Annotated in this window: 106 protein-coding genes, 7 tRNA genes and 1 pseudogene (2 of these 114 only partly in view); 49 read left to right on the top strand and 65 right to left on the bottom strand. The window is 64.1% G+C overall.

The features are described from left to right. From I6L39_RS16745 to ttcA, 6 genes are all read left to right on the top strand, one after another. Nucleotides 1-1075: the end of a heavy metal translocating P-type ATPase gene (locus tag I6L39_RS16745; RefSeq protein WP_216990285.1), read on the top strand. It extends 1322 nt beyond the left edge of the window; only the last 1075 of its 2397 coding nucleotides appear in the window; its start codon lies off the left edge, out of view; the stop codon is at nucleotides 1073-1075. Nucleotides 1076-1206: 131 nt separating this feature from the next. After that, nucleotides 1207-1407 (top strand): cbb3-type cytochrome oxidase assembly protein CcoS, encoded by a 201-nt coding sequence (gene ccoS, locus I6L39_RS16750; protein WP_216990286.1) that lies wholly within the window; start codon nucleotides 1207-1209, stop codon nucleotides 1405-1407. Beyond that, nucleotides 1391-2077: a sulfite exporter TauE/SafE family protein gene (locus tag I6L39_RS16755; protein WP_216990287.1), complete on the top strand. Its 687-nt coding sequence runs from the start codon at nucleotides 1391-1393 to the stop codon at nucleotides 2075-2077. Before ccoS ends, I6L39_RS16755 begins: the two co-directional genes overlap by 17 nt. Before the next feature lie 68 nt (nucleotides 2078-2145). Beyond that, entirely contained in the window at nucleotides 2146-2901 is a 756-nt protein-coding gene (locus tag I6L39_RS16760; protein ID WP_042076225.1) for an FNR family transcription factor, read from the top strand. A gap of 140 nt (nucleotides 2902-3041) precedes the next feature. Then, nucleotides 3042-3989: a universal stress protein UspE gene (gene uspE / locus I6L39_RS16765; RefSeq protein WP_209792386.1), complete on the top strand. Its 948-nt coding sequence runs from the start codon at nucleotides 3042-3044 to the stop codon at nucleotides 3987-3989. A 67-nt stretch (nucleotides 3990-4056) separates the two neighbouring features. Next, entirely contained in the window at nucleotides 4057-4965 is a 909-nt protein-coding gene (ttcA, locus tag I6L39_RS16770; RefSeq protein ID WP_042074174.1) for a tRNA 2-thiocytidine(32) synthetase TtcA, read from the top strand. Between the two features lie 72 nt (nucleotides 4966-5037). Here the strand turns inward: ttcA and I6L39_RS16775 are convergent, their stop codons facing one another. Continuing rightward, on the bottom strand, nucleotides 5038-5703 hold the full coding sequence (locus I6L39_RS16775) for a DUF2987 domain-containing protein (protein WP_216990288.1): 666 nt from the start codon (nucleotides 5701-5703) through the stop codon (nucleotides 5038-5040). A 63-nt stretch (nucleotides 5704-5766) separates the two neighbouring features. Then, a complete protein-coding gene (locus I6L39_RS16780) occupies nucleotides 5767-6522 on the bottom strand; it encodes a hypothetical protein (protein ID WP_216990289.1) in 756 nt (251 codons plus the stop codon). A 272-nt stretch (nucleotides 6523-6794) separates the two neighbouring features. On the opposite strand from I6L39_RS16780, the gene I6L39_RS16785 reads away from it, so the two are divergent. The 7 genes from I6L39_RS16785 (at nucleotide 6795) to I6L39_RS16815 (ending at nucleotide 13568) form a co-directional block, all read left to right on the top strand. After that, on the top strand, nucleotides 6795-7412 hold the full coding sequence (locus I6L39_RS16785; RefSeq protein ID WP_209792389.1) for a glutathione S-transferase family protein: 618 nt from the start codon (nucleotides 6795-6797) through the stop codon (nucleotides 7410-7412). A 262-nt stretch (nucleotides 7413-7674) separates the two neighbouring features. After that, nucleotides 7675-8094 carry a D-ribose pyranase gene (rbsD, locus tag I6L39_RS16790; protein WP_216990290.1) on the top strand — a complete coding sequence of 140 codons (420 nt, stop codon included), beginning with the start codon at nucleotides 7675-7677 and terminating at the stop codon, nucleotides 8092-8094. Nucleotides 8095-8112: 18 nt separating this feature from the next. Next, a complete protein-coding gene (gene rbsA, locus I6L39_RS16795) occupies nucleotides 8113-9645 on the top strand; it encodes a ribose ABC transporter ATP-binding protein RbsA (RefSeq protein ID WP_216990291.1) in 1533 nt (510 codons plus the stop codon). After that, nucleotides 9642-10610: a ribose ABC transporter permease gene (rbsC, locus tag I6L39_RS16800; protein WP_216990292.1), complete on the top strand. Its 969-nt coding sequence runs from the start codon at nucleotides 9642-9644 to the stop codon at nucleotides 10608-10610. The genes rbsA and rbsC overlap by 4 nt, the downstream gene beginning before the upstream one ends. 30 nt (nucleotides 10611-10640) lie before the next feature. Continuing rightward, the gene (rbsB, locus tag I6L39_RS16805; protein WP_216990293.1) at nucleotides 10641-11516 is read left to right on the top strand and encodes a ribose ABC transporter substrate-binding protein RbsB; all 876 of its coding nucleotides are present in this window, start codon (nucleotides 10641-10643) and stop codon (nucleotides 11514-11516) included. A 94-nt stretch (nucleotides 11517-11610) separates the two neighbouring features. Next, nucleotides 11611-12543, top strand: a complete 933-nt coding sequence (rbsK, locus tag I6L39_RS16810) for a ribokinase (RefSeq protein ID WP_216990294.1) — start codon at nucleotides 11611-11613, stop codon at nucleotides 12541-12543. Next, nucleotides 12543-13568 (top strand): substrate-binding domain-containing protein, encoded by a 1026-nt coding sequence (locus tag I6L39_RS16815; protein WP_216990295.1) that lies wholly within the window; start codon nucleotides 12543-12545, stop codon nucleotides 13566-13568. Before rbsK ends, I6L39_RS16815 begins: the two co-directional genes overlap by 1 nt. 57 nt (nucleotides 13569-13625) lie before the next feature. Here the strand turns inward: I6L39_RS16815 and I6L39_RS16820 are convergent, their stop codons facing one another. The 13 genes from I6L39_RS16820 to thrS all read right to left on the bottom strand — a co-directional run bounded on the left by I6L39_RS16820 (nucleotide 13626) and on the right by thrS (nucleotide 29663). Further along, on the bottom strand, nucleotides 13626-15284 hold the full coding sequence (locus I6L39_RS16820; RefSeq protein ID WP_216990296.1) for a diguanylate cyclase: 1659 nt from the start codon (nucleotides 15282-15284) through the stop codon (nucleotides 13626-13628). Further along, nucleotides 15281-15757, bottom strand: a complete 477-nt coding sequence (locus tag I6L39_RS16825) for a hypothetical protein (RefSeq protein ID WP_042074189.1) — start codon at nucleotides 15755-15757, stop codon at nucleotides 15281-15283. Before I6L39_RS16825 ends, I6L39_RS16820 begins: the two co-directional genes overlap by 4 nt. An 84-nt stretch (nucleotides 15758-15841) precedes the next feature. Further along, the gene (gene cobB, locus I6L39_RS16830; protein WP_042074190.1) at nucleotides 15842-16615 is read right to left on the bottom strand and encodes a Sir2 family NAD+-dependent deacetylase; all 774 of its coding nucleotides are present in this window, start codon (nucleotides 16613-16615) and stop codon (nucleotides 15842-15844) included. Between the two features lie 72 nt (nucleotides 16616-16687). Then, the gene (locus tag I6L39_RS16835; RefSeq protein ID WP_216990297.1) at nucleotides 16688-17302 is read right to left on the bottom strand and encodes a GNAT family N-acetyltransferase; all 615 of its coding nucleotides are present in this window, start codon (nucleotides 17300-17302) and stop codon (nucleotides 16688-16690) included. Between the two features lie 3 nt (nucleotides 17303-17305). Next, nucleotides 17306-18556, bottom strand: a complete 1251-nt coding sequence (locus I6L39_RS16840) for a response regulator (RefSeq protein WP_042074192.1) — start codon at nucleotides 18554-18556, stop codon at nucleotides 17306-17308. 1 nt (nucleotide 18557) lies between these two features. After that, the gene (locus I6L39_RS16845; RefSeq protein ID WP_216991826.1) at nucleotides 18558-22478 is read right to left on the bottom strand and encodes a transporter substrate-binding domain-containing protein; all 3921 of its coding nucleotides are present in this window, start codon (nucleotides 22476-22478) and stop codon (nucleotides 18558-18560) included. A gap of 54 nt (nucleotides 22479-22532) precedes the next feature. Beyond that, complete coding sequence (gene ihfA, locus I6L39_RS16850; RefSeq protein WP_005300715.1) at nucleotides 22533-22829, bottom strand: integration host factor subunit alpha; 297 nt, start codon at nucleotides 22827-22829, stop codon at nucleotides 22533-22535. Between the two features lie 3 nt (nucleotides 22830-22832). Further along, nucleotides 22833-25220 carry a phenylalanine--tRNA ligase subunit beta gene (pheT, locus tag I6L39_RS16855; RefSeq protein ID WP_216990298.1) on the bottom strand — a complete coding sequence of 796 codons (2388 nt, stop codon included), beginning with the start codon at nucleotides 25218-25220 and terminating at the stop codon, nucleotides 22833-22835. Nucleotides 25221-25232: 12 nt separating this feature from the next. Next, nucleotides 25233-26216: a phenylalanine--tRNA ligase subunit alpha gene (pheS, locus tag I6L39_RS16860; protein ID WP_016350663.1), complete on the bottom strand. Its 984-nt coding sequence runs from the start codon at nucleotides 26214-26216 to the stop codon at nucleotides 25233-25235. A 310-nt stretch (nucleotides 26217-26526) separates the two neighbouring features. Continuing rightward, on the bottom strand, nucleotides 26527-26883 hold the full coding sequence (gene rplT, locus I6L39_RS16865) for a 50S ribosomal protein L20 (protein ID WP_010674800.1): 357 nt from the start codon (nucleotides 26881-26883) through the stop codon (nucleotides 26527-26529). Nucleotides 26884-26898: 15 nt separating this feature from the next. Then, nucleotides 26899-27096 carry a 50S ribosomal protein L35 gene (rpmI, locus tag I6L39_RS16870; RefSeq protein ID WP_005300673.1) on the bottom strand — a complete coding sequence of 66 codons (198 nt, stop codon included), beginning with the start codon at nucleotides 27094-27096 and terminating at the stop codon, nucleotides 26899-26901. An 86-nt stretch (nucleotides 27097-27182) separates the two neighbouring features. Further along, the gene (gene infC / locus I6L39_RS16875) at nucleotides 27183-27713 is read right to left on the bottom strand and encodes a translation initiation factor IF-3 (RefSeq protein ID WP_234923365.1); all 531 of its coding nucleotides are present in this window, start codon (nucleotides 27711-27713) and stop codon (nucleotides 27183-27185) included. Between the two features lie 21 nt (nucleotides 27714-27734). Then, on the bottom strand, nucleotides 27735-29663 hold the full coding sequence (gene thrS / locus I6L39_RS16880) for a threonine--tRNA ligase (protein WP_209792422.1): 1929 nt from the start codon (nucleotides 29661-29663) through the stop codon (nucleotides 27735-27737). Between the two features lie 341 nt (nucleotides 29664-30004). Between thrS and I6L39_RS16885 the strand changes: the two genes are divergently transcribed. Beyond that, the gene (locus tag I6L39_RS16885) at nucleotides 30005-30217 is read left to right on the top strand and encodes a hypothetical protein (RefSeq protein WP_216990299.1); all 213 of its coding nucleotides are present in this window, start codon (nucleotides 30005-30007) and stop codon (nucleotides 30215-30217) included. A 4-nt stretch (nucleotides 30218-30221) separates the two neighbouring features. Here I6L39_RS16885 and I6L39_RS16890 read toward each other — a convergent pair whose 3' ends face one another. Continuing rightward, nucleotides 30222-30812, bottom strand: coding sequence for a tetratricopeptide repeat protein (locus tag I6L39_RS16890; RefSeq protein WP_042074198.1), 591 nt, complete (start codon nucleotides 30810-30812; stop codon nucleotides 30222-30224). Between the two features lie 177 nt (nucleotides 30813-30989). Between I6L39_RS16890 and I6L39_RS16895 the strand changes: the two genes are divergently transcribed. Next, on the top strand, nucleotides 30990-32045 hold the full coding sequence (locus I6L39_RS16895) for a PA0069 family radical SAM protein (RefSeq protein ID WP_216990300.1): 1056 nt from the start codon (nucleotides 30990-30992) through the stop codon (nucleotides 32043-32045). Between the two features lie 31 nt (nucleotides 32046-32076). Here I6L39_RS16895 and I6L39_RS16900 read toward each other — a convergent pair whose 3' ends face one another. Continuing rightward, nucleotides 32077-32232, bottom strand: a complete 156-nt coding sequence (locus I6L39_RS16900) for a hypothetical protein (protein ID WP_216990301.1) — start codon at nucleotides 32230-32232, stop codon at nucleotides 32077-32079. Between the two features lie 297 nt (nucleotides 32233-32529). Between I6L39_RS16900 and I6L39_RS16905 the strand changes: the two genes are divergently transcribed. Continuing rightward, nucleotides 32530-33927, top strand: a complete 1398-nt coding sequence (locus tag I6L39_RS16905) for an alpha-amylase family protein (protein WP_254203678.1) — start codon at nucleotides 32530-32532, stop codon at nucleotides 33925-33927. Nucleotides 33928-34009: 82 nt separating this feature from the next. Here I6L39_RS16905 and gyrA read toward each other — a convergent pair whose 3' ends face one another. Continuing rightward, the gene (gene gyrA, locus I6L39_RS16910; RefSeq protein ID WP_216990302.1) at nucleotides 34010-36757 is read right to left on the bottom strand and encodes a DNA topoisomerase (ATP-hydrolyzing) subunit A; all 2748 of its coding nucleotides are present in this window, start codon (nucleotides 36755-36757) and stop codon (nucleotides 34010-34012) included. Between the two features lie 199 nt (nucleotides 36758-36956). Here gyrA and ubiG point away from each other — a divergent pair, with 199 nt between their 5' ends. From ubiG to yfaE, 5 genes are all read left to right on the top strand, one after another. After that, nucleotides 36957-37673, top strand: a complete 717-nt coding sequence (gene ubiG, locus I6L39_RS16915; RefSeq protein WP_216990303.1) for a bifunctional 2-polyprenyl-6-hydroxyphenol methylase/3-demethylubiquinol 3-O-methyltransferase UbiG — start codon at nucleotides 36957-36959, stop codon at nucleotides 37671-37673. After that, nucleotides 37673-38359: an HAD family hydrolase gene (locus tag I6L39_RS16920; RefSeq protein WP_216990304.1), complete on the top strand. Its 687-nt coding sequence runs from the start codon at nucleotides 37673-37675 to the stop codon at nucleotides 38357-38359. The genes ubiG and I6L39_RS16920 overlap by 1 nt, the downstream gene beginning before the upstream one ends. 566 nt (nucleotides 38360-38925) lie before the next feature. After that, complete coding sequence (gene nrdA / locus I6L39_RS16925; RefSeq protein ID WP_216990305.1) at nucleotides 38926-41193, top strand: class 1a ribonucleoside-diphosphate reductase subunit alpha; 2268 nt, start codon at nucleotides 38926-38928, stop codon at nucleotides 41191-41193. Between the two features lie 78 nt (nucleotides 41194-41271). Beyond that, complete coding sequence (gene nrdB / locus I6L39_RS16930) at nucleotides 41272-42405, top strand: class Ia ribonucleoside-diphosphate reductase subunit beta (RefSeq protein ID WP_209792437.1); 1134 nt, start codon at nucleotides 41272-41274, stop codon at nucleotides 42403-42405. 66 nt (nucleotides 42406-42471) lie between these two features. Beyond that, nucleotides 42472-42786, top strand: a complete 315-nt coding sequence (yfaE, locus tag I6L39_RS16935; protein WP_209792439.1) for a class I ribonucleotide reductase maintenance protein YfaE — start codon at nucleotides 42472-42474, stop codon at nucleotides 42784-42786. Between the two features lie 119 nt (nucleotides 42787-42905). Here the strand turns inward: yfaE and mltA are convergent, their stop codons facing one another. Beyond that, the gene (gene mltA, locus I6L39_RS16940; protein ID WP_209792441.1) at nucleotides 42906-44057 is read right to left on the bottom strand and encodes a murein transglycosylase A; all 1152 of its coding nucleotides are present in this window, start codon (nucleotides 44055-44057) and stop codon (nucleotides 42906-42908) included. 150 nt (nucleotides 44058-44207) lie between these two features. On the opposite strand from mltA, the gene I6L39_RS16945 reads away from it, so the two are divergent. After that, the gene (locus I6L39_RS16945; protein ID WP_209792443.1) at nucleotides 44208-44459 is read left to right on the top strand and encodes a DUF1289 domain-containing protein; all 252 of its coding nucleotides are present in this window, start codon (nucleotides 44208-44210) and stop codon (nucleotides 44457-44459) included. Nucleotides 44460-44532: 73 nt separating this feature from the next. On the opposite strand, the gene fruA is transcribed toward I6L39_RS16945, so the two are convergent. Genes fruA through fruB form a run of 3 tightly spaced genes read right to left on the bottom strand, consistent with a single transcriptional unit; the run spans nucleotide 44533 to nucleotide 48343 of the window. Continuing rightward, nucleotides 44533-46257, bottom strand: coding sequence for a PTS fructose transporter subunit IIBC (gene fruA, locus I6L39_RS16950; RefSeq protein ID WP_209792444.1), 1725 nt, complete (start codon nucleotides 46255-46257; stop codon nucleotides 44533-44535). Then, nucleotides 46254-47243 carry a 1-phosphofructokinase gene (pfkB, locus tag I6L39_RS16955; RefSeq protein ID WP_209792445.1) on the bottom strand — a complete coding sequence of 330 codons (990 nt, stop codon included), beginning with the start codon at nucleotides 47241-47243 and terminating at the stop codon, nucleotides 46254-46256. The genes fruA and pfkB overlap by 4 nt, the downstream gene beginning before the upstream one ends. Further along, nucleotides 47243-48343: a fused PTS fructose transporter subunit IIA/HPr protein gene (gene fruB, locus I6L39_RS16960; RefSeq protein ID WP_216990306.1), complete on the bottom strand. Its 1101-nt coding sequence runs from the start codon at nucleotides 48341-48343 to the stop codon at nucleotides 47243-47245. The genes pfkB and fruB overlap by 1 nt, the downstream gene beginning before the upstream one ends. 303 nt (nucleotides 48344-48646) lie before the next feature. Here fruB and cra point away from each other — a divergent pair, with 303 nt between their 5' ends. From cra to I6L39_RS16980, 4 genes are all read left to right on the top strand, one after another. Then, a complete protein-coding gene (gene cra / locus I6L39_RS16965) occupies nucleotides 48647-49651 on the top strand; it encodes a catabolite repressor/activator (RefSeq protein WP_209792449.1) in 1005 nt (334 codons plus the stop codon). Nucleotides 49652-49940: 289 nt separating this feature from the next. Next, on the top strand, nucleotides 49941-51134 hold the full coding sequence (locus I6L39_RS16970) for an aromatic amino acid transport family protein (protein WP_216990307.1): 1194 nt from the start codon (nucleotides 49941-49943) through the stop codon (nucleotides 51132-51134). 252 nt (nucleotides 51135-51386) lie between these two features. Then, nucleotides 51387-51791 carry an MbcA/ParS/Xre antitoxin family protein gene (locus tag I6L39_RS16975; protein WP_216990308.1) on the top strand — a complete coding sequence of 135 codons (405 nt, stop codon included), beginning with the start codon at nucleotides 51387-51389 and terminating at the stop codon, nucleotides 51789-51791. 8 nt (nucleotides 51792-51799) lie between these two features. Continuing rightward, the gene (locus I6L39_RS16980) at nucleotides 51800-52483 is read left to right on the top strand and encodes an RES family NAD+ phosphorylase (RefSeq protein ID WP_216991828.1); all 684 of its coding nucleotides are present in this window, start codon (nucleotides 51800-51802) and stop codon (nucleotides 52481-52483) included. A gap of 90 nt (nucleotides 52484-52573) precedes the next feature. On the opposite strand, the gene I6L39_RS16985 is transcribed toward I6L39_RS16980, so the two are convergent. Next, the gene (locus I6L39_RS16985) at nucleotides 52574-53971 is read right to left on the bottom strand and encodes a DEAD/DEAH box helicase (RefSeq protein WP_216990309.1); all 1398 of its coding nucleotides are present in this window, start codon (nucleotides 53969-53971) and stop codon (nucleotides 52574-52576) included. 316 nt (nucleotides 53972-54287) lie between these two features. Here I6L39_RS16985 and I6L39_RS16990 point away from each other — a divergent pair, with 316 nt between their 5' ends. Further along, on the top strand, nucleotides 54288-55091 hold the full coding sequence (locus I6L39_RS16990; RefSeq protein ID WP_216991829.1) for an ABC transporter substrate-binding protein: 804 nt from the start codon (nucleotides 54288-54290) through the stop codon (nucleotides 55089-55091). A 74-nt stretch (nucleotides 55092-55165) separates the two neighbouring features. Here the strand turns inward: I6L39_RS16990 and aroC are convergent, their stop codons facing one another. Together aroC and prmB are read right to left on the bottom strand one after the other, a co-directional pair. Beyond that, nucleotides 55166-56254, bottom strand: coding sequence for a chorismate synthase (gene aroC, locus I6L39_RS16995; RefSeq protein WP_209792459.1), 1089 nt, complete (start codon nucleotides 56252-56254; stop codon nucleotides 55166-55168). 16 nt (nucleotides 56255-56270) lie between these two features. Then, complete coding sequence (gene prmB, locus I6L39_RS17000; RefSeq protein WP_042075606.1) at nucleotides 56271-57206, bottom strand: 50S ribosomal protein L3 N(5)-glutamine methyltransferase; 936 nt, start codon at nucleotides 57204-57206, stop codon at nucleotides 56271-56273. An 82-nt stretch (nucleotides 57207-57288) separates the two neighbouring features. Between prmB and smrB the strand changes: the two genes are divergently transcribed. Further along, the gene (gene smrB, locus I6L39_RS17005) at nucleotides 57289-57813 is read left to right on the top strand and encodes an endonuclease SmrB (protein WP_042075607.1); all 525 of its coding nucleotides are present in this window, start codon (nucleotides 57289-57291) and stop codon (nucleotides 57811-57813) included. A 41-nt stretch (nucleotides 57814-57854) separates the two neighbouring features. Here smrB and I6L39_RS17010 read toward each other — a convergent pair whose 3' ends face one another. From I6L39_RS17010 to I6L39_RS17040, 7 genes are all read right to left on the bottom strand, one after another. After that, nucleotides 57855-58265 (bottom strand): SRPBCC family protein, encoded by a 411-nt coding sequence (locus I6L39_RS17010; protein WP_042075608.1) that lies wholly within the window; start codon nucleotides 58263-58265, stop codon nucleotides 57855-57857. A gap of 124 nt (nucleotides 58266-58389) precedes the next feature. After that, nucleotides 58390-59001, bottom strand: coding sequence for a histidine phosphatase family protein (locus tag I6L39_RS17015; protein WP_216990310.1), 612 nt, complete (start codon nucleotides 58999-59001; stop codon nucleotides 58390-58392). A 71-nt stretch (nucleotides 59002-59072) separates the two neighbouring features. Continuing rightward, nucleotides 59073-59282 carry a DUF4287 domain-containing protein gene (locus I6L39_RS17020; protein WP_216990311.1) on the bottom strand — a complete coding sequence of 70 codons (210 nt, stop codon included), beginning with the start codon at nucleotides 59280-59282 and terminating at the stop codon, nucleotides 59073-59075. A gap of 39 nt (nucleotides 59283-59321) precedes the next feature. Then, on the bottom strand, nucleotides 59322-59720 hold the full coding sequence (locus I6L39_RS17025) for a GFA family protein (protein WP_216990312.1): 399 nt from the start codon (nucleotides 59718-59720) through the stop codon (nucleotides 59322-59324). Between the two features lie 174 nt (nucleotides 59721-59894). Beyond that, complete coding sequence (locus I6L39_RS17030; protein ID WP_216990313.1) at nucleotides 59895-60266, bottom strand: VOC family protein; 372 nt, start codon at nucleotides 60264-60266, stop codon at nucleotides 59895-59897. A 132-nt stretch (nucleotides 60267-60398) separates the two neighbouring features. Continuing rightward, on the bottom strand, nucleotides 60399-61844 hold the full coding sequence (locus I6L39_RS17035; RefSeq protein WP_216990314.1) for a chitinase: 1446 nt from the start codon (nucleotides 61842-61844) through the stop codon (nucleotides 60399-60401). 196 nt (nucleotides 61845-62040) lie between these two features. Further along, the gene (locus tag I6L39_RS17040) at nucleotides 62041-63234 is read right to left on the bottom strand and encodes a methyltransferase (RefSeq protein ID WP_216990315.1); all 1194 of its coding nucleotides are present in this window, start codon (nucleotides 63232-63234) and stop codon (nucleotides 62041-62043) included. A 179-nt stretch (nucleotides 63235-63413) separates the two neighbouring features. On the opposite strand from I6L39_RS17040, the gene I6L39_RS17045 reads away from it, so the two are divergent. After that, complete coding sequence (locus tag I6L39_RS17045; RefSeq protein WP_216990316.1) at nucleotides 63414-63992, top strand: alkylphosphonate utilization protein; 579 nt, start codon at nucleotides 63414-63416, stop codon at nucleotides 63990-63992. A gap of 381 nt (nucleotides 63993-64373) precedes the next feature. Here I6L39_RS17045 and I6L39_RS17050 read toward each other — a convergent pair whose 3' ends face one another. Beyond that, on the bottom strand, nucleotides 64374-65240 hold the full coding sequence (locus I6L39_RS17050; protein ID WP_216990317.1) for a PhzF family phenazine biosynthesis protein: 867 nt from the start codon (nucleotides 65238-65240) through the stop codon (nucleotides 64374-64376). A gap of 238 nt (nucleotides 65241-65478) precedes the next feature. Between I6L39_RS17050 and I6L39_RS17055 the strand changes: the two genes are divergently transcribed. Both I6L39_RS17055 and I6L39_RS17060 read left to right on the top strand, forming a co-directional pair. Next, nucleotides 65479-65682, top strand: a complete 204-nt coding sequence (locus I6L39_RS17055) for a hypothetical protein (protein WP_042075622.1) — start codon at nucleotides 65479-65481, stop codon at nucleotides 65680-65682. A 129-nt stretch (nucleotides 65683-65811) separates the two neighbouring features. Next, nucleotides 65812-66402: a hypothetical protein gene (locus I6L39_RS17060; protein WP_216990318.1), complete on the top strand. Its 591-nt coding sequence runs from the start codon at nucleotides 65812-65814 to the stop codon at nucleotides 66400-66402. Between the two features lie 104 nt (nucleotides 66403-66506). Here I6L39_RS17060 and I6L39_RS17065 read toward each other — a convergent pair whose 3' ends face one another. The 7 genes from I6L39_RS17065 to cmoM form a co-directional block, all read right to left on the bottom strand. After that, nucleotides 66507-66998: a histidine phosphatase family protein gene (locus I6L39_RS17065; protein WP_216990319.1), complete on the bottom strand. Its 492-nt coding sequence runs from the start codon at nucleotides 66996-66998 to the stop codon at nucleotides 66507-66509. A gap of 47 nt (nucleotides 66999-67045) precedes the next feature. Beyond that, nucleotides 67046-67519, bottom strand: coding sequence for a cupin domain-containing protein (locus I6L39_RS17070; RefSeq protein WP_216990320.1), 474 nt, complete (start codon nucleotides 67517-67519; stop codon nucleotides 67046-67048). Between the two features lie 147 nt (nucleotides 67520-67666). Next, the gene (locus tag I6L39_RS17075; protein WP_216991830.1) at nucleotides 67667-68062 is read right to left on the bottom strand and encodes a septal ring lytic transglycosylase RlpA family protein; all 396 of its coding nucleotides are present in this window, start codon (nucleotides 68060-68062) and stop codon (nucleotides 67667-67669) included. A 171-nt stretch (nucleotides 68063-68233) separates the two neighbouring features. Continuing rightward, on the bottom strand, nucleotides 68234-72661 hold the full coding sequence (gene mukB, locus I6L39_RS17080) for a chromosome partition protein MukB (protein ID WP_216990321.1): 4428 nt from the start codon (nucleotides 72659-72661) through the stop codon (nucleotides 68234-68236). A gap of 45 nt (nucleotides 72662-72706) precedes the next feature. Then, nucleotides 72707-73444 (bottom strand): chromosome partition protein MukE, encoded by a 738-nt coding sequence (mukE, locus tag I6L39_RS17085; RefSeq protein ID WP_216990322.1) that lies wholly within the window; start codon nucleotides 73442-73444, stop codon nucleotides 72707-72709. Then, nucleotides 73425-74744 carry a chromosome partition protein MukF gene (mukF, locus tag I6L39_RS17090; protein ID WP_209792488.1) on the bottom strand — a complete coding sequence of 440 codons (1320 nt, stop codon included), beginning with the start codon at nucleotides 74742-74744 and terminating at the stop codon, nucleotides 73425-73427. The genes mukE and mukF overlap by 20 nt, the downstream gene beginning before the upstream one ends. Nucleotides 74745-74859: 115 nt before the next feature. Further along, nucleotides 74860-75636 (bottom strand): tRNA uridine 5-oxyacetic acid(34) methyltransferase CmoM, encoded by a 777-nt coding sequence (cmoM, locus tag I6L39_RS17095; protein ID WP_216990323.1) that lies wholly within the window; start codon nucleotides 75634-75636, stop codon nucleotides 74860-74862. A 97-nt stretch (nucleotides 75637-75733) separates the two neighbouring features. Between cmoM and elyC the strand changes: the two genes are divergently transcribed. The 4 genes from elyC to I6L39_RS17115 all read left to right on the top strand — a co-directional run bounded on the left by elyC (nucleotide 75734) and on the right by I6L39_RS17115 (nucleotide 81087). After that, a complete protein-coding gene (gene elyC, locus I6L39_RS17100; RefSeq protein ID WP_216990324.1) occupies nucleotides 75734-76504 on the top strand; it encodes an envelope biogenesis factor ElyC in 771 nt (256 codons plus the stop codon). A gap of 135 nt (nucleotides 76505-76639) precedes the next feature. Continuing rightward, complete coding sequence (gene tpiA, locus I6L39_RS17105; protein WP_042075636.1) at nucleotides 76640-77395, top strand: triose-phosphate isomerase; 756 nt, start codon at nucleotides 76640-76642, stop codon at nucleotides 77393-77395. 141 nt (nucleotides 77396-77536) lie between these two features. Continuing rightward, nucleotides 77537-78508, top strand: a complete 972-nt coding sequence (pfkA, locus tag I6L39_RS17110) for a 6-phosphofructokinase (RefSeq protein ID WP_128344258.1) — start codon at nucleotides 77537-77539, stop codon at nucleotides 78506-78508. Between the two features lie 1322 nt (nucleotides 78509-79830). Beyond that, complete coding sequence (locus I6L39_RS17115) at nucleotides 79831-81087, top strand: amidohydrolase (protein ID WP_216990325.1); 1257 nt, start codon at nucleotides 79831-79833, stop codon at nucleotides 81085-81087. Between the two features lie 72 nt (nucleotides 81088-81159). Here the strand turns inward: I6L39_RS17115 and yjjG are convergent, their stop codons facing one another. From yjjG to I6L39_RS17175, 13 genes are all read right to left on the bottom strand, one after another. After that, nucleotides 81160-81840, bottom strand: coding sequence for a pyrimidine 5'-nucleotidase (yjjG, locus tag I6L39_RS17120; RefSeq protein WP_216990326.1), 681 nt, complete (start codon nucleotides 81838-81840; stop codon nucleotides 81160-81162). A gap of 32 nt (nucleotides 81841-81872) precedes the next feature. Continuing rightward, the gene (locus I6L39_RS17125; RefSeq protein ID WP_216990327.1) at nucleotides 81873-83357 is read right to left on the bottom strand and encodes a leucyl aminopeptidase family protein; all 1485 of its coding nucleotides are present in this window, start codon (nucleotides 83355-83357) and stop codon (nucleotides 81873-81875) included. Between the two features lie 144 nt (nucleotides 83358-83501). Next, nucleotides 83502-83578 (bottom strand) — tRNA-Met (locus I6L39_RS17130). Nucleotides 83579-83674: 96 nt separating this feature from the next. Then, nucleotides 83675-83751: transfer RNA gene (locus tag I6L39_RS17135), tRNA-Met, on the bottom strand. A gap of 96 nt (nucleotides 83752-83847) precedes the next feature. Beyond that, nucleotides 83848-83924 (bottom strand) — tRNA-Met (locus I6L39_RS17140). Nucleotides 83925-84015: 91 nt separating this feature from the next. Beyond that, a tRNA-Met gene (locus I6L39_RS17145) sits at nucleotides 84016-84092 on the bottom strand. Nucleotides 84093-84188: 96 nt separating this feature from the next. Beyond that, nucleotides 84189-84265, bottom strand: a tRNA-Met gene (locus I6L39_RS17150). 95 nt (nucleotides 84266-84360) lie between these two features. Further along, nucleotides 84361-84437: transfer RNA gene (locus I6L39_RS17155), tRNA-Met, on the bottom strand. Between the two features lie 95 nt (nucleotides 84438-84532). After that, nucleotides 84533-84609: transfer RNA gene (locus I6L39_RS17160), tRNA-Met, on the bottom strand. A 236-nt stretch (nucleotides 84610-84845) separates the two neighbouring features. Further along, nucleotides 84846-85565 (bottom strand): hypothetical protein, encoded by a 720-nt coding sequence (locus I6L39_RS17165; RefSeq protein WP_216990328.1) that lies wholly within the window; start codon nucleotides 85563-85565, stop codon nucleotides 84846-84848. Between the two features lie 112 nt (nucleotides 85566-85677). Continuing rightward, the gene (locus I6L39_RS17170) at nucleotides 85678-87312 is read right to left on the bottom strand and encodes an ATP-dependent endonuclease (RefSeq protein ID WP_042076919.1); all 1635 of its coding nucleotides are present in this window, start codon (nucleotides 87310-87312) and stop codon (nucleotides 85678-85680) included. 76 nt (nucleotides 87313-87388) lie between these two features. Continuing rightward, nucleotides 87389-87511 (bottom strand): hypothetical protein, encoded by a 123-nt coding sequence (locus tag I6L39_RS20355; protein WP_280841995.1) that lies wholly within the window; start codon nucleotides 87509-87511, stop codon nucleotides 87389-87391. A 62-nt stretch (nucleotides 87512-87573) separates the two neighbouring features. Further along, a complete protein-coding gene (locus I6L39_RS17175) occupies nucleotides 87574-88461 on the bottom strand; it encodes a helix-turn-helix domain-containing protein (RefSeq protein ID WP_216990329.1) in 888 nt (295 codons plus the stop codon). Nucleotides 88462-88649: 188 nt separating this feature from the next. Here I6L39_RS17175 and I6L39_RS17180 point away from each other — a divergent pair, with 188 nt between their 5' ends. Then, nucleotides 88650-89567 carry a DMT family transporter gene (locus I6L39_RS17180; protein ID WP_216990330.1) on the top strand — a complete coding sequence of 306 codons (918 nt, stop codon included), beginning with the start codon at nucleotides 88650-88652 and terminating at the stop codon, nucleotides 89565-89567. A 52-nt stretch (nucleotides 89568-89619) separates the two neighbouring features. Beyond that, on the top strand, nucleotides 89620-90483 hold the full coding sequence (locus tag I6L39_RS17185; protein ID WP_216990331.1) for a LysR family transcriptional regulator: 864 nt from the start codon (nucleotides 89620-89622) through the stop codon (nucleotides 90481-90483). 54 nt (nucleotides 90484-90537) lie between these two features. Here I6L39_RS17185 and I6L39_RS17190 read toward each other — a convergent pair whose 3' ends face one another. The 4 genes from I6L39_RS17190 to I6L39_RS17205 all read right to left on the bottom strand — a co-directional run bounded on the left by I6L39_RS17190 (nucleotide 90538) and on the right by I6L39_RS17205 (nucleotide 94202). Further along, a complete protein-coding gene (locus I6L39_RS17190; RefSeq protein WP_042076923.1) occupies nucleotides 90538-91317 on the bottom strand; it encodes a TSUP family transporter in 780 nt (259 codons plus the stop codon). A gap of 135 nt (nucleotides 91318-91452) precedes the next feature. Further along, entirely contained in the window at nucleotides 91453-92202 is a 750-nt protein-coding gene (locus I6L39_RS17195; RefSeq protein WP_216990332.1) for a tRNA-uridine aminocarboxypropyltransferase, read from the bottom strand. A 151-nt stretch (nucleotides 92203-92353) separates the two neighbouring features. Further along, nucleotides 92354-93343, bottom strand: coding sequence for a D-alanine--D-alanine ligase (locus tag I6L39_RS17200; protein ID WP_216990333.1), 990 nt, complete (start codon nucleotides 93341-93343; stop codon nucleotides 92354-92356). Between the two features lie 250 nt (nucleotides 93344-93593). Continuing rightward, the gene (locus I6L39_RS17205; RefSeq protein ID WP_216990334.1) at nucleotides 93594-94202 is read right to left on the bottom strand and encodes a 2OG-Fe(II) oxygenase; all 609 of its coding nucleotides are present in this window, start codon (nucleotides 94200-94202) and stop codon (nucleotides 93594-93596) included. Between the two features lie 207 nt (nucleotides 94203-94409). Here I6L39_RS17205 and I6L39_RS17210 point away from each other — a divergent pair, with 207 nt between their 5' ends. After that, on the top strand, nucleotides 94410-94886 hold the full coding sequence (locus I6L39_RS17210; RefSeq protein ID WP_216990335.1) for a glutathione peroxidase: 477 nt from the start codon (nucleotides 94410-94412) through the stop codon (nucleotides 94884-94886). 278 nt (nucleotides 94887-95164) lie between these two features. Continuing rightward, nucleotides 95165-96568 (top strand): DEAD/DEAH box helicase, encoded by a 1404-nt coding sequence (locus I6L39_RS17215; RefSeq protein ID WP_216990336.1) that lies wholly within the window; start codon nucleotides 95165-95167, stop codon nucleotides 96566-96568. A 101-nt stretch (nucleotides 96569-96669) separates the two neighbouring features. On the opposite strand, the gene I6L39_RS17220 is transcribed toward I6L39_RS17215, so the two are convergent. Together I6L39_RS17220 and I6L39_RS17225 are read right to left on the bottom strand one after the other, a co-directional pair. Beyond that, complete coding sequence (locus I6L39_RS17220; protein ID WP_216990337.1) at nucleotides 96670-97158, bottom strand: GNAT family N-acetyltransferase; 489 nt, start codon at nucleotides 97156-97158, stop codon at nucleotides 96670-96672. 117 nt (nucleotides 97159-97275) lie between these two features. Next, nucleotides 97276-98121: a DUF5718 family protein gene (locus tag I6L39_RS17225; RefSeq protein ID WP_216990338.1), complete on the bottom strand. Its 846-nt coding sequence runs from the start codon at nucleotides 98119-98121 to the stop codon at nucleotides 97276-97278. A gap of 262 nt (nucleotides 98122-98383) precedes the next feature. Here I6L39_RS17225 and cyaB point away from each other — a divergent pair, with 262 nt between their 5' ends. The 4 genes from cyaB to I6L39_RS17245 all read left to right on the top strand — a co-directional run bounded on the left by cyaB (nucleotide 98384) and on the right by I6L39_RS17245 (nucleotide 100388). Then, complete coding sequence (gene cyaB, locus I6L39_RS17230; RefSeq protein ID WP_216990339.1) at nucleotides 98384-98941, top strand: class IV adenylate cyclase; 558 nt, start codon at nucleotides 98384-98386, stop codon at nucleotides 98939-98941. Nucleotides 98942-98957: 16 nt separating this feature from the next. Then, entirely contained in the window at nucleotides 98958-99350 is a 393-nt protein-coding gene (locus tag I6L39_RS17235; RefSeq protein WP_216990340.1) for an NUDIX domain-containing protein, read from the top strand. A gap of 83 nt (nucleotides 99351-99433) precedes the next feature. Next, entirely contained in the window at nucleotides 99434-99940 is a 507-nt protein-coding gene (locus tag I6L39_RS17240) for a GNAT family N-acetyltransferase (protein WP_216990341.1), read from the top strand. A 139-nt stretch (nucleotides 99941-100079) separates the two neighbouring features. Continuing rightward, a complete protein-coding gene (locus I6L39_RS17245) occupies nucleotides 100080-100388 on the top strand; it encodes an antibiotic biosynthesis monooxygenase (RefSeq protein WP_216990342.1) in 309 nt (102 codons plus the stop codon). Nucleotides 100389-100428: 40 nt separating this feature from the next. On the opposite strand, the gene pdxY is transcribed toward I6L39_RS17245, so the two are convergent. The 3 genes from pdxY to I6L39_RS17260 form a co-directional block, all read right to left on the bottom strand. Further along, a complete protein-coding gene (gene pdxY, locus I6L39_RS17250) occupies nucleotides 100429-101292 on the bottom strand; it encodes a pyridoxal kinase PdxY (protein ID WP_216990343.1) in 864 nt (287 codons plus the stop codon). A 348-nt stretch (nucleotides 101293-101640) separates the two neighbouring features. Next, nucleotides 101641-102396, bottom strand: coding sequence for a DUF429 domain-containing protein (locus tag I6L39_RS17255; protein ID WP_216990344.1), 756 nt, complete (start codon nucleotides 102394-102396; stop codon nucleotides 101641-101643). 78 nt (nucleotides 102397-102474) lie between these two features. Beyond that, nucleotides 102475-103035: a phaC PHA synthase gene (locus I6L39_RS17260; RefSeq protein WP_216990345.1), complete on the bottom strand. Its 561-nt coding sequence runs from the start codon at nucleotides 103033-103035 to the stop codon at nucleotides 102475-102477. Nucleotides 103036-103328: 293 nt separating this feature from the next. Here I6L39_RS17260 and I6L39_RS17265 point away from each other — a divergent pair, with 293 nt between their 5' ends. From I6L39_RS17265 to I6L39_RS17285, 5 genes and pseudogenes are all read left to right on the top strand, one after another. Then, the gene (locus I6L39_RS17265; RefSeq protein ID WP_042076941.1) at nucleotides 103329-103679 is read left to right on the top strand and encodes a phasin family protein; all 351 of its coding nucleotides are present in this window, start codon (nucleotides 103329-103331) and stop codon (nucleotides 103677-103679) included. Between the two features lie 92 nt (nucleotides 103680-103771). After that, nucleotides 103772-105556 carry a class I poly(R)-hydroxyalkanoic acid synthase gene (locus I6L39_RS17270; protein WP_216990346.1) on the top strand — a complete coding sequence of 595 codons (1785 nt, stop codon included), beginning with the start codon at nucleotides 103772-103774 and terminating at the stop codon, nucleotides 105554-105556. Further along, nucleotides 105553-105957: a MaoC family dehydratase gene (locus I6L39_RS17275; protein ID WP_216990347.1), complete on the top strand. Its 405-nt coding sequence runs from the start codon at nucleotides 105553-105555 to the stop codon at nucleotides 105955-105957. Before I6L39_RS17270 ends, I6L39_RS17275 begins: the two co-directional genes overlap by 4 nt. Nucleotides 105958-106132: 175 nt before the next feature. After that, nucleotides 106133-106366: a ribosome-associated protein YbcJ gene (gene ybcJ, locus I6L39_RS17280; RefSeq protein ID WP_216990348.1), complete on the top strand. Its 234-nt coding sequence runs from the start codon at nucleotides 106133-106135 to the stop codon at nucleotides 106364-106366. Between the two features lie 36 nt (nucleotides 106367-106402). Further along, nucleotides 106403-106477, top strand: a pseudogene (locus I6L39_RS17285) (ribosome-associated protein); the annotation flags it as partial. 39 nt (nucleotides 106478-106516) lie between these two features. Here the strand turns inward: I6L39_RS17285 and I6L39_RS17290 are convergent. Beyond that, nucleotides 106517-106990, bottom strand: coding sequence for a DUF4442 domain-containing protein (locus I6L39_RS17290; RefSeq protein ID WP_216990349.1), 474 nt, complete (start codon nucleotides 106988-106990; stop codon nucleotides 106517-106519). A gap of 433 nt (nucleotides 106991-107423) precedes the next feature. Here I6L39_RS17290 and I6L39_RS17295 point away from each other — a divergent pair, with 433 nt between their 5' ends. Beyond that, the gene (locus I6L39_RS17295; RefSeq protein WP_216990350.1) at nucleotides 107424-108605 is read left to right on the top strand and encodes a hypothetical protein; all 1182 of its coding nucleotides are present in this window, start codon (nucleotides 107424-107426) and stop codon (nucleotides 108603-108605) included. Nucleotides 108606-108658: 53 nt separating this feature from the next. Here the strand turns inward: I6L39_RS17295 and I6L39_RS17300 are convergent, their stop codons facing one another. Beyond that, a complete protein-coding gene (locus I6L39_RS17300; protein WP_216990351.1) occupies nucleotides 108659-110410 on the bottom strand; it encodes an ABC transporter transmembrane domain-containing protein in 1752 nt (583 codons plus the stop codon). Between the two features lie 118 nt (nucleotides 110411-110528). After that, nucleotides 110529-111665 carry the 3' portion of an ABC transporter transmembrane domain-containing protein gene (locus I6L39_RS17305; protein ID WP_042076949.1) on the bottom strand. Its footprint extends 600 nt past the window's final position, so 1137 of the gene's 1737 nt are visible here — the last part of the coding sequence; its start codon lies off the right edge, out of view; its stop codon occupies nucleotides 110529-110531.

A 111665-nucleotide genomic window follows, 5' to 3' on the forward strand; every position in this document is an offset into this window, starting at 1 on the left:
CTGGACCTTCTGGCACTTCCACGCCCCCGAGCGCGCCTTCTGGGTCACTCTGGCGGTGCTGGTGGCGACCTGCCCCTGCGCCCTGTCGCTGGCCACCCCGACCGCGCTCACCTCGGCCACCGCCCATCTCACCCGCAGCGGCATCTTGCTGCGCCGCGGCCATGTGCTGGACATCTTGACCAAGGCCAACCGGGTGGTGATGGACAAGACGGGCACCCTGACCACGGGCAACATCAGCCTGGTGCAGACTCGGACGCTGGCCGAGCTCGACGAGGCACAGTGTCTGGCCATAGCCCAGGCCCTGGAGGCCTACTCCGAACACCCCATCGCCCGCGCGTTTCGCAGCCAGCCCGTGGTGGACGGGGTGATGCTGGCTGCAAGCGACGTCACTCCCGTCATCGGTCACGGCATAGAGGGCAAGATAGCGGGCAAGCCTTATCGCCTCGGCAGCGCCCGCTGGCTCGGGCTGGCTGATGACGAGGATGCCGCACAAGGGTTGGCCATCTACCTGGCCGACGAGCACGGGCCCTTGGCCCGCTTTGTGCTCGCGGATACCTTGCGTCCGGATGCCAGGGCGCTGATCCAGGCCTTCCAGGCCGCCGGTCTCCAGACCACCATACTCACCGGTGACGGCTCGGCCCAGAGCGACAGGCTGGCCCGGGAGCTGGGAGTCGACGAGCTGGTCAAGGGGGTCACCCCGGATGGCAAGCTGGCGTACCTCAAGGCCCGGGAGGCGGCCGGGGATATCAGCATCATGGTGGGGGACGGCATCAACGATGCCCCTGTGCTGGCCGGTGCCCACGCCTCCTTCGCCATGGCGGGGGGCACGGATCTGGCAAAGAACAGCGCCGACGCCATCCTGCTGGCGGACGATCTCTCCCGCCTGCTGGCCGCCCGCACCCTGGCGCTGCGCACCCGCAAGATCATCAAGGAGAACTTCGCCTGGTCCATCGGTTACAACCTGCTGGTACTACCGCTGGCGGCGAGCGGCTGGCTGCCCCCCTATCTCGCGGCGGCGGGCATGTCCTTAAGCTCCCTCATCGTGGTCACCAACTCCATGCGGCTCAATCGCTGATCCCGGCCATGGATTGAACGGCCTGCCTGCGTGGCGGGCCACATTTCTCGCCGATGGCGGCTGGCTCTGGGCCCGAACGGGGTTAACATGAGCCGAGTCGTCAAAGCGACTCCTTCACTAAGGTAGAGATCATGAACATCATCTTCGTCCTCATCCCCATTGCCATCCTGTTCGTCATCATCGCAGGCGTGGTCTTCTTCTGGGCCATCCGCTCCGAGCAGTTCGAGGATCTCGACAGGCAGGGCTCCAACATCCTGTTTGACGAGGAGCAGCCGGCCCCCCGGGAGAAGACGCCAGAGGAGGAGGGCAAGCATCATGACCGCCAGCCTTGACCTGATGGGGGCCCTGCTGGGCGGACTGGCGGGATCCGGTCACTGCATCGGCATGTGCGGCGGCGTCTCGGCCGCGCTCTCCATGGCCATTCCCGCCCGGAAGCAGCACTTCTGGGGCCGGCTCGGCTATCTGCTCAACTACAACCTCGGCCGGATCCTGAGTTACGTGATCGCCGGCGCCCTGGTGGGCGGTCTGCTGGCCACCACCAGCGAGCTGGGGGCGGGCAGGCACGCCCTGGCAGGGCTGCGTCTCATTGCGGCCCTGCTGATGATAGCGCTCGGCCTCTATCTGGCCGGCTGGTGGCAGGGTGTGCTGCTGCTGGAGCGCATGGGCGCCAGACTATGGCCCCATATCAAGCCGTTGGCGGGCAAGTTCATCCCCTTCACATCGGCCTGGCAGGCCCTTCCCTTTGGCATGGTATGGGGCTGGCTGCCCTGCGGCCTGGTCTACTCCATGCTGACCTGGAGTGCTGCCGCAGGCTCGGCCGGTGGCGGGGCACTCATTATGCTCTTTTTCGGCCTCGGCACCCTGCCAACCCTGTTTGCCCTGGGGGGGCTTGCTGATCGGCTGCGATACTGGCTGACCCTGCGCAGCCTGCGCCTGGGCGGCGCCTTACTGCTCATGGCATACGGACTTCATACCCTCTGGATCGGGCTGGCGTCCTTTTGAAACCCTATCCAAAACGGATGAGATGGTGGTAAACTTGTTTGATATAAATCAATTATTCATTTGAGCCTATGATCCCGGACAAGAAACCTGGCAGACGTATTCAGAGCGGTGGCTGTGCAATTCATTGCCAGGATTGCAGCATCAGCCAGCTCTGCATCCCCTTCACCCTGAACGACAACGAGCTCGATCAGCTGGACAGCATCATCGAGCGCAAGAAGCCGATCCAGAAGGGTGAAGAGTTGTTCAAGGCCGGTGACGAGCTCAAATCGCTCTACGCCATCCGTTCCGGGACCATCAAGTCATACACCATCACCGAGCAGGGTGACGAGCAGATCACCGCCTTCCACCTGGCCGGCGATCTGGTCGGTTTCGACGCCATCCACAAGCAGGCACACCCCTCCTTCGCCCAGGCACTGGAAACCGCCATGGTGTGCGAAATCCCGTTCGACGTGCTCGACGATCTCTCCGGTAAGATGCCCAAGCTGCGCCAGCAGATCATGCGCCTGATGAGCAACGAGATCATGGGGGATCAGGAGATGATCCTGCTGCTCTCCAAGAAGAACGCCGAGGAGCGCCTCGCCGCCTTCCTGCACAACCTGTCGGTGCGCTTCTCCGAGCGCGGCTTCTCCGCCAAGGAGTTCCGCCTCTCCATGACCCGGGGCGACATCGGCAACTACCTCGGCCTCACCGTCGAGACCATCAGCCGTCTGCTCGGCCGCTTCCAGAAGTCAGGGCTCATCAGCGTCAAGGGCAAGTACATTACCGTGCTGGATCACGTGGCCCTCGGCGTCATGGCCGGCGCTACCCGTCCCCCCTGCGGCTGATTTCCCCCCGCCCATCCCATTCTCAGCCGGATCTGTTCACCCTGAAATTTGATCCGGCACACCTTCCCGCCTCCCCCCTTGGACTAAGCTGTAATGGCTAAAGAGTTGCCATCATTGGCCTTTTTGCCAAGGAGGAGAACATGGTCAAGTACCGAAACATTCTGGTGGTGATCAACCCGGAAGAAGAGCGCCAGATCGCCCTCGAACGCGCGGTCAAGGTCGCCGAGCTGGAGCAGGGCGCCCAGCTGACCCTGCTCCTGACGATTTACGACTTCTCGTATGAAATGACCGCCATGCTGTCGGCGGACGAGCGGGAAGAGATGCGCCATGGCGTCATCGCCCAACGTCGGGAGTGGCTCGACGAGATCCTCCAGCCTTACCGAGACAGGGGGGTGGAGTGCGAGGTGAAGGTGCTGTGGCACAATCGTCCCTTCGAGTGCGTCATTCAGGAGGTGCTGGAGCAGCGCCACGATCTGGTGGTCAAGGCGACCCACAAGCACTCCTTCCTGCAAACCTTCATCTTCACCCCGACCGACTGGCACCTGCTTCGCAAGTGTCCCTGTCCTGTCCTGCTGGTGAAGGAGGGTCACTGGCAACGGGGCGGCAGCCTCATCGCCGCCATCAACTGCTCGAGCGACGACAAGGAGCAGAAGGTCCTCAATGATCGCATCACCCGCGAGGGGATCGCCATCGCCGAGCTGCTCGGCGCCAACCTCTATCTGGTCAACACCTACCCGGGCACCCCGGTCAACGTGGCCATAGAACTGCCCGAGTTCGATCCCAACGCCTACAACGACGCCATTCGCAAGCATCACGAAGACCTGCTGAGGGAGCATGCCGATCAGTTCGGCATCAACCACATGTGGACCAAGGTGGCGGAGGGTCTGCCGGAAGAGGTGCTGCCAGACATGGCGGACGAGCTCAAGGCCACCCTGATGATCATGGGCTGCGTCGGTCGCACCGGGCTCTCCGCCGCCCTGCTCGGCAACACGGCGGAGCACGTGGTGGACAGGCTCAACTGCGACATCCTCATCCTCAAACCCGACGATTACAGCTGCCCGGTGGATGACAGGCGGCATACCGCATAAGCGTTTCTTGCCCTCCCCCGGGACATGGCTATAATAAGCCGCTTATTTTTGTCCCGGGTTTGAGGCCATGCTAGAAGAGCTTAACGCCAAAGAGAAATACAGTTTCAACAAGCTGCAGAAACGCCTGCGGCGCAACGTGGGCCAGGCCATCGCCGACTTCAACATGGTTGAAGAGGGTGACAAGATCATGGTCTGCCTGTCCGGCGGCAAGGACAGCTTTGCCATGCTCGACATCCTGATGAGCCTGAAGGCCAGCGCCCCCATCCATTTCGATCTCGTGGCCGTCAACCTGGATCAGAAGCAACCCGGCTTCCCCGAGCACGTGCTGCCGGAATACCTGAGCACCCTCGGCATCGACTTCAAGATCGTCGAAGAGGATACCTACGCCATCGTCAAGGAGAAGGTGCCGGAGGGCAAGACCACCTGCGCGCTCTGCTCCCGCCTGCGCCGCGGCATCCTCTACCGTACCGCCCAGGAGCTGGGTTGCACCAAGATTGCCCTCGGCCATCACAGGGACGACATCCTCGAGACCCTGTTCCTCAACATGTTCTACGGCGGAAAGCTGAAATCCATGCCGCCCAAGCTGGTGAGCGACGATGGCAAGAACGTGGTGATCCGCCCGCTCGCCTACTGCAAGGAAAAAGACCTGGTGCGCTATGCCGAGGTCAAGGCCTTCCCCATCATCCCCTGCAACCTCTGCGGCTCCCAGGAGAACCTGCAGCGCCAGGCCATCAAGCAGATGATGCAGGAGTGGGATCGCCGCTTCCCCGGCCGTCTCGAAACCATGTTCACCGCCATCCAGGACGTGATCCCGAGCCACCTGCTCGATCACAAGCTATTTGACTTCAAGAGCATCAACCGGGACTCCGGCATCATCGACGGGGGTGACAAGGCATTCGACCCGCCCGAGCTGCCCAAGGCGCCGCTGCTGGACATCGACGAGATGGACATGCTGGACGTGATCGAGGTGCGCTGAGCTCCCTACCAGCGAGCACGAAAAAGGAGCGCCATGCGCTCCTTTTCTTTGCCTGTCTGGCACCCGGCTTCTTCAGCCCTTGTGCAACCAGGGGGTCAGCCGCAGTATCTCTCCCTGCAGTTGCAGCCTGCCGTTGGCAAAGGCCGCCAGCTGGGCATTGCTCAGCAGCAGTTGCCCCTGCTGCCAGGGCACTGCCTCCTGGCGGGCGCCCTCGACTAGGTAGGCCGTCCCCGAAGGCGCCACCAGGGAGAAGCGCACCCCTTCCATCCGCGGCAGGAAATACTTGCCGACCATGCCGGCCATCTTGTCGAGCAACTGCTGCATCTGCTGCTGGCGCAGGGCGATCTCCGCCAGCGGCACCTCGGGGGTGGCGGGGGCGTCAGCCATCACTTGCACCGACATGTCGCAGGCGGCGTGTGGCTCGGTGAGCTCGACCACCACGGTCGCCTTGTCCAGATTGAGATCATCGTCGTAGGGCAGGCGCAGCTCGCTGTCCACCGTGACCTCGGCAGGCACATCCCTGTCCGGGGTCGAGACCCTGGCCGAAGTGAGCAGGCAGCGCCGGCCATTTTGCGGATCGGTCAGATAAAACCCCAGCCTGGCGTGGCCGAACTCCCCCTTGGCGAAGGTTTTCATCTGGCTGTAGAAGGTGCCGTAGGCCAGCTCCAGGGACGGCGCCGCCTGCCCCAGCATGGGCACCAGCAGCAGGGCTGCCGCCACCCCGTGTCGATTCGTCATATGCCATCCTCTTGCATCTTGCCTTCTTCTGGGCCGACATCGGCCATCGCCACGGCCTGCCCGTCAGGCATTGAAATGGTCCGGCCCCTGCCCACCGGCGTTGTCCGCCACCTCGGTCACCTCCACGGCGACGCCGCACAGATCCCGGTAGAGGATCCCCTTGCAGTTGAAATAGAGGGGCGCCACCCAGACAAGCCCCAGCCCCATGGGGATCAGCGCCAGGAAGAAGAGCGCCAGCATGACCCCGTGCAGCAACACTATGCTGGGCCAGCCGCGGGCAAACAGCCTGAGGGAGACCAGAATGGCCTGGGCCGGTGACAGGCCGCGCTCCAGCACCAGGGGGACGGTGAACACCAGACCCATGCCCACCAGGGCAGAGGGAATGAAGGCCAGCATCACCGGCAGTCCCAGCAGTTCGAACAGGGGGCCGAACAGGCTGGTGATCAGGCTGCCGAGCAGGCTCAGGCTCCCCAGGCGCAGGAAGTGGCGAAAGAAGTCGAACACCTGGCTCGGCCGGGCCCGCACTCCCACCGACTGCTGCAACCCCAGCATGTCGAGGGAAGAGGTCATGGGGGACATGATCACTGTGATGAGCAGGCTCAGGATCAGGGCCATGTCCATGTCCCCCCCTTCCTGGGCGACATGGGGGGCCAGCAGGGTATTGCTCAGCAGGATCCAGATTGCCATGACACCGGCGATGGCCAGCGCCAAGCCGAAACCGGTCCGCCGGGTCTGCTGCCACGCCTCTTTCAGCACCCCTTGCAGGTCCAGACGGTATCCCTGGCTGAGGGACTGTTCGAGGGTTCCACCGATCCGCATTCTATTACTCAATTGACTATCCAACATTCACTAGCGACTGATCCAAGGTGGCACATTATAGCGGTTTGACCAGGCATGCGTAGCCGTTTTTCCTGTTATCTTCCGTTCAGAAAGCCGTTGATACCAGCCGCAAAAATACGGCCAGCCCTGGCAGCGCACTCCGTGGCTTGGCCCCCGCCGTCAACGGGCGTAGGATGATGCCTGGACCCGTCAGACTCTGGTGCACTCATCGGCGGGTTCCTTCCCCCATCGCTCACACAAGGAGAACGGCCATGTCCGAACTGACCCTCTATCTCGCCCCCGGCACCTGTGCCATGGCGGTCCGCATCGCCCTGGTGGAAGCCGGCGCCCCACACAGGGTCAAGCGCCTCGATCTGGCCGCCGGCGAGCAGCGTACTCCTGAATATCTGGCCATCAATCCCAAGGGCCGGGTACCGGCCCTGGTCACCGAGCAGGGCGTGCTGACCGAGACCCCAGCCCTGCTGCTCTACGTGGCCCAGCGCTTCCCGGAGGCCAAACTGGCGCCCCTGGAGGACCCCTTCCTGCTGGCCCGCATGCAGGAGGTGCACAGCTTCCTCGCCTCCACCGTGCACGTCGCCCACGCCCACGGCCGGCGTGGCAGCCGCTGGGCCGATGAGGCGCAGGCCATCGCGGCCATGCTGGCCAAGATGCCCCAGAACATGCGCGAGGGTTTCGACCAGATAGAGCGCCACTACCTGACCGGTCCCTGGGTGCTGGGGGAGCGCTTCAGCCTGGCCGACATCTACCTGTTCGTGGTGGCAAGCTGGCTCGAGAGCGATGGGGTGGCCATCGACGAGTTTCCCGGGGTGGCGGACCACTACAGGCGCATGCAGGCCCGCCCCGCCGTGCAGGAGGCGCTCGCCGTCTGATCCCGCCCCATTCTGTCGCTCTTCCCTCGAGGCACCGACCCCGCTCCCGGGCACCCGGTTCCTATGACCTGACGGGTGCTCTTCTGGCACCCCTTTTTCCTCTTTTGATCCCCATCACTGAGATCGTTTTCACATTTTCGTCATCTGTACCTAGACCCGTTAACGGTTAGCGCCTATCTTTCGCATCAACGACGCAACCGGTTGCGTAACCGGTTGCCCTGCTCAATATCGGATATGCGGTCACAAACCGCCGAGGTGCTGTATGAAACGAGGCAAGCTGCTCAACGCTCCCCTGAGTTCGCTGGTGGCCCACATGGGCCATACCGACGAGATCACCGTCTGCGACGCCGGGCTGCCCATACCGGCGGGTCCCGAGCGCATCGATCTGGCGCTGATGGCAGGCACTCCCAGCCTTGACACAGTGCTGAGCGCCCTGCTCACCGATCTGGTGGTGGAGAAGGTGATCATGGCGAGCGAGATCAAGCTGATCAGCCCCGCCGCTCACCAGGCGCTGGTGGATCAGCTGGAGGCGCACGCCGCTGCCCAAGGCAAGCCCATCACCATAGAGTACTGCCTGCACGAGGCATTCAAGACCCGCACCCGCCAGAGCAAGGCGATTGTGCGCAGCGGCGAGGTGACCCCCTACGCCAACCTCATCCTCTGCGCCGGTGTGGCGTTCTAAGTCTTGGAGGACGCAGCCATGAGCACAAGCTCCCCGCTCCCCTCGCCCATTCTGGAGCTCGCCGGGATCGTCAAGACCTTCCCCGGGGTACGCGCCCTCGACGAGGCGGGCCTCAAGGTCTATCCGGGCCAGGTGATGGCCCTGCTCGGCGAGAACGGCGCCGGCAAGTCCACCCTGATGAAGGTGCTGACCGGCATCTATCAGGCCGATGCGGGCACCGTCAGCTACCGCGGCCAGCCGGTCCACTTCAAGGGCCCTCGTGACTCCCAGGATCAGGGGATCAGCATCATCCACCAGGAGCTGAACCTGCTGCCTGAACTGTCGATTGCCGCCAACATCTTTCTCGGCCGCGAGCCCCGTACCCGTTTTGGCAGCATCGACCACAAACAGCTGCGCGAGCGGGCCAGCGGTCTGCTGGCCCGTCTGGGCGTCAGACACGGCCCAGACACCCGACTCGGGGATCTCTCCATCGGCGAACAGCAGATGGTGGAGATCGCCAAGGCGCTGTCGTTCGATGCCAGCGTCATCATCATGGACGAGCCCACCGATGCGCTGACCGACACCGAGACAGAGCAGCTGTTCACCGTCATTCGCGAACTGCGCCAGCAGGGCTGTGGCATCGTCTACATCTCCCACCGTCTCAAGGAGATCTTCGAGATCTGTGATCGGGTCACAGTGCTGCGGGACGGCAAGTGGATCGGCGAGCAGGCGGTGAGCGATCTCGACGAAGACAGGATCATCGAGATGATGGTGGGCCGCCGGCTGGAGGAGCAGTACCCGCGCCTGGTGCGCGAGCTCGGCCCTATCAGCCTGCAGGTCAAGGATCTGGCCGGCCCCGGCGTGCGCGGGGTGAGCTTCTCCCTGCGTCAGGGGGAAATTCTGGGCTTCAGCGGCCTGATGGGTTCTGGCCGTACCGAGCTGATGAAGCTCATCTACGGCGCCAGCCCCATCAGCAGCGGTGACATCACCGTGGATGGTCACGCCCTGGTCCCCAGGAGCCCGGCCGATGGCCTGGCGGCCGGCATCGCCTACATCTCCGAGGATCGCAAGGGGGACGGCCTGGTGCTGGAGCTCTCCGTGCGGGAGAACATGAGCCTCTGTGCCCTCGGCGAGTTCATCCGCGCCGGCAAGATTGACGGCCAGGCCGAGCGCCAGGCGGTGGGGGACTACGTGCGCCTCTTCAACATCAAGACCCCGAGCCAGGATCAGCTGATCAAGCTGCTCTCCGGCGGCAACCAGCAGAAGGTGGCCATCGCCAAGGGGCTGCTGACCCGGCCCAAGGTGCTGATCCTGGACGAGCCGACCCGCGGCGTCGACGTGGGGGCCAAGAAGGAGATCTATCAGCTCATCAACCAGTTCAAGCAGGAGGGGATGAGCATCATCCTGGTTTCCTCCGAAATGCCGGAAGTGCTCGGCATGAGCGATCGCATCCTGGTGATGCACGAGGGGCGCATCAGCGCAGAGTTCAATACCCGGGACGCCAATCAGGAGAAGCTGATGGCGGCCGCCGTGGGTAAACAGTGGCAAGCAGAGCAAGAGGCAGCACAATGACAACCCAAACCCTTCCCCGCCGCGGCATCATGAGCAAGGCCTGGTGGATCGAGAACAAATCCCTGGTGGCGCTGCTGGTGCTGATCGGCGTGGTTTCCTTCCTGAGCCCGAACTTCTTCACCGCCGACAACCTGCTCAACATCCTGCGCCAGACCTCGGTCAACGCCATCATGGCGGTCGGCATGACGCTGGTCATCCTCACCACCGGCATCGATCTGTCGGTCGGCTCGGTACTGGCCCTGTGCGGCGCCCTGGCCGCCACCATGGTCGCCATGGAGCTGCCCATCGCCCTGGTGATCCCCCTCACTCTGGGGGCCGGCGCCCTGCTCGGCGGCATCAGCGGCCTCATCATCGCCAAGGGCAAGGTGCAGGCCTTCATCGCCACCCTGGTCACCATGACCGCCCTGCGCGGCATCACCATGGTCTACACCGAGGGGCGTCCCATCTCCACCGGCTTCAGTGACGGCGCCGATCACTTCGCCTGGCTGGGAACCGGCTACCTGCTCGGCCTGCCGGTGCCCATCTGGTTGATGGCCATCGTCTTCCTGCTGGCCTGGTACCTGCTCAACCACACTCGCCTGGGCCGCTACATCTATGCCCTGGGAGGCAACGAGTCGGCCACCCGCCTCTCCGGCATCAATGTGGATCGGGTCAAGCTCGCGGTCTACGGTCTGTGCGGCATGCTGTCGGCACTGGCCGGGCTCATCGTCACCTCCCGCCTCTCCTCCGCCCAGCCGACTGCCGGCATGGGGTACGAGCTGGATGCCATCGCCGCCGTGGTGCTGGGGGGCACCAGCCTGATGGGGGGCAAGGGCCGCATCATGGGGACCCTGATAGGCGCCCTCATCATCGGCTTCCTCAACAACGCCCTCAACCTGCTCGACGTCAGCTCCTATTACCAGATGATCGCCAAGGCCAGCGTGATCCTGCTCGCCGTGATGATCGATAACAAAAGCAACCGTTGATACCACAAGCCACACACAAGGAATGAAATGATGAAAAAGCTCAATACCCTGCTCGCTGCCGCCATCATGTCCGTGCTGGGTACCGCCCAGGCCGCCGATCAGACCCTGGCCATGGTGGTCTCCACCCTCAACAACCCCTTCTTCGTCACCATGAAGGAGGGGGCCGAAGCCAAGGCCAAGGAACTTGGCTACGAGCTGGTGGTGCTGGACTCCCAGAATGACCCGGCCAAGGAGCTCTCCAACGTGGAAGATCTCACCGTGCGCAAGGTCAACGCCATCCTGATCAACCCGACCGACTCCGAAGCCGTGGGCAACGCCATCCGTCTGGCCAACAAGGCCAGCATCCCGGTGCTGACCCTGGACCGCGGTGCGGCCCAGGGTAAGGTCAAGGCCCACATCGCCTCCGACAACGTGGCGGGCGGCAAGCTGGCCGGCGACTTCATCGCCGAGAAGCTGGGCAGCGGCGCCAAGGTGATCCAGCTCGAAGGGATCGCCGGCACCTCCGCCGCCCGTGACCGCGGCGAAGGCTTCGCCCTGGCGGTGGCCGCCAACAAGCTGGAAGTGCTGGCCTCCCAGCCCGCCGACTTTGACCGCACCAAGGGTCTGAACGTCATGGAGAACCTGCTGGCGGCGCACCCGACCGTGCAGGCGGTGTTCGCCCAGAATGACGAGATGGCGCTGGGGGCCATCCGCGCCGTGCAGGCCGCCGGCAAAGAGGTGATGATCGTGGGCTTCGACGGCACCGACGATGGCAAGGCCGCCGTGGCCAAGGGTAAACTGGCCGCCACCGTGGCTCAGCAGCCCGCCCTCATCGGCGCCATCGGCGTGGAAACCGCCGACAAGGTGCTCAAGGGCCAGCCGGTGGAAAAATCCATCCCGGTACCGCTGCAGATCGTCAACAAGTAAGTCTGTGGGGGGAGGCTCGCCTCCCCCTTTCTCCGGCAGAGCCTCCCGATCTGGGCCCACCCAGATCAGGATGTTCTCAACAAGGGTGATAGGAATGAATCGTCTCGTAGTCCTCGGCAGCGTCAATGCGGATCACGTGCTGCGTGTCCCCCACTTTCCCCGCCCCGGTGAAACCCTGACCGGTCACAGCTATCAGGTCGTACCCGGCGGCAAGGGCGCCAACCAGGCGGTGGCCGCCGCTCGGTTAGGTGCAGAAGTCTCCTTCATCGCCCGCATCGGCGATGACGCCATCGGCCGCCAGATGAGAGAAGGCTTCGCCCAGGACGGCATCGACGTGAGCGCCGTCGCGCTCGACCCCAAGCTCCCCACCGGCATCGCCATCATCTATGTGAGCGACGAGGGGGAGAACAGCATCGGCATCTCCGCCGAGGCCAACGGCGCCCTCACCCCGGCCGTGGTGAAAGGCCACGAAGGACTGATCGCCGCTGCCCACACCCTGTTGCTGCAGCTGGAAGTGCCCCTGGAGACTGTGCTGGAGGCCGCCCGTCTGGCCCGTGCCCACGACACCCGGGTGGTGCTCAACCCCGCGCCTGCCCGGCCGCTCTCGCAGGAGCTGCTGGCGCTGGTGGATCTCATCACCCCGAACCAGACCGAGGCGGAGCTGCTGACCGGGGTCAAGGTCACCGACGAGGCGAGTGCGGCCCAGGCCGCCGCCCGCTTCCACCAGATGGGCATAGCGGAGGTGATGATCACCCTGGGTTCCCAGGGGGTCTATTGCAGCAACGGGACACTACAGCAACTTATTCCAGGCTTTCGGGTCAAGGCGGTGGATACCACGGCAGCAGGCGACACCTTCAACGGTGCCCTGCTGGCGGCCGAGCTCGCCGGCGCAGACTTCCACGACGCGGTGCGCTTCGCCCACGGCGCGGCGGCGCTCTCGGTGACCCGCTTCGGGGCCCAGAGCTCCATCCCGAGCAAGCATGAGGTGGAATCCTTCCTCCTTGAACAGACGGCGCAGGGACACTGATGGCCAATATCAAGGAGGTGGCGGCGCAGGCGGGGGTCTCCACCACCACAGTCTCCCATGTCATCAACGAGACCCGTTTCGTGGCCGAGGAGACCCGGGAGCGGGTCTTCGCCGCCATGCGCGAGCTCAACTATGCCCCCAGCCTGGTGGCCCGCAGCCTCAAGGTGAAGGAGACCAACAGCATCGGCATGCTGGTTACCACCTCCAGCAACCCCTTCTTCGCCGAGGTGGTGCGCGGGGTGGAGCGCTACTGCTTCGAGCAGGGTTACAACCTCATGCTGGGCAACACCGAGGGACAGGCCGAGACCGCCCTCTCCTACCTCAAGATGATGCTCAGAAAACGAGTGGATGGCCTGCTGATCATGTGCAGCGAGGGGCAGCAGGAGGTGTTCAACCAGCTCGACTGGCTCAAGAGCCTGCCGGTGGTGGTGATGGACTGGGGCATGGAGAACGGCGACGTGGATCTCATCGCCGACAACTCCCATCGCGGCGGCTACCTGGCGACCCGCCACCTGCTGGGGCTGGGCCACACCGCCATCGGCTGCATCACGGGTCCCCACAAGCGCGCCCCCGCCGATCAGCGGCTGGCAGGCTTCGAGCAGGCGATGCAGGAGGCGGGGTTCGCCGTCAATCCGGCCTGGATCCAGGAGGGGGACTTCGACTGCGCCAGCGGTGCCGCCGCCATGGAGCGTCTGCTGGCACAGCCCGTGCGCCCCACCGCCCTCTTTGTCTGCAACGACATGATGGCGATGGGGGCTATCAGTGCCGCCCATCAGGCGGGGCTGGTGATCCCGCGCGACCTCTCCATCGTCGGCTATGACAACGTGGCACTGGCCCAGTTCATGTCGCCGCCACTCACCACGGTCAACCAGCCCAAGGAGGAGCTGGGCCGCCTCGCCGTCACCCGGTTGCTGGCTCGCATCAATGGCGAGCAGATAGACAATCGCAGGATCACCGTGGAGCCGGATCTGGTGATCAGGAACTCCTGTGCCCCCTTCCCCTCCCCGGACGGCAAGGCCTCCTGAGGATCAGCAGATATGAGAAGGGCGGCCCGAGCCGCCCTTTTGCATTTCCTTGCCCCGTCAATAGGGCTCGCGCTGCTTGAGCACGTCGCCCTGCCCCGCCGCCTCCGTACGGTTCAGGCGCCGCAACCCCAGTTGCCTGGCAAGGGGGTGCAGCAGGGCAAGGTGATCGGAGGGGTCGGGCAGCCAGTAGCGGATCGGCCAGCCCGCCTGCAAGAGCGCGGGAACCCGGCTGCCGAGCTCACCCAGCGCCAGCACGCAGTCACGCTGGCGCACCTTGTCCAGCAGGGCCACGTCCTCCGTCAGGGTCGGCAGCGCCAGGATCAGTGCTCCTTGTGGCAGGGACGGCAGGAAGGCCAGCACATGGGCCAGTTGCGACGGCTGGCGCAGCGCTAGCAGCAGGGGCTGGCGGAGATCCGCGTCCATCAGCAGCCTGGCCACCACGGGACCGAGAACGCCGCGCTCCTGCATCCAGTCCACGTCACACACCTGCTGCCCCACCCGCCAGCGCACGCCGATGGCCGTCACCCGCTCTCCCCGCTCGTCTTGCAGGGGCTCGAAGACGGTCTCCAGGGGCGAGGGCGCCGCCCCCGCCAGCCACTCCCGCAACTGGTGCAGTTGCCGCTGGTTCATGCTGAGGGTAGCCTTCATCGCCGACTGGTACCAGACCAGGGTGCCATTGCTGCGTTTGGCTTCATTCAGTGCCAATATGGCCTGCTCCAGCAGCTGCTCGGCCTCCTCGCCCCCCTCGACCCTGGCCACCCCGAAGCGGCAGGCGAGGTCGAAACTGCTCTCCCGGGTCACGAACTCGAACTGCAGCAGATTCACCATGGCCTCCATGCGGGCCTCGAGCTCCTCATGGTCGGTGGCCAGCACCACGGCAAATTCATCTCCCCCCAGGCGATAGGCCAGGCCGGGACAGGCTTGCCGCAGCCTCGCGGCGACCGCCTGCAACAGGCGATCACCGACCTGGTAGCCGAGCAGATCATTGACCTGCTTGAACCGCTTGAGATCGAGCACCACCAAGGCCTGGATCCGGCCTCGCTGCAGGGACTGCCTGAGCTGCCCCTGCAAGGCCCGGCGGTTGCCCAGCCGGGTCATGGGATCGAGCAGGGAGAGCCGGCGATTCTGCAGGTTGGTGCGGATCAGGGCGAAGACCAGCACGCCCCCCATCACCAGCAGGATCAGCTGCCAGATCTGGATCCAGAACAAGCTCTGACGCAGCTGGTTGAGGGACGCCTCCCGCTCCTGACCGGAGAGGATCTGATCCCCTATCAGCTCCACCTGGCGGGTCAGGTCGGCAATCCGGACCAGCGCCCGATCGAGGGCCTCGCCCTTTTGCAGCGCACCGGCCTGGACCTGGGGCTCCAGCATTTTGATCTCGTCAAACAGCCTGGTCAACACCTCGCCCAGCCCATGCCGGGTGCGGGCATCTGCGGTTTCGGTGCCGACCAGAAACACATCCAGCCGGTTCCACAGCAGATCGTAATCCAGGCTCAGGGTCTCCATGTCGAGGCCGTCGGCCCGGTAGAGGCGCAGGTCGTAGAGGAAACGCTGGGATTCCAGCATCACCTGGCTGATGTTCCAGTGGGTGTTGCGGTAGAAGATGTCGACCAGCTGTTCGTGCCGGCTCTGCAGATAGAGGCCCCACACGGAGGAAAACAGGAAGCAGAGCGAGATGGCTGCCAGCAGCAGATTGTGGCGCTGTCGACGGGTCACTTGACGACCTCGATGCGGATCGTCTGCCAGACCATGTTGTTGTGGATGGCGGAGACATCCATCTCGGGGTGCGCCGAGAGAGGGATCAGCAGCCAGAGCGGCCCCTTGTTGCGGCGGGTCAGCGGCTTGCCATCCTGATGGCGCACCAGGGTGAGCGGCACCTTGGCAAACAGGGAGAGATCGACCCGTTGTCGGTAGCCATTGAGCGCCACCACATCGAGCACGCTGGCCCCGGCGGCCCCTTGCGCCGCCAGCACGCTGACCAGGGTCGGACCGCGGTAGCGGTGGACACCGACGGTCCAGGGGGTGGCCGTCTCGAATTCCACCTGGGGCAAGGCGGCCAGTGCCGCCTCGTCCAGGGTGACTTCCCGCTTGTCCGGCAGGATCAATTGCAGCAGGGGAGTAGCAGCCTGAGTCCCGAATGAGATCAGCACCAGCAGAAGGGAAATGAACCCGAACTTTCGAATATCCATATATGTTTCGCCAGCCACATCCTTGTTGTTGGAGTCAGTGTGGCGACTTCATAGAGCCAATGCAACTGTGTTTATTCTCAATAGTTATGAGCCACGCATCTCCATCCAGTTGTGCCCCTCTATCTGTCTGGGCTGGTGCACGCCGCAGCTTTGCAGCAGTTCGTCCACGAAGGCCGGCACCAGCAGGGATGCCGGGCCGTAGCGCTTCTCGTCAAACTGGCTTCCCACCTCGCTCGGCTCTAGATTGAGCTCCACTGTATGGGCTCCGTTCAGGCCGGCCTCATGCACGAAGCCGGCAGCCGGATACACGGCGCCGGACGTACCGATGGAGAGGAAGAGATCGCACTGGGCCAGGGCGGAATAGATGCGATCCAGCCCGAGCGGCATCTCGCCGAACCAGACCACATGAGGCCGTAGCGGCTGGGGCAGCTGACAGCAGGAGCAGAGCTCGTGCTGGTGGAGATCCCCGCGCCATTCGATCACCTGGCCCGACCCCGGGCAGCGCGCCTTGAGCAGCTCCCCGTGCATGTGGATGAGGTTCTTGCTGCCCGCGCTCTCGTGCAGGTTGTCGATGTTCTGGGTGATCAGGGTCACGCGCCCGGGCAACAGGCGCTCGAGGCGGGCCAGGGCATAGTGGGCAGGGTTGGGGTGGATCTCGTCCCGCTGCAACTGATGGCGCCGGGCATTGTAGAAGCGTTGCACCAGTTCGGGATCTCGCGCATAGCCCTCCGGGGTCGCCACGTCTTCCACCCTGTGTTCCTCCCAGAGGCCATCACAGGCCCGAAAGGTCTTGATACCGGATTCGGCCGAGATGCCGGCACCGGTGAGGATCACGATATGTTTGGCTGACTGCACCATGGTTGTTCTCCTCCAACGGGTGACAGGCTGACCTTAGCACAAGAGAGGGGGCCGGCCCATTCGCCCTTGGTCTTATGGCCGGGCAGCAATACGACCCGCCAGGACGCTCAGGTCCAGCCTGGCGAAGACCATCTCCCGCCCCGTCACCAGGGTCAGCGGCAGCCCCAGCCCCTTCAAGAGCGCCAGCATGGGCCGATTCTGGCCCAGCACCTCGGCGGTCCACTCCCGGATCCCCTCCCCGTGCGCCAGCAGGGCCAGCGCCAGCAGGATGCGCCGCCCGGCGCCGCGATGCTGGAAATGATCCGCCACTATGCAGGAGAACTCGGCCCTGTCGGGATGCAGGCGCCGGCGCACGGACTGGGCCATGGCCAGCGGCAGGCCCTGCTCATCGGTGAGCAGCAGCCCTATCTGGGGCGCCCTGGGGTAGTCGAGAAAGAGCGCGAGCTGCTCCGGGGTCGGGGGCTGCTTGGCGCGCATGAAGCGCAGGTAGACGCTTTGCTCGCTCAGCGCCTCATAGGCGGCCCGCACGCGCTCGGGATCGCTGCCAGCCAGCTCCTGCAGCCGGCAGCGCACCCCGCCCACGGTCATCTTCACCGGCAGGGAAGCCCGCGAGACGGGGGACGTCCAGCCGCTCAGACCCCTGTCCAGGCGCGCCTCATCGAGGGGCCAGCAGAGATAGTGCGGCACGGCTTACCAGCGCCCCGCCATGCCGTAGTCCTGCCACTGTGCGGCGTCGAGCAGATTGAAGGGATCATCGAGGTAGAGGGCGATGCCGAGCTCCCTGGCCCGCTGGATGAAGCGGGCCAGCAGGGAATCCGCGGCCATCGCCTCCAGCTCGGGCAGCATGTGCTGCCCCAGCAGCAGGGATTGCAGCGGCAGACGCTCCAGCAGATCGAACGGCAGGTGCTGAGCGTTGTCGAGCAGCAGGGCCAGCCTCGCCCCCGCCAGGCTTGCCTGCAACACCAGGGCGAAGCGATCCGCATGGCTCAGCAGGTTATCCCGCCGATGGATGACCAGGGTCAGCTCGCTCGCCGGACGCCCGTGGTGCTCCAGCCAGGCCTTGAGCGGTTCCCAGTGCGGCGACAGGCCATTCAGGGTCAGCCAGACGGGCAGCGTGAACGACTCCGCCTCCGCCAGCAGGCCAAGCTGCCCCCTCTGCTCCCCCTGCCAACTGCGGATGGTTCGCTTCAGGCCACCGAGTCGGCGCCGGCGCTGGGGCCCCAGATAGAGCACCTTGAGCAGCCGCAGCAGATCGTCGCTCTGCAGCGGCTTGGCCAGGGCCGCCAGCACGTTGAAACCCGCGTCGTGCAGCAGACGCCTGGCCCCGTCGATCAGGGTCTGATCGTGGGCGGAGAGCAGTATGATGGGCAGGCCGCTGTGACGATATTGGGGATGGCTCATCAGCAGGCTGATGGCATCCTGCTCCGCCAGGCTGAGATCGCAGATAAGCAGCCCCACGCCCCCCTCCTCCAGGGCCCGCAGGCAACCTTCGCCATCCTGCACCCAGTGGCAGGGTGTCCCCAGGGCCTGGATCTCCTGCTGGATGCAGGCCCCCTGGAAGGGGTGATCCTCGAGCAGCAGGATCTGCAACCGGGCAAGCCAGGCCCGCCACTCTCGCTCCCGTGCCTGTACCCCTTCGAGCCAGGGATCTGACAGGCGATAGATCCCCACTCCCGGGGTCAGCAGTTGCGGCAGGTAGTCGGCCCCGGCATGGGAGGCGGGATCGAACAGGGCGATGGCCCCGGCGGCAAACAGTCCCTCCCATTGCCAGCCGGCATCGGGCAGGGTGCGATGCAGGCTGGCGTAGGCCGGCAGGCCCGCCGCCTTCGCCGCCTGATGGGAGGCGGCGTCCAGGGCATAGACGCTGACGGGGTGAAACACGGGCCCCTGGCTGTCATCCGACTCCAGCAGGGCCAACAACTCTTCATCGGTGATGATCATCTCATGCTCTTTCGCCCAGTTGCCGACAGACCTCTTCCACGGCCAGCCTCAACTCAGTTGCAAGGGGGTGGTCGGGGGCCTCCTGCCAACGGTCGATCACCCGGACCAGCGAGGTGGCCCCCACCATTTTGGCGGCCCCCTTCATCTTGTGTAAAGCCGCATTGAGGGCATGGGGGTCCCCTTGTGCTAGGCACTGCTCAATGTCCGCCAGCTCCTGGCGAACCGAGGTCAGGTAAATTCCGATGAGGGCCGGGCTCAGCAGCGCGGACAGGGGCATGGCCTGAGGAGCCTGTGCCACCTCAGCGCCGTTGCGACCGGAGACGGTGCGCAGCAGGATGGCCAGCTCCTTCAGCAGCACGGGCTTGTCCAGATGTCCCTGGCAGCCGCACTCGGCGAGCCGCTGCGCCGCCTGCTCGCTGAGATCGGCAGTGATCACGTAGACCGGCAGATGCTGCCAGTGTGCCGAGGCCCGCAGCTGCCTGCACAGCTCGGCCCCGTCCATCACCGGCATCTGCAGATCGGTCAGCACCAGATCCACCGTCTCCGATCGCAGGATGTCGAGGGCCAGGCGGCCGTTGGCGGCGCTCAGTACCCGGGCCCCCAGCTGACCGAGCTGCATGCTGATCAGCACCCGGTTCACTTCGTGATCTTCCACCAGGAGCACGCGCAGGCCGGCGCCCGGCAGATCCCTGATCTCCTCCCCCTCCTGGGCAAGCCTGGGTTGCAGCAGGCTGACCACGGAGCCCGGGATCCAGGGCTCCCCCTGCCAGGACCAGGCGCGCAGCCCCCGCTCATCCACCAGGACGCCGAGGCCGGGGGCCATCCCATCCTCGGCGACCCCCAGCTCGGCGAGCCAGGGACGCAGGTAGGCCTGCTCCTCGGGGGGCAGTTGCAGGGACAGCCGCTTGACTCTGGGCTGCCAGGGCGCTTTCTCCTGCACCTGTCTGAGGGGCCAGACACAGATGAAGCGGCTGCCGCCGGTGGCCACGGGCTCGACCCGGATCTCGCCGCCCATCTGCTCCATCAACTGGCGACAGATGGCGAGCCCGAGCCCCGTGCCCTGGGCCCGGATCTGTCCCGGCTCCTCCCCCTGCTCGAAGGGCTGGAACAACCGGGGCAGCAGCTCGGCGCTGATGCCGGGCCCCTGATCGTCCACGCCGCACCAGATCCACTCCCCCTGCCGGCGAGCCCACAGCACCACTTCTCCCCGCTCGCTGAACTTGATGGCGTTGGAGAGCAGGTTGTGCAGCACCTGCTGCACCCTGTGGGGATCGAGCTCCATCAGGGCGGGCAGCGCCGGATCCAGGTTGAGGCGCAGCTGCAGATGCCGGGAGCGCGCCTTGGACCAGTGCACCGCCGCCACGTGTTCGCACAGCTCCACCAGATCCGTGGGCTGCAAGGAGAGCCGCAGCTGGCGCGTCTCGTTGCGGCTGAAGTCGAGTACGTCGTTGAGCAGCCCCAGCAACTCGTTGCCCGCCTGCCTGACGTGCGCCAGCACCGAGGCCTGCTCGGCAGAGAGCGCGGTCTGATCCAGCCACTCCAGCAGGCCGAGCATGGCGTTCATGGGGGTGCGGATCTCGTGGCTCACGGCGGCGAGGAAACGCCCCTTGGCGAGCACGGCCTGCTGGGCCTGCTCGTGGGAGAGCTGCAGGGAGTGCTCCTGCTCCACCCTGCTGGTCACATCCTGCACCACCCCGTAGACGCGCCACCCCTCCCCCTGGCGACGTCCCCTGCCGGAGAACTGCAGCCAGCGCAGCCCCTTGGCTGGGTGCTGGTAGCGCAGCAGATGGGAGAAGGGGCGCCCCGCCTGCAACATGGTCAGCATGGGAGCCCGCATCTCGCGCCTGTCCTGGCGAGAGATGCGAGTGAGCGTCTCGTTGGGATTGCTCCGGATCTGCTGGCTGGCCAGCCCCAGCAGCTCGTGGCTGCCGCGGCTCACAAACTCCACCCGGGTGATGGCCCCGTCCAGCAGGGTGAATTGCAGCACCACGCCGGGCACCGTATTGGTCAGGGCCCGCAGGCGCCGCTCCGCCTGGCGCAGCAACCGGGTGCGCTCGCGCAGGGCGCTGATGTCCGAGAGGGCGATGAGATCCCCGGCCGGGGCCTGCGGCCCCAGGCGCAGCGGGATCTGGGCATAGGAGTAGACCTGCTCGTGCAGCGCCAGCTCCCCCTCCGCCCCCTGCAACTGGGGCGCAGGCAGCACCAGATCGGCGGCGTAGCGCGCCTCCATCCGCTTGGCCCGCTTGTTGCGCTTGATCACCTCCCCCTTGTCATTGCGAAGAAACACGGGGACCGGCAGCGCCTGGAAGAGGGATTCCCGGAACTTGCTCTCCAGCGCCAGCGCCTGCTCCGCCTTCTGGCGCTCCCGCGCCTCCTGGGCCAGCTGCTGGCGGGAGCGCCAGATCAGCCAGATCACCGCCATGCTGATCACCAGGGCCAGCATGACGGAGCCGAGCCAGAAGCCGTAGCTGACCCCCTCCTGCTGGTTCAGGACGAGACGCCGCCAGCGCTGATCCAGCTCGTTCACCTGGCGATCATTGATGGTCATCAGGCTCTGCTCCAGCACCCCCGCCAGTCTGGACTGGCCCGGCCGGATGGCAAAGCCGAGGCCAAAGCGCTGGGGCAGCTCAGTGATGGCGAGGTCACTCAACTGGTTGTTGCGAAGGGGGTATTGCAGCTGGTACAGCTCCGCCAGCATGGCCTGGGCATCGCCGTGCTGTACCGCCGCCAGCCCTTGCAGCAGGTTGTCGGTCACTTCCCACTCGTGCTGGCCGAAGCGGGCGAGCAGGCTGGTGTCATAGAGCATCCTGGGGACCATCACCTTGCCGCTGACCTCCGCCAGGGATCTGGGGGCCCCCTGCTTGCGGCTGACCAGGGCGTAGCGACTGGTCGCCACCACCCGGGTGAATTCAAACTCCGACCCCAGCGCCGGAGACTCCAGCAGGCCGGCCATCATGGCCGCCTCCCCGCTGCGCAGCTTGGCCAGCGCCTCCTCCTTGCTGGCGGCTGGCACCAGCTCGAAGCGCAGCCCCGTCTGCCGGCTCACTTCCCGCAAGACATCCGCACTCCAGCCGATGAGCTCTCCCTGCTGGCTGACGCCGCTGTAGGGCATGAAGCCGGGATCCGCCACCACCCTGATGGTGTGGGCCTTGCCCACGAGCCAGGCCTGCTCCTTGTCGGTGAAGTGCAAGGGGTTCACATCCTGCTCGCTCTGGGGCAGGTAACGCCCCAGATCCCGATAGAGGCTGCCCGGCGGCAGGAAGCGGATCGCCGTGTCCACCAACTCGCGCAGCTCGGGCTTGTCTCGCATCATCAGCCGGTAGCTGATCACCAGATCGTCGCTGCGCAGGCGACGCAACCTGAGCCCCTCGTCCGGGTACTCCCGCATCAGGTAACGCAGTTGCAGATAGTCGCCGAGGTAGGCGCTGCCCCGCCCCGCCACCAGGGCGCCGTACCAGTTCTCCGCCTCGGTCAGCTGCAGCTGGGATGCGTGGGGATAGAGCCGCGTCAGGATGTCCTGTGCTTGCCAGATGGGCGACATCAGAAACCTGGCCTTATCCAGCTCCCCCCGGTAGAGAATGGCGGACTCCGCCTCCAGCATGGCCCGGCTCAGCCCCATGCCGGACGGTGAATGCCGCAATGGTCCCACATGGGGAACGAGATCGCAGCGCCCATCCTGCAGGGCCTGCAGGGTCGCCGCCCAGCTGGGCAGGGTCTCGAAGCGCAGCGGCACCGGCAGCAGTCCTGCCAGGCGCGTCACCTGATCGATGAGCAACCCCCCCTGCTCTTCCAGATAAGGAGGGCGCTGCAGGGCGGGATAGCAGAAGGTCAACCCGGTGAGCGAATCGGCATAGGCCTGGGTACCGGGTGACAGGGGAAGCATGGCGGCACGCAGTGGCAGGGCCAGCAGCGCGCCGGACAGAAGCAGGATTTTTATCATCGAAACGGAAAAGCCAGGCGATTGCCTGGCTTTTTGTCACTCGTTGGGTTCAACATTTTCTACCCTGGCCTTGAGCTTCTGGCCGGGCCGGAAGGTCACCACGCGACGGGCGCTGATGGGAATATCCTCCCCCGTCTTGGGGTTGCGTCCGGGACGCTGGTTCTTCTCGCGAAGATCGAAGTTACCGAAGCCTGAAATCTTGACTTGCTCACCGCGTTCAAGCGCTTGTCTGATCTCCTCAAAGAAGGCTTCCACCATATCTTTGGCTTCACGCTTGCTCATCCCGAGCTGGGTGAACAGGTGCTCTGCAATGTCGGCTTTGGTAAGCGCCATAGATCAATCCCTCAAGGATGCATTCAACTCTTCACCAAGGGCCCGCACGACATTGTCTACGGTCTCGGCGATCTCTTTCTCCTCCAGGGTGCGCTGGGTGTCTTGCAACACGAGACTGATGGCCAGGCTCTTCTTGTCCTCTGCCATACCAGCACCCTGGTATACGTCGAACAAGTTTATTCCAACTAACTGATTTCCGCCAACTTTTTTAATTACTGCCAGAACGTCGCCTGCCAGGATCTGTCTGTCCACCACCACGGCGATGTCGCGGCGGTTGGCCGGGAAGCGGGATACTTCGGCCGCAACCGGCACCTTGGCCGGGGTCAGCTTGTCCAGCTCCAGCTCGAACATCACGGCCCGGCTCTTGAGTCCCAGCTTCTTCTCGAGGCTCGGGTGGATCACGCCAATATGGCCGATCACGGCGCCATTGCGCAGGATGGCCGCGCTCTGGCCCGGGTGCAGGGCGCTGTGCTCGGCACGCTCGAAGGTGAAGGTGGCCCCTTCGGCGGTCAGATCCAGTACCGCTTCCAGATCCCCTTTCAGATCAAAGAAGTCGGCGGCGCGGCTCTTGATGTCCCAGTGCTCGTCACCCTGGTTGCCGGTGATGATGCCGGCCAGCATGGGCTCCTGACGGATGCCGTTCTCGGCATTCTCGTCCTTGATGAAGCGCAGGCCCTGCTCGAACAGGCGCACCCGCGGCTGCTGACGGTTCTGGTTGTAAACCACGGCCTGTACCAGACCCGGGAACAGAGAGACGCGCATGGCGGACATCTCGACCGAGATCGGGTTCGGCAGCACTATGGCATCGCTCTGCGGGAACAGGGTCTGCTGAGCCTTGGGATCGACGAAGCTGTAGGTGATCGCTTCCTGGAAGCCGCGGTCAACCAGCAGGTCGCGCACCCGCTTCAGGGTCACCTGCCCTTCGGCCTGCTCCACCATCGCTAGCGATGCGGCGGGTTTGAGATTCGGGATGTTGTTGTAGCCGTAGATGCGGGCCACTTCCTCGATGAGGTCTTCCTCGATGGCGATGTCGAAACGCCAGGAGGGTGCCAGCGCGGTCCAGCCGTCAGCCTCAACGGTTACCTGCATGCCAAGGCGAGTCAGGATCTCGACCACCTGAGCATCCGCCACGCTGATGCCGATCACCTTGTCGAGCTTGGTGCGGCGCAAGCGGATGGGGGCAGCCTTTGGCAGATGGGCCTCGGATTTGACCTCGATGACCGGACCGGCTTCGCCGCCGCAGATATCCAGCAGCAGACGGGTGGCCCTGTCCATCACCTTGGCCTGCAGCTCGGGATCCACCCCACGCTCGAAGCGGTGGGAGGAGTCGGTGTGCAGACCGTAGGCACGGGCACGACCGGTGATGGAGAGCGGCGCGAAGAAGGCGCACTCCAGCAGGATGTCGGTGGTGGTCTCGGAGACACCGGTGCGATCGCCGCCGAAGATACCTGCCATGCAGGCAGGGCCCTGGGCATCGGCAATGACGAGCGTGGTTTCCTTGAGCTTCACCTCGTTGCCATCGAGCAGGGTCATGGGCTCGTCGGCCTTGGCACGGCGCACCACCAGTTCCCCTTCCAGCTTGGCCAGATCGAAGGCGTGCATCGGCTGACCATATTCCAGCAGCAGGTAGTTGGTGATGTCGACGATGGCGTCGATGGAGCGAATGCCGCCACGGCGCAGCTTCTCCTGCATCCAGAGCGGGCTCTGGGCGTGCAGGTTCAGCCCCTTGATGACGCGGCCCAGATAACGAGGGCAATCCGCCGGCGCTTCAACCCGGATCGGGAAGGTGGCGTCTATGGTGGCAACAGCCGGCGTCCAGGTCGGCTCGACCACGTCCACGCTGTTGAGCACGCCGATCTCGCGGGCGAGCCCCGCAATGCCGAGGCAGTCGGCACGGTTCGGGGTCAGATCCACATCGATGCTGACGTCGTTGAGCGCGAGGTAGTCGCAAATATCGGTCCCGATGGGGGCGTCAAGTGGCAGCTCGATGATGCCATCGGCGTCGACGTCGATCCCCAGCTCGCTGAAGGAGCAGAGCATGCCGTGAGACGGCTGGCCGCGCAGCTTGGCTTTCTTGATGGTGAAGTCGCCCGGCAGGGTCGCCCCGACCTTGGCCACGCACACTTTGAGGCCCTGACGGCAGTTCGGCGCACCGCAGACGATGTCCAGCAGCTCGGCCTCGCCCACGTTGACCTTGGTCACCCGCAGCTTGTCGGCGTCCGGGTGCTGGCCGCACTCGACCACTTCGCCCACCACCACATTGTTGAACTGGCCGGCCACCGCTTCCACGGCGTCCACTTCCAGACCGGCCATGGTGATCTGCTCGGCCAGTGCGTTGTCACTCAACTCGGTGCGGACCCACTCCATCACCCAGGATTTACTGAATTTCATGTTCTCTCGCCCTTACTTGAACTGCTTGAGGAAGCGCAGGTCGTTTTCGAAGAAGGCACGCAGGTCGTTGACCCCGTAACGCAGCATGGTCAGGCGCTCGACGCCCATGCCGAAGGCAAAGCCGGAGTATTTTTCCGGATCGATGCCGACCGAACGCAGCACGTTCGGGTGCACCATGCCGCAACCCAGCACTTCCAGCCATTTGCCGTTCTTGCCCATCACGTCCACTTCGGCGCTCGGCTCGGTGAACGGGAAGTAGGAAGGACGGAAGCGGATGGTCAGGTCTTCCTCGAAGTAGTTGCGCAGGAAGTCGTGCAGGATCCCCTTCAGCTCGGTGAAGCTGGCATGCTCGTCCACCAGCAGGCCTTCGACCTGGTGGAACATCGGGGTATGGGTCATGTCGTAGTCGTTACGATAGACGCGGCCCGGCGCTATGATGCGGATCGGCGGCTGCTGATGTTCCATGGTGCGGATCTGCACGCCCGAGGTGTGGGTACGCAGCATCAGATCAGGATTGAAGTAGAAGGTGTCGTGATCGGTACGCGCCGGGTGGTGAGCCGGGATGTTCAGCGCATCGAAGTTGTGGAAGCCATCTTCAATCTCGGGACCACGGGCAACCTTGAAGCCCATCTCGCCAAACAGGCGCTCGATGCGCTCTATGGTGCGGGTCACCGGGTGCAGGCCGCCATTCTCGATGCGACGGCCCGGCAGGCTGACGTCGATGGTCTCGGCGGCCAGCTTCTGGTTCAACACGGCGACTTCGAGGGCTTCACGACGCTCGTTCAGGGCATCCTGAACCTGCTGTTTGGCCTGGTTGATCACGGCGCCCGCGGCGGGACGCTCTTCGGCGGACAAGGCGCCCAGGCCCTTCATCTGCTCGGTAAAAAAGCCCTTTTTCCCCAGATATTTGACCCGGATTTCGTCGAGGGCGGCGATGTCGCTCACGCCCTCAATTTCGGCTCTGGCCTGGCCGACTACTTCTTCAAGCTGTTGCATGTCTTCCTCGTCACCACTCCCGGAACAGGAGCCTTTAGGCTAAATAAGGTCAAGAGGGGAATAATACAAAAAAAGCCCCTTCGCTGACCATAGTTATGGTGGGCTTTTCTCCCTGCAAATCATTTTGTTATATCGAGTGAGCCCCAAGTGCTACCTCACTTTAAGTCGATATGGGTGATCATTATTAGTTTGTTGGCATATGACGAATGCCGCGTCTCTTGATCAGGCTGGCTACCTGGCCGTCATAAAACAGCAGGCAACAAAAAAGGAGGCCTGAGCCTCCTTTTATCATCTATAAAACAGAACCGGATTAAACCAGAGCTGCTTTGGCCTTTTCAACCAGGGCGGTGAAAGCCAGCTTGTCGTGAACGGCGATATCGGACAGGATCTTGCGATCGATCTCGATGGAAGCCTTCTTCAGACCGTCGATCAGACGGCTGTAGGACAGACCGTTCTGACGGGCTGCGGCGTTGATACGCGCAATCCACAGCTGACGGAACTGACGCTTCTTCTGGCGACGGTCACGGTAGGCGTACTGACCAGCTTTGGTTACCGCTTGTACCGCTACGCGGTAGACACGGGAACGGGCGCCGTAGTAACCCTTGGCGGCTTTCATTACTTTCTTGTGACGAGCACGAGCGGTCACACCACGTTTAACTCTTGGCATTTTTCACATCCCCCCTTATGCGTACGGCAGACAAGCGACAACACGTTTGTGGTCGGCAGCGGAAACAAAGAACTTCGGTCCCAGCTGACGCTTACGCTTGCTGCTCTTCTTGGTCAGGATGTGACGCAGGTGGTTGTGCTTGCACTTGAAGCGACCTGAGCCAGTCTTCTTGAAGCGCTTTGCGGCGCCCCGGTTGGTTTTCATCTTCGGCATTTCATACTCCGCATTGTGAGTGACAACAAAATCGCAAGGCGAACCAACTCATGGAGCAAGCCCCATGAGTCAATTTCTTGTGGGCCTTAAGATTTCTTCTTGGGTGCGAGGACCATCACAGCTTGACGGCCTTCGACTTTCGGGAACGATTCGACTACGGCCAGCTCTTCCAGATCGTTCTTGACTCGCTCCAGAACCTTGATACCAAGATCCTGGTGGGCCATTTCACGACCACGGAAGCGCAGGGTGACCTTCGCCTTGTCCCCGTCTTCCAGAAAGCGAACCAGGTTGCGTAGTTTTACCTGATAGTCGCCTTCGTCGGTGCCAGGACGGAATTTGATTTCCTTGACCTGGACGACTTTCTGCTTCTTCTTCTGTTCTTTGGTGGTCTTGCTCTTTTCGTAGAGGAATTTGCCGTAATCCATGATCCGGCAAACGGGCGGCTCAGCGTTCGGACTGATCTCGACCAGATCCACTTCGGCCTCAGCGGCCAAGTTCAGTGCCTCCTGAATGGAAACGATGCCAAGGGCTTCGCCATCCAGACCAGCCAAACGAACTTCTTTCAGACGGATCTCTTCATTGATCCGGTGAGCGCGGGCTTGCGGTTGCTTGCCCAGTTTTTTTCCGCCTTTTATAGCTTATTCCTCCACTTTCTTTTGTCCGCGGGTCTGAACTTCCTGGGTCAACAGAGCAATCAGCTCTTCAACAGGATAAGAGCCCAGGTCAGCCCCTTTACGAGTACGCACTGCAATCTTGCCGGCTTCTACTTCTTTATCGCCGCAGACCAGCATGAAGGGCACTCGCTTCAAAGTATGCTCGCGGATTTTAAAGCCAATCTTCTCATTTCTCAAGTCCGCTTTTGCGCGAAGGCCCGCATCATTCAATGCTTTGGCAACTTTCACCGCATAATCGGCCTGGTTATCCGTGATATTCATCACCACCGCCTGAGTGGGAGCCAGCCAGGTCGGGAAGAAGCCGGCGTACTCTTCGGTCAGGATCCCGATGAAGCGTTCCAACGAGCCCAGAATGGCGCGGTGGATCATCACGGGCACGTGGCGCTCGTTGTCTTCGCCCACGTAGGTGGCGCCGAGACGACCCGGCAGGGCAAAGTCGAGCTGCACGGTACCACACTGCCAGGCACGATCAAGGCAATCGTGCAGGGTGAACTCGATCTTGGGACCGTAGAAGGCCCCCTCGCCCGGCTGCAGGTCGAACTTCAGACCGTTCAGCTCCAGCGCTTCGGCCAGGGCGGCCTCGGCGCGATCCCAAGCTTCGTCGGAGCCGATGCGCTGCTCGGGACGGGTGGAAAGCTTGACCACTATGTTCTCGAAGCCGAAGGTACCGTAGACGTCGTAGACCATGCGGATGCACGCAGACACCTCTTCCATGATCTGCTCTTCGGTACAGAAGATGTGGGCGTCATCCTGGGTGAAGCCGCGCACCCGCATCAGGCCGTGCAGGGAACCGGACGGCTCGTTGCGGTGGCAGGAGCCGAATTCGGCCATGCGCAGCGGCAGATCCCGGTAGGATTTCAGACCCTGGTTGAAGATCTGCACGTGACCCGGGCAGTTCATTGGCTTGATGGCGTACTCGCGGTTCTCGGACTGGGTGGTGAACATGGCCTGGGCATATTTCTCCCAGTGACCAGAACGCTCCCACAGCACGCGGTCCATCATGAAGGGGCCTTTCACCTCCTGATAGTCGTACTCCTTGAGCTTGCCACGGATGAAGGTTTCCAGCTCGCGGAAGATGGTCCAGCCGTCGTTGTGCCAGAACACCATGCCCGGCGCTTCTTCCTGCATGTGATACAGGTCGAGCTGCTTGCCGATCTTGCGGTGGTCGCGCTTGGCGGCCTCTTCGAGGCGCTGCAGATAGGCCTTGAGCTGCTTCTTGTCGGCCCAGGCGGTACCGTAGATGCGCTGCAGCATCTTGTTGTTGGAGTCACCGCGCCAGTAGGCGCCGGACATCTTCTGCAGCTTGAAGTGGTGGCAGTGACGCATGTTCGGCACGTGCGGGCCGCGGCACATGTCGATGTACTCTTCGTGATGATACAGACCTGGCTGATCATCACGGGCAATGTTCTGCTCCAGGATCTCGACCTTGTAGGTCTCGCCACGGGCTTCGAACACGTCGCGCGCTTCCTGCCAGGAGACCTTCTTCTTGACGACGTCGTAATCCTTGGCGGCCAGCGCCAGCATGCGCTCTTCCAGGGCAGCCAGATCTTCCTCGGTCAGGGTGCGGTCGAGGTCGACGTCGTAGTAGAAACCGTTGTCGATGACGGGACCGATGGCCATCTTGGTCTGGGGCCAGAGTTGCTTGATGGCGTGACCCAGCAGGTGGGCACAGGAATGGCGCAGGATATCCAGACCTTCTTCGTCTTTGGCGGTGATGATGGCCAGGGAGGCATCGGCTTCGATCAGCTCGCAAGCATCCACCAGTTCACCGTTCACCCGGCCGGCAATGCACGCCTTGGCGAGGCCGGGACCGATGTCTGCGGCGACGTCCATGACGGAAACGGCGTGGGGGAATTGACGTTGGCTGCCGTCAGGCAGAGTAATGATTGGCATTCGGTGTTTCCTTAGACAGTGGTGCCCCCTACCAAAGGGCACATGTGAATTAGAAATGTCCTTTTATATCGAGCACTATTCACCTTTGTGTTTCACCGCTCACAATGCGGTTGCTACACGCCGTGGCACACAGACGAAGGCTGCGCATGGCGCTCGATTGACAGGTACAGCGGAGGATTGTATCAGACGCGACAACTCAGACAAGTTGTCTTGGCGATTTTGCATACCATGGGTCATGACAGGCGCCGGTTGCCGGGTGGTGCCCTGACGATGCCCGACCCGCAACGCCGCGCCCTGTGCTAGGTTTCCAGTGAGGCGTCAGCCCGAGCAAGGAGAGCAAGATGTACACCTATGACATTTCGTTTCCGGAGCATGCAGAGAAGATCATCCACCCGAACCACCTGTTGACGACACACTGCCCCGTTCATATCGGGGAGCTGGTGATCCTGAGCGACGGCAGCAAACGGGAGGTATGCAGCATAGTGCACAGCACCGATCGCAGTACGCTTTATGTCACCGACGTGACGCCCGGCAAGGTCACCGCCAGCCGCTGACCTGTTAGCCGGCATTCAGGAAGGACTGTCCGTTGAAATCGAAGGCGCTGCGTCCCTCCTCGGCCAGCGCCAATTCCTGCAATACCTGCAATGCCAGCCTGTTGCCCTTTTGCGAGGCCTGATAGAGCCACTGCTTGGCCTCGGCCAGGTCGACACGGCCATTGGCCCCCACCAGGTGAAGCACCCCCACCTTCAACATGGCGGGCACATCGCCGTTGCGAGCCGCCAGTTCCATCCAGTGAAACGCCTCGCGCAGATCCCGCGTCACCCCGGCGCCGCGCAGATAAACCTCTGCCAACCGGTATTGGCCGAAGGCATCCCCCGCCTCGGCTGACTGGCGGTAGAGGCGGATGGCCTGGCCCATGTCCTGCTCGCTCCCCTGCCCCACCTCGTGGCTCCAGCCCATCAGCGCCTGCGCTCGTGGCTCGCCCTGGTCCGCCAGCGGCTGCCAGATCCGGGTCGCCTCATCGAAATGGCCGCTGCGCCAGGCTCGGTTGGCAGCCGCCAGCTCCTGCTCGGTGGAGAGCGGGATCAGACGCCAGATGACCAGGGCGATGATGGCGATGAAGAGCCAGCGGGAGGTGGTGGGTTGCATGATAATTTCCGTGATCCAGTTCGCATTTCGTCTATGTAAACGAAATGTAGCAACAGATCAAGCGAGAGATATCCAGCCTCTGCCTCTTTAATACGGGACCCGGGTGGCCGGACTTGCAGTTTGAGGTGCCACGCCCCAGAATAACTGTATGTATGAACAGTATCTGGATTTGATGAGATGGCAGGACGAGGCAGCTCCCACAATGTCGATCACCGCTTCAGCGGTCCGCTCGTCGAAGCGGTCGATGATGGCTGGGCCCAAATCGAGTGGGAAGCGGCATTCGCCGCCAGCGATCCCCGTACCGAGGTGCGGGAGATAACTGCTCGCAGCATCATCAGCTACAACAACTCCCCCGATGTCCCGTTCGGCCGCTCCATCAACCCCTATCAGGGGTGCGAGCACGGCTGCATCTACTGCTACGCAAGGCCCAGCCACGCCTATCTGGAGCTCTCTCCCGGTCTGGATTTCGAAACCAGGCTGTTCGCCAAGCTCAACGCCGCCGAACTGCTGCGCCGGGAGTTTGCCAAGCCGAGCTACCAGCCACAGACCATAGTGCTGGGGGCCAACACCGATCCCTACCAGCCCATCGAGCATCGCTACCGCCTGACCCGTGCTCTGCTGGAAGTGATGCTGGCACACCACCACCCGGTGGGGATCATCACCAAGAGCGCCATGATATTGCGGGATCTGGACCTACTGGCCGAGTTGGCCAAAGCCGGGCTCTGCCAGGTGATGGTGTCGGTCACCACCTTGAACGAGACGCTCAGGCGGCAGCTGGAACCCAGGGCCAGCACCGGGGCCGGGCGATTGAAGGTCATCGAGAAACTGGCACAGGCAGGGGTGCCGGTCGGGGTGCTGGCGGCCCCCATGATCCCCCGGCTCAACGAGCCCGAGCTCGAGCAGATCATCAAGGCGGCGACAGAGGCCGGGGCCGGCTGCGCCGACTATATTCTGCTGCGCCTGCCCCACGAGCTCACCACCCTGTTTTGCGACTGGCTGGATGAGCATTATCCCGGCCAGAAAGAGGCCATCCTGAATCAGCTGAGGACCAGCCGGGGCGGCACCCTCAACAGCCCCGCATTCGGGACCCGCATGCGCGGTGAAGGGCAATTTGCCGATCTGCTGGCCCAGCGTTTTCGGCTCATCAGCAAGCGGCTCGGGCTTGGCAAGCGCCACGTTCAGTTGCGCCAGGATGCCTTCATCCGCCCCGGCGAGCAGTTGACGCTCTTCTAGGAGCGGCTAACCCCGGCAGTAACGAGTGATCTCATCGAGCGCGCTCGTCCCTGCCCTGCTCCACCAGCTCGGCGGGCAGCCTCGATGGTTCATGGGCCACTTCCAGCCACTCTTCGCCACGGGCTGACAACTCGGCCTCGCCCCATACCCTGCTCCACCAGATCTCCCAGGTTATCCAACTGGTCATATGCCACTCCCGTTCGCTCGATGTGATCCACGCTGAAGGCGATGCCAGGAGGCACCGCTCGCCGAGCAAGATAACCCTCAGCCATGACACCCGAGTGACAGACAAATGACCAAATGGTACGGCCCTGACAGCCTATCGGTCAGCGTCATTGAAACCTGAAACCACTCACAACTTCAGCGAATTCACCTTGAAATTCATCACAAATCGACCGGAATTCAATTGCGAGTGTTCCCGGTTGTGCCAAAGCTGAGCCGCCCATTTCAGGCAGAGTCACAACAACAAGACAGGGACATAACAATGAAACACACAGCGGGAATGCTGGCGATCGCAGGTATGCTGATCGCCCCCTTGGCGCATGCCGATGTCATACTGCACGCCTTCAACTGGAAATACAGTGAAGTCACCGCCAAGGCCGATCTCATCAAGGCTGCCGGCTACAAGCAGGTGCTCATCTCACCGCCTCTGAAGTCCTCGGGCGACGAGTGGTGGGCTCGTTACCAGCCCCAGGATCTGCGCCTTATCGACACCCCTCTTGGCAACAAGCAGGATCTGGAGCAGCTGATCGCCGCGATGCAGACCCGGGGCATTGCCGTCTACGCGGACGTGGTGCTCAACCACATGGCCAACGAAAGCTGGAAGCGCAGCGACCTCAACTACCCCGGCAGCGAACTGCTGCAAAGTTACGCCGGCAATCCGGCCTACTTTGAACGCCAGAAGCTCTTTGGCGATCTGGGGCAGAACTTCCTCGCCGGCCAGGATTTTCATCCGGAGGGGTGCATCACCGACTGGAACAATCCGGGCCATGTCCAGTACTGGCGACTGTGCGGCGGGGCGGGTGACAAGGGGCTGCCAGATCTGGACCCCAACAACTGGGTGGTGAGCCAGCAACAGGCTTACCTGCAGGCGCTCAAGGGGATGGGGATCAAGGGTTTTCGGGTCGATGCGGTCAAGCACATGAGCGATTACCAGATCAACGCCGTGTTCACCCCCGAGATCAAACAGGGGATGCACGTCTTTGGCGAGGTGATCACCACGGGGGGCGCCGGCAACAGCGACTATGAGAACTTCCTCCAACCCTACCTCGACAGCAGCGGCCAGGGGGCCTACGACTTCCCGCTCTTCGCCTCCCTGCGTGGAGCGCTGGGCTACGGCGGCAGCATGAACCTGCTGGCCGATCCCGGTGCCTATGGTCAGGCGCTGCCGGGTAGCCGCGCCGTCACCTTCGCCATCACCCACGACATCCCCACCAACGACGGTTTCCGCTACCAGATCCTCAACCAGACCGACGAGAGACTGGCCTATGCCTACCTGCTCGGTCGCGATGGCGGCTCGCCTCTGGTCTACTCCGATCACGGTGAAACCAGGGACAAGGACGGATTGCGCTGGCAGGACTACTATCTGCGCACCGATCTCAAAGGGATGATCCGCTTCCATAACACAGTGCAGGGTCAACCGATGCAGCTCATCGGCAGTAACGACTGCTTCGTGCTGTTCAAGCGTGGCAAGCAGGGTCTGGTCGGCATCAACAAGTGCGACTACGAGCAGGAGTACTGGCTCGATACCGCCAGATTCGAGATGAACTGGTATCGCAACTACCGGGATGTGCTCGACCAGAATGCCGTGGTCAACGTGCAGAGCCAGTGGGTAAGGCTGACCATCCCGGCCCGCGGCGCCAGAATGTGGCTGCAGGAGTGACAGTGGGCTGGTAACGCCGAGCCAGATAGAAAACAAAAGAGCGACCGTGAAGGTCGCTCTTTTTTCTGGTCAGGGGGTACGATTACTCGTCGCCCGCCTCCCCTGCATCGACGGATCCCGTGTCAGCCGCGGTATCGGAGCCTTCGGACACCTCCCCCTCGACGGCCAGGGTCTCGGTTTCCTCTTCGTCACTCTCGGCAACGCGCTGCAGACCGACCACGGTCTCATCTTCACCGGTACGGATCAGACGCACGCCGCCGGTATTGCGGCCGATGACGCTCACCTCGGACACCCGGGTACGCACCAGGGTACCGCCGTTGGTGATCAGCATGATCTGGTCGGTATCTTCCACCTGGATCGCATCGATCACCTTGCCATTGCGTGAGTCCACCTTGATGGAGATGACACCCTGGGTGCCACGGCTCTTGGTCGGGTACTCGTCCAGCGCGGTGCGCTTGCCGTAGCCGTTCTCGGTGGCGGTGAGGATGGCGCCTTCGCCGCGCGGCACGATGAGGGAGACTACCTTGTCACCGGCGCCCAGCTTGATGCCGCGCACACCGGCGGCGGTACGGCCCATGGGACGCACGCCCTTGAAGGTGCCCTTGCTCTCGGTGCCTTCGCCGTTGTCGCTGCCATCATCGTCGTTGCCGGCATCGTCGTCGGCCTCGACTTCGTCGCTGGCATCCGCATCGGCGCGGCCACTGCCTTCCGCGAAGCGAACCACCTTGCCCGCGTCGGAGAAGAGCATGATCTCGTTGCTGCCGTCGGTGATGTCCACCCCGATCAACTCATCCCCCTCTTTGAGGTTGATGGCGCGAATGCCGGAGGAAAGCGGACGGCTGAAGTCGGACAGGCTGGTCTTCTTCACGGTGCCGTTGGCGGTGGCGAAGAAGACGTACTTGTCGGCCTCATATTCCTTCACCGGCAGGATGGCGGTGATGCGCTCACCCTCTTCCAGCGGCAGCAGGTTGATGATCGGACGGCCACGGGCGCCACGGGACGCCTCCGGCAGCTGATAGACCTTGAGCCAGTAGACCTTGCCACGGGTGGAGAAGCACAGAATGGTGTCGTGGGTGTTGGCCACCAGCAGACGCTCCACGAAGTCCTCTTCCTTGATCCGGGTGGCCGACTTGCCACGACCACCGCGGCGCTGGGCCTCGTAGTCGGAGAGCGGCTGATACTTCACATAGCCCTGGTGAGACAGGGTGACCACCACGTCTTCCGGGGTGATCAGATCTTCGATGTTGATCTCGGCGCTGGACATGCTGATCTCGGTGCGACGCTCGTCGCCGTACTGCTCGCGCACGGCCATCAGTTCGTCACGGATCACTTCCATCAGGCGCTCCGGGCTTGCCAGGATGTGCAACAGCTCGGCGATGAGATCCAGAAGAGACTGGCACTCTTCCAGGATCTTCTCGTGCTCGAGGCCAGTCAGCTTGTGCAGACGCAGGTCGAGGATGGCCTGGGCCTGGATCTCGGTCAGGAAGTACTGCCCTTCACGGATGCCGAACTCCGGCTCCAGCCACTCCGGACGGGCCGCGTCGTCGCCGGCTTTCTCCAGCATGGCGGCCACGTTGCCGAGCGCCCAGCCCTTGGCCACCAGCGCCACTTTCGCATCCGCCGGGGTCGCGCTGTGGCGAATGAGCTCGATGATGGGGTCGATGTTGGCCAGGGCCACCGCCAACCCTTCCAGGATGTGGGCCCGATCCCGCGCCTTGCGCAGTTCGAACACTGTCCTGCGGGTCACCACCTCGCGGCGGTGCAGCAGGAACGCATCCAGGATCTCCTTGAGGTTCATCACCTTGGGCTGGTTGTTGTCCAGCGCCACCATGTTGATGCCGAACGTGGTCTGCATCTGGGTGTGCTTGTAGAGATTGTTCAGCACAATCTCGCCGGACTCGCCGCGCTTGATCTCGATGACGATGCGCATGCCGTCCTTGTCGGACTCGTCGCGCAGGGCACTGATGCCCTCGATCTTCTTCTCTTTGACCAGCTCGGCGATCTTCTCGATGAGCCGCGCCTTGTTCACCTGATAGGGGATCTCGTGGACGATGATGGTCTCGCGACCGCTCTTCTCGTCCACCTCCACCTCGGCCTTGGCCCGCACATAGACGGAGCCGCGACCGGTACGGTACGCCTGCACGATGCCGGAACGACCGTTGATGATGCCACCGGTGGGGAAATCCGGGCCGGTGACATGGGTCATCAGCTCGTCGATGGTGAGGTCGCCATTCTCGATCAGCGCCAGACAGCCGTTGACTATCTCGGTGAGGTTGTGAGGCGGGATGTTGGTCGCCATGCCCACCGCGATACCGGAGGAGCCGTTGACCAGCAGGGTGGGGACCTTGGTGGGCATGACCGCCGGGATCATCTCGGTGCCGTCGTAGTTCGGCACCCAGTCCACGGTCTCTTTGTCCAGATCGGCCAGCAGCTCGTGGGAGATGCGCGCCATCCGCACTTCGGTGTAACGCATGGCCGCGGCGTTGTCGCCGTCCACCGAACCGAAGTTGCCCTGACCGTCGACCAGCATGTAGCGCATGGAGAAATCCTGCGCCATGCGGACGATGGTGTCATACACGGCACTGTCGCCGTGGGGGTGATATTTACCGATTACGTCACCGACCACACGGGCCGATTTTTTATAGGGCTTGTTCCAGTCGTTCCCCAGCTCGTTCATTGCATACAGAACGCGGCGGTGAACCGGTTTCAAGCCATCACGCACATCCGGCAGAGCTCGTCCTACGATCACGCTCATGGCGTAATCCAGATAGGAACTCTTGAGCTCTTCTTCGATGTTGACCGGCGTGATCTCTCTGGCCAGATCGCTCATAGAAAGCCTTAATCCCTAATTAGTTGTTCTTTGGCTTAAACAGCGCGACATGGTAACACACTGAGCCAAATACCTTAAGCCACAAATCCGGTAACAAGTCAGGCTGGTGTGACAAAGTCCGTCCGTTATAATGCCCGCCAGGACAATAGATTGCGCACCAGACTCCAAGCCGTGCGCCCTGCCACAGGATCATCAAAAAATGCACAGTGACGCCAATGTCGATCTGACAGAAATCGCCAAATTCGAAGCCATCGCCTCCCGCTGGTGGGACATGGAGGGCGAATTCAAGCCGCTGCACCAGATCAATCCGGTGCGCCTTGACTGGATCACCGACAAGAGCGGCGGCCTGTTTGGCAAGCGCGTGCTCGACATCGGCTGCGGTGGCGGCATCCTCTCCGAGAGCATGGCCCGCCGTGGTGCCCGGGTCACCGGCATCGACATGGGCAAGGAGCCCCTCGGCGTCGCTCGCCTGCACGCTCTGGAGCAGGGGGTGGAGCTCGAGTATCGCCAGATCACCGCCGAAGCCCACGCCGATGAAGCTCCCGGCCAGTATGACGTAGTCACCTGCATGGAGATGCTGGAGCACGTGCCGGACCCGGCCTCGGTGCTGCGCGCCATCGCCACCCTGGTGCGCCCGGGCGGCAAGGTGTTCGTCTCCACCATCAACCGCAACCCGAAGGCCTATCTGATGATGATCCTCGGGGCCGAGTACCTGCTGAAGATGGTCCCCAAGGGCACCCACGATCACAAGAAGTTCATCACCCCGGCGGAGCTGTGCCGCATGGGTGAGGCGGCGGGCCTGCTTGTGCGGGACATGAGCGGCGTGCACTATGCGCCGCTCTCCAACCGCTTCAAGCTCGGCAGGAACGTCGACGTCAACTACATGGTGGCGTTCGAGCGCCCGGAGCAAGGCTGATGAGCGTACCCCACCCGATGCCCCTTCGCTGCGTGCTGTTCGATCTCGATGGCACCCTGCTCGACACCGCGCCGGACCTCGGCGCCGCCGTCAACCACGTGCTGGTCAGCGAGGGCTTTGCGCCGCTCTCCGACGACATCATCCGCCAGACCACCTCCCACGGGGCGCTCGGGCTGCTCAGGGCCGGTCTTGGCGACGAGCTACTCGAGGAGCTGGGGGCCACTCGCCTTCGCACCGCCCTGCTCGACCATTACGCGGCCAACCTCTGCGTCGGCACCCGCCCTTATGACGGCATGGTGGACCTCATCGAATGGCTCGACGAACGGAAGATGCCCTGGGGCATCGTCACCAACAAGCCGGGCTTTCTCACCGAGCCGCTCTTGGCCACCCTGCCGGCACTTGCCAACTGCGGCGTCACCGTCAGCGCCGACACCCTGCCGGTGCGCAAGCCCGACCCCGCCCCCATGTTCTTTGCCTGCGAGCGGCTCGGGGTGGACGCGGCGCACTGCCTCTATGTGGGGGATCATGTGCGGGACATCGAGGCGGGCCGCAACGCCGGCATGCGTACCGCGGTGGCGGGCTGGGGTTATCTGCACGGCGACGAGGATCCCGCCCTTTGGGGCGCTGACTTGCACTTCGATACGGTGCAGGCCCTGCACCACTGGCTGCGCTACGAACTGGGCTGAGTTCGCCTCGCCGTCTTATAGATGGATTGCCCGGGCAGCTTTTGGGATCATCAATGTCCATATGAGCACCATTCATGCCTGACGGCCCGGCGTGCCAAATGAGAGAGGGATCTCAAACGATCCCTCTTTTTCACGGTTTGGCAAGCCTCCAGAGAGGGGGACAGGACACCTTTTGACCCTGTCTGCGCAAGGGATAACCAGACTGAATTTGCTAGTAAAAACACCCCGCTTTCGCAAGCAAAAAAAGTTATTTTAATTTTCCATCTTCGATTGCCGGACTTGCATTTGCCGGATCGGACGCATGAAAACCCGTTCGCTGTGAGCGTCCACTAACTCCACTCCCGACACCCACAATTTATCCACAGCAATTGCGTTATCCACAGATTGCAATGCCGTGCCGACCTCACTATCTTGTAGTTCGCATTCAAAATAACACTATATCTTGTGATTCATCGCGCATTACGCCCCTACCCCGTCGCCAGGATTGGTCCGTCGGGAGCGTCGCGCGATGGTTTTTCGGGAATCCACCGATGCCGCCAGGCATCAACTAAAGGGGTCATCAGCCAATGAACTTGTTTGTGACGAAGCGTAACGGACACAAAGAACCCATCGATCTGGACAAGATCCACCGCGTGCTCGACTGGGCCGCCGAGAAGCTCGACAACGTGTCGGTCTCCCAGGTGGAGCTCAAGTCCCACATCCAGTTCTATGACGGCATCCGTACCGCCGACATCCACGAGACCATCATCAAGGCTGCTGCTGACCTCATCTCCGAACAGAGCCCGGACTACCAGTACATGGCCGCCCGCCTGGCCATCTTCCACCTGCGCAAGAAGGCCTACGGCCAGTTCGAGCCGCCCCACCTCTACCAGCACGTCGCCCGTCTGGTGGACATGGGCAAGTACGACAGGCACCTGCTGGAAGACTACAGCCAGGCCGAGTTCGAGGAGCTGAACGCCCACATCGACCACTGGCGCGACATGGACTTCTCCTACGCGGCGGTCAAGCAGCTGGAAGGCAAGTATCTGGTACAAAACCGCGTCACCGGCGAGATCTACGAGAGCCCGCAGTTCCTCTACATCCTGGTGGCGGCCTGCCTCTTCTCCAAGTATCCGAAAGATACCCGTCTGGACTACATCAAGCGCTTCTACGATGCGGTCTCGACCTTCAAGATCTCCCTGCCGACCCCCATCATGAGCGGCGTGCGCACCCCGACCCGCCAGTTCAGCTCCTGCGTGCTGATCGAATGCGACGACAGCCTGGACTCCATCAACGCCACCGCCAGCGCCATCGTGCGCTACGTCTCCCAGCGCGCCGGAATCGGCATCAACGCCGGCCGCATCCGGGGGCTGGGCAGCCCCATCCGTGGCGGCGAAGCGTTCCACACCGGCTGCATCCCCTTCTACAAGTACTTCCAGACTGCGGTGAAGTGCTGCTCCCAGGGCGGCGTGCGCGGCGGTGCGGCCACCCTGTTCTACCCCCTGTGGCACACCGAGGTGGAGAGCCTGCTGGTGCTGAAGAACAACCGCGGCGTGGAAGAGAACCGGGTCCGTCACATGGACTACGGCGTGCAGATCAACAAGCTGATGTACCAGCGCCTCATCAAGGGCGGCGACATCACTCTGTTCTCCCCGTCCGACGCACCTGGCCTGTACGATGCCTTCTTCGCGGATCAGGACAAGTTCGAGGAGCTCTACGTCAAGTACGAGCAGGATCCGGCCATTCGCAAGAAGACCCTGAAGGCGGTGGACCTCTTCTCCCTGATGATGCAGGAGCGCGCCGGTACCGGTCGCATCTACATCCAGAACGTGGACCACTGCAACACTCACAGCCCGTTCGATCCGGCCGTGGCGCCGGTGCGCCAGTCCAACCTCTGCCTCGAGATCGCGCTGCCCACCAAGCCGCTCAACAACGTGGATGACGAGGATGGCGAGATCGCGCTCTGTACGCTGTCTGCCTTCAACCTCGGCGCCATCGAGAAGCTGGAAGATCTGGAAGAGATGGCGGATCTCGCCGTGCGCGCCCTGGATGCCCTGCTCGACTATCAGGACTACCCGCTCAAGGCCGCGATGAAGGGCAGCATGAACCGCCGCACCCTGGGGATCGGTGTCATCAACTACGCCTACTACCTGGCGAAGAACGGTGCCCGCTACTCCGACGGTTCCGGTCTGGCCCTGACCCACCGCACCTTCGAGGCGATCCAGTACTACCTGCTGAAGGCGTCCGTGCAGCTGGCCCGCGAGTTCGGCCCCTGCCCGGCGTTCAACGAGACCACCTATGCCCAGGGGATCCTGCCCATCGATACCTATAAAAAGGATCTGGACGCCCTGTGCAATGAGCCCCTGCACCTCGACTGGGAAGCGCTGCGCGAAGAGATCCGCACCGTGGGTCTGCGCAACTCCACCCTGACCGCCCTGATGCCGAGCGAGACCTCCAGCCAGATCTCCAACGCCACCAACGGCATCGAGCCGCCGCGCGGCCTGGTGTCGGTGAAAGCCTCCAAGGACGGCATCCTCAAGCAGGTGGTGCCGGAATACCACCGCCTCAAGGATCAGTACGAGCTGCTGTGGAAGCAGCCGAGCGTCGACGGTTACCTGCAGCTGGTCGGCATCATGCAGAAGTTCGTGGATCAGGCGATCTCCGCCAACACCAACTACGACCCGGCCCGTTTCGAAGGCAGCAAGGTGCCGATGAAGCAGCTGCTCAAGGACTTGCTGACCGCCTACAAATACGGCCTCAAGACCCTCTACTATCACAACACCCGCGACGGGGCCGACGACACCCAGACCGATCTGCAGGATGACGGTTGTGCCGGCGGGGCCTGCAAGATCTAACCGCGAAACGATCCGATGAACCGGGCGGGAGCAGAAGCTCCCGCCTTCCTGTTTCCCCTATTTCACGATATTCGAACCATGGCCTATTCAACTTTTTGCCAGACCCAAAACGATCAGCTCAAGGAGCCGATGTTCTTCGGCCAGTCGGTCAACGTGGCCCGTTATGATCAGCAGAAGCACGACATCTTCGAGCGGCTGATCGAGAAGCAGCTCTCCTTCTTCTGGCGCCCGGAAGAGGTGGACGTCTCCCACGACCGCATCGACTTCCAGGCCCTGCCCCCCCACGAGCAGCACATCTTCATCTCCAACCTGAAGTACCAGACCCTGCTGGACTCCATCCAGGGCCGCAGCCCCAACGTGGCCCTGCTGCCCCTGGTCTCCATCCCTGAGCTGGAGACCTGGATCGAGACCTGGGCCTTCTCCGAGACCATCCACTCTCGCTCCTACACCCACATCATCCGCAACATCGTCAACAACCCGGGCCAGGTGTTCGACGACATCGTGACCAACGAGCAGATCCTCAAGCGCGCCGGCTCCATCAGCCACTTCTATGACGATCTCATCGAGGCCACCTCCGTCTACCACCTGCACGGTGAAGGGACCCACCGGGTGGGGGGCCGCGAGGTCTCCATCACCCTGCGGGATCTCAAGAAGAAGCTCTATCTGTGCCTGATGAGCGTCAACGCGCTGGAGGCGATCCGCTTCTACGTCAGCTTCGCCTGTTCGTTCGCCTTCGCCGAGCGCGAGCTGATGGAGGGCAACGCCAAGATCATCAAGATGATCGCCCGTGACGAAGCGCTGCACCTGACCGGCACCCAGCACATGCTGAACCTGATGCGCAGCGGAAACGACGACCCCGACATGGCGGAGATCGCCGTCGAGTGCGAGCAGGCCTGCTTCGAGCTGTTCAAGGAAGCGGCCCTGCAGGAGAAGGAGTGGGCCGAGTACCTGTTCCAGGACGGCTCCATGATAGGCCTGAACAAGGACATCCTCTGCCAGTACGTGGAATACATCACCAACCTGCGCATGGCGGCCGTCGGCCTGCAGCCGGCCTTCGCAGGCACCAAGCAGAACCCCATCCCCTGGATCAACACCTGGCTGTCGTCCGACAACGTGCAGGTGGCGCCCCAGGAGGTGGAGGTGAGCTCCTACCTGGTGGGTCAGATCGACAGCGAAGTGCACGCCGACGATCTGGGTGACTTCGAGCTGTGATCACGGGCGCCGGGATGCAGGCCAGGTTGACGACATCACCGCCGAAACACCCGGTGGGATGGCGCCATGAGTGACGCCATCGGCACCCTGGCCCCTGCCCCGCTGGCGACCGGTGAGGCAGCGGCCGCGCCCCGGATCCACACCCAGGATGACGTGCTGCACGCAGAGCCCGGCGAGAGCCTGCTGGAGACCCTGGAGCGCCACGGCCACAGGGTCGAGTTCCAGTGTCGAAGCGGCTATTGCGGCGCCTGCCGCACGCCGCTCCTGGCAGGCAAGGTGCACTACCCTGCCGCCCCGCTAGCCTTTGTCTCGGTGGGTGAGTGCCTCCCCTGCTGCTGCAAGCCGGTGGGCGCCATCCGGCTCGATATCCGCAAGGGCTGACGGCCCTCTTCGCCAGGATCTTGCCCCGCAAACAAAAAGCCGCCGGATTGCTCCGGCGGCTTTTTTCATGGGGATATCCCGTCTCTCGGGCGAAGTGAGGGGCCGTGGCCCCTCATGCTTTACAACCAGGGCGCGGCGGTCGGTCCGTGGTGCAGGCCCAGCTTCCAGACCCGGCCAAAGTGCTTGTAGTGCCCCGCAGCCACCCCGGCCTTTTCTCCCATGCCGTGGTAGAGGTCGAGGTGGCCCTTCTTCACCGCCCCGCCCACATCCAGCGCGATCAAGAGGCGCAGCTGGTGCCTGCCGGTCCAGTTGCCCGCCTTGTCGAGCAGCGGCACTTCCGCGAGGATGGGGGTGCCCATGGGCAGCAGGGTCTTGTCGGCAGCCACCGCCGCCATGGGCAAGAGCGGAATGCCGGCGGCCCCCACCACGTCGTTGGTGGGACGGCGCTCGAAGAAGACATAGGAGGGGTTCTGCTCCACCAGCTCCTTGACGCTCTCCTCCGGCTGGCGGCTGGCCCACTCCTTGATGGCCTTCATGGACATCTGCTCCTTGGGCACCTCGCCACGGTCGATCAGCACCCGGCCGATGCTGACATAGCCGTGACCGTTCTTGCCGCTGTAGCCCAGGTACTGCAGCCGGTCGTCGTCGCCGTAGTGGACGAAGCCCGAGCCCTGCACGTCCATCAGGAAGTTGTCGATGAGGGACTTGCTGTAGCCGAGCTCCAACCCGCGGTTCGCCAGGGCCCCGTCGTGGATCTGGGCCCGGCTCGGGCAGCGGCCGCCGCAGTTGGGCATGGCGTAGATGGGGTACTTGTACTCGGCATCCGGGCGGTGACGCACCTCCAGCACCGGCGAGTAGTAGCCGGTGAAGAGCACGTTGCCCATGCGATCGGCGCCGCCCAGCTGGGCCAGGCTGATGCCGTACTGGGTGATATGGGCGGGATTGCCGCCATTGGCGACCCAGCGGGAGAGCTGGCGATAGAGCTCCCCGTAGCGGCTCGCCATGCGGCCGGAGCGCTCCAGTACCATCCGGCTCTGGGGGCCGAACTTGCTGTAGTCGGCGCCGGCGCGGCTGTTGACCCGCTCCACCCGCACCAGATCCCCCGCCAGGGCACCGTCCAGATACTGCTTGCCCAGATTCTCCGGCACCTCACAGTTCAGAAAACATCCGGATCCCGCCTTCTTCTGGGGCACCTTGACCGGTTCAGGGCTGCCCGCACAACCGGCCAGGCCCACCACGGCGGCGGCCAGCCAGTACGCATGTCTATTCATATGTCCTCATATAACACCGAGTGTCTTGCACGGCGGGGAAGATGCCAAAATTGCCCGGGGAAAGCAAACGCCTTCCGCCCCCGCACGGCGGATTTCTCCTGCGGGGATCTTCTGGGTTATAACAAGGTGACAGGATGTGAGGGATCGTGGATGGAACAGCTCGAATTCTTCCCGCTCCAGAGCCCCTGCATCGGGGTCTGCGAGCTGAACAACAAGGGGTATTGCAAGGGGTGCCTGCGCAGCCGCGAGGAGCGTTTCAACTGGCTCGCCATGACCCCGGCCCAGCAGCAGGAGGTGATGCGCCTGTGCCGGGGCCGCAAGGCCAGGGTCGAGGCCGCCCGTCGCAAGGCCAGAGAGAGCGAACCGCCCGAATCCCCCCCTCAACCCGGTCTGGATCTCTGACGCTTTCCACCCTTTTTGCCCACCATAAGAAAGGCGGCCCGCAGGCCGCCTTTTTCATTCACCGACATCCGACTCAGGCGGTCGCCAGCCTGGCCTGCTCCTCGCCGCGCTTGAGCATGGCGTAAGAGACACCGGTCAAGAGCGAGCCAGCCGCGATCGCCAGGATGTACATCATGACGTTGCTGATGGCGTTCGGGATGAAGAGCACGAACAGACCGCCGTGGGGCGCCACCAGTTCACAGCCAAACAGCATGGAGAGCGCACCGGTCAGGGCGCCGCCCACCATGCAGGCCGGGATGACGCGCATGGGATCCTTGGCGGCAAAGGGAATGGCCCCCTCGGAGATGAAGCACAGACCCAGCACGAAGGAGGCCTTGCCCGCTTCCTGCTCCGCCTTGATGAACTTCTTGCTGGCCAGGAAGGTGGCGATGCCCATCCCCAGTGCCGGCACCATGCCGGCGGCCATCACGGCAGCCATGGGGGCATAGGTCTTGGAGGCGAGCAGGCCGACCCCGAAGGCGTAGGCCGCCTTGTTGACCGGGCCCCCCATGTCGAAGCACATCATGGCGCCGATGATGACCCCCAGCAGCACGGCGTTGGCGGAGCCCATGTTGTTGAGGAACTCGGTCATGGCGTTCATGATGCCGGCCACCGGGCCGCCCACCACGTAGATCATGACCAGGCCGGTGAACAGGCTGGCAAAGAGCGGGATGATCAGGATGGGCTTGAGCGCCTCCAGGGTCACCGGCAGGCGCACCTTGTCGCTCAGGTACTTGGCGCTGTAACCGGCCAGGAAACCGCCGACGATGCCGCCGAGGAAACCGGCGCCCAGGGAGCTTGCCAGCATGCCGGCGATCATGCCGGGGGCCAGACCCGGACGGTCGGCGATGGAGTAGGCGATGTAACCCGCCAGCACCGGGATCATCAGGGCGAAGGCGGAGCCACCGCCGATCTTCATCAGGGCAGCGGCGAGGGTTCCCTCCTCCTTGAACGCCTCAATGCCGAAGATGAAGGAGAGCGCGATGATAAGGCCCCCCGCCACCACCATGGGCAGCATGAAGGAGACGCCGGTCAGCAGGTGCTTGTAGGGGCCCGCCTTCTCCTCTTTCTTGGGTTGGGCGCCGCCGCTGTGGCGATAGGTCTTGGCCTCGGTCCAGGCCTTGTCGAGCTCGGCGCGGGTCTTCTTGAGGGCCGCCCCCGTGCTGGTGCGATAGACAGGCTTGCCGTCGAAGCGGGCCATGTCCACCTCGATGTCGGTGGCGAGGAACACCAGATCGGCGGCGGCAATCTCGTCCGCCGTCAGGGCGTTCTGGGCACCGACCGAACCCTGGGTCTCGACACGGATCTGGTGGCCCAGTTGCTTGGCCATGGTCTCCAGGGCCTCGGCCGACATGAAGGTGTGGGCCACCCCGGTGGGGCAGGCGGTCACCGCGACGATGCGCTTGGCACCGGCAGCCGCCTTGGCCACGGCGGGCGCGGCCTGGTGGCGATAGACGCTGGCGCCGCTCGCGGCGGCCTCCAGCAGGGCGGCAGGATCCTGCAGCGCCAGGTCCATGTCACCCCGATAGAGCGGCTTGCCATCATAGGCGGCGAGATCAACGGGGCTGCTTGCCACCACCAGCACCAGATCGGCGGCGGCAATCTGCTCCTTGCCCGGCACCTGACGGGGTTGCACGCTGGAGTCGACGTCAAGCGTCAGCTCCCAACCCGCTTGCTTGGCCTGCTGTTCTATCCGTTTTGCAGCGAGAAAGCTGGTGGCAATGCCCGCCGGGCAAGCCGTAACCAGAATTGCTTTCATTGGGCATCTCCTGAGTTAGACATTGAATGGGTATGGGGTTGAGCCGGTGCCAGGTCATCCAGACGCTGTACGCGCACCCGCTCGAGCAAGGGATCCAGCTCGCGCACATCGTCGAAACCGACCGCGACCTGGCTGACCGCCAGGGCCGAGACGGCGGTGGCCAGACGCAGGGTCTGCTCCGGCGTCCAGCCGAGGCTGAGGCCATGGGCCAGCCCCGCCACCAGGGAGTCGCCGGCACCGACCGTGCTGACCACCTCCATGCGCGGCGGAATGGCCTGCCAGGTGGCGTCCGGGCCAAACCAGACGAGGCCGTCTGCGCCGTTGGAGACCACCACGTGGGGGATCCCGGCGGCCTGCAGCGCACGGGCACACTCGGCCTGATCGCTCAAGGTCCTGATGGGGCGCCCGGCCCACTGCTCAAGCTCCTCCAGATTGGGTTTGACCAGGGTCGGCGCCGCCTTGAGCCCTTCCCCCAGGGCCGCGCCGCTGCAATCGAAGATCACCCGCTTGCCCCTGGCCTTGAGCAGCCGAATAAGCCGGGCGCAGTAATCGGGGGCCACCCCCTTGGGCAGACTGCCCGCCAGCACGAACCAGTCGGCCTGAGGGGCCAGCTCGTCCAGCGCCGCCTCCAGGGCGCTCACGTCGGCGTCTCGCACGGTGAGGCCCGGCAGGTTGAGATCGGTGACCCGGCCCGATTGCTCGGAGATCTTGACGTTGATCCGGGTGCTCCCCGCGACGCGCACGAAGCGATCGGCCAGGGCACGCTCCTCGAACAGGGTGACGAAGCTCTGTTGGTTCTCGGCGCCAAGCCAGCCGGTCAGGCCCACGTCACGACCGAGATCTTTCAAGACCATGGCGACGTTGATCCCCTTGCCGGCGGCGCGCAAGTTGGCCTCGCCCACCAGGTTCACCTCCCCCAGGTGCATGGCTTCCAGGCGGGTGGTGAGATCCAGCGCCGGGTTCAGGGTGATGGTGACGATGTCCATCAGTGCGCCCCCTCGCCCAGACCGGCGGCGATGGCCTCGCCCAGCCCCTTGAGGGCCGCTTCGGCATCCGGCCCTTCGGCACGAAACGCCAGACGGTGCCCGCACTTGACCCCAAGGCCGATGACCTTCATCAGGCTCTTGGCGGAAACCGCCTCGCCGCTGCCATCCAGGTTCGCGACGCGAATGTCGGATTCATACTCCTTGGCCACCTTGACCAGCATGGCGCCCGGGCGGGCGTGCAACCCGTGGGGGTTGACGATGGTGAAGGTGTCGGAAAGACCGCTGGCCGGGCCTGTCTGCAGCATGCTCAACCCGTCGGCGCCCGCGAGCGTCCCGAGCTGACCGGCGGCGGCCAGTTTGGCCAGGTTATCGAGCTGCGCCAGATGGCCGCTATCTGCGGCGCAGAGCAGCAGCAGGGCGCTGACCGGTTGCTCCCCTACGCTCAGCACAGTGCTAGGCGTGGCCAACACCCAGCCAGTCTGGGCCGCCAGGGCGCGGGCCAGCCAGACCCCCTCCCCCAGATGTACGGGCTCGCTAGCCAGCAGGGCGCTCACCATGGCGGCCTCCCCCCAGCCAGCGGATTTGGCACGGGCAGCGGCGCCCAGCAACAGCTGGTCGCGATCGTCCGCCGGGAAGTCGGCCAGGGTCAGGAACTGCACCTCTTTGGCCGCCGTCGCCCCGGTCAGGATATTGATGATGCTCTCTTCATCGGTGGCTTCCTTCAACTGAGCGGCCGCCTGTTCATCACCCAGCACGTGGGTGAGCTGGCGCAGTATGCCCAGGTGCTCGTCGGACTTGGCGGCGATGCCGATGGCCACATAGGCAGTCTGCCCGTCGTCCCACTCGATGCCGTGGGGGAACTGGGCCACAATGACGCCTGTGCTCTTCACCAGATGGCGGGTGTCGGTGGTGCCGTGGGGAATGGCGATGCCGCTGCCCAGGTAGGTGGCGTGCTGCGCTTCCCGCGCCAGCATGCCGTCCACATAGCCCGCCTCCACCAGACCGGCCTCGGTCAGTTTGCTTGCCAGCAGGGCGATGGCGTCCGCCTTGGTCGTCACCGTTTGTCCCAGCAGGATTTGCTGTCGCGCCAACTTCAACATAGAGATTCTCCATCAGGTCCGGCGGCGCCTCGCGGCGTACCGGCTCAACTCAATTTTCGGGTAACTAGCCTGCTGACAATAGACGGGGATCTCTCGCTTTGGTGAGCCGCAACCCATTTCAAAGCTCAGATAATCATCGCCTACTGACAAGCTGAATCGTTTCACTTACACTCAGACTGAATCGTTTCAGCCAATTGTTCAAGATCCCACGGAGAGCAGGTTTCAATGATATGATCCCGCGCACACTTTTTCGGTGCCCCCACCAGGAACCGGCGCGGGCCTTGCAACTCAAACAGAGCCAATATGATGAAACTGGATGAAATCGCCGCGCTGGCCGGTGTCTCGCGTACCACGGCCAGCTATGTGATCAACGGCAAGGCCGATCAATACCGCATCAGCCAGGCCACCCGCGACAAGGTGATGGCCGTGGTCCATGCCCACAACTATCAGCCGGACAGCCGCGCCGCCTCCCTGCGCGGCGGCCAGACCAGGACACTGGGCTTCATCCTGCCCGACCTCGAGAACGCCAGCTATGCCAAGCTCGCCAAGCGCCTCGAACAGGGGGCCCGCACCCAGGGTTATCAGCTGCTGATCGTCTGCTCGGAAGACGAACCGGACACCGAGAAGGAGCTGGCCCGCATGCTGGTCAGCCGTCATGTGGATGCACTGCTGGTGGCGAGCTGCCTGCCCCCGGCGGATCCCTTCTATCTGGAACAGCAGACCAGGGGGGTGCAGATCCTCGCCATCGACCGGGCCATGAGCGCCGATCACTTCGTCACCGTCGCGAGCGAAAACCAGAAGGCGAGCTTTGATCTCACCGCCTCCCTGCTCAGCCCCGCCCTGCGCCATGTGGCGCTGATCACCGCCCTGCCCACCCTCACGATCAGCCATGAGCGACGCGCCGGCTTCGAACAGGCCCTGGCCAGCCATGCCAGCCCCCTGACGGCCCACATCTGCGAAGGTGCGCAGTTCTCCCGCGCCGAGGGGTATCGCCTGATCAAGGCGTTGCACCGGCAACTCGGCCAGTTGCCCGAGGCCCTGGTGACCACCTCCTACATTCTGATGGAGGGGGTGCTCGATTATCTGCTGGAAAGAGAGCTGGGACAGGAGAGCGACATGAGCCGGATCGCCATGGCCACCTTCGGCGACGACAGGCTGCTCGACTTCCTCCCCTTTGGCATCAACTCCCTGCCCCAACAACATGACGCCCTGGCCGGCCAGGCGCTCACCCTGGCCCTCGAGGCCATCAACGGCACCTACCGCGCCGGCCTGCACTACGTGAGCCGCACCCTGAAACGCCGCCGCTAGGCCGGGGCGCAGACGCCGGGGGCGACAGGGTCGCCTTCGGTCATGCTGGCCCCACGGCCATGGCCGAAGTGTCATCTTTTATTTCCACCTTTTTGCCTTTCACAGCAGAACACTCGCGCAATCTCGCTTGTTTTCGATATTTTAATCCGTTAATTTGGCAACCCTGTTTTACAACCTGCGGCTGTTCGTAACGATGTCTCCACTCCGATATTGCTAGCCTCCGGCCTCGATCCCGGAGGCGCCCCCTTCCTTGCCCTGGCACTCTTTTTCTCAATCCCGGATGGATACTATGAACACCAAGACTCTCGGTTGTACCCTGCTTATCGCCGGCACCACCATAGGGGCCGGCATGCTGGCCCTGCCGCTGGCCTCTTCGTCCCTGGGTGGCCCCGCCACCCTGCTGCTGATGATCGGCCTCTGGGCCCTGATGGCCTTCACCGCCATGCTGCAGGTGGAAGCCAGCCTCAACACCGGCAAGTGGTACCTGCACCAGCTGGCGGATCACCTGCTCGGCCCCTGGGGCAAGCGCATCGCCTCCTTCTGCATCCTGATGCTGTTCTACGCGCTGGCCTCCGCCTACATCAGCGGCGGCAGCAGCCTGCTGGTTCAGGCGCTGACCGATGCCGGCATGAGCGTCAGCCAGGAGCAGGCGGCCTGGGCCTTCACCCTGCTGTTCGGCGGCATGGTCTGCGTCGGCACCAAACAGGTGGATTACCTCAACCGCCTGATGTTCACCGTGAAGCTGGTGATCATGGTGGGGGTACTGGCCCTGCTGCTGCCGCGCGCCGAGGGACAACACCTGCTTGCCATGCCGCTCGGTCAGGGCTTGCTGCTGGCGGGCCTGCCGGTGATCTTCACCTCCTTCGGTTTTCACGGCTCCATCCCCAGCGTGATGCTCTACCTCGGCGATTGCCCCAGGCAGCTACGCCGGGTCTTCGTGTGGGGCTCCGCCCTCCCCCTCATCCTCTACGTGCTGTGGCAGGTGGCGATCCTGGGGCTGCTGGGCCAGCAATCCCTGATCCAGACCGGCGGCGCCCTGGACAGCCTGCTCGCCAGCGTCGGCAACCTGGTGAACTGGCCCGCCTTCAACCAGGCCATGCACCTCTTTGCGGATCTCGCGCTCGCCACCTCCTTCCTCGGGGTGACGCTGGGGCTGTTCGACTTCATGGCCAAGGTGACCCAACGCAAGGACAACTGGCAGGGGCGCACCCAGACCGGTCTCATCACCTTCGTGCCGCCCCTGCTGTTCGCGCTCTACTTCCCGCAGGGCTTCATCATGGCCCTCGGCTATGCGGCCATCGCGCTGGCGGTGCTGGCGGTGCTGCTGCCGGTGGCCCTGGTGTGGCAGAGCCGCAAGCGGGCCGAGGCGCACCACTACCGCGCCCCGGGCGGCGTGCTGGCCCTGGGGTTGGCCGGTGCCATGGGCGTGCTGATCGTCGGGGTGCAGATAAGCGTCAGCCTCGGCATGCTGCCCGCGCTCTAAGCCGCGACTTTCCCTGCGGCTCGCGAGAGGCCCCGCCAACCGGGTTGGCGGGGCCTCTCGTCATTTGCCCGCCCTGCGGCGGGATGCCGGCCCTTGTCCCTCTGCCTCCACTCTCTGCTTGCACTCTCTCCATCCGCGTCCCGATATGAACAAAATTCCATATGTATGTACATATATGGACAACTCCACCATACTGAGAACAAGGCGAACCCACACCGAGGTTCGCCCCGATGCAACCCATAAGGAGGAGCCATGGTCGCCACAGTACAAGCCAATCACCGGGACAATGCCGTCGATCCCAGCAAGGCGCTGCCGGTGGTGTTTCGCATCCTGGACAAATGGCGGTGCAGCACGGATGAACAGCTGACGCTGCTCGGCATCTCTTCCCGTTCAACTCTGAACAAGTACAAGGAGGCGAGCGGCGGGATCCGCCTAAGCGCCGATCTGCAGGAGCGGATGAGCTACATCCTCAACATCCACAAGAGCCTGCGACTGCTGTTCAGCGTCGATGAGAGCATCTACGGCTGGGTGCGCAAGCCCAACAGCCACCCCTTCTTCGCCGGGCGCAGCGCCATGGACGTCATGCAGGGGGGGCGCGTCGCCGATCTCTATGAGGTGGCCAACCGGTTGCACGCCTGGCGCGGAGGCATGGCCTGATGTCCGCGATGCCGCCATCGAGCGAGCTGCAGGATCAGCAGGCCTTTCGCATCATCCCGAGCCGCTATCCCCCCATCTGCCTCTATGAGGACGTGGTCAACACGGACGAGCTGGAGGCGGTCTGGGCCGTCGAGGCCCTGACCAACGATCGCCTGCGGGAAGAGGCCGGGGAGCTGGCGCGAGTGCCGAAAGAGGACTGGCTGGTGGGGCTGGCCGGCGGCAGCTATGTGATGGCGGCCTTCACCCACCTCAATCCCGAGGGGGCCCGCTTCACCACGGGAGACTTCGGCGGCTACTACTGCGCCCCCCTGCTCGACACCGCGGTGAAGGAGACCGTCTATCACCAGGAGCGGATCTTCGGCTACACCCGGGAGCCGGCCCAGAAGCTGCAGATGCGGGTGCTGCACACCGAGTTCTGCGCCAGCCTCGTCGACATCCGGGGGGAGGATTACCTCGCCTCCCCCCTCTATCACGCCACCGACTACGGTCAGTCCCAGGCCTTCGCCCAAGAGCAGAGGCGCGGCGGGGCGGACGGCATCCACTACCGCTCGGTGCGCCACAGCGGCCACGACTGTTACGTGCTCTACCGCCCCCGTCTCATCACCAGGATCCACCAGAGCCAGCATCTGGAATACCACTGGAACGGCAGCGCCATCGCCAATGTGCTGCAAATAAGGCTCTATGGGGAGTGATGCTCCGCCCCTGAGATGACAAAAGCCCCGCCAAGTTGGCGGGGCTTCTTGTATCAACCGATGGGGAGAGGAGCTGAGTCCTCCACCCGCTTACTGGTTGTGGCTGGCGCGGCGGGGACGACGGGCCTGGGCCGGTTTGCCGGCGCCGCCTTCCGGACGGGCACCGCCCTGGGGCTTGCCGCCGTTGCCGCTGCGGTTACCGCCGGCGTTGCCACCGCCATTGCCGGAGCGACCGGCGCCCTGACGCTGGCCCTGACCTTGCGGACGCGGCGCACGGCGCTGCTCGCTCGGGTCGCGGGGCTCCTTGCGAAGGGGCGCGCCGATGCCACGGGCGATGTTGTCCAGCGTCTCGCGGGAGGCCTCGAAGCCGGCCACCTGCTCGCAGGGGATGTTCTGCTTGGTCAGCCGCTCGATGGCCTTGATGAGCTTGCCCTCGTCGGCCGCCACCAGGGAGATGGCGTGACCGGCGGCGCCGGCACGACCGGTCCGGCCGATGCGGTGCACATAGTCTTCCGCCACGTTCGGCAGCTCGAAGTTGACCACCTGGGGCAGCTTGTCGATGTCGAGGCCACGGGCCGCGATGTCGGTCGCCACCATCACGCGCACGCTGCCGTCCTTGAACCCGGCCAGGGCGCGGGTACGGGCACCCTGGCTCTTGTTGCCGTGGATGGCGGCGGCGCTGATGCCGTGCTTGTCGAGGGTCTCGGCGACCCGGTTGGCGATGTGCTTGGTGCGGGTGAACACCAGCACCTGCTGCCAGTTGTTGCTGGTGATGAGGTGGCTCAAGAGCGCGATCTTGTTCGCCTTGTCGCAGGGGTGCACCAGCTGCTCGATGCGCTCGGCGGTGCTGTTGCGCGGGGCGACCTCGATCACCGCCGGGTTGTCCAGCAGGCCGGTGGCCAGCTCGCGGATCTCGTCGGCGAAGGTGGCGGAGAACAGCAGGTTCTGACGCTTCTTCGGCAGCAGGGCCAGGATGCGGCGAATGTCGCGGATGAAGCCCATGTCGAGCATACGATCCGCCTCGTCCAGCACCAGGATCTCCACCTCGTCGAACTTCACGGCGTTCTGGTTGTAGAGATCCATCAGGCGGCCCGGACAGGCCACCAGCACGTCCAGACCACGGCGGGTGGCCATCATCTGCGGGTTGATGCTCACGCCGCCAAATACCACGTGGCTGCGGATCGGCAGGTGCTTGCCGTAGTTGCGCACGCTCTCGCCCACCTGGGCGGCCAGCTCGCGGGTCGGGGTCAGCACCAGGGCGCGGATGCGGTTCGGGGAGACCTTGCGCTTGCTCTCGGTCAAACGCTGCAGCATGGGCAGGGTGAAGCCAGCTGTCTTGCCGGTCCCGGTCTGGGCGGCGGCCATCAGGTCACGACCGGCCAGTACGGCGGGGATCGCTTGCTGCTGGATGGGAGAAGGGGTGTCATAACCTTGCTCGGCAACGGCACGCAACAAGGGTTCGGCCAGACCGAGGGAAGTAAAACTCATAATTACCTGCTAGGGATAGTGGCGCCGGGAGTTTGTGGTGGGGCTCCTCTGCTGAGCCGATGCCATCTCACAGGATCCGGGCCTATGGAGAACACACGATTTCCCCGGGGAGCAGAGCAAAGGGGAAAGAATAGAGGCGCAGTCTAACGGAGTTGGCGCACTTACACGAGGAAAATGTGATGGGCCTCCCAGCACGGGTGGAAAAGCCGGTCAGGGCGCGGCAGAATGGCGAAAATGCGGCCGTATGGATCTGGGCCCCTGCACATGATGGAGAGGGCGGCGCAACACACGGAACAGGAGGTTCTGCTTGAGAAGGATGTTCACCCCCACCACCATCCGGCGCATGCTGGTTCTCGCCTTGCCCCTCGTCCTGAGCCTGCCGCTCGGCGCCAGGGAGACACTGTCGGTGGCCTGGAGCCACTGGCCCCCCTTCAGCCAGATCGACGCGGACGGCACCCTCGGCGGGCTGGACGTGACCCTGACCCGCCGGATCCTGGGCGAGGCTGGCCTTCACCCTACCTTTCGCAACCTTCCCTGGGCCCGGGCCCTGCACCTCGTGGAGCGCCAGCAGCTGGATGTCGCCATGGGCGCCCTGAAGACCCCGGAGCGGGAGCGTTTCGCCCGCTTCTCGGCCCCCTACCGGCGCGCCAGTTTCGTGCTGCTGAGCCATCGCCCCGGGCCGGGCGAACCCGATCGCTGGCAAGGGCTGGAGCGGCTGACGGATCTGTGCCAAACGACTGGGCTGCACCTTGGCAAGCTGCGGGGCACCCGCCCCCTACCCCTGAGCGAGGAGTGCCCCGCCCTCAGGCAGGCAACCGAATACAACTCGGACGACAGGCTGATCACCCTCTTGCTGGCGCGTCGCCTCGACGGGGTCATCATGGAGTGGCAACACGCCCATCACAGGCTCGAACAGCTAGGAGCAAGCGGCTTCACCCAGTGCCAGGTGCTGCTGCACCAGCAGCCGGTGAGCCTGATGCTTGCAAGGGAAGCCGTGAGCGAGGCAACCCTGGCCCGCATCGATGCCGCCATCGCCACCCTGCCCCCGCCCAGCCCCGCCTTTGCCGCTCCGGAGTGCCGCCTCGATGCCACCCCGCCCCCTGACGACGGAGACTCTTAACCAGCCCCATCAAAAAGGCGACCCTGGGGTCGCCTTGTCGTCTCTGGTGATCACTCACCCTGACCTCTGCGCGATCAGCGCAGCTGCGGGGTCTGGGTGTGCACGCCCTGGTTCTGGGCGCGGTGACGCAGCAGGTGATCCATCAGCACCAGGGCCAACATGGCCTCGGCGATGGGCACGGCACGGATGCCGACGCAGGGGTCGTGACGTCCCTTGGTGATCATCTCGGTGGCCTCGCCGCTGGTGGTGATGGTCTTGCCCGGCACCGTGATGCTGGAGGTGGGCTTGAGGGCCATGCTCACCACTATCTCCTGGCCGGAGGAGATGCCACCCAGAATGCCGCCCGCGTGATTGCTGGCAAAACCGCTCGGGGTCATCTCGTCCCGGTGCTCGGAGCCTTTTTGCTCCACCACCGCGAAGCCGTCACCGATCTCGACCCCCTTCACCGCATTGATGCCCATCATGGCGTGGGCAATGTCGGCGTCGAGGCGGTCGAACACCGGCTCACCCAGGCCGACCGGCACGTTGCGCGCCACCACGCACACCTTGGCCCCCACGCTGTTGCCCTCTTTCTTGAGGGCACGCATGTATTCATCCAGCGCCTCCAGCTTGCCCGCATCGGGGAAGAAGAAGGGGTTCTGCTCGATCTGGCTCTCGTCGAACCCTTCCGCCTTGATGGGGCCGAGCTGGGAGAGGAAGCCCACGATCTCGATGCCGTGCACCTGTTTCAGGTACTTCTTGGCGATGGCCCCCGCCGCGACCCGCATCGCGGTCTCACGGGCGGAGGAGCGGCCGCCGCCACGGTAATCGCGCTGGCCGTACTTCTGGTGATAGGTGTAGTCGGCGTGGCCCGGGCGGAACAGGTCCTTGATCTCGGAGTAGTCCTTGGAGCGCTGATCGGTGTTCTCGATCAAGAGCCCGATGGAGGTACCTGTGGTCCTGCCCTCGAACACCCCGGAGAGGATCTTCACCTCGTCCGCCTCGCGGCGCTGGGTGGTGTAGCGGGAGGTGCCGGGCTTGCGCCTGTCCAGATCCCCCTGCAGATCCGCCTCGCTTATCTCGAGCCCCGGCGGGCAGCCGTCGACCACGGCGCCCAGCGCCAGGCCGTGGCTCTCGCCGAAGGTGGTGACCCGAAAGAGTTGGCCAAAACTGTTCCCTGCCATGGATGCTCCTTGCTGCTTAGTTCTTGTAAATCGCGAAATGGGCCTGGTACTGCTCGAGCTCTGCACGGGTCATCACGAAGACGCCGTGGCCGCCGTTCTCGAACTCGACCCAGGTGAAGGGCACCTCGGGGAACTGGGCTTCCAGGTGGATCATGCTGTTGCCCACCTCGACCACCAGCACGCCGTCATCCTTCAGAAAATCGGCGGCGTTGGCCAGGATGCGCTTGGTGAGCTTGAGGCCATCGGAGCCCGACGCCAGAGCCAGCTCAGGCTCGTGCCGGAACTCCTCCGGCAGATCCGACATGTCCTCGGAATCCACATAGGGGGGGTTGGAGACGATGAGATCGTACTTGTCACCCGCCGGCAGATCTCGGAACAGATCGGAGCGGATGGGGATGACCTGCTGCTCCAGCCCGTGATCGTTGATGTTGCGCTCGGCCACGTTGAGGGCATCGACGCTGATGTCGATGGCATCCACTTCCGCATGGGGGAACTCGTGGGCCATGATGATGGCGATGCAGCCGGAGCCGGTGCACAGATCCATGATCCGGGTCGGCTCTTCTTTCAGGAAGGGGGCGAAGCGGTTGGCCACCAGCTCGGCGATGGGGGAGCGCGGAATGAGCACCCGCTCGTCCACGTAGAACTCCCAGCCCGCATACCAGGCCTTGTTGGTCAGGTAGGGGGCGGGAATGCGCTCCTGCACCCGGCGGATGATGAGCTCGGCGATGCGGTGACGCTCGCTGGTGGTCAGGCGGGAGTGGCGCATGGCGGGATCCACGTCCGGCGGCAGATGCAACGCGGGCAGCACCAGTTGCACGGCCTCATCCCAGGCGTTGTCGGTACCATGTCCGTAGAAGATCCCGGCGTCGTTGAAACGACTCATGGCCCAGCGCAACATGTCCTGGATGGTGTGCATCTCGGCAACCACCTCATCGATAAATATCTTGTCCAAATCCACCTCCAAGTCGAGTAATATCCGGCCCGAGCACCCACTGTATAGCGGGCAAGACGCATCTCTAAAAAACGAGTCTCTGATGAAAAAAACGCCCTCCCCCACAGACGAGGAAAGCCTGCTGTTTCGCGATGCGGTCAAAGGTACCCGGAAAATTAGGCAAGATACCATAAGGGCCGAGTTGCGCCCGGTCAAGCAGAAACGCGAAGTGCGGGAAAGCCGCGAAAAGCTTGGGGTTGACCACTTTTTCAGCGACGAGTACCAGCCCCATCTCGAGGCGGACGGACCGACCCGTTACGTGCGCGACGACGTGTCAAAATTCGAGCTGAAAAAGCTCAAGCGCGGCAGCTATCCGCCGGAAATTTACCTCGACTTGCACGGCATGACCCAGCACCAGGCCAAGCAGGAGCTGGCGGCCCTGCTGACCCTGTGCCAAAAGGAGAACATTCACGTCGCCTCGGTGATGCACGGCATCGGCAAGCACATCCTCAAGCAGCGCATCCCGAGCTGGCTGGCCCAGCACCCCAATGTGCGCGCCTTCCATCAGGCCCCCCGCGAGTGGGGCGGCGAGAGCGCCATCCTGGTGCTGCTGGATGTCGAAGAGTAAAGGCCGCATCAGCCCCCATCCACCGGATCGAAAAGCGCGCCTCAGGGCGCGCTTTCCATATGCCGCTTGAAGTGGTCGAGTATGCTCTGCCAGCCGGCCCGCTGCTGCTCGCCGCTGTGCAGGGACTCGGCATCGAACGCCTCCTCCACCCGGGTACCGCCCCGCTCTTCCACGAACCGCACGCTCACTGCGCGGCCATCGTCCATGACGTAGCCCAGCCCCGTCGGCGCCGTGACCTCGGTGAAGGTGCCCTCGAAGTCGAACCCCATGCTGCCATCCCTGGCCGCCATGTGGTGACAGAAGCGCCCACCCACCCGCAGATCCACCCGGCTGCTGGGGCAGTGCCACTCGGGGGAGGCGGCGTTCCACGCCATGATGCTGGCGGGGGTGTTCCAGCCCTGCCACACGGCGTCAATCGGCCGCGCGACCCAGACGCTGATGCTTATCTTCATCTCACACTCCTGTGCAAAAGGCCTGACCGGCGCTCCGGCCAGCGGTCACTTTCTCTTGCAATACAAAGCCGGCCCCCTGATCTCATCGGTAAGGAGCCAGCTGAACGACTCGGCTATGCCTTAGTCAATAGCGAAGCTCATCCTGCCCTGTGGGACGATAGTAAAATATCGGTGGTTGATCCGAGTCCAGCTTGACCACCAATCTGCCGCCGTTATGCAACTGCCACTCGAAGAAGTCGTCAAAACCTGCTCTCGTGAGGGCGCGGATCACCTTGGCCACCACCCCGTGTGCCACCAGCAATACCCGCTCACCAGGGTAGTCATGCACCAACTCGGCCAAGCCCTGGGAAATCCGCACTATCACCGCATCCAGCGACTCACCGCCAGGCGGCCCCTCAGCCCAACGTCGGGTGATGTTGCGCGCCCACAACTCGGGGTATCGATCCCTCGCCTCTGTCTGAGTCAGCCCCTCGAACAGCCCCACATGGCGTTCACGAAATGCAGGAACCGTTTTGATGGGCAGATCCAGTGCCAAGGAGATCCGCAGCGCGCTCTGCCTCGCCCGTAACAAAGGGGAGATCAACAAACGCTGAAACGGCACCTCTCTGGCAAGATCCTGGGCCAGCGCTGCCACCTGCTCCCACCCGATCTCGTTAAGCCCGATATCCAGTGCTCCCAGATAGCGTCCCTCGGCGTTGGCCTGAGTCTGTCCATGGCGGATCACCACCAGTTCCATCTTTGATCCTTGCTTCATCAGCCGTGGTCGACAGCCCTGACCCCCGAAAGCGATCAGGGCCGAGACGGGGTTCAGTCCTGCGCCAAAAAATGGGCCACCAGGGCATTGGCATGACCGTGCCCCATGGCATGTTCGACCTTGAGCCAGGCCACCAGGGCCATGTGTTTGCGCTCCTCCCGCCCTGCCAGCAGGGTCAGCCAGTGAGCGATCGGCTGGCCGTACTTCTGCTCGATGGCGGGAAAATAGGAGGCAGGCCCCCTCACCTTCGGTTGTTCATCCATGATTGACTCCTTGGGATTTACGCCGGCGCGGCGACAGGCTCAGGGTTTGGGGGCGAACTGCTCGAACACCTGCTGCCCGGTCAGGGTCGGGGTGTCGTTCTTGAGCGCATAAAAATCGGGTTTCTCGTCGATAAAGATCTGCCCGGTAAGCTCGAACACCTGTTCCTGAAACAGCCCGGCACAGAGGATGTACTCGTCCGTCGGTAGCAGATGGTAGAAAAGATGGGTGCCACAGGTGGGACAGAAGCCGCGCTCCGCCCACTCGGACGAGCGGTAGGCCACCGGGGCAATCCCGGTGAAGCGCACTTCCTTGCCGCCGTGTACCGCAAACATGGGTCCGCCGGACCAGCGCCGGCACATGGTGCAGTGACAGAGGTTGACCTCCTTGTGATCGCCGCTCGAGACGGTGATCCCGCCACACAGACAATGACCTTCCATGATGCCTCCTAAGAGTTGGGGCGGCAGACGGAACCAAGACTATCCTGGCTCCTTGCCGCCCCCGATGAAGTAGCACGCAAGCCTGGAAGGGGCAACTGACCATCTTGAGGCCCGTCACCAGGCTCAAGGCGGGGAATGGTCCCATCCCGTTCATGGCACCATGCCCCTGATGAGTCAGGTTCGCCCCATCTCCTGCAAGGCGATGCGGTTGCCCTCGCAATCCCTGAATTCCGCCACCCGGATCTGTTCGCTCACCCGGGTCACGGGGTAGAGACACTCCCCACCCAACTGCAGCGCCCGCCCCAGGGTCCGCTCGATGTCAGTCACCTGCAGATAGATCCGGGTGCCATCCAGGCTCGGCACATAGCTCTCCCCTTTCGCCAAGGCGCCTGAACTCCCCTCCTGCCCCTCATGCAGGGGGAAGAGCGCCATCTCGTTGCCATCGATCTGCACCCGCTCCAGCACCGTCTCGAAGACCGCTTCGTAGAAGCGGATGGCCCGCGCCATCTCCTGCACCGGAATTTCAAAATGGATGGCGATGTTCATGGTAAAGCCCCTCCCTAGGTGTGAACCCGCACTCTATCAGTGCCAAAAGAGGCGCAGCAAGGGGGTGGCCCGACCGCCGATCAACAAGGGAGGCGCGCGGCCTCCCCGGGGTGCTTGCTCTTGTACTGACTCTCAGGTCACCGGCGCCCAGGGATCCCCCTTGCCGGGCTCGTTGCCCTGGGTCCACCACTTGGCCTGATAGATGACGCCCTTGTGGCTCACCTTGTTGCCCGCGGTGTAGACCTTGCCTGCCTCCCAGGCGGGCATCCCGTCCACCGGCGGCGTGCCGGGATCGACCGGCGCCGGATCCAACTGTGCCACCACACGGACCTTGGGCCAGCTGGCGTGGGAGCCGTAGAAGTTGGTCACGCACTTCTCGTAGTCCCCCGGCACCAGGGCCGAGTAGGCGGTCTGGTACCCCACCAGATCGCACTCGAAGGAGTAGCCGCCCGGCCTGTCCGGGTAGTATTTCCAGTTGCCATCCCAGTTGGTGTAGAGCACGTCGGTGGCGCCGTTGAGGTTGAGGCTGCCATAGGGGGTCTGCTGCCAGCAGGTGTTCTTCTCGTCCGGGAGCAGCGGGATCCCGTAGTGGGCCGCCAGCCCTTCCCAGTAGCGGATGCGGTTGACCGGCTGGCCCTTGTCCCTGTTCTGCTCGCCGCACTCGATGCCGCCGTTGATGATGTTGATGGTGGTGCCAAAGCCGTAGCCGATGCCCGCCGCCAGCTCACGCTGAGAGGGCACCCAGGTGCGGTCGATCACGTGCAGCATGGCGGGCTTGGGGGCCTGCGGGGTCAGGAAGAACCAGATGGCGGAGGCGAGGTTGAGCCAGGAGTCCGCCACCAGGCCGGGGTTGTTCAGCAGCACGGTGGCGTCGCCGTCGAACATGGCCTCGGAGAAGGCGCCGTAGTTGAAGTGGTAGGAGAGCTGCTTGGCACCGCGACCGAAGTACCCCTGGCCGGTGCTGCAGGGCCATTTCCTGTTCTGCCAGTCACTCTGGCCGCACCCCGTGGTGTAGCCGGTCTGCCCTTCCGACCAACCCATCTCCCGCACGTGCACCAGCGCCTGCTGCCACTCCTCCAGCCCCAGGGGGTTGTCGGAGACATTTTCCCTGGCGATGTGGCCGCCGGTCTCCTGGGCAAAGTGGGCGAAGGCGGTGACGATGGACTTCTTGCAGATGGCGTCGGCATTGCGCCCGTCCGTGTAGTCGCCGCAGAAGGCGGGGAACTTGCCCACCGCCCGCAGGAAGCGCTCGTAGGTGTACTCCGGGGCGGCCATCTGGGTCAGGAACTCCCAGTCCGATTCGGTGAAGACCCGCTCGACTCGCTTGACGTTGTCCGGGTTGCCGGGGGCTCGCGCCACTATGGCCTCCACCACCGTATTGGGCCGGGTGGCCAGAGCCTTGGCCCAGAGCCCGTACATGGGGTTGGCAGTCTTGACCTGGGCCGCACTGGCGAGATCGGCGGCGGCTATCACATAGCCGCCGCTGTTCTGGGGATCGGGCTGGATTGTCATGGCGCTCTGGCCGGGCAGCGCCCAGACGAGGGCAACCAGGCAGATGGTGCGCGTGAGCATGAACATGGGTAAGCATCCTTGTCTTGAAAATGTCAGGGCGAGCATAGGCATCCGCACAACTAAATTCACGACAAGAATTAAGAATTTGGCGAAATTGTGAGCCATGCCACCCTGCACTCAGATGGCGCTCGTTTAGCAGGGATATCCAGCCCCGGCCCATGGTCTTGTTGGCGCAGCCGCCAGCGCCGGTCAGGGGTCTTGCTCAGACACCGCCGGCGCGCACCGCCCGGATCAGCAGGTTGCGCGGGGTCATGGGTTTGGGGCAGAAGGTACCCACTTCCACCTGGTAGCCCTGCTCCTCGAGGAAGAGGGCGCGATCGAGCAGCAACCAGACTTCGAGGGGGCGGCGAAACAGGTGGCGCACCAGCTCCATGCGGGCGACATCGCCAAAACGTCGCTCCCCCTGTGCCAGGAAGGCGGCGTAGTCGAGCCCCGTCGGCAACCTTATCCCCTTGCGCTCGGCGACCCAGTGGCAGAAGGCCTCGAAGCCCCCCGCCAGCAGGCTCTTCTGCAGGTTGGGCACCGGCAGGTACTCATCCACCCCGCGCACCTGGCGCTGCAGGCAGTCGAAGGCGAGACGCCACACCACCTCCTGCTCCCGCAATCGGGCGATGCGGGCGCCCCCGGTCACCGTCTCCTGCAGCGGCAGCTTCAGGTCGCTCTTGCCAAGGCGCAGGGCGCTGGCCCTGGCGGCCCGGGAGAGGGGCGCGTAGCGCTCTCCCCTGATGAGGTGGTAACAACACGGGGAGAGAGTCACCCCCTGGGCGCGCCCCTCGGCCACCCGCGTCAGCAGATGGGTGTGCAGATCGCCGCAGGCATGGAGCGCCATGGCGTGATGGTGCGGGGCGATGAGCCCCCCGGACTCGGCGGCGAAGGCGTCCGCCTCCACGAATTGCATGCTGGCGCCGTCGCGCGCGGCGAGCCGTCGTCCCTCCTCGCAGAGCCCCCCCTGCCACTCCAGGCTCAGGATGTCGGCGCCACGGTGCAGCGACACCAGGCGCCCCAGATGCCCTTTGCCGGCGCACCACTCCAGATAGGGGCCCGGGTGGGGGGGCAGACAGCCGGTGAAGGCCTCTATCTGCGCCTGCTTGCGCCCCGGCATGTACATCGCCATGGTCCTGGCGCACTGGACGGGTTCGGGGACGAAGTCGGCGAGTTCGCTCAGGGCCTGCAACTCGGCCCCCGCCGGGATCCAGGGGGCGAGCAGGGTGCAGAGCGCGTCCATGTCGCCATCGAGGCGCGCTATCTCGTCAAGGGTCAGGGCTGCCAGGCACTTCGCAAGGGCTGGCTCCTCGCGGGCAAAGGCGATCCCCAGGTGGTGATAGGGCTGGTATTGCCACCAGCGTCGCTCGTCGGTGAGCAAGCAGTCCAGTTGTCGAAAACGGTGGGCCAGCACGGTGAACCTGTCCTTTGGCGCAAAAAGGGAGGCTTATTCTAGCGATCTGCCGTCAAAAAGCACTCGCCCGTGGGTCTCCGGTAGCCTGACAAAGAGCAGGGATTTGTGCTATATTCCGCCCCCTCATTCGCGCAGCCCGCCACGGCGGGCCGCTTTACCCCTATAAACGGAACCCAATCATGACCATCAATGCCATCCTGCAAGCCCGTGCAAACGCCAAATGCGAGCTGTGTGGCGCAGAACATGCGCTGACTGCCTTCCCGGTGCCGCACTCCCCCGCCAGCGACGACGACCACAGCGTGGCGCTCTGCGACACCTGCCGCGGCCAGCTGGAGCAGCCGGACACCACCGAGGTGAACCACTGGCGCTGCCTGGGTGACAGCATGTGGAGCCAGGTGCCGGCGGTGCAGGTGATGGCCTGGCGCCAGTTGAAGGCCCTCGCCGCCCGGGGCGAGCTCTGGGCCCAGGACATGCTGGACATGATGTACATGGAAGACGAGGTCAAGGCCTGGGCAGAAGCCGGCATGGCGAGCGACGATGACGACAGCGTGCCGACCGTCGACTCCAACGGCGCCGTGCTGGTCGAAGGGGACTCCGTCACCCTGATCAAGGATCTGGACGTCAAGGGCGCGGGCTTCACCGCCAAGCGCGGCACCCTGGTCAAGGGCATTCGCCTGACCAACAACCCGCTGCACATCGAGGGCAAGGTAAACGGCATGCAGATCGTGCTGGTGGCCGCCTACCTGAAGAAGGCCTGATAACGCCCCAGCCTGCCAAAAGCGCCCCCAGGGGCGCTTTTTTCTTGCCCCCTGCGGGCGAAAATGGAATGGCGCGACCGGAAAACTGGACTATCCTGCAAACCAGTTCCGCGGTATGCCCCCTCCCCTGGCTGCCAGTGTGTCAATGGAGAGGGCCTTCCCGGCACGCATGGAGAGACCCCGGGCACCATGATCCCCATGACGCCCAAGACACCAAGGAGCAGCCCCATGGCCAGCAAGAAAGAGATCAAGAAGCAGATCGCCGCCCGCCAGGCGAAGATTGCCAAGCACGAAGGCAAGATCAAGAAGCTGAAAAAAGCCCTGAAATAGGGGCTGCGCAATAAAAAAAACCGCCATCAGGCGGTTTTTTTATTGCAAGGGCTACATCAGACGGGCCCGGCCAGAGACCCGGATCCCGCTGCCGGGCTCGGCCGGGATCTCGGCATGGAGCCGCGACGGCATGCCCATCTCCTCCCCCTGCCGGATCTCGATGGCCCCGCCGTGGGGCCAGTGGAGATCCCGCAGATAGCCGGCGAAGGCAGCGGCCGCGGCGCCCGTGGCCGGATCCTCGTAGACGCCGCCATAGGCGAAGGGATTGCGGACATGGAACAGCCTATCCCCTTGCACATGGACCAGCAGTATGGTCACCAGCCCCTCCCGGCGCATCAGCAGCCGCCCCTGGGCCAGCTCATACTTCATGGCCGCCAGTGCCGAGCGCTCCTTGAGCGCCAGCACCAGGTGGTCGGCGCCGCCGTGGATGAGTGCAGGAGGAAGGCGGGGATCCAGGCTGGCCGCGTCATAGCCAAACAGCGCCAAGGCCTCGCGCATCAGATCGGCGGGCGCCGGCCGGCTGCGGGTCGGCGGTGATTGCAGCGCCGCCTGCCACAGCCCCGCGTCGTCCTGCCAGCCGGTTACCCTGATCTGGCTCTGGTTGAGGCAGAGTTCATGCTCCCCGGCCCCCACGCGGCGGGCCAGCGCCACCCCGAGGGCGATGGTGGCGTGACCGCAGAAGGGCACTTCGGCCTCGGGGGAGAAGTAGCGCACCCGCCATCGGCGCATTCCCTCCCCTGGCGCCCCGGCCAGCGGGGCGGCGAAGGCGGTCTCCGAAAATCCCACCTCGGCGGCGATCCGCTGCATCGCCTCCGGCGCGGGCAGGTCATCCCCTATCCAGACACCGGCGGGGTTGCCCCCCTGCTCCCCCTCGGAAAAGGCGGCGATCCGTACCAGCTCGGTGGCGAGTGTGGTCATGGTGACTCCTTGTCTCTCATCTCTCGTACTCAGGGTGATCCTGCGTGCATCCTGGCGTGCCAGCCCCGCACGTCAGGGATTGAAGGCCAGCTTACCCATAAAAGGGGCGGACGCACAGGGCCTGGAGGCGCGCTAGGGTGTTCTGCAGCAGCGGTGCCGCTTGGGCGCCGCGGACCCCGGTCGTCGGGGCTAGAGTTGTACTGATGTGTCCGGATATGAGCCTGCAGTGGAGCGCCATATGTATTCCTACACCCTCACCTTCCGGGAGGAGGCCGACAAGCTGACCGCCCCCGAGCACGAGATCCGCCTGCAAAGCCCGGCCCAGGCCGGCGATTTCCTCATCCTCTCCGACGGCAGCCGCCATCAGGTGATGTTTGTCACCCACCGTGCCCATTACAGCAGCCTCTACCTCGACAAGGGCGTGCGCATTCCCCAAAGCTGAGTGCGAGGTGTCATGCGCCGAGCCGCCCTGCTATCGTGAGAGACGGTCGCGCGCTCGCCATTGCCGGCCCATGCGCGTTGCCGCCAGGGGGCGGCGCGCCTGAATGACCCACCTCCCGAGGAATTGACCATGTTCAGACATGCCGCTCTCGCCCTGACCCTCTCCCTGCTGGGCAGCGCCCAGGTTCAGGCCATCAACGCCAAATACGCCGAGCAACTCGAACGCTCAGGCTGTACCCAGGTCACCGAGGCCCAAGGCTGCGATATTCACAAGAGCAAGGTGGAAAATGCCAGGGCGGGATTTGGCACAGCCCCCCCGGCCGCCGACGGCGGTCTGAATCTGGGCTATGAGCAGAAGCTGGCACGCTCCGGCTGCACCCAGGTGAGCGAACTCAATGGCTGTGACATCAACAAGACCAGGGCCGAGAACGAGGCCGCCGGGTTTGGCACCGCCCCCGTTGCGGTCAGCACCAGCCCCTATGCCGGCAACTGGGTCGCCACTTTCCCCGAAACGGGAGCCACCGTGGCCAGCATCCGCATCGATGACCGGGATAGGGTCTGGGTCAACGACAAGCAGGTCAAGGCCAGGAAATCCGACGGCGCCCTGGTGTTCGAGGAGGGCATAGTCACCTATCGCATCCAGGGGGATCGCCGCCTCAAGGGGGAAGATGGCTGGGTCGACAAGGACGCAGGAACCAAGGGACCCATCGCGGCCAGATAGGCGCACAAGGGTGACAGCAAGGGGAGCGCCAGGCTCCCCTTGCTGTTTGATCTGTCGTCATGCTTGCGGGCCCGTCGGCCCGCGGGAGGCAGCGCTGCGGCCCCCTACCCCTGTTTCGGATAGTCAAGCACCGCCGTCACCGGCTTGCGGGACGGGACGCTAGACCAGGAGGGGGCATCGAAGGTGAAGCGGGCGACGGCGCAGGTCGGCATCCGGACGATCCCGCGGGAGAAGCCGTGGGCCAGGGCAGTGAACTCGGGGTCATGCCCCACGAGCAGCACGCTCATAAGCTCGTCAGCAAGCTCACCCATCACCCCGAGGAGGGTCTCGACATCGCTCTCGTAGAGGCGATCGTCGATGGCTATCTTGCCCTCTGGATAGCCCAGCTCATGGGCGAGCAGCCGGGCCGTCGACAGCGCCCGGCAGGCCGGGCTCGAGAGGATGAGATCTGGCCTCACCCCCTCCCTTGCCAGGCGCCCCCCCATCAGGGGGGCATCGCGCAGCCCCCGTGCGGCCAGGGGGCGCTCCCGATCCGCCAGGCTGACCTGCTCCCAGCTCGACTTGCCATGGCGCACCAGGATCAACGTTCTCTTCATCTGCCCTTCCTCACTTGTCGGGCTGCGACCGTCCACCGAACCCATGCTCAATAAGGCGAACCATCTTTATGTCGGGCAGACCAGGTGCCATCGGCACCCTGCACCAGGGCCAGATCGTCGTCCGGGTACTCGACGGTGTCGCCTGGCAGCCTGTCCCCCACTTCGAGATAGACGGCGTCCACCTCCCCGTGATTACGCAGCTGGTGGGCCAGTCCGCTGCCCCCCTTGAAACCGATGCACTCCCCCGGCGACATTTGGTACTCCTCCTCCCCGTGGCGCAGGGTGGGCGTGCCCGAGAGCACATAGACGAACTCATCCTGCCTGCCGTGATGGTGCTTGAGCGCCGAGATGGCGCCTGGCGCCAGGGTCGTCAGGTTGACCCCGAAGTTGGCAAGGCCGAAATGATCCCCGAGTTTGCGCTTGGTGCGGTGCTTGACCAGGGTGGCAAAGGGCTCCGGATAGAGGGACTTTGCCGTGTTCTCGGGAATTGCCGTTGCCTGAATGGGCCTCTTGCCAGCCATGTCTTGACCCTCCTTGTGGATGCTCTCTTAGTTATACCCCGAACCTTGACCCCGGATCTTGGCGGCGAAACACGGGCAAGAGGTGGAAGGGCTAGTCAGCAGTCCTGGGCACTTGCCACAGGCGCAGACTGAGGCCCCTGCCACACCCTAGATCACCTCGAGCCTGACCTTGATAAGGCCGGATCTTGTGTTGCCTATGCGGCTGAAGGCCGCCCTGGAGAGATCGATGATACGCCCCCTGGCGAAGTTGCCCCTGTCGTTGACCCGCACCACCACGCTCTTGCCGTTGGCGAGATTGGTCACCCTCACCATGGTACCGAAGGGCAGCGTCATGTGGGCGGCGGTGCTGGCACTGTTGTTGTATCGCTCGCCGCTCGCCGTCTTCTTGTTGTGATAGCGATCGGCATAGTAGGAGGCCAGCCCCGTCTGAGTATAACCGCGCCAGCTGCCGTCCGATCCGCCACTCACATCCGGCTGGCTGCTGCAGGCCGCCAGCAGCAGGCACAGAGAGGCCAGCAGCCCTTTTTGCACCATGATCCTCATCATCGACTTCCTCGACCCGTTATGAGATATCGCGTTTGCCCCGCCCGGCTTTCATGGCCAGGCGGGCTCCCGCGAACAGGGGCCTACTCTCTCATATTTTCCATGGAAAACGGGAGGCCCAGGCCTCCCGTTTTGCGTATCGCTCCGTCAGCCCCTGTCAGGGGATCCTCGTCAGGCGATGAGCTTGTCGTCGGCAAAGCCGAAGCCGCGCAGACCCACCACGTGCACATGCTCGTGCTTGCCCTGCACCTTGCGGATGAGCTTGTAGGTGGTGCCCTTCTCCGGGCTGATGTTCTCCGGCGCCGCGATGAGGAGCTGCATGTCCTGCCGCTCGCACAGCTCGAACAGGGTGGCGATGGACTTGCCATCCAGGCGCGCCGCTTCGTCGAGGAACAAGAGACGGCAGGGGGCGATGTCCTTGCCGCGCAGGCGGCGGGACTCCTCCTCCCAGCTGATCAGCACCATGAGCAGGATGGCCTGACCGGTGCCGATCGCCTCGCCGGTGGAGAGCGCGCCGCTCTCGGCCCGCAGCCAGCCATCGGCCCCGCGCTGCACCTCGATCTCCAGCTCCAGGTAGTTGCGATAGTCCAGCAGCACGTCCCCCATCACCTGGTAGTTGCGCTCCCCCTGCTCCACTTGCGGGTTCAGGCGCTGGAACAGCTTGGCCATGGCCTCGGAGAAGCTGAGCTCCTTGTCGGCGAACAGATCGTTGTGCATGGCGCTCTGATCGGCGAGCGCCGTGAGCAGACGGGTGTGGGCCTCGCGGATATTGACGTTGAGGCGCACCCCGCGCACCAGGCCGAAGGCGATGTTCTGCAGGCCCTGGTTCAGCACCCGGATGCGGTTCTGCTCGCGGCGGATGATGTTGGTGATCTTGGCCGCCACCTCGTGAGAGGAGAGGGAGAGATGGGTTTCCCGCTGCTTGAGCTCGTCGGCGAGCCGCGCCAGCTCGATCTCCATCTCCTCGATGGCCTCCACCGGATCGTCCGAGCGGATGATGTCGTTGCGGATGCGATCCTTGAGGTAACGGTAGACCTGCACGTAGAAGGCGACCTTCTGCTCGGTGTTGCGATTGCCTTCGGACAGACGCAGCGCATCGCGCAGGGCCTCGTCGTGGGCCACCGCCACTCGCAGGGCCCCGAGGGCCTTGTCCGACATGGAGCGCAGCTCGTCGCTGTCAAGATAGGCCAGCTCGCGCTTGTTGAGGCGCTTCTCGACGTCGGTCTCCCGCGCCAGACGCACCACCCGCGACCAGCTCGCCTTGTGACCCACCAGGGATTTGCGGGCGCCGTAGTAATCCTTGCCCTCCAGCTTGAGGCGGCCGCCGAGGGATTCGATCTCGCGCTTGCACACCTGCAACTGGGCCTCGGCGCTGGTGCGACGGGTCCGGGTGCGAATGAGCAGCTCCTCGATCTCCTTCTTGTGGGCGCGGGCCTTCTCTTCCATGTCGTCCGACAGGGTGAGCCCCATGGCTCCCAGCTCCTGCTCGAACTCCGCCAGGGTCTGGCCCTTGGCCGAGGCGCTGGAATCGAGCGCGGTGCGCAGCTGCAGCGCCTCGGTGTGGCGCTGGGTGATCTGCTTGTGCTGCTCACCGGCGGTGCGGGCGGCAAGCTCGGCCGCTTTCAGCTTCTCTTTGAGCCGCTCGCTCATCTCGGAGGCCTTGCCGAGCAGGTCTTGCGCGTCCTGATAGGCAAAGTGCGGCAGACGGGCCACCAGCTGATCGAGGGCATAGCAGCGGCGCTTCTGCTCGGCCAGCAGGTCGCTGACCTCATCATAGGCCGCCTGCAGGGCGGCCAGATCCTGGGGATCCTGACGCAGCACCTGCACCTGGGTTTCCAGCTTCTCGAGCGCCTTGCCGTGTCTGGCGATAAAGGCTTCGGCTGTGTTAAGGGCCTCCACATCGGCACGGGCCGCCTCGAGGCGGGCCGCCAGCTCTTTCTCGGCAAACAGGTGGGCGAAGGGCAGCATCCCCTGCACCAGCTGGATATGGCGAGTCAGCTGGGCGGCGGCCGCCTTGGCCTCGGCCAGCTGCTTGTTGCACTCGGCTATGGTTTCTTGCAGCTTGCGCTGCTCGTGCTGTTTGGCCTGCACTTCGGCTTCGGGGTCCGGGCGGAAGGCGATATCCAGATGCTGGCCGATAAAGTCGCGGAAGTGACCGTAGAGGCGGTGGTACTTCTGCTGTTCGAAGGCGGCCTTGGCGTAACCCTCGACTAGGTTTTCCCGCTCGAGCTCCAGCTGTTCGATCCGTTTTTCCCGGGCGGCGCGACCAAAGAGCGGCAGCTCGGGGTAACGGGAGAAGCGCACCTGACGCTTGCTGGTGCGCACCAGCACGGCGTCCCCCAGCTCGTCCGCTTCCACCAGATCCTCGTCAAAGGAGTCTGGGTTGCCCTGGATGAGGTAGATATCCTCCGGGCAATCTTCCAGCTTTTTCAGCCGCTCGATGGCCCCTTCCAGGTCGAGCACCACCAGGGCGCTGCGAGCCGGGCCGTAGAGCGCGGAGTAGTAAGGGGCATCGTCGATGGAGATGTCGTCATAGACGTCGGAGAGCAGCACGCCCCCCACCTGCTCGGCGATGCGGGCAAGACGGGGATCCGCCTCGCCGGCCCCCAGCTGCAGGTTGCGAATTTGCAGCTCTAGCGCCTGTTTCTGGCCCTGAATGCGGTTGCTCTCCTGCTCGAACTCCCGCTCCTTGTCGAGCACGCTCTGCATGCCGGCCGAGAGCGCCTCGGCGGTGGCGAGCGGCAATCCGCTCTGCTCGCGCAGTTGTTCGAGCTTCTCGAACGACTTGAGCCAGCGCGGCGCCAGCTTGGTCAGCTCCGCGATATCTCGGCCGAGCTGAGTGCCCTGATGCTCGAGGCTGGCGCGGCGCTGATTGACTTCCGCCTGCTGCTCACTCAGCTCCTCCTGACGGGTGCGCTGGGCTTCGAGGAAGATCTCCAGCTCATCGCTGCTGGCAATGTGCTGACCAGACGCCTGGGCCAGCTCGTCTCGCAGCCGCAAGAGGGTCTTCTGGCTTTCACTCTCTTTCTCGAGGCGAGCCAGCGCGGCGCGCAGCCCCTGCCCCTGGGCAATGCGGGCCTTGTCCTCGATGTGGCGCTTGAGCAGCGCCTGCGCCGTGGGCCAGGCAGCCTCGCGCACGGTGTCGGGGGCGATGCTGAGTAGCAGCGCCAGGGCCGCTTCGTGCTCGGCCACCGCCGCCTTGGCCAGCGCCAGCTGCTGCTCGGCCCCCAGCACGCGGCTGGTGAGGCTCTGCTCGGCGGCGCGGAACTGGTGCAGGGTGTCGCTCGCCTGTTCGGCGGTCAACCCCGGCAGCTCGCACTGCTCGCGGGCAGTCTCCAGCGCCTGCACCGCCTGTCGGTACTGGATGGCGCGGGTCTGCTGGATATCGAGCGCCTGCTGGTAGTCGGCGAGCTGGGTCTTGAGGCTGTCCACCTCTGCCTGGGCCAGCTCCTTGCGCTCCTCCACTTCCAGCAACTGGCCGTGGATCTCTTCCACCACCGCCTGCTGCTGCTCCAGCTTGTCGTTGAGCTCCGCCAGATCGGCGCGATAGAGGGCAATCTTCTTTTGCAAATTGACGGCCGCCATCACCTTGGCCAGGTGCTCGGCGGCGGACTCCAGCTCGTCGGTCAGGAGCTTCTCGCGATTGGTGAGCTGATCCACCTCGTCGGCCAGATAGATGGCGCGCTGCTTCTCCTCGGCCAGCAGGCGACGCTTGCCCGCGAGCTCGGACCTGGCCTTGAGGGCCAGCTCGGAGAGGCGGCTCTTCTCGGCGGCGCCCCGCACATACTCCGCCGCCACATAGTGGGTGGTCTCGGTGATGAGATTCTTGAACAGATCCCGCTGGCCCTGGGTCTCCTTGATGGCTTCCAGAGTGCGGCGGTTCTCGTAGATGGCCGCCTCCATGTCCTGGAACGCCTTGCGCACCCCGGAGTTCTCCGGCAGCAGGTATTCCCGCAGGGAGCGGCTGATGGAAGACGAAATACCGCCGTAGAGGGAGGCCTCGATCAGGCGATAGAACTTGCCGCGATCCTTCTGGTCGCGCAGCTTCTTCGGGGTGATGCCGAATTCGAACATGAAGTTGTGATAATCGGTCACCGTATTGAACTTGGCGACCTTGAGCGCGCCGAGCTCCGCTGCCGCCCCCTTCAGATCGGCGAAGGCGCGCACCCGCCCCTTGCCGTCATCGAGCTTCTCCAGCAGCAGATCGGTCGGCGCCAGGTGCTCGGGCACATCCACCAGGGCGAAGGGGGTGATGTTGACCTTGTTGTCCCGGTTCGCCACCTGCTCCAGGTGCACGCCGACCCAGATCCGCTGCTCGCGGCTGTTCATCACTTCCAGCAGCGAATAGCAGTGGCCGCGCTGCAGCTTGCCGTAGAGCCCCTTGTCCCGTGACGCGCTGCTGGAGCCCGCCTCCGTGGTGTTACGGAAGTGAAGCAGTGACTGGTCGGGGATGAGGGCCGCGATGAAGGCCGCCATGGTGGTGGATTTGCCCGCGCCGTTGCCGCCGGACAGGGTCGTGACCAGCTGGTCGAGATCGAAGGTCCGGGCGAAGAAGCCGTTCCAGTTGACCATGGTCAGGGATTTGAATTTGCCTCTCACGCCACACTCTCCATCAAACCGGCAGACACCATCAGTGCCGGCAAATTAACGTTGCAGATCATCTTCCACCTCCAGCTCCAGCTGCTCTTCGTCCAGATCCTCTTCGATGTCCTCGAACAGGGAATCGCTGCTCGGCATCTCGTCGTCGTGGAAGATGGCCTCCCCTTCCTGGATCATCCGCAGCTGCACCGCGCGGGGATCCTCGTCGGAACGCACGTCGGCGGCGAAGCGGAACACGGATTCGTTGACCCGGAATTTGTCGCTGTTGCCAAGGGGGGTGATCATCCCGAGGCGCTTGAGGCGACGCATGGAGGTGCGGATCTTCTCGAGGAGTTTCTTCTTGTCCAGATCCGTGCCGCCGGAGCGGCTGTTGACCATACGCAGCAGTTGCTTCTCGTCCGCCAGACCCAGCACCTCTTCTTGCAGCTCGCTCATGGCGAACACCCCTTCCGAGGCGAGACGGTCCGGGCTCAGGTAGAGGTAGCAGAGCACCTTGCCCACCAGCATATCGAGCTCGGAGAGCACAGTGGTGCCGATGTCGGCGCTCGGGCGCGGACGCAGGTAGAAGAAGCCTTCCGGCGCCTTGATGAGTTCCACCTGATAGCGGCCGTAGAAGATCTCCAGCTCCTGGTGGTACTCCACCAGGGCCGAGTGCTGCTCGAACTCGTCGGCACTGATGTGGCGACCGGAGCGCAGGGCGGTATCGATGCGCGGAAACAAGGGGTTGGCGATGGCCTCTGCGAGGCGCAGGGGCAAGGGGAATTCAGTATTGATCGATGACATAGGCCTGAACCTTGGATCCAGCTTGGTTGATGGGTTTCCATGCGGGTTGGCGGTGGTGTTCGCGCTCACCGCTGGCATGGCCGAGACGCACGGCCTGATCGATCAGGAGGCGCGCCACGTCGAAGTGGGCATGGGCCGGGTAGTCCAGCAGGTATTCCCGCAGCACGTCGGCAAGATCCAGCCGATCTCCCTGCTCCGGGTAGCGGGCCAGGTAGCGCTCGATGCGCTCCGCCAGCTCCTGGTTGATGTCCACCATCTCCACGTACTCCATCTCGAGGGGCACCTCGCCGGTCACCTCCTCGTCGTGGATGGCGATGGTTTCATCCCGCAGCTCCAGCAAACGGGGCTCTTCGGCCACCCGCAACAACCAGCTGTGCTGCTCGAAGTTGCGGATGGATTCCCGCAGCCGCTGGCTGAAGGCGCGGTTCTTGTCCATGTCGATGGCGTTGCGGATGAACTTGTGGACGTGCCTGTCGTAGCGGGACCAGAGCTCGATGCACTGCTGGCCCCAGGCGGTGATGACGTCCAGACGCCCCTGCAGGGCGTGGGTCAGCTCCTCGACGTGGAACAGATCATCACGCCCCTGGGCCGCCTCCTGAATGTTGAGCAGCCCCGCCTGCAGGCGGTGGCCGGCGGCGTCCAGGGTGTCCTGCAGCTCGCGCAGGGTCTGGCCGGTCTCGTGCAGCAGTTTTTCACAGCTGTGGATGGCGTCGACCCAGTTCTGGGTCAGCAGGGCCGCGATCTCGCTCTTGACCTGGTTCTGCTGCTCGTCCATGGCGCGCTGGGTAAGATCGATGCGCCCGAGCGTCTCCTCCAGGGAGAAGGTGAGCCGTGGCAGCACCTCGGCATCCCACTGCTCCCGGGTGTTGGTCTCGAGCGCCGCCTTGCGGGCGGTGTCGAGCTCGGCGGCCAGGTGCTCGAGCAGGATGGAGAGCTTGATGGAGTCCACCTGGCGGCTCTCCAGGAAGAAGTCGACGATGCTCATGCCAAGGCGCGACAGGCGGTAGAGGCTCTCCCCCGCCACCATGTCGGTGGTGAAACGCGACAGCAGTTGCTGGCGAATGAGATCGTTGATGGCGTTGTTGGCGCGACCGGTGAGGGTCTCGTCCATCTGGCCGAAGGCACTGCTCACATAGCCGAAGGCGTCGTGCAGCGCGGCCTCGGAGAGATCAGACTCGTCCTCGGACAGCGTCTTGATCGCGATCAGAAAGGCCAGCCTGTCGGTGGGGAGGTTCAGCGCCAACCCCTCCTGTCTGACCCATCCCACCGTCTCTGGCAGGGTACGGGATGTACTCATCATGACGTTATCATCTCGTTGTTATAGTCGGCGGGTCACTCGCCCGCCGTGGTGATATAGGCCGGGGTCGGTGGCGCCCCGGCGGCTGGATCCCGCATCGCATTCACGCCGGTGTGTCTCAACCGGCCGGTTTCTGGGCCATCACATGGATGTAGCGCCCAAGGGAGACAAAGGGTTCCTGACGGCAATATTGCTGCTCCATGGCGAGCAGATCCTCGAACTTCTCGACCTGATCCTGCTTGTGCCGCATGTAGTCGTGGATGACGCGCACCCCCGTCTTGCCGATGATCCGCAATCCCCCCCGGCCTATCCAGTCGTAGACCTGCTCCGGCAACTGGGGGTTGGTGGGCGTCAGGGCGGTCTGGCGTTTCTTGCGAAGGCCCAGGCGCACATAGTCGAAATTGCCCACCACCAGGCTCTGGAACAGGAGGCCGTGACGATTGTAAAAAAGCAGCGACAGTATGCCCCCTGGCTTGACGAAAGGGAACAGACCCAGCAAGGTCTGGCGCGGCTCGGCGAGCCACTCCAGTACCGCGTGACAGAGCACCAGATCGAAGGTGCCGGTCAGGTGCTGCCTGAGATCCTGAATGGGGCAATGGATGAGACGAATTCTGTCTTCCAGCCCCTTCTGGGCAATCTGCTCCCGGGCCAGATCCAGCATCTCTGCCGAGAGATCGCACAACTCCACCTGATGGCCCATGGCCGCCAGCTTCTGGGCGAAGTAGCCAAAGCCGCCGCCGGCATCCAGGATGCGAAGGGGCCGGTTGCCCAGGCGCGCCAGGCAGGCTTCGATGTCGCTCCAGACAATAGTGGTGCGAATGCGCCCCTTGGTGGAGTCGTAAATGTTGCGGGCGAACTTGTCGGCACGCCCGTCAAAACTCTGATCTTGCTTCAAGACACACTCAACTCTTGGCCACAGGATTGGGCCAGACCAAAAAGAGGGGTATTCTGTCACATCCCGAATTTGCTGAAAACTCAAGGAAGTGTCTGCCGTGTTCGAGCTTAAAAAGTGGCTGGGTCATCTGTTGATGCCGCTCCCCTTCTCTCTCTCCTTGTTGGTGCTGGCGCTCGTGCTGCTCTGGTTCACCCGCTTTCAGAGAACCGGCAAGCTGCTGGCGACCCTCTCCTTGGTGATCATCGCCCTGATGGGGACCCGGCCGGTGAGCTATGAACTGGCCCGCAGCCTGGAGCAGACCTATCCGCCGTTCGAGGTGAACCAGCATCCGGACATCCAGGCCATCGTCGTGCTCGGCAACGGCCATGTGAGCGATCCGGCGGTGCCCGAGCGCTCCTGGCAGAACAACATCTCCCTGGCCCGCACCCTGGAGGGGGTGCGGCTGGCCCAGGCCTATCCAGGAGCCGAGCTGGTCTTCTCCGGTTATGTTTCCGGGGATCCGCTCTCCAATGCCGAGGTCAACGCCCGCATGGCCGAGATGCTCGGCATCCCCCGTGCCCGGATGACGTTGTTTGAAAACAACAAAGACACCCACGACGAGGCTGTCAGCATCGCCCGCCATCTCAAGGGCAAGCGGGTGGCCCTGGTGAGCTCTGCCACCCATTTGCCCCGAGCCATGGCCCTGTATCGCGGTCAGGGACTCGATGCGGTGCCGGCTCCCACGGACTACACCGCCAAGCAGAGTCAGGAGCCGCAACCCCTCTACAGCTACCTGCCGAAGGGGCGTTATCTGATGTATTCCGAGGCTGCCATTCACGAGTGGATTGGGGTATGGTGGGCCCGTTTGCGGGGGCAGGTCACCGAGTGAGCAATCGCGCCTTGCATTCCTGATTTGGATCAGGAAAGCGAAAAAAAATTACGTCATTTGCCGCCGGGTCAGCTATCTTGGGCTCGGTTCAATTCATATAATGTTGCGCAATCAAATGCCTAGGAGATATAGAAGATGAGACAGCACCTGGTAATGGGTAACTGGAAACTGAACGGCACCAAGGCTTCTGTAGAAGCCCTGATCAAAGGACTGACCCCGGCCGCTGCCGCTCATCCGTCCGTGCAAGTGGCCGTCTGCCCGCCGGTTATCTTTTTGGGTCTGGTTGAACAGCTGACCGCCGGCAGCAAGATCGCCTACGGTGCCCAGAACGCCGACGTCCACGAGTCCGGCGCCTTCACCGGCGAAAACGCCCCCTCCATGCTCAAAGCCTTCGGTTGCACCTACTCCCTGGTAGGTCACAGCGAGCGTCGTACCCTGCACGCAGAGACCGACGACGTGGTGGCAGCCAAGTACGAAGCCATCCAGAAGGGCGGCCTGATCCCGGTTCTGTGCATCGGTGAAACCCTGGCCCAGTTCGAAGCCGGCACCACCAACCAGGTGGTCGAGACCCAGCTCAAGGCCGTGATCGATCGCTGCGGCATCGCCTCCTTTGCCAACGCCGTCATCGCCTACGAGCCGGTCTGGGCCATCGGCACCGGCAAGACTGCCACCCCGGAAATCGCACAGGCCGTGCACGCTCACATCCGCCAGTACCTGGCCGGTTTTGATGCAAACGTGGCTGCCAAGGTACAGATCCTGTACGGCGGCTCCGTGACCGGTGCCACCGCTGCCGATCTGTTCGGTCAGCCGGACATCGACGGCGGCCTGGTGGGTGGCGCGTCCCTGAAGGTGGACGACTTCTCCCAGATCATCGCTGGCGCCGCCAAGTAAGCGGCCAGGAGAGAGGGGCCCCGCCCCTCTCTGCATATCGCTTTCCTATGGACCCTTCGCCATAGGAAAGCCGATATAGTAAAAACGGCTGTCCGTATTTTTCAGATATTGATTTTCGACAACTCAGATCCAGAGGCACTCATGACCAAACAAATCAAACGTATTGGTGTTTTGACCAGTGGTGGTGACGCACCGGGTATGAACGCAGCCATCCGCGCCGTGGTGCGTGCCGGTCTGCATCATGGCCTGGAAGTCTACGGCATCTATGATGGTTACCTCGGTCTGCACCAGGACCGTATCGTCAAGCTCGAGCGTCACAGCGTCTCCGACGTGGTGAACCGCGGCGGCACCTTCCTGGGCTCTGCCCGTTTCCCCGCCTTCAAGGACCCGAAAGTCCGCGCCGAAGCGATCGAGAACCTGAAGAAGCACGGCATCGACGCCCTGGTGGTCATCGGCGGTGACGGCTCCTACATGGGCGCCAAGAAGCTGACCGAAGAGGGCTTCCCCTGCATCGGCCTGCCTGGCACCATCGACAACGACATCGCCGGTACCGACTTCACCATCGGCTTCGACACCGCCCTGAACGTGGTGGTTGACGCCATCGACCGCCTGCGCGACACCTGCAGCTCCCACCACCGCATCTCAGTGGTCGAGATCATGGGCCGCCACTGCGGCGATCTGGCCATGTCCGCTGCCGTGGCCGGTGGCGCCGAGTACGTGATCGTGCCGGAAGTGGCCTTCGACAAGGAGAAGCTGCTGCAACAGATCAAGGAAGGCGAAGCCAAGGGCAAGAAGCACGCCATCATCACCATCTGCGAGCACGTCACCGACGTCAACGCCCTGGCAAAAGACATCGAGGCCATGACAGGCCGCGAGACCCGTGCCACCATCCTGGGCCACATCCAGCGCGGCGGTTCCCCCACTGCCCGTGATCGCATCATGTCCAGCCGCATGGGCGCCTTCGCCGTCGAGCAGCTGCTGGCCGGCCAGGGTGGCCGCTGCGTCGGTATCCAGGGCAACGAGATGGTGCACCACGACATCATCGACTGCATCGAGAACCTCAAGCGCCCGTTCAACCAGGAGCTGTACGATCTCTCCACCACCCTGTTCTAAGCGCGGTGGCCTGACAAAAAAACCCTCCTCTGGAGGGTTTTTTTATGCGGGCTCCTCACCCCCCAGCCCCCTCTGTGGGGCGCCCGACTATCCACTTGCCACTGTCGCCATGTCTTACCCCTTGCCCGACGGCCCTGAGCCTCTGACCCCACGACCTTCTCCTTTACTTCTTTCCCCTGCTTTTTTGCTTGCTCACCTTGTTCGCGACAGGTCTGGATAAAGGCCTTGGTGCCGCAGTGCCACGGCCCTGCGCCAGGGCTCCCCTGCCCTTCATCCCATCACACAGGCGCCATATAGCAACCCGGGTGGGCCGACGATATCTCCCGCTTCTCCTGCGCACGGGCCCACCGGCTCGCCATTCCCCCAGAAAACAGCGAGAAACGGGGCGTCCGGCCACCCAAGGCCCCAAGAAGATCGATCCCCCATTTTCCCGCCTCCCCCCTTCCCTTCCATGCTCCTTTGGCGACCGTTTTGTCGTTTTTCCGTACTCTTTTTGCTCCCATCCTGTTTGGGATGAGCAGAAAATTGAGCCTTCATCGGATAACCCTGGCTGGAAATAGCCTTGCAGACTGGGGTTAGGGCACAAGTCGTGAAAAAACATGACATGGGATGACAAAACCTGGCTAGCAGCCACCAACCTCCCCGTGACGACATCAATAGGCGCATCCCGCAGGCCATTTTGCTGCCGTAAAATGGAAGCCACCACGAAGACTCCAATCGAAACCACAATAGAAAGAGTTACAACAACAACATAACTAAATGTATTTAAAGGATTTATATATATCTTCTTTCACTGACATCACCATGAAATCCTTGCCAGGACAAAAAACGCCCTTAAACTTGGAAAAATGCGAGCATATTCACGCCAACCATGATTTTTGCCATATAAATACATTTTTCGTTGTTTTATCGTTCCGTTGTGGTATCTTGGTTCCATCATGAGCCAACCAAGGGAGATAGAATCATGAAAGAGTTCGTAGTTACCGCCGTTTTCACCGTGTTTTTCACCCTGGTTGCCGTCTCCATGCCTTCATTGGCACAGCTCTAAGCCGGTCAATCAGCCACTGTTGTTCGCCTGCGACTCGACCCAGGCCGAATGGGGTCAAAAAACAGACTGCAACATGGGTTTTTGACTCGCTCTGGCAAAGGATGGCGCCAAGCCATCGTTGAATGCGATCTGCGCGCATAAAACGACCTCGTCGACATCCATGCCATCTTTCAAGGGGAGCCCAGGCTCCCCTTGTCGCATCCGCCATCCCGGGATTTACTCTTGCTCCCCTGCCCGTCACAATGGCCGCTGGATTTGCCATGCAGGAATCACCATGACTCAGGATGCCTTGCGCCACTGGCGCCGCGACCTTCACCGTCACCCCGAAGCCGCCTGGTGTGAATTTCGCACCACCACCCTCATCGCCCAACGTCTCCATGAGCTCGGTTTCTCCGTCGTGTTGGGGGATCAGCTGCTCGCCAGCAATCTCATCATGGGACGGGAAATAGACGTCAAGGCCCAGAAGGCGCGCGCTTTGCACCAGGGTGCGCACCCGGAGTGGCTGGCACGCATCGACGAGCTCACCGGAGTGATGGGACTCTGGGACAGCGATCGTCCCGGCCCCACCCTGGCGTTTCGCTTCGACATCGATGCGGTGGAGGTCGAAGAGAGCCAGGAGGCGTCACACCTGCCCGGCCAGGGAGGCTGGCACTCCGCCAACCCGGGCTGGATGCACGCCTGTGCCCACGACGGTCATACCGCCATCGGGTTGGTGCTGGCCGAGCGGATCGCGGCCCTCGCCGATCGCCTCCATGGCCGTATCAAGCTCTTCTTCCAGCCGGCCGAAGAGGGCTGCCGGGGCGGCAAGGCGCTGGCGGCAGGGGGCCAGCTCGACGACGTGGACGCCCTGCTGGCGCTGCATATCGGCATTCACGCGAGCAGCGGCGAGCTGGTGGTCAACCCCACCGAGTTTCTCTGCTCCACCAAGTTCGATGTGGAGTTTATGGGGCAAGCCGCCCATGCGGGGCTCGAGCCCAACGCGGGCCACAATGCCCTGGCGGCGGCCTGCATGGCCACCACGGCCATGCTCGGCATTCCCCGCCATCGGGACGGCATGACCCGCATCAATGTGGGCCAGCTCAACGGCGGCAGCGGGCGCAATGTCATCCCGGGCCATGCCCGCCTGATGGGAGAGACCCGCGGCGCGACGCCGGCCCTCAACGACTACATGTTCAATCAGGTGCAGCGGATTGTGGAAGGGGCCGCCCTGATGCAGGGCACCACCTACCTCATCCGCAAGCAGGGGGAAGCCATCGGCATCGAGAACAGCCCGGCCCTGATCGAGGAGCTCGTGCCCCTCGCACAGGAGATAGCGCTCGAGACCATCCACACCCGCCGCTTCGGGGCCAGCGAGGACGCCGGTTTTCTCATCGAGCGGGTGCAGCAGCACGGCGGTCAGGCCGCCTATGTCATCCTGGGGGCCAACCTGGCGGCGCCCCACCACCACCCGCAGTTCGACTTCGACGAGGCCGTGCTGGCCCCCGGTGTGGCGCTGCTGGAAGCCTGGCTGCTCGCCCGCCTCGGGCGATAGCTGGCGCCGGATGCAAACAAGGCAGCCCATGGGCTGCCTTGTTTTTTACGCCCTTGCGGGCAAGGGTTGTGCCTAGGCTCCCAGCACTATGGCGGAGAGATGGGCGAAGTGGTGGATCTCGTGGGTCGCGTCGCAGGGCCCCGCCTCACGGCCCGGGTTGTACCAGCAGGTGGCCAGCCCCTGGGCGGCGGCGCCGGCGATGTCGGTCTTGGGGTTGTCCCCCACCATCAGCACCCGCGCCGGGCTCGGCTGCCCCATCTGCGCCAGGGCATGCTGGAAGATGGCCGCCGCCGGCTTGGTCACCTGCACCTCGTCAGAGATAACGAGAGGCTCAAACCACGCGTTCCAGCCCAGTTTGTCGAGGCGCCCGCGCTGGGGCAGGCTGAAGCCGTTGGTGATGATCCCCATCCTGACCTTCTCCTTGAGGGTCTTCAGCGTCTCCTCCACCCCCTCCAGCGGCACGCTCAGGGCGATGATCTGCTGCAGGAAGGTGTCGTTCATCGCCATGGGGGCCACGTTCACCTGTTCGGCAAACAGGGAGAAACGGGTCTGCTGCAGGTGGGCGGCGTCGATCTCGCCCGAGTTGTACTGCTGCCAGAGCCGCTGATTGAGGGCATGGTACTCCGCCATCTTGGGGGGCGTCGGCGCCACGCCGTAGATCTGTAGGGTCCGCTCCAGCGCCCTGGCGACCGGAAAATCGAGCAGGGTTTCGTCCAGATCGAACAGCACCCAGTCATAGCTTGCTTGTTTCACGCTTGTCCTTATTGGTTGTGCTTGGCCACATGTCATGCGTCGGGCGCGGCCATCCCCAATGGGCTGTCGAGCAGGGTCAGGGTCAGCCTGACGCCAAAACCGGTCACCTCGCTGCCGACCACGCCGTTGCCCCCCTTGCTGCGAAAACCGCTCAGATCGAGGTGCAGCCAGGGCGTCTGCTCGGGCACGAAGCGGCTGAGGAAACGGGCGGCATCGATATGATCCGGCGAGGCGCCGGGGGCACACTGTAACAGATCCGCCCACTCGCTCTCGAGGTTGTCGTCGTAATCCTCGTCCAGGGGGAAGGGCCAGACGCGCTCCCCGCTCTGCTGGCCCAGGCTGATCAGCTCGGGTAGCCACTCTGATCGATTGGTGAAGGCGCCGCTGTAGCGGCTGCCGAGCGCCCGCTTGCAGGCCCCGGTCAGAGTGGCGTAGTCGATGAGCAGATCGGGCTTGTCCCCGGCCGCCAGGGTCAGGGCATCCGCCAGCACCATGCGCCCCTCGGCGTCGGTGTCCACCACCTCTATGGTGGTGCCGTTCAGCGCAGTCACCACCTCCCCGGGCCGGTAGGCCTGCGGGCCTATGTGGTTCTCGGCGATGGCGAGCCAGCAGTGCACCTCAACGGGCAGTTTCGCCCGGCTGATGGCATGGAGCGTCCCCAGCGCCACCGCGCTGCCCCCCATGTCCAGGTGCATCCCATACATGCTGCCACCGACTTTCAGGTTGTAGCCCCCGGAGTCGTGACAGATCCCCTTGCCCACCAGCGCGAGGCGGCGTACCGGGTTGGCCGGGCAGTAGCTGAGCCTGACGATGGCGGCCTGACCGTTTGCCGAGCCCCTGGCCACCGCCAGGAAGGCACCGGCGCCCAGGGTGGCGAGGGCCGCCTCGTCAAACTCCTGCCACTGCCACCCCTCCTGCTGCGCCAGTTGCTGCACAAAGGCCCGGTAGCCTTGGGCGTCAAGCTCGGAGGCGGGCAGCACCGCCAGGTGGCGGGCCAGGCCGTTGCCTTCGGCCTCCGCCGCCACCCGGGCCGGGTCCAGCTCGCACGGGGGAGAGAGGTACAGCTGCTGATAGCCGGGCCTTGCCTCCTCGTCCCGCTTTTGGGTCGGCAGGGGGACGTCGGCGGCGAGCAAGGCGGCGCTCACCAGCTCCGCCAGCCGCGCCCTGTGGACGGCATCGAAGCCCTCCAGGTGCAGCGCCAGCTCCTTCGCCTTGAGCCCCGAAAGGGGGGCCACCCAGGTACGCACCTGCTTGTAGAGTCGATGATCCAGGGCGGGGCGGGGCTCGACGAAGATCACCTGTTGCAGGCCCTGGCTGTCGGTCAGGGAATAGGGGGCCTTCTGACCCAGGGCTATCTGGGCCGCCACGGGGGCGAAGGGGGCCTGAGCCAGCAGGGTCTCCCGCTCTGACTCGGCAATGAGCAGGAGCTTGACGGGCACCGTGCTCGCCATCACCTCGGCGAGGGAGGCGGTCTGCATCGTGATTGTGGGAGGGGAATAGCTGAAAGGGGTCATCACAGGTTGCGGCCTCATCCATGAACAGAAACCAGGATGATACCGAACAATTGGCGAGAGGGATCGGAAAAACACACATTATTGTGTGCAAGCAACAGATGCTGGAGAGAATCAGAGAGGTAACGCAGAAGAAAAGCAGTCAGAAGTTGGTTGCGGGGGCCGGATTTGAACCGACGACCTTCGGGTTATGAGCCCGACGAGCTACCGAGCTGCTCCACCCCGCGTCCGAATTGTACTGCCACCACAAGAGACAGAGCAGTTGCCCCTTGCTGTCTTCGTCTCCACCGCCGCGCAATGCACTTGCCATGGACACAAATAGTTGGTTGCGGGGGCCGGATTTGAACCGACGACCTTCGGGTTATGAGCCCGACGAGCTACCGAGCTGCTCCACCCCGCGTCCGAATTGTACTGCCACCACAAGAGACAGAGCAGATGCCTCTTGCTGTCTTCGTCTCCACCGCTGCGCAACGCGCTTGCCATGGACACAAATAGTTGGTTGCGGGGGCCGGATTTGAACCGACGACCTTCGGGTTATGAGCCCGACGAGCTACCGAGCTGCTCCACCCCGCGTCCGAATTGTACTGCCACCGCAAGAGACAGAGCAGATGCCTCTTGCTGTCTTCGTCTCCACCGCAGGCGCTTGCTATGAACACAAATAAGTTGGTTGCGGGGGCCGGATTTGAACCGACGACCTTCGGGTTATGAGCCCGACGAGCTACCGAGCTGCTCCACCCCGCGTCCGAATTGTACTGCCACCACAAGAGACAGAGCAGTTGCCTCTTGCTGTCCTCGTTTCCACCGCCGCGCAACGCGCTTGCCATGGATACAAATAGTTGGTTGCGGGGGCCGGATTTGAACCGACGACCTTCGGGTTATGAGCCCGACGAGCTACCGAGCTGCTCCACCCCGCGTCCGAATTGTATTGCCACCACAAGAGACAGAGCAGTTGTCCCTTGCTGTCTTCGTCTCCACCGCCAGGGTTTGCCTTGCCATGGACACAAATGGTTGGTTGCGGGGGCCGGATTTGAACCGACGACCTTCGGGTTATGAGCCCGACGAGCTACCGAGCTGCTCCACCCCGCGTCCGAATTGTACTGCCACCACAAGAGGCTGAGCAGATGCCCCTTGCTGTCTTCGTCTCCACCGCAGGCGTTTGCCTTGCCATGAACACAAATGGTTGGTTGCGGGGGCCGGATTTGAACCGACGACCTTCGGGTTATGAGCCCGACGAGCTACCGAGCTGCTCCACCCCGCGTCCGAGGTCGCCCATAATAGGCGCCAACGTTGAGATTGCAAGTAATTATCCTAAAAAAAGTTTATTCGAGGATTAAACCGTCACATGCTGTTTTCTTTTGCAACAGATCGCAGTTTTTTCAGGCAGCCCGCCATTTTCCGGGCCTCAGTACCCTCCCCTCCACGCTCCCTGTCTGGCGCCTCTTTGCCATAAAAAAGCCCGCACCCCGGGGTGCGGGCCGCGCGACGGCACCGGGCTCAGGCCAGTTGGTGCAGCACGCTGGTCGCCGCAATCTGGGCGATGATGAGGCCGCACAGGGTCACGGAGAGCACCACGGGGGCCGTCTCCTGCTGGCGGTAAAGGGGGCTGAACCAGAGCAGCAGGGCGGCCACCAGCAGGCCGGCCTGGGTCAGGACCCCGGGGATCAGGGCATCGAGCCCCTCGCCGCTCCCCTGCCAGCCCACCAGCACCGCCAGCCAGATGAGGCTCAGCATGGCCGCCACCAGCCCCGCCAGGGGCAGCAGCAGGTTGAAGGCCTGCAGGCGATGGCGGGCCCGCAGCAGCATCAGGTGGGCAAAGGCCGATCCCAGCAGCACCATCTGCAGCAGGCCGCCGAGCCAGCCCTGGATCTGCAGCAGGCCCGCCCCATAGAGGGCTAGCGGCAGGGCGGGCAGCCACAGCAGGCTGGCGGGGATGGCGCGCTTGCCCTCCAGGCGGGACTGAGCCAGGGAGAGCACGACGCCGAGGATCAGGGCGGCGCCTCCGCTCCAGATCAGCCAGCCCTCGATGCCGGCTTCGATCGCCAGCATCAGGGAGAGCCCGGTGATCACCCAGACCGAGAAGAGCTGGGTGGTGATCCGCGAACGCTGGCCCGGGCAGAGATCGCCGCGCCACAGGACGAGGCCGACGGCGATCAGGGCCCCCAGCGCCATCAGACCGGTCAGGGGAAAGAGCCAAAAAGGAAGTTGGACGAACATAGGGTCTCCGGCAACAGTGTGAGTCCGGGCGCCGGCGCGCCCGTCACAGGACAAGGAATGACAAGAGGCGGGGAGTATAGCCAAACTCCTCCCCGTTCCCAACGCCGCGGGCTCAGCTTTGCCCGCGGGCCAGGGCGACCACCCGGGCGAACATCTGCCTGAGCACGGGCGGGATGTGCTCGCTGCCGAGGCGCTCCGCCTCCTCCACCACCGCCAGGGCCATGCCGGGCTTGCTGCGGTGGTGGATGGCCTTGGCGATGATGCGTCCGGCGTTCAGGGTGGAGCGGCCCCCCACCCCGGCCTCGCGCCGAAACACCCCCTCGAAGCCATTGTGATAGAGGTAGTGCTCTATGTCCGCCGCCGGCAGCTGGGTCAGTCGGTCCCGTTCGCGCTCCCCCTTGAGCAGGGAGCGGGCGGAGCTCGCATACTTGGCACCGGCCTCGTCACCGTCGGTAAGCAGGTGCCACTCTATGCCAAAGTCCCGGGCCACCTTGATGAGGGGGGCCTGACCGCACTGGGCGAACTCGATGATCCGCACCCCTTCCGCCCGCAGGCTGTAGCCGCAGATCTGGGCGAGCTCGGAGAGCAGCCAGATCTCGGTCTCCCCCTCCACCAGCAGCCAGCAGCGGGCGAACATCGACATGGGCCTGTTGATGCGCACGTGGAAGGCTATCTTGCGCAGATCGTCGCTGCTGTAGCGCTCCCCTCCCAGCTGGTGGCAGAGGATGTCCTGCTGGCGACGCACCAGGCGGCGCACCTGATTGAGCGGCAGGGAGGAGAGCAGGTCCCCCGAATTGGTGGTGAGCAGCTTCTGGCCGGGCAACTGCTCCAGCAGGCCCCAGGCCAGGGCCAGCATGGTGGGATGCAGCCGGCTCTCGGGGTCTTCCAGCATCAGTATGGGCCTGGCCCCCTCCTCCAGCTCCCGATTGCCCCGGGCGTGGAGCAGCATGGCCGCCATGCCCGCCATGGCCAGCTGCAGCGCCCGGTTGTCCGCATTGCGCAGCAGCACCTGCAGGTTGCCGGGGTTGCGCAGGGTCATGGGGCGGTTGACGATCTCCCGCTGGCTGCGGGGCTTGTGCTTGATGGGGGCCAGGGCGCTGAAGTAGTGCTCCATCAGCTGTTGCACCGCCTGCAGCGCCTCCTTGAGCTCGGGCTCGCCGATGCGCTGGGGCTCGTCGGTGAGCTTGCCGGCCAGTTCCCCCAGCCGCTGCTCGCAGAGATCTCCCCAGGGCAGCCGCTCGATGCCGTCCCGGGCGGTACGGGCGTCCCGCAGCCGGAACACCGGGTTCATGGTGATGAGCAGGCGCACCAGCGCCTCGTTGTTGTCGATGGCCAGACTCTTGCCGATGCCGTCGAGAAAGTCGTGGGTGGTCAGCACTGTGCCATCGTCCTGCAGCTCGGCGCTGGCGCGGTAGTGCACCCGGTGGAACTTGTCCTTGTGAGGGATCCAGGCTGCCCCGAGGCGGGCCAGACGACGGGAATGCTGGCACATCTGGGGGCGGTACTCGCTGAAGGTGAGCACCAGTTGCAAGTTGCGCGAGGGTTCGAGCTCGGGATCTTCGGGCCGATGGAAATCATCCAGGCCAAATTGATAGGGCTCGGCGTCCCCCAGCAGGCACCAGAGGGCGCGCAGCAGACTGGACTTGCCCCAGGCGTTTTCGCCGATGAGCACTGTGGTGTTGTCCAGCCCGAGCGAGAGGCGATTTATTCCGCGAAAACCTTTGACTTCAATGCGTTCCAGAAACATGCGGCCATATCCAGTCCATCCTGATGGCGCAATAGTGGCAAAGTTGCCGGAAAAATCCTACCGGGTTGCGGCGTTTTCAGCGGGAACTGTGAGGAACGAGAGGTTCGGGCGGTGTGGGCAGGCTGGCGCGCTCCTGGGGTGCATTCCAGTGGCTGAACCAGAGATGGCGGGTGCGGGTCTGACGTTTGCGATGATTCAATGGGCATTCCTTTCAATGGACAAGAGACAGAGGGTACACCTCTTTTGCCCAGAGTCTCAGCGTTATCTGTGACAGGAGAATGACAGCTGGGCGCGCCACTGGCCCGGGCTCAGGCCGAAGGCCTCCCGGAAACGGTTGCCGAAGTGGGCCTGGGAGGAGAAGCCGCACTGGGCGGCGATGCTGGCCAGGGGCTCGCTTCCCGCCAGCAACTGCTTGGCCCGCTTGAGCCGCAGCCCCAGCAGATAGCGGTGGGGCGGGCAGCCCAGGCTCTGGCCGAACATCCGGGCGAAGTGGTATTCGCTCAGGCCCGCCTCCCGGGCGAGCTCCCCCAGGGTCACCGGCTCGGCCAGATGCGCCATCAGATACTCCTGCACCCGGCGCACCACGGCGGGCGCGAGACCACCCCGCACCTCCGGCAGCGCCGGGGCCTCGCGGGTGTGGTGGCGATAGGCGTGCAACATCAGCATCCAGGCGCCGTGGGAGAGCGCCATACGATCGATGCCGTGCTGCCAGTCCAGCTGCATCAGCTGCCCCTGCACCAGGGCCGCCGCCTGGGGATCCTCGATGAAGGTCTTGTCTTCCAGTTGCAGGTGGCGCCCCTCCTTGTCGCACACCTGCTCGGCGATGCGGGTGAAGTGGGCCGGGGTGAAGTAGAGGTGGAAGAAGCGAAACTCCTCGCGCACCAGCCACTCGGATCTGTGGTGATCCGGCATGATGCACACCTTGCCGGCGCCGCCGTGGCCGCCGGGGCCGTCCAGCCGCTCGGTCTGCTCACCCCCCTGCAGGTAGACGCTGATGGTGTGGTGGCCCGGCTTGTGGTAACGGGTCTGATCGTAGCGGTTGCGCCAGCTCGCCACCCCGAGCCCGGGCTCCAGCCAGCAGGAGTCCTCCAGCCTGGCCCCGGTACTGACCAGGGCATCAAAGACCCCCGCCTGTCTGATTTGCGGCATCATTGGCTGCATTGCATGCGGCACCCTGTCCTCCCCTCGGCCCACCCTCGCCTCTCTTGTCACCATCTTATCGCGCCTCATGACCAAAGGCTGCGCCCCCGTGGAAAAAACCGCAAGATGGTGCAAGCCGCCGCCCCGCCTCCCGGTCCATGCTGATCCCACGTCATTCCTCTCGAAGCGGTCACACCATGAATCTGATGCTCTATGTTTCCACCGTCCTCATCTGGGGCAGCACCTGGATTGCCATCGCCTGGCAGCTTGGCCCCATCCCCATCGAGGTCTCGGTGCTCTATCGTTTCGCCCTGGCGGCCCTGGCGCTGTTCGCCCTGCTCACGGTGAGCGGCAAGTTTCCGCGCCTGCCCTGGGCGGGCCAGCGTTACGCGGCCCTGCTCGGCGCGTTGCTCTTTTCCACCAACTTCCTCTGCTTCTACCACGCCACCCTCTATATCCCGAGCGGCCTGTCGGCGGTGATTTTCGCCAGCGCCAGCATCTTCAACGGCCTCAACCTCTGGCTGTTCGAGGGCAAGCGGCCCACCCTGCGTTGGCTGCAAGGGTCGCTGCTGGGGCTCTTTGGCACCCTGCTGCTGTTCTGGCCTGTGCTGGCGGATGCGCAACTGGGTGCAAACGGCTGGAAGGGCTTGCTGTTTGCCTGCGGCGGCACCCTCTGCTTCTCCCTGGGCAACCTGGTCTCGGCCCGGGGCCAGCGCCAGGGCTATCAGGTGCTGCAGATGGTGCCCTGGGGCATGGTGTACGGTGTGGCGCTGCTGCTGGGCTGGGTCACGGTACTCGGCCAGTCCCTCACCCTGCCCACAGACCCCCGCTACCTCGCGTCCATGGTCTATCTGGCCATCTTCGGCTCCGTCATCGCCTTCACCGCCTACCTCACCCTGGTGGGACGCATCGGCGCCAGCAAGGCGGCCTACGCCACCGTGCTCTTCCCCCTGGTGGCCCTCACCCTCTCCACCTTCTATGAGGGCTTCGTCTGGCAGACGGTCTCCATCGTCGGCGTGGTGGTGAGCCTCATCGGCAACCTGGTGATCTTCGCGCCCCCCGTCAAGGCGTGGCGCTGGCCGTTATCGAGGGCTGCAAACGGTACTTGCCCATGATGGTACCAGCCCCTAAGGTAACGGCTTTCAACAGACGAGAACGGGAAGACGCATGTTACTGGAAGGGCTGGAGACACTCTGCCTGCTGGCGAGCGAGGGCACCATGGCCAAGGTCGCGAGCCGCCTCTACATCAGCCAGTCGGCGGTGAGCAAGCGCATCGCCCAGCTGGAGCAGCGCCTCGGCAAGAAGCTCATCGAGCCCGATGGCCGCCATACCCGCCTCACCCCCCAGGCCCGGGAGCTGCTCGCCCGGGTGGCGCCGAGCCTGGCCGAGATGAAGGGGGTGCTGGCGGACAGCCAGATCCTTACCGACCATACCCCCTTGCCCATCGCCTGCTCGGAGACCCTGCTGGCGGGCTACCTCGCCCGCTTTATGCACGACTACCTGCAGCAGGATCCTCACATCGCGCTCTCCACCCATCACACCCCTGTCATCCTGGCCCGGGTCCGCGGCGGGGACGCCCTGCTCGGCATCTGCGCCGGTCGGCTGCCGCCGGGCCACGGCCTGTGCGCCGAGCGGCTGCTGGAGGAGCCCTTCTACCTGGTGGGCGATGATCAGGGGGAGGCCACGCCTGGGGATCAGGAGGAGGAGCGCAGGATACTGACCATGGATCTGGAGAACCCCTCCAACCGCTACCTGCGCGAGCCCCTTGCCGCCCTCGGGCTCACCCCCGCCATGGAGCTCGACTCCTACCTGGCGCTGATCGAGCTGGCCAAGGCGGGGATAGGGCCCGTGCTGCTGCCCGCCGGCCTGCTGGCCCTGGTAGGCGAGCAGGGCAAGAGAGCCCGTCCCCTGCCGGGGCTGGGCCGCCCGCTCCACCTGGTCTATCGCCCGAACAGCCTCAAGCGCGATCGCATTGCCCGCCTGGTGCAGGCCCTGCAAACCCATTTCCGGCACCTGAGTTCCCAGGGCTGAAAACAGGAGGGCCCGATCCAGCGGATCGGGCCCTCGCCATTCTTGGTGCCAGGATCAGCCCAGCCAGGCAAAGAGTTCGGGGTACTGGCTCCACACCAGCTTGGCGGACATCAGCAGGGAGACGGTCACCAGCAGCGGCTTGATGAGCTTCACCCCTTTCTTGAGCACCAGCTTGGAGCCCATGCGTGCCCCGATGAACTGTCCCAGCGCCATGCACAGGCCCACGCTCCACACCACCTTGCCCCCCAGGGTGAAGAAGAGCAGGGAGGCGATGTTGGAGGTGAAGTTCAGCAGCTTGGTGTGGGCGGTGGCCCTGGCCATGCCAAAGCCCGCCAGGGCCACGAAGCCGATGGCAAAAAACGACCCCGTGCCCGGCCCGAAGAAGCCGTCATAAAAGCCTACGCCCCCGCCCACCAGCAGGGCGAACGCCATGGGGGTGAGGCGGCGCTGGCTCTCCGCATCGCTCACCCTGGGGGAGAAGTAGAAGTAGCAGGCGAAGGCCATCAGCAGGAAGGGCAGCAGCCGCTCCAGAATGGCGGCGTCTATGGTCTGCACCGCCAGGGTGCCGATGGCCGCCCCGATGAAGGTGCAGATGACGGCAGGCCAGATGATGGCCCACTCCAGGAGCCCCTTGCGGGCATAGAACCAGGTGGCGGAGAAGGAGCCGAAACTGCTCTGCAGCTTGTTGGTGCCGAGCACCAGGGCCGGCGGCATGCCGGTGGCCAGCAGGGCCGGCACCGTCAAGAGCCCCCCGCCCCCGGCGATGGCGTCGATAAAGCCGGCGATGAGGGCCACCCCGAACAGGGCGACCAGGGTGAACAATTCCAGTTCCATCCATAGACCTCGTGTGATTGGCGGCTCCCGGTGCTGCCTGGAGCCTGAATGAGTCAGCAGGACGCTATCCTAGCGGCCACGGGAACATGAAGCCAACGAAACAGTGGCAGCCAATCGATTCCTTATTTTCATCAATCAAGCGCAAGAGACGGCCTGCTCCTTGATAGCCTCGAGCCCTTGCAGCAGCGACGTCTCGTCATCCCCCGGCGCCCGACTCACCCGGCCCGCCATATAGCGGCGGCTGAAGAGATTGAACCAGAGCTGCAATGCCTGACCGGCCTGCAGCTCCCCGGCCACCTCCAGCACGCAGGCGGCCACCTCGGCGGTGCACAGGTGCTCGTCGCTGTGGGCGACCCGCATGCCGTAGGTGGAGAGCGCATCGGGCTTGATGGCGAGCACCGGGAAGCCGTCCAGATAGGGGCTCTTGTTGAACATCTTGCGCGCCTCGGGCCAGGTGCCATCCAGCAGGATGAAGAGCGGCTTCTTACCCGGCGCCAGCGCCACCTCGCCGGTCAGACGGGCGGGCGCCTTCTCGCTGGCGGGAAACACCACGTAGGGCTGCCAGGCGGGATCCGCCAGCAGGGCCAGCAGCTCGGGATGGGGCTGGGTCCGCGACCAGAGAAAGGCCCAGGTGGAGTCCGGCAGCACGTCGGCGATGAGACGCCCGGTGTTGGAGGGCTTCATGGGCTCGCTGTCATACATCAAGAGGCAAAAGCCCGCCTCGGCCTTGAGCGCGGGGCGCCAGTCACAGGCACACCAGTCGTGGCGCAGCTGGCAGGCGTCGCAGCGCGGCACGCTGCCACCACGGGCGAGGAAGGGCCTGGTCGAGACGCTCTTGCGCCACAGGCGCAGGCGATTGACGGCGTGATCGGGAATGGGCTTCATGGGGCGCGGCTCTGGGGATGCACTCGGCGGGAGAAAAGGGGGCAGATTGTAGCGGGGGGCGCAGCCTGCGGCAAGGCGCGCAACCATCGGCTGACCAAGGGATATGACAGAGGGGCCCTTGGGCCCCTCAGGTTGCACGGCTGCGTCGGCGTCAGAGCGCCTTGCGCAAGATCCGCTCCAGGTAGTCGGCGAAGTTATGACCGTGATGCTCCAGCAGTTTCGGGAACATGGAGATGGAGGTCATGCCCGGGAAGGTGTTGATCTCGTTGAGCAAAATCTCCCCCTCTTCGGTCAGGAAGAAGTCGATGCGCGACAAGTGGGTCAACTTGAGTTGACGGAACGCCTTCAATGCGTACTCATGGATGGCATCGGCCTGGGCCTGGGTCAGCCCCTCGGCCCGCAGCGCGGTCTCGGTGTGGCTGGCGCTGCTGTACTTCTCTTCGTAGGTGTAGAACTTGTCCTGGGGCACGCAGATCTCCCCCGGATAGGTGGCCACCAGCTCGTCACCGTACTGGTAGACCGCCACTTCCAGTTCGCGGGGCTTGACCGCCTTCTCGATCAGTACCTGCTCGGAATAGCCGAAGGCATCGGCAATCCCCTTCACCAGATCGACCTCGTTGCTGGCGGAGTAGCAGCCCACGGAGGAGCCCTGGGACGCCGCCTTGATAAAGACCTTGCCCCACTTGGCCAGTGCGGCTTTCGCCTGCGCCAGCGCCGCGTCGTTCTGCTCGGTCAGGAACAGATAGGGGGTGTTGGGGATGCCGATGGCGGAGAGCCACAACTTGGTGGTGATCTTGTTGAAGCAGATCTTGCTCGCCTCGGCGTCGCAGCCGAGATAGGGCAGGCCCGCCAGCTCCAGGAAGGATTGCAGATCGCCGGTCTCGCCCGGATAGCCGTGGATGCAGGGCACCACGTAGTCCACCGGACGGGCCACGCTGTCAAAGGAGAGCAGCTTGTCCAGCCCCAGCTTGCACTCGCGACCGTCGGCGCTGAGCCAGCGGTCGGCGAACATCTCGACCCGGGTCACTTCGACGCCGGGCAGGAGCCCGAGCTGTTTTTCGAGGAAATTGGCGCTGCGCAGCGAGACTTCGTGCTCGGAGCCACCGCCACCGCACAGCAGCAAGACATGCATGTTCTTCATTAGATGTGATCCCTTGGGAGAAGCGGCTTCGTCATCACCCTGTCAAAAACCAACCGAAGAGCCTGTTCGCCCCCGCCGGCGAGTACCGGCCGAAGGGCGAGCATGTTCCATCACAGGACGAAGCCGGAAACGAACATAAGTGCGGGCAGTGTAGCAAGGGAGGGGAAGCCTTGTCAGCCGATGGGACTGCCCTCCCCCCATCCAGACCCGTAAAAGTGCCCGTCTGTGTCAGAAACTGGGTGAAATGCGCTCAGCGCGGCGGATCGACCCGCCCGCCACCATTGCCGTTGACCCGAAACCAGCCGGCGATGCTGTAGCGCTCCTCGCTTGCGGGCAGCACCTCATGGGGGAACTCCTCCGACAAGAACAACACCAGGCGCCCACCTCTGGGGGAGACGTCCATCAGGAACTGCTCGTTGTCGTCATAGACCCGCAATATTCCCCCCGCCTCTGGCTGCCAGCCGTTGTTCAGGTAAAACACCGAGGTGAGGCGGCGGTTGGAGCGCCCGGCGAAGGCATCGCGATGGGTGGCGTAGAAGTCGCCACGCCGGTAGCGGGCGAAGTGGGCCTCGTAGTCGAACAGCCCCAGCATCAGGCTGCGGTTGGCAGCCAGGCGCAGGGACTCCATGCGCGCCAGATAGTCGGCCACCGGCGCGCCGAGGGAAGAGTCCAGCCAGTGGATCTGATCCCGGCGGATGTCGCGGTTGTCCTGGTGCAGGGTGTCGCGACCGATCCCCGCCGGCCGCCACTCGTCCGGCAGGCAGGCCTTGAGGGCATCCACCTCGGCGGCGGTTAAAAAATCGTCCACTATCACCCAGCCCCGGGTGTAGATGGCATCCATGACGGCTTGATAGTCCAAGATAGGCTCGCAGCGAGGAGAGAGAGTGCGCTTTGTAGCGACTTCGGGGCCCTTGCACAAACCGGTTTGCTTCTCCTGAGAAGTCCCGCCATCAATAGGAGGCGGCCTGCCACAGCCCCTTTCCCCTTGCTCACCGGCGCCCGGCCCGCTAACGTGCAGAGATCGCCCTCTGGGGCGCCATGCCCATCATCTTTCCAGGAGAGTGCCATGCCCCTGCCCCTTATTCCCCTGCAACGACTCGACGGCACGCCCTGCTCCACCGCGGATCTGCAGGGGCGGGTCCTGCTGGTGGTCAACGTGGCCAGCCGCTGCGGATTCACCCTCCAGTACACCGGGCTCGAGGCCCTCTATCGTCGGTTCGGCCCCCGGGGACTCGAGATCCTGGGCTTCCCCTGCGATCAGTTCGGCCACCAGGAGCCGGGAGATGCCGAGGAGATCGCCCGCTTCTGCTCCCTCGACTATCCGGTCAGCTTCCCCCTGATGGCGAAATGCGAGGTCAACGGCGCCCAGGCCCACCCCTTCTATCGCTGGCTCAAGCAGCAAAAGCCGGGGCTCCTCGGGAGCGAGGCCATCAAGTGGAACTTCACCAAGTTCCTCATCGACCGGGAAGGCCGGGTGGTGGACAGATTCGCCCCCCAGACCAAGCCGGAGGCGCTGACCCAGGCCATCGAGGCGCTGCTCTGACAAGGCTTGCGACGACGCGAGCCCGGGGTCCCCTTCGCGGCGCCCCTCCTTCTGTCTGCCAGGATGGCGGCGGCCGTCACCGTGGGGCTGCGCCCATTCGCGACACGGCTGCTGCGTGATCGCCTCGTGTCTGCTATATTACGCGCCCACTGTCTCTCGTGCGGTCGCCCCGCCGGGCTCAGGCCCTGCCTCGATGGCGACCCACCCTATTTTCCATGTCGTGACGGACCAAGGCTGCCGTCACCCGTTGAGCCCAAGGCTCGGAGTGTCCCTCGAACATGTCATTCAATGAACTGGGTCTGTCACCGCACATCCTGCGGGCCGTCAAGGAGCTGGGTTACGAACAACCCACCCCCATCCAGCAGCAAGCCATTCCCGCCATCCTGGCCGGGCAGGACGTGCTGGGCGGCGCCCAGACAGGCACGGGCAAGACGGCCGGTTTCACCCTGCCCATGCTCCATCGGCTGCTGGCCAACCATGGCCGGGGCGGTCGCCGTCAGGTACGTGCCCTGGTGCTGACCCCGACCCGGGAGCTGGCCGCCCAGGTGGGCGAGAGCATCATCAAATACGCCCACCACCTGCCGTTTCGCACCCTGATCGCCTACGGCGGCGTCAGCATCAAGCCGAACCTGGACGCCATCAAGCTCGGGGTCGACATCCTGGTGGCCACCCCGGGCCGCCTGCTGGATCTGCTGACCCAGGGAGCGCTCACCCTGAGCGCCCTGGAAGTGCTGGTGCTGGATGAAGCGGACAGAATGCTCGACATGGGCTTCATCACCGACATCCGCCGCATCATGAAGGCGCTGCCTGACGAGCGCCAGACCCTGCTCTTCTCCGCCACCTTCTCGGATGACATCAAGGCGCTGGCGGACGATCTGCTCAAGGATCCCACCCTCATCGAGGTGGATCCCAGCAACACCGCCGCCGAGCAGGTGACCCAGCGCATCATCCAGGTCGATCGGGAACGCCGCCGGGAGATGCTCTCCCACATGATCGGCCGTGGCAACTGGCAGCGGGTGCTGGTGTTCGTGCGCACCAAGCAGATCGCCGACAGGCTCGCCCAGCAGATGCAGAAGGATGGCCTGGATACGGTCGCCATTCACGGTGACAAGAGCCAGGGGGCTCGCAACCGGGCGCTGGCAGATTTCCGTGAGGGCAAGGTGCGGGTGCTGGTCGCCACCGACATCGCCGCACGGGGTCTGGACATCGATCAGCTGCCCCACGTGATCAACTTCGAGCTGCCCCAGATGGCGGAGGATTACATCCACCGCATCGGTCGCACCGGCCGCGCCGGGCGTGGCGGCGAGGCCATCTCCCTGGTGAGCCAGGACGAGCTGGGTCAACTCAAGGAGATCGAGACACTGATCGGCCAATCCCTCTCCGTGGAGATCCTGGAAGGGTACGAGCCGAGCGGCAAGCCGAGCCGTCAGACCCTGCCGGGCAGCAAGCCGGTCCAAAACCCGCCCCGCGCCCGTGGCCATGCCAACGCCAAGAGCAACAATGTCAAGGGCAAGCCCGCCGCCGGCAAAGGCAAGGGGGATGGCGCTAAGAAGCCGGCCCAGTCTCCGCAAAACAAGTCCCGCAAGCGCGAGGTCGTGGGGGAAGACATCGGCTTCACCCCCATGCGCCGCCTGCCCAAGGCCCAGCGCGGCGACTATCAGGACAACTCCAGCGAGGAGTAAGCCAGTGCGCCGACGCCATCATGAAAAAAACCGCCTCCGGGCGGTTTTTTTACTGGATCTGAGCATCCCTTGTCGGAGTCTCTTTCCGTCTCATCCGGTGTTCACTCAATGGGCTTATCGCCCGTGACCGACCCGGCAGCCATGGCCTCGGCCTGCTTGATGACAAACCCCTTCTCGATGCCCGCCTTGAAGCCCAGCTTTTCATAGAGGCGGTGGGCTTCATCGCGCCCCTCCCCCGAGAGCAGCATCACCTTGTAGCAATCCAGCGCCCAGGCCAGGGAGAGGGCCTGTTCAAGCACCCTCTGGCTCAGGCCCTGGCGCCGGAACGCAGAGGCCGTGACCACGTGCTCTATGATGCCAAAGGGCCTGCCGCCGTTGGTCAGGGTCGGGATCACCCCGAGCTGGCAGGTGGCGGCGAGCTCACCGCCCACCTCCGCCACGATGATCCGCACCTCGGGCCTGGCCAGCAGGCGCGTGAGCGCCTCCCTCGCCATGGAGGGCCTCATCACGGGATCCCGGGGTCTGAGCTCGGCATAGAGGCTGAGCAAGCCCGCCAGATCCTGCTCCTTGCACTCTCTGATCACCACCATGGCACACCTCCTGATCTGCCACTCACCCTCAGGCGGGTCATGAATGACGCCAGCATGTGATGTACGCAGGCATAAAGAGAAAGAAGATGCCTTCCCCTGGTTGGGAAGGCATGAGGCTCAGCGGGTCTTGACCGCCTGCAGCAGGGCCGAGACATCCGGGCCAAAGGTGCGGGCGCGGATGGCTTCGCGAATGTCGCTCTCGCCGTAGCGGCTGGCCGGGTAGACCACCACGCAGGCGGTGTCGCCAGGGGCGAGGAAGTGGGTCTCGCCGAAAGGGGTGTAGCGGGTGGCGCCAATGCTGATGAGGGCATGGGCCGGGCGTCCCGCCTGGGCCAGCAACCCCTGGATATGCTCGGCCGGCCCCTCGTCCTGCTGATGGTTGAACTTGTCGATGGCCCAGTCGAGCAACTGCTGATGGAAGTAGCTGTAATCCACCGCCGCGCTGTCGATGCCATAGGGGTGCAGCTCGCCGTCCCGCTCCAGATAGCAGGCGATGCGGTAGTCATCGAGCTCGCATCCCGCGCCGAAGTGGGTCAGGGGCAGCAGGTTCGCGGCCAGCCCCTTGCTCTCCTCGCCCCAGTTCTTCTTCTCGCTGATCTTCTTGGCGTTGGGGCGGCGGATGGAGCAGTCGTTGTAGGCGCCAAACGCCTTGGGATGGATGGCGACCACCTGCTCCCCTGCGTACTCCAGCTCGCACCAGAGCGCCACTTCCGGCTCAATCTGCACCTTCTCGTCCCCGCTCACCGCCGCCTCGGGCAGGAAGATGGCGTCGCCGCTCAACGGGAAGACCCCGAGCTGGCCGGGATGGTTCGGCACATAGAAGGGGAACAGCGCCTTGGGGGCGATCTTGTCGTCAACCTTGACGGCGACGAAGTCCGCCGCCTCCCCGGCCTGCTCCAGGTGACCGGCGAAGTTGCCCGCCACCCCCAATCCGATGAAGTTGCTCAATTCGGTGATCTGCATCTGTGGCTCCACTGGCGCGGCCCGGGCCGCCGCCTCGTTGTGTTGTTCAGGGGCGGAAAGTACCGCCAAAGAGGGAGCTTATTAGAGCACAGCCCCGAGGCGGCGCCCAGCCGCCCCGGGGCAAGCTGTGCTCCAGGGCGGATTTCTTCCCTCCAGGTGGTCATAAAGAGAGCAGTCAGCGTCAAGCTGTGATCCCGGTACTTGGGCGAGGCCGGTGCTTTTGCTAGTCTGCCCCATTCAGTTGCCGTTCGGGGGTCCGCAGATGGCCATCACCACCCATTTCCAGGGTCGCTTCGAGGTGGAGTTCAAATACCGCCTGGCGGATCGCGCGGCCTTCCTGCGTGCCCTCGCGGCCCTCGGCCCCGAGGTGATGGTGGAGGCGGACCACGAGCAGGACTGCTACTTCGACACGGCGGACGGCGCCCTGGCCCGGGAAGGCAAGAGCCTTGTGATCCGCACCATGCACGGTGCCGGCATCCGGCTCTGGATCGTCAAGGGGCCGGGGCCGGATCGCTGCGAGGCGGTCAACATCACCGATGCGGACAAGGCGGCCAGCATGGTGTGCACTCTGGGCTACCGGCCGGTGCTGACCATCGACAAGCGGCGCAGCATCTACTTCGTCGGCCCCTTCCACATCACCCTGGACAGTCTGGCCGGCCTTGGCGACTTCGCCGAGCTGGCCATCATGACCGACGACGAGGCCGCCCTGCCCGCCCATCGCGCACAGTTGCAGGCGCTGGCCGCAAGGCTGGGGCTCACCCCCGACATGCTGGAGACCCGCTCCTATCGCACCCTGTGCGAGCAGCGGGCCTCCCTTTGACAAGAGGACTCTGCCCATGATCGACAAACTGGCCTGGCTGACCTTCAAGGAGGGGCAACTGCTGTGCGCCCGCTCCCACGGCAAGGCCCTCTACTACATTCCCGGCGGCAAGCGCGAGCCGGGCGAGAGCGACGAGGCCGCCCTGGTGCGCGAGATCGAGGAAGAGCTGGCGGTCAGGCTCCACCCCGAGACTCTGCGCCTGGCCTGCGAATTCAGCGCCCAGGCCGACGGCAAGCCGCAAGGGGTGCTGGTGAATCTGCGCTGCTACACGGGGGAAGCCGACGGTACTCCCACCGCCTCGGCGGAGATCGCCGAGCTGCGCTGGCTCGACAGCCGTCACCAGGACCAGATCTCCCCCGTCTCCCGCCTGCTGTTCCAGTGGCTGACGGAGCAGGGCCTGATCCGCTAAGGCTGAACACCGTTTGACAGGCGGGCGGCGCCCCCCGTGAAAGATGATCCCGAGTGGGTCAAGTGAGAAGATGAGGAGTTTCAATGGAGATCCTTGAGGTCGATAGCACCAGAGGCATCAAACCGGCGCTGATCACCCTGCTGCAAGATTGCGTGGCCAGCGGTGCATCCGTGGGCTTCCTGCCCCCCCTGCAGGAAGAGCAGGGGCTGGCGTACTGGCAAGGCATCGAAGGGGAGTTGGCCGACGGAGTGCGCAAGCTCTGGGTGGCGTTCGATCAACATCACCTGATCGGCGCCCTGCAACTCTCCCTGTGCACCAAGGCCAACGGCGGCCACAGGGCCGAGGTGGAAAAACTGATGGTGCACAGCGAGGCCCGTGGCAAGGGAGTGGGCCGCGCCCTCATGCAGGCCATGGAGCAGGGAGCCCGGGATGCCGGGCGCAGCCTGCTGGTGCTGGACACCCGGGTCGGCGACGTGGCCTCCACCCTCTATCGTCAGCTCGGCTACCTGGAGGCCGGCCAGATCCCGAATTTCGCCCGCAATGGGGACGGCACCCTGGCCGCCACCCAGTTCTTCTACAAGCAGCTCTGAAGCAGGCGCCGATCGACGGCCTCCCCATACAACCAGGCCAGCCCTCGGGCCGGCCTTGTCCATGGGGCCGCGGCTTGCCGGCATGGCGCGGCTCTCTCCCTCTTCCCGTTCAACCAGATCCCATTGGCAAGGAGCCAGCATGATATTGGAAGTCGCCCACCTGCAGATCATTCCCGGCCAGGCCCCCGCCTTCGAGCAGGCGTTCGAGGAGGCCCAGCGCATCATCAGCGCCATGCCGGGCTACAAAGGCCACCAGTTGCAGCGCTCATTGACCGATCCCCACCGCTACCTGCTGCTGGTCCGGTGGCAGCGGCTCGAGGATCATACCCAGGGGTTTCGGGGCTCGGCCCAGTATCAGGAGTGGAAGGCCCTGCTGCACCACTTCTACGACCCCTTCCCCACCGTCGAGCACTTTCAGGACGCAACGCCGATCAGCGCCGCAAGCTGAGTCTTGATCAGCCCGTCCTGTCACGGGCTGATCACTCTCTTCAGGTCAAGCGCTCGGCCCTGTGGGCGATCACGGGATCGGCAAAGGCGCCCTGGGCCCGGATCAGCTGCAACTCGTAGGCGTCCGCCTCCCAGGTCTGGCGCAGCACCGCATCCACCGCGGCATTGGTGCGTTCAAACGCGCTCACGGCATCGAACCCCGCCTGCAGGTTGGCCAGCATCAGGGCGCTGATGAGATCCCCCACCCCTACCGGCTGACGGGCAAAGTCGTAGAGCGGGCGGGCGATAAGGTAATCCCCCTCTGGGGTCGCCAGCAGCATCTCGAAGCGCCCGGCCACGCTGGCGGCGCGGCCCAGGTGCTTGACCAGCACCATCTTGACGCCGCTTGCCAGCAGTTGATGAGCCGCGGCCCGGGTCTGCGCCAGGGTCGCCAGATGAACGCCGCACAGGGTCTCCAGCTCCAGCAGGTTGGGAGCCATGATGTCTGCCACCGGCAGCGCCTTCTCCGTCAGGAAGCGGGTGACGCCCGGAGCAACTATACAACCCTTCTCCGGGTGCCCCATGACGGGATCGCAGAAGTAGATGGCCGCCGGATTGGCCGCCTTGACCGCCGCCACTACCGCCAGGATCTCGTCCCCCTGCTCCGCCGACCCCAGATAGCCGCTCAGCACCGCATCGCAGCCCCCCAGCACCTCTATGTTGCCGAGCCCCTGACAGAGGGCACCGATATGGCCCGCCGGCATCGCCATCCCCTGCCAGCCCGCCTCGTACTGGGTGTGGTTGGAGAACTGCACCGTGTTGATGGGCCAGACCTCCATGCCGAGACGGCGCATGGGAAACACGGCGGCGCTGTTGCCGGCACAGCCGAACACCACGTGGGACTGGATAGAGAGAATGCGTTTCATCGAAACCACCGCACAAGAAGCATGAGGAAAACAGGCAATATATCGGATGAGGAGACGGCGCATCCAGCAATTACCGCCATCAACCTCTATTTATGCTTGAGAAGCCGGGATCTGCGGCAGATTTGGCCACCAGGATGTAGCCATCCCCCGCTCTTGCGTTCTCCTGCCATGCCGCCCCGACACAAACCGCTATTGTCACCAGGCATTGTCAGGTCTATCGAGACTCTTGTTTGATGGCATATGAGATGTGTTTTTAAACAGGTGATGATGCCGGGGCCAGAGGCGAAGGTTCACAGGAGAGTGGACAACAGGGGGCAGCACGGAAATGCGGTCCCCTGTCTGGGGCCCTCAATCCCGGGCGAAGTGGTAGATCCAGCCCTCGTCCAGGGCCAAGTCGACCGTTGGCGGCACCAGGGGAGGCAGCGAGGAGACGGCCCCCCCGGCCGCATACTGCAGGGCCATCAGGGCGCAGAGGGCGGCATCGTAGAGATCGGTGCCCGGCACCAGGGAGGCCGGCAGATGGGGTTGCAACTCGGGCCGCACCGCCGAGGCCTTGCCCCCCACCTTGGCCAGGGCGGGATAGACTTCCAGCACGGCGCGATCCGCCTCCCTCACCTGTTTGGGCACCAGCTGCAGATCCCCGAGGCGCGGCAGCATGGAGAGCGCCAGGGTGGCGTTGTTGCCCAGCCTGTCGAAGGTGGCCGAGAGCGGCTTCTTGCCGTACTGCTCATGGAGCCAGCGTTCGCAGTCCCGATAGGCGTAAGGGTTGTCTATCTCCCGCTGGGGCACGGCACACTCGGGCCCCCGCCCCGCCAGCAGCTCGCCGAGGGCTCGTGGAAATGCCAGGGGGGCGTCGATGCCGAGCGCGAGGTGCGGGCAGGCCAGCACCTGCATCAGCGCCATCTCGTCTTGCAGCGCCGGACGCAGCAAGGCGTCCAGATCCGGCGCCACCCGGGAGCTCAGCCGAAACAGTGGGGAGATGCCGAGCCAGTGCAGGCGCTGCTCGCGAGCCTGCCAGCCCACCACGGCCACTGCCTGGGCATTGCCCTGCCAGCCCCTCACATCCCAGCCGATGCCGATGGCATCCATGTGTTCCGTTGTCATGCCCCTGTCACCTCCACGCACTATTGATGAAGCACAGGGTAATGACTGCCCCTCCTAAAGCAAGGGGCGGCGGCACGGTTAGAAGGATTTCTTGAAGTTCACCAGGGGCAGTATGGGGAAGATGCCGTTCTCGGCGTAGTTGGCGAGGCCTATCTGCAGGCCGTCGAGGTGCCTGGTGGCATTGATGAAACCGAGCTGGAAGGTGGTGCGCTCGGCATAGTTGACGAAGCCGACGTTGGCCAGGGCGTTGCCCTGCGCCACGTTGATCGCCCCCCAGTTGAGGCCCCGCACGTTGTTGGTCAGGTTGACGAAGCCCAGGTTGAGCCCGGTGTCCTGACCCTGGTGCCAGTTGACGGCGTTGATGGCCACCCCGCCGAACTGGTGGCGCACCCGGCCTGCGCCGAAGAAAACGCCAAGCTGCAGGCCGGTGAACTGATCCACGTCGGAGAGGGCGAACACCGGCAGATCGATGCCCTTCACCTGGCCGGTCCGGCCATAGAGGAGGGAGGCGCGCGCCCCTTCCACCTGGTGGGACGAGGGCAGATTGACGCCGGGCAGGGAGATCTGGACCGGGGTGCTGGCCTGGGCAGCGCCAGCGAGGAGCAGCGTGCTGCCGAGCAGCAGGGCAAGAGGCTTCATCGGGCATTCCTTGAGGATCGGAGTGATGTCCAAGGGTATCAGCCCATGATCGGCGGAACGAGGTCCCGCCACCCCCCTTGCGTCACCTCTCGTCTGAATCCGTGGCGACTGACAGAAAAATTCAAACAGAAATTAACATTTATGTCATTTACACCAAAGCCGATTTGGTTGCAGAATGCTCAAACGTGTGTTTGAACAGAGCAAACAACACGGAGACAGGGATGACGTGCCGTACCCGCAAGAAGGGCCACATGGCCCACAACAATACTGTTCTGCCGAACTGGAGACCCATGATGAATATGGACGTGATCAAGAGCTTTACCGAGCAGATGCAAGGCTTTGCCGCCCCCCTCACCCGCTACAACCAGCTGCTGGCCAGCAACATCGAACAGCTGACCCGGTTGCAGCTGGCCTCCGCCAACGCCTACGCCGAACTGGGCCTCAACCAGTTGCAGGCCGTGAGCAAGGTGCAGGATGCCCAGAGCCTGGCGGCTCTCGGCACGGTGCAGCTGGAGACCGCCAGCCAGCTCTCCCGCCAGATGCTGGATGACATCCAGAAGCTCAACGCCCTCGGCCTGCAGTTCAAGGAAGAGCTGGATGCCCTGACCGCGGACGGCATCAAGAAGAGCACGGGCAAGGCCTGATAACCCCTGGCTGCCCGTCCGGGCAGCCACATCTCCCCACGACACGAGTGCGCGGGCCCCTGCCCGCCTCGGGTGTGGGTGAAGGAGAACACATGAGCCAACCATCTTACGGCCCGCTGTTCGAGGCCCTGGCCCACTACAATGACAAGCTGCTGGCCATGGCCAAGGCCCAGACCGAGCGCACAGCCCAGGCCCTGCTGCAGACCAATCTGGACGATCTGGGCAAGGTGCTGGAGCAGGGCAGCCAGCAACCCTGGCAGCTGATCCAGGCCCAGATGAACTGGTGGCAGGATCAGCTCAGGCTGATGCAGCACACCCTGCTCAAGAGCGCGGGCCAGGAGAGCGACCCCGTGATCACCCCGGAGCGCAGCGATCGCCGCTTCAAGGCCGACGCCTGGAGCGAACAGCCCATCTTCGACTATCTCAAGCAATCCTATCTGCTCACCGCCAGACACCTGCTGGCCTCGGTGGATGCCCTTGACGGCGTGCCCCAGAAGAGCCGGGAGCGGCTGCGGTTCTTCACCCGCCAGTACATCAACGCCATGGCCCCCAGCAACTTCCTGGCCACCAACCCGGAACTGCTCAGGCTCACCCTGGACTCCGACGGCCAGAACCTGGTGCGCGGGCTGGCCCTGCTGGCCGAGGATCTGGAACGCAGCGCCGATCAGCTCAACATCCGCCTGACCGACGAGTCCGCCTTCGAGCTCGGGCGGGATCTGGCGACCACCCCGGGCCGGGTGGTGCATCGCACCGAGCTCTTCGAGCTGATCCAGTACAGTCCCACCACGGAAACCGTGGGCAAGACCCCTGTGCTGATAGTCCCCCCCTTCATCAACAAGTACTACATCATGGACATGCGGCCCCAGAATTCCCTGGTGGCCTGGCTGGTCGCCCAGGGCCAGACGGTGTTCATGATCTCCTGGCGCAATCCGGGCGTGGATCAGGCCCAGATCGATCTCGACGACTACGTGGTGGACGGGGTCATCGCCGCCCTGGACGCCGTGGAGGCGGCCACCGACGAGCGGGAGGTGCACGGCATCGGCTACTGCATCGGTGGCACTGCATTGTCACTCGCCATGGGATGGCTGGCGGCGCGGCGCCAGAAGCAGCGGGTGCGCACTGCCACCCTGTTCACCACCTTGCTCGACTTCTCCCAGCCCGGGGAGCTCGGCATCTTCATCCACGAGCCCATCATAGCGGCGCTTGAGGCCCAGAATGAGGCCAAGGGCATCATGGACGGTCGCCAGCTGGCGGTCTCTTTCAGCCTGCTGCGGGAGAACAGCCTCTATTGGAACTACTACATCGACAGCTACCTCAAGGGGCAGAGCCCGGTGGCCTTCGATCTGCTGCACTGGAACAGCGACAGCACCCATGTGGCGGGCAAGACCCACAGCAGTCTGCTGCGCCGGCTCTACCTGGAGAACCAGCTGGTGAAGGGGGAGCTCAGGATCCGCAACACCCGCATCGAGCTCGCCAAGGTGAAGACTCCGGTGCTGCTGGTGTCGGCCGTGGACGATCACATCGCCCTCTGGCAGGGCACCTGGCAGGGCATGGCTCTGTTCGGCGGCGAGCGGCGCTTCCTCCTGGCCGAGTCGGGTCATATCGCCGGCATCATCAACCCGCCGGCGGCCAACAAATACGGCTTCTGGCAGAGCGAGATCGAGGCCGGCAGCCCAGAGGCGTGGCTGGCGGGCGCGACCCACAGCACCGGCTCCTGGTGGCCCGAGATGATCCGTTTCATCCAGGGCCGTGACGAGGGGGCCGAGCCCGTCCCCGCACGCGTGCCGGCCGAAGGGCTGGAGGCGGCGCCAGGCAGCTACGTCAAGGTGCGGCTCAACCCGGTGTTTGCCAGCGCCCAGCAGGAGGACGCAGCATGAATGTACCAGCCCTCGCCGTGGGCCAGAAGGCGCGTCTGACCAAGCGGTTCGGGGAGGCCGAGGTCTCGGCCTTTGCCGGCCTGTCCGAGGACTTCAACCCCCTGCACCTGGATCCGGCCTTCGCCGCCAGCACGCCGTTCGAGCGTCCCATCGTCCACGGCATGCTGCTGGCGAGCCTCTTCTCGGGGCTGCTGGGCCAGCAGTTGCCGGGCAAGGGGAGCATCTACCTGGGCCAGAGCCTCAGTTTCAAGCAGCCGGTCTTCGTCGGCGACGAGGTGACGGCCGAGGTGGAGGTGACCGCCCTTCGCAGCGACAAGCCCATCGCCACCCTGACCACCCGCATCTTCACCTCAAGTGGCGCCCTCGCCGTGACGGGGGAAGCCGTGGTCAAGCTGCCTTAAGCTCCGGCGGCAAGCAGACACAATCAGCCCGGTCCCTGCCGGGCTGATTGTACTCCCCCGCGACCATCGCCTCCTTTTTCGGGGCAATTCGGCCCAGGCCCTTTCCCTGCCCCGCCTAACTGCCTAAAATGAGCCCCCGCTGTTTTCAGCCATTCATCCAGCTAGAGGATTTCCCATGGAGACGTTTCTGCTCGAAGGTCACCCCTTCGTTGCCTTGTGTGACCTGATCAAGCATCAGGGTTGGGCCGATTGCGGCGGTGCGGCCAAGGCGCTGGTCGCCGAGGGCCTGGTGGAGGTGGACGGCCAGGTGGAGACCCGCAAGCGCTGCAAGATAGTCGCCGAGCAGGTGGTCAACTTCAACGGCATGAAAGTGGTGGTGAAGGAAGGCGTCAGCCCCGAGCACCTCTAAGCCCGAGGTCAGCCTCCGCAAGCGCTACCCAGCACAGTCGCCGAGCAGGTGGTCAACTTCAACGGCATGAAGGTGGTGGTGAAGGAAGGCGTCAGCCCCGAGATCCTCTGATCCCTGCTTGAATAAGGGCGCCAACGCGCCCGTTAGCATTCAGCCGGCCTTGATCGACAGGGTCAGCACAAAGCGGGCCATGGCCGCATCCCCGTTGAGCGACGGGCAGGTGGCCACTACCTGGATGGGACGGTTGATGCGCTGACCGCTCGCCAGGGACTCGTCTATCATGGCGTCGATAAGCTCCCCCGCCTCGCAGTCAAACTGCACGTCCCCCTCGGGACGCTTCAGGAACTCCCCCTGCACGTCCTTGAAGGCGAAGTGCACCTTCTTGCGCCGCGCCCGCCCCTTCTCCATGACCAGGAGCCCCCCCACCAGGTCAGCGCCGGTGGCGAGCGCCCCGAAATACATGCTGCCCAGGTGGTTGCGGGTGCGCCAGCCCAGCGGAATGCGGATGCGCAGCGCCCTGGCGTCCATCTGCTCTATGACGGGGGCACAGAAGCCGATGACGGGAATGTAGCGCCAGGCGAACAGACGCAGGGCGAGGTTGGCTTTGAGGCGTTGCAGGTCCATTGCAAACTGATCCGATGAGTGAGTGTGACCGAAATGTTGCCAGCCCCCTCCCCAATAGACAAGCCCCCACTCTCCACCCTGTGAGCAAGCCCCCAAAGGTATTTGCCTGATTCATGCCGCAGGCCAGTGGCATTTGACCGGTCAATGGCACAGCCCCCCTGCGACCGAGCGCCGTGAATGGGCTCTATTGCGTCCTGATTTTTAGCGGTCCCTCGATCGCGCCCGGCGCTGGATGACGGGAGCATGACAGCCCTAGCCGAATGAAACGCAACGACAAATTCTTCCCCCCGGGTGCTAGCTCAAGAACCTGGCCACGCCACTGACAATAGTCACAGTAACCAAATGCCCGACCCCTCGCTAGGCTCTTGCAGGCTCGTGACTGGCCGGATGGAACCGAGCCATACGACACCAATCTCAACATAAGGACAGAGAGATGAGTAACGTGCAACAGCTGTTCAACGGGGGCGAGAGCGCCGGCACCTTCCAGCTCAATTTCAACAACAACCGCGCCTTTGAGCTGTTTGGCCGGGAGTACCTCAAGTGCTACGCCAACCTCGGCGTCAAGGGCCGGATGAGCAAGCCCCTGCCCACCGGGCCGCTGAGCTACACCGTCGACTTCGCCATGGATTGCGGCTGCAGCTCTGTGCTGCTCGACTTCAACCTCGCCTACAAGAAGACCTTCGGCAACCAGTTGCAGGCTCCCCTGTGGCGCGAGTCGGACTACGAGGCCGAGCTGGTGCTCTGCCAGCTGGTGCGCGAGGCACCGGCCAACCGCCTGAGCAACCATGATCAGTTCGCCGAGGCCGAGGCCTTCTTCAACGACGTCAACCTGCTCACCACTGCCAAGAATGTGGGGAGCGATCCCTATGCCGACAAGGACGGCCTGGTGGAGTTCATCGTGGCCAACGAGCTGCTGGACGATCCCGCCGTCATGGCCAGGCTGGCGGAGCAGAAGGCCTACCTCATCGCCATCACCTCTGTGGTCACCGCCTACATCAACCGTTACGCCGAAGCCTATGGCGAGCAGTACAAGACGGATGCGGATCTCTGGGCCAGGGCCCTCTCCAAGATCCCCCTGATGGGGCCGAGCAAGATCGATCAGCAGAGCTACAGCCGCCACATCAAGGGGCTCAGCATCGCCACCGACTTCATCAACTTCATCATGGATGTGGTGGTGAGCCAGGGCACCACGGCGCTGGCAAGCTTCAACAAGTTCCTGCAAAAGCAGGGGGATGCCATCCGCTTCGGGGTGGAGAACAACAAGGACTTCTACAAGACCATCACTGTGGGGGTCACGGTGGAAGTGTTCAAGGTGGGCAACGAGCTGGTCTATGTGCCGAAGATCAAGCAGTACCGCGTCAACTTCGACCGCCAGAACAGCAAGTTCACCTCCGCCTGTGCCAGCGCCGAGTTTGTCGACATCCACTTCAACTACCTCTATGCCGCCAACGTGTTCGACTACAAGGCGCTCAAGGATCCCGAGATCAAGCGCGACTTCGACAGCTTCATCCAGAAGCAGCGCAAGGCGCAAATTGAAGAAGCGGACACCTTCTTCAACGATGACTTCCCGCCCCTGGAGCCCAAGCTGGTTGCCCGCAGCAAGGCCACGGTGTAACCCCCCCAATCAAAACAGCCGGCAGATGCCGGCTGTTTTCTTCATGAAAGGCCTCAGGCCCGCTTCTCTTCGAGCCAGGCCCCCTGGCTCTGCATCTCGAACAGCTGGGCGTAGTGGCCTCCCTCGGTCATCAGCTCGTTGTGGGTGCCGCGCTCGCTCACCTGGCCGCGGGAGAGCAACAGGATCTCGTTGGCATCGACTATGGTGGAGAGGCGGTGGGCGATGGCGATGGTGGTGCGGCCACGGCGCGCCGCCGCCAGCGCCTGGGAGAGCGCCAGCTCGGTCTGGGAGTCCACGCTCGCGGTCGCCTCGTCCAGGATGAGGATGCGCGGATCCCCCACCAGGGCGCGGGCAAAGGAGAGCAGCTGGCGCTGGCCTGCGGAGAGGTTCTTGCCCCCCTCCTCCATCAGGGTGGCCAGGCCATCCGGCAGGCGGCGCACGAAGTCGGCGAGCTGCACCTCCTCCAGGGCCTGCCAGAGCCGTTCCTCCGCGATGCCGTCACGCCCGAGACGCAGGTTCTCGGCCAGCGTCCCGACGAAGATGAAGGGATCCTGCTGCACCAGGCCGATGCTGCGGCGCACCGCTGCGAGCGACAGCCCCGTCATGGGGTGATCATCGAAGTGGATCATCCCCTGATCCAGGGGGTAGAAACCCATCAGCAGGCTGATGATGGTGGACTTGCCGCTGCCGGTGTGACCCACCAGCGCCAGCATCTGGCCGGGCCGGGTGGCGAAGCTCACGTCCCTCAGCACGGGCTGCTCCCCGTCGTAGGAGAAGCTCACCCCCTCGAAACGCACCCGCCCCTCCAGGGGGAGCGTCTCGCCCTTAGTGCTCTCGCGGGGTTCGTCGAGCAGGGCGAAGACCCGCTCCCCCGCCACCATGGCCTGCTGCAACTGGTTGAGCTGGTTGGTCATCTCGATGAGGGGCTCGATCATCCGCCCCAGATAGCTGATGAAGGCGTAGAGCACCCCCACCTGGATGGCCCCTGCCGTGCTCAGCCCCTCGTGGGCAAACAGGGCCAGCAGGCCGATGAGCACCATCATGTAGAAGAGATCGATGAGGGGGCGCAGCAGGATGCCGTTGATCTTGAGGCTCTTGATCCGCGCCTGCCAGTGCTGCTGGTTCACCCCGGCAAAGGCGTTGGCGAAGTGGTGCTCCTGCACCATGGCCTGGATCACCGGCATCCCCTGCAGCGACTCGTTGAGGCGGCTGTTGATATCGGAGAGCAAGGAGCGGGTCGCCCGCACCACGGGCACGCTCAGGCGCTGATAGAGCCACATCACGGCCCCCACCGCCGGCAGCAGGGTGGCGCACACCAGCATCAGGCGCAAGTCCAGCAGCGCCATGGAGAGGAGGATGCCGCACAGGAGCACCACCTTCTGCACCAGGAGCCCTATCACCTGGACGTAGAGGTTCATGATCGCCTCGGTGTCGTTGGTGATGCGGGAGATGAGGGAGCCGGAGCGGTGCTTGTCGAAGTAGCGGGCCGGCAGCCGGATAGCGGTGGCGAACACCTGCTCGCGCAGGCGCTGCACCACCGCCTGGGCGATGCGGTTGAAGCGCAGGGATTGCAGATAGAAGCCGGCCGCCGAGAGCACCTGCAAGCCGAGATAGCCCGCCGCGATGGCGGCGATCACCCCCCACTCCAGTCGGCGCGGCGCCAGGTAGTCGTCGATGAAGAGCTTGATGAGCAAGGGGCCCGCCACCTCGGCACCGGTCGCCAGCAGCAGGCAGATGCCCGCCTGCACCAGCCAGCGGGGATAGTGGGCGCAGTAGGCCAGCAGGCGTTTGATCGTGGGATTCACAGACTTGCCTCCAGCGCAGCGTTCCAATGGGATTGACTCTCTTTGCTCCCTTCTTTGTTCCCCTCCCCCCTCGCAGGAGCAGTGGGGATGAGGGGAACCACTCGTCTCATCATCAAACTCACAGGCTCTCCTCCACGTCTTGTTCCAGGCGCTGATAGCGGACCATGTCCGCGTACCAGCCGTTGTGGATCATCAGGGCGTCGTGACGGCCTCGCTCGCTGATCTCTCCCTGCTCCAGCACCAGGATCTCGTCCGCCTGCTCCACCGCCGTCATGCGGTGGCTGACCAGGATAAGGGTGCGCTTGTGGGCCTTGAGCGCCAGCAGGATCTGCTGCTCGGTGTGGGCATCCACCGCCGACAGGGCGTCGTCCAGCACCAGGATGGGGGCATCCAGCAACAGGGCGCGGGCGATGGCGAGCCGCTGCTTCTGGCCGCCGGAGAGGGTGACGCCCTTCTCCCCCACCTCGGTCTCATAGCCTCTGGGGAAGCGGACGATGTCGTCGTGCACGCAGGCGATGCGGGCCACCCGCTCTATCTCCTCCTGGCTGGCGTCCGGCCGGCCAAGGGCGATGTTGGCGGCTATGGTGGTGGAGAACAGGAAGGGCTCCTGCGGCACATAGGCAAACTGGCTGCGCAACGCCTCCAGAGAGAGCTGCTCTATGGCCTGCCCCCCCATGGTGATCTGTCCGGCCCCCGGGTTGGCCAGACGCATCAGGAGCTTGAGCAGGGAACTCTTGCCCGCCCCGGTGCGTCCCACTATGCCCAGCATGCCGCCCCTTGACAGGGTGAAGTCTATTCCCAGCAGCAAGGTGCGCGACTCCAGCCGGTATGCCACCCCCTTCATCACCAGGGGGAAGGGCGAGGTGAACGGCAGCGGGGAGGAAGGCTCCTCGATGTCGCTGCGCTCGCCGAGCAGGCTCTCGATGCGCGAGTAGGCGGCGCTGCCCCGCTCGATGATGTTGAACAACCAGGCGATGGCGAACATGGGCCAGATGAGCTGGCCCAGGTACATGGTGAAGCTGGTGAGCTCCCCCAGGGTCAGCTCATCACGCAGCACCAGGGCACTGCCGCCCGCCACCGCCAGGAAATAGGAGCAGCCGATGCACAGGTAGATGACGGGGTCGAACTTGGCGTCGATGCGCGCCACCGCCATGTTGCGCTCCCCCGCCTGACGGGTCAGCTCGGCAAAACCCTGATCCTCAAGGGACTCCACCGCATAGGATTTCAGTACCCGCACCCCGGAGAGGGCCTCCTG

It is taken from the genome of Aeromonas sp. FDAARGOS 1409, from assembly GCF_019048705.1.
Lineage (GTDB): Bacteria > Pseudomonadota > Gammaproteobacteria > Enterobacterales > Aeromonadaceae > Aeromonas > Aeromonas sanarellii.

What these genes read in the sequence shown, in the direction of transcription:
- I6L39_RS16840 (WP_042074192.1), bottom strand. Translation starts at nt 18,556, where the DNA reads ATGATCATCACCGATGAAGAGTTGTTGGCCCTGCTGGAGTCGGATGAC.
- rbsC (WP_216990292.1), top strand. Translation starts at nt 9,642, where the DNA reads ATGACAACCCAAACCCTTCCCCGCCGCGGCATCATGAGCAAGGCCTGG.
- mukE (WP_216990322.1), bottom strand. Translation starts at nt 73,444, where the DNA reads ATGTCATCGATCAATACTGAATTCCCCTTGCCCCTGCGCCTCGCAGAG.
- nrdB (WP_209792437.1), top strand. Translation starts at nt 41,272, where the DNA reads ATGGCCTATTCAACTTTTTGCCAGACCCAAAACGATCAGCTCAAGGAG.
- tpiA (WP_042075636.1), top strand. Translation starts at nt 76,640, where the DNA reads ATGAGACAGCACCTGGTAATGGGTAACTGGAAACTGAACGGCACCAAG.
- smrB (WP_042075607.1), top strand. Translation starts at nt 57,289, where the DNA reads ATGAAAAAAACGCCCTCCCCCACAGACGAGGAAAGCCTGCTGTTTCGC.
- I6L39_RS16895 (WP_216990300.1), top strand. Translation starts at nt 30,990, where the DNA reads ATGGCAGGACGAGGCAGCTCCCACAATGTCGATCACCGCTTCAGCGGT.
- ihfA (WP_005300715.1), bottom strand. Translation starts at nt 22,829, where the DNA reads ATGGCGCTTACCAAAGCCGACATTGCAGAGCACCTGTTCACCCAGCTC.
- I6L39_RS17215 (WP_216990336.1), top strand. Translation starts at nt 95,165, where the DNA reads ATGTCATTCAATGAACTGGGTCTGTCACCGCACATCCTGCGGGCCGTC.
- I6L39_RS17185 (WP_216990331.1), top strand. Translation starts at nt 89,620, where the DNA reads ATGTTACTGGAAGGGCTGGAGACACTCTGCCTGCTGGCGAGCGAGGGC.
- I6L39_RS16990 (WP_216991829.1), top strand. Translation starts at nt 54,288, where the DNA reads ATGTTCACCCCCACCACCATCCGGCGCATGCTGGTTCTCGCCTTGCCC.
- I6L39_RS17065 (WP_216990319.1), bottom strand. Translation starts at nt 66,998, where the DNA reads ATGAAGAGAACGTTGATCCTGGTGCGCCATGGCAAGTCGAGCTGGGAG.
- I6L39_RS16775 (WP_216990288.1), bottom strand. Translation starts at nt 5,703, where the DNA reads ATGACGAATCGACACGGGGTGGCGGCAGCCCTGCTGCTGGTGCCCATG.
- thrS (WP_209792422.1), bottom strand. Translation starts at nt 29,663, where the DNA reads ATGCCAATCATTACTCTGCCTGACGGCAGCCAACGTCAATTCCCCCAC.
- ttcA (WP_042074174.1), top strand. Translation starts at nt 4,057, where the DNA reads ATGCTAGAAGAGCTTAACGCCAAAGAGAAATACAGTTTCAACAAGCTG.
- I6L39_RS17190 (WP_042076923.1), bottom strand. Translation starts at nt 91,317, where the DNA reads ATGGAACTGGAATTGTTCACCCTGGTCGCCCTGTTCGGGGTGGCCCTC.
- I6L39_RS17255 (WP_216990344.1), bottom strand. Translation starts at nt 102,396, where the DNA reads ATGACAACGGAACACATGGATGCCATCGGCATCGGCTGGGATGTGAGG.
- mltA (WP_209792441.1), bottom strand. Translation starts at nt 44,057, where the DNA reads ATGAATAGACATGCGTACTGGCTGGCCGCCGCCGTGGTGGGCCTGGCC.
- I6L39_RS17235 (WP_216990340.1), top strand. Translation starts at nt 98,958, where the DNA reads ATGATCGACAAACTGGCCTGGCTGACCTTCAAGGAGGGGCAACTGCTG.
- pfkB (WP_209792445.1), bottom strand. Translation starts at nt 47,243, where the DNA reads ATGGACATCGTCACCATCACCCTGAACCCGGCGCTGGATCTCACCACC.
- I6L39_RS17050 (WP_216990317.1), bottom strand. Translation starts at nt 65,240, where the DNA reads ATGACCACACTCGCCACCGAGCTGGTACGGATCGCCGCCTTTTCCGAG.
- I6L39_RS17020 (WP_216990311.1), bottom strand. Translation starts at nt 59,282, where the DNA reads ATGGATGAACAACCGAAGGTGAGGGGGCCTGCCTCCTATTTTCCCGCC.
- I6L39_RS17295 (WP_216990350.1), top strand. Translation starts at nt 107,424, where the DNA reads ATGAGTAACGTGCAACAGCTGTTCAACGGGGGCGAGAGCGCCGGCACC.
- I6L39_RS17045 (WP_216990316.1), top strand. Translation starts at nt 63,414, where the DNA reads ATGACCATCAATGCCATCCTGCAAGCCCGTGCAAACGCCAAATGCGAG.
- I6L39_RS17275 (WP_216990347.1), top strand. Translation starts at nt 105,553, where the DNA reads ATGAATGTACCAGCCCTCGCCGTGGGCCAGAAGGCGCGTCTGACCAAG.
- I6L39_RS17075 (WP_216991830.1), bottom strand. Translation starts at nt 68,062, where the DNA reads ATGAGGATCATGGTGCAAAAAGGGCTGCTGGCCTCTCTGTGCCTGCTG.
- gyrA (WP_216990302.1), bottom strand. Translation starts at nt 36,757, where the DNA reads ATGAGCGATCTGGCCAGAGAGATCACGCCGGTCAACATCGAAGAAGAG.
- I6L39_RS17265 (WP_042076941.1), top strand. Translation starts at nt 103,329, where the DNA reads ATGAATATGGACGTGATCAAGAGCTTTACCGAGCAGATGCAAGGCTTT.
- I6L39_RS17220 (WP_216990337.1), bottom strand. Translation starts at nt 97,158, where the DNA reads ATGGTGGTGATCAGAGAGTGCAAGGAGCAGGATCTGGCGGGCTTGCTC.
- cobB (WP_042074190.1), bottom strand. Translation starts at nt 16,615, where the DNA reads ATGGTGCAGTCAGCCAAACATATCGTGATCCTCACCGGTGCCGGCATC.
- rbsB (WP_216990293.1), top strand. Translation starts at nt 10,641, where the DNA reads ATGAAAAAGCTCAATACCCTGCTCGCTGCCGCCATCATGTCCGTGCTG.
- uspE (WP_209792386.1), top strand. Translation starts at nt 3,042, where the DNA reads ATGGTCAAGTACCGAAACATTCTGGTGGTGATCAACCCGGAAGAAGAG.
- yfaE (WP_209792439.1), top strand. Translation starts at nt 42,472, where the DNA reads ATGAGTGACGCCATCGGCACCCTGGCCCCTGCCCCGCTGGCGACCGGT.
- I6L39_RS17025 (WP_216990312.1), bottom strand. Translation starts at nt 59,720, where the DNA reads ATGGAAGGTCATTGTCTGTGTGGCGGGATCACCGTCTCGAGCGGCGAT.
- I6L39_RS17180 (WP_216990330.1), top strand. Translation starts at nt 88,650, where the DNA reads ATGAATCTGATGCTCTATGTTTCCACCGTCCTCATCTGGGGCAGCACC.
- I6L39_RS16885 (WP_216990299.1), top strand. Translation starts at nt 30,005, where the DNA reads ATGTACACCTATGACATTTCGTTTCCGGAGCATGCAGAGAAGATCATC.
- I6L39_RS16815 (WP_216990295.1), top strand. Translation starts at nt 12,543, where the DNA reads ATGGCCAATATCAAGGAGGTGGCGGCGCAGGCGGGGGTCTCCACCACC.
- pfkA (WP_128344258.1), top strand. Translation starts at nt 77,537, where the DNA reads ATGACCAAACAAATCAAACGTATTGGTGTTTTGACCAGTGGTGGTGAC.
- I6L39_RS16975 (WP_216990308.1), top strand. Translation starts at nt 51,387, where the DNA reads ATGGTCGCCACAGTACAAGCCAATCACCGGGACAATGCCGTCGATCCC.
- I6L39_RS17240 (WP_216990341.1), top strand. Translation starts at nt 99,434, where the DNA reads ATGGAGATCCTTGAGGTCGATAGCACCAGAGGCATCAAACCGGCGCTG.
- I6L39_RS17115 (WP_216990325.1), top strand. Translation starts at nt 79,831, where the DNA reads ATGACTCAGGATGCCTTGCGCCACTGGCGCCGCGACCTTCACCGTCAC.
- pheT (WP_216990298.1), bottom strand. Translation starts at nt 25,220, where the DNA reads ATGAAATTCAGTAAATCCTGGGTGATGGAGTGGGTCCGCACCGAGTTG.
- rbsA (WP_216990291.1), top strand. Translation starts at nt 8,113, where the DNA reads ATGAGCACAAGCTCCCCGCTCCCCTCGCCCATTCTGGAGCTCGCCGGG.
- I6L39_RS17035 (WP_216990314.1), bottom strand. Translation starts at nt 61,844, where the DNA reads ATGTTCATGCTCACGCGCACCATCTGCCTGGTTGCCCTCGTCTGGGCG.
- fruA (WP_209792444.1), bottom strand. Translation starts at nt 46,257, where the DNA reads ATGAAAGCAATTCTGGTTACGGCTTGCCCGGCGGGCATTGCCACCAGC.
- ccoS (WP_216990286.1), top strand. Translation starts at nt 1,207, where the DNA reads ATGAACATCATCTTCGTCCTCATCCCCATTGCCATCCTGTTCGTCATC.
- I6L39_RS16920 (WP_216990304.1), top strand. Translation starts at nt 37,673, where the DNA reads ATGAGCGTACCCCACCCGATGCCCCTTCGCTGCGTGCTGTTCGATCTC.
- I6L39_RS17170 (WP_042076919.1), bottom strand. Translation starts at nt 87,312, where the DNA reads ATGTTTCTGGAACGCATTGAAGTCAAAGGTTTTCGCGGAATAAATCGC.
- I6L39_RS17290 (WP_216990349.1), bottom strand. Translation starts at nt 106,990, where the DNA reads ATGGACCTGCAACGCCTCAAAGCCAACCTCGCCCTGCGTCTGTTCGCC.
- pheS (WP_016350663.1), bottom strand. Translation starts at nt 26,216, where the DNA reads ATGCAACAGCTTGAAGAAGTAGTCGGCCAGGCCAGAGCCGAAATTGAG.
- I6L39_RS17195 (WP_216990332.1), bottom strand. Translation starts at nt 92,202, where the DNA reads ATGAAGCCCATTCCCGATCACGCCGTCAATCGCCTGCGCCTGTGGCGC.
- I6L39_RS17060 (WP_216990318.1), top strand. Translation starts at nt 65,812, where the DNA reads ATGTTCAGACATGCCGCTCTCGCCCTGACCCTCTCCCTGCTGGGCAGC.
- rbsK (WP_216990294.1), top strand. Translation starts at nt 11,611, where the DNA reads ATGAATCGTCTCGTAGTCCTCGGCAGCGTCAATGCGGATCACGTGCTG.
- ubiG (WP_216990303.1), top strand. Translation starts at nt 36,957, where the DNA reads ATGCACAGTGACGCCAATGTCGATCTGACAGAAATCGCCAAATTCGAA.
- I6L39_RS16760 (WP_042076225.1), top strand. Translation starts at nt 2,146, where the DNA reads ATGATCCCGGACAAGAAACCTGGCAGACGTATTCAGAGCGGTGGCTGT.
- fruB (WP_216990306.1), bottom strand. Translation starts at nt 48,343, where the DNA reads ATGTTGAAGTTGGCGCGACAGCAAATCCTGCTGGGACAAACGGTGACG.
- I6L39_RS16890 (WP_042074198.1), bottom strand. Translation starts at nt 30,812, where the DNA reads ATGCAACCCACCACCTCCCGCTGGCTCTTCATCGCCATCATCGCCCTG.
- I6L39_RS16905 (WP_254203678.1), top strand. Translation starts at nt 32,530, where the DNA reads ATGAAACACACAGCGGGAATGCTGGCGATCGCAGGTATGCTGATCGCC.
- ybcJ (WP_216990348.1), top strand. Translation starts at nt 106,133, where the DNA reads ATGGAGACGTTTCTGCTCGAAGGTCACCCCTTCGTTGCCTTGTGTGAC.
- I6L39_RS17245 (WP_216990342.1), top strand. Translation starts at nt 100,080, where the DNA reads ATGATATTGGAAGTCGCCCACCTGCAGATCATTCCCGGCCAGGCCCCC.
- aroC (WP_209792459.1), bottom strand. Translation starts at nt 56,254, where the DNA reads ATGGCAGGGAACAGTTTTGGCCAACTCTTTCGGGTCACCACCTTCGGC.
- I6L39_RS16985 (WP_216990309.1), bottom strand. Translation starts at nt 53,971, where the DNA reads ATGAGTTTTACTTCCCTCGGTCTGGCCGAACCCTTGTTGCGTGCCGTT.
- I6L39_RS17260 (WP_216990345.1), bottom strand. Translation starts at nt 103,035, where the DNA reads ATGAAGCCTCTTGCCCTGCTGCTCGGCAGCACGCTGCTCCTCGCTGGC.
- I6L39_RS16825 (WP_042074189.1), bottom strand. Translation starts at nt 15,757, where the DNA reads ATGGATATTCGAAAGTTCGGGTTCATTTCCCTTCTGCTGGTGCTGATC.
- I6L39_RS16780 (WP_216990289.1), bottom strand. Translation starts at nt 6,522, where the DNA reads ATGCGGATCGGTGGAACCCTCGAACAGTCCCTCAGCCAGGGATACCGT.
- nrdA (WP_216990305.1), top strand. Translation starts at nt 38,926, where the DNA reads ATGAACTTGTTTGTGACGAAGCGTAACGGACACAAAGAACCCATCGAT.
- I6L39_RS16945 (WP_209792443.1), top strand. Translation starts at nt 44,208, where the DNA reads ATGGAACAGCTCGAATTCTTCCCGCTCCAGAGCCCCTGCATCGGGGTC.
- I6L39_RS17210 (WP_216990335.1), top strand. Translation starts at nt 94,410, where the DNA reads ATGCCCCTGCCCCTTATTCCCCTGCAACGACTCGACGGCACGCCCTGC.
- I6L39_RS16980 (WP_216991828.1), top strand. Translation starts at nt 51,800, where the DNA reads ATGCCGCCATCGAGCGAGCTGCAGGATCAGCAGGCCTTTCGCATCATC.
- I6L39_RS17015 (WP_216990310.1), bottom strand. Translation starts at nt 59,001, where the DNA reads ATGGAACTGGTGGTGATCCGCCATGGACAGACTCAGGCCAACGCCGAG.
- I6L39_RS16900 (WP_216990301.1), bottom strand. Translation starts at nt 32,232, where the DNA reads ATGACCAGTTGGATAACCTGGGAGATCTGGTGGAGCAGGGTATGGGGC.
- rbsD (WP_216990290.1), top strand. Translation starts at nt 7,675, where the DNA reads ATGAAACGAGGCAAGCTGCTCAACGCTCCCCTGAGTTCGCTGGTGGCC.
- I6L39_RS17225 (WP_216990338.1), bottom strand. Translation starts at nt 98,121, where the DNA reads ATGCAGATCACCGAATTGAGCAACTTCATCGGATTGGGGGTGGCGGGC.
- I6L39_RS17010 (WP_042075608.1), bottom strand. Translation starts at nt 58,265, where the DNA reads ATGAAGATAAGCATCAGCGTCTGGGTCGCGCGGCCGATTGACGCCGTG.
- I6L39_RS17200 (WP_216990333.1), bottom strand. Translation starts at nt 93,343, where the DNA reads ATGAAGAACATGCATGTCTTGCTGCTGTGCGGTGGCGGTGGCTCCGAG.
- I6L39_RS17030 (WP_216990313.1), bottom strand. Translation starts at nt 60,266, where the DNA reads ATGAACATCGCCATCCATTTTGAAATTCCGGTGCAGGAGATGGCGCGG.
- I6L39_RS16755 (WP_216990287.1), top strand. Translation starts at nt 1,391, where the DNA reads ATGACCGCCAGCCTTGACCTGATGGGGGCCCTGCTGGGCGGACTGGCG.
- mukF (WP_209792488.1), bottom strand. Translation starts at nt 74,744, where the DNA reads ATGATGAGTACATCCCGTACCCTGCCAGAGACGGTGGGATGGGTCAGA.
- I6L39_RS17055 (WP_042075622.1), top strand. Translation starts at nt 65,479, where the DNA reads ATGTATTCCTACACCCTCACCTTCCGGGAGGAGGCCGACAAGCTGACC.
- I6L39_RS16785 (WP_209792389.1), top strand. Translation starts at nt 6,795, where the DNA reads ATGTCCGAACTGACCCTCTATCTCGCCCCCGGCACCTGTGCCATGGCG.
- pdxY (WP_216990343.1), bottom strand. Translation starts at nt 101,292, where the DNA reads ATGAAACGCATTCTCTCTATCCAGTCCCACGTGGTGTTCGGCTGTGCC.
- rplT (WP_010674800.1), bottom strand. Translation starts at nt 26,883, where the DNA reads ATGCCAAGAGTTAAACGTGGTGTGACCGCTCGTGCTCGTCACAAGAAA.
- cra (WP_209792449.1), top strand. Translation starts at nt 48,647, where the DNA reads ATGATGAAACTGGATGAAATCGCCGCGCTGGCCGGTGTCTCGCGTACC.
- I6L39_RS17175 (WP_216990329.1), bottom strand. Translation starts at nt 88,461, where the DNA reads ATGCCGCAAATCAGACAGGCGGGGGTCTTTGATGCCCTGGTCAGTACC.
- I6L39_RS17165 (WP_216990328.1), bottom strand. Translation starts at nt 85,565, where the DNA reads ATGTTCGTCCAACTTCCTTTTTGGCTCTTTCCCCTGACCGGTCTGATG.
- I6L39_RS16970 (WP_216990307.1), top strand. Translation starts at nt 49,941, where the DNA reads ATGAACACCAAGACTCTCGGTTGTACCCTGCTTATCGCCGGCACCACC.
- I6L39_RS17270 (WP_216990346.1), top strand. Translation starts at nt 103,772, where the DNA reads ATGAGCCAACCATCTTACGGCCCGCTGTTCGAGGCCCTGGCCCACTAC.
- rpmI (WP_005300673.1), bottom strand. Translation starts at nt 27,096, where the DNA reads ATGCCGAAGATGAAAACCAACCGGGGCGCCGCAAAGCGCTTCAAGAAG.
- I6L39_RS17070 (WP_216990320.1), bottom strand. Translation starts at nt 67,519, where the DNA reads ATGGCTGGCAAGAGGCCCATTCAGGCAACGGCAATTCCCGAGAACACG.
- cyaB (WP_216990339.1), top strand. Translation starts at nt 98,384, where the DNA reads ATGGCCATCACCACCCATTTCCAGGGTCGCTTCGAGGTGGAGTTCAAA.